Annotated in this window: 95 protein-coding genes, 3 tRNA genes and 1 other annotated feature; of the genes, 82 read left to right on the top strand and 16 right to left on the bottom strand. The window is 59.9% G+C overall.

Annotated features, from left to right (window positions below):
* Window positions 1-95: 95 nt before the first annotated feature.
* Window positions 96-794 (bottom strand): TerC family protein, encoded by a 699-nt coding sequence (locus tag VE009_RS25770; RefSeq protein WP_325012764.1) that lies wholly within the window; start codon window positions 792-794, stop codon window positions 96-98.
* Window positions 795-1,114: 320 nt separating this feature from the next.
* On the opposite strand from VE009_RS25770, the gene VE009_RS25765 reads away from it, so the two are divergent.
* The 8 genes from VE009_RS25765 to VE009_RS25730 all read left to right on the top strand — a co-directional run bounded on the left by VE009_RS25765 (window position 1,115) and on the right by VE009_RS25730 (window position 6,968).
* Window positions 1,115-1,777 carry a TerC family protein gene (locus VE009_RS25765; protein ID WP_325012763.1) on the top strand — a complete coding sequence of 221 codons (663 nt, stop codon included), beginning with the start codon at window positions 1,115-1,117 and terminating at the stop codon, window positions 1,775-1,777.
* A gap of 88 nt (window positions 1,778-1,865) precedes the next feature.
* On the top strand, window positions 1,866-2,342 hold the full coding sequence (locus VE009_RS25760; RefSeq protein WP_325012762.1) for a hypothetical protein: 477 nt from the start codon (window positions 1,866-1,868) through the stop codon (window positions 2,340-2,342).
* A 117-nt stretch (window positions 2,343-2,459) separates the two neighbouring features.
* Entirely contained in the window at window positions 2,460-4,295 is a 1,836-nt protein-coding gene (gene typA, locus VE009_RS25755; protein WP_325012761.1) for a translational GTPase TypA, read from the top strand.
* The gene (locus VE009_RS25750; RefSeq protein WP_325012760.1) at window positions 4,292-4,600 is read left to right on the top strand and encodes a YlaH-like family protein; all 309 of its coding nucleotides are present in this window, start codon (window positions 4,292-4,294) and stop codon (window positions 4,598-4,600) included. Before typA ends, VE009_RS25750 begins: the two co-directional genes overlap by 4 nt.
* Window positions 4,600-5,007 (top strand): hypothetical protein, encoded by a 408-nt coding sequence (locus tag VE009_RS25745; protein WP_325012759.1) that lies wholly within the window; start codon window positions 4,600-4,602, stop codon window positions 5,005-5,007. Before VE009_RS25750 ends, VE009_RS25745 begins: the two co-directional genes overlap by 1 nt.
* 5 nt (window positions 5,008-5,012) lie before the next feature.
* Window positions 5,013-5,288, top strand: coding sequence for a hypothetical protein (locus VE009_RS25740; protein WP_325012758.1), 276 nt, complete (start codon window positions 5,013-5,015; stop codon window positions 5,286-5,288).
* 18 nt (window positions 5,289-5,306) lie between these two features.
* Window positions 5,307-6,422 (top strand): LCP family protein, encoded by a 1,116-nt coding sequence (locus VE009_RS25735; protein ID WP_325012757.1) that lies wholly within the window; start codon window positions 5,307-5,309, stop codon window positions 6,420-6,422.
* Between the two features lie 93 nt (window positions 6,423-6,515).
* Window positions 6,516-6,968: a pyridoxamine 5'-phosphate oxidase family protein gene (locus VE009_RS25730; protein ID WP_325012756.1), complete on the top strand. Its 453-nt coding sequence runs from the start codon at window positions 6,516-6,518 to the stop codon at window positions 6,966-6,968.
* A 51-nt stretch (window positions 6,969-7,019) separates the two neighbouring features.
* Here the strand turns inward: VE009_RS25730 and VE009_RS25725 are convergent, their stop codons facing one another.
* Window positions 7,020-7,679: a YhcN/YlaJ family sporulation lipoprotein gene (locus VE009_RS25725; protein WP_325012755.1), complete on the bottom strand. Its 660-nt coding sequence runs from the start codon at window positions 7,677-7,679 to the stop codon at window positions 7,020-7,022.
* A 107-nt stretch (window positions 7,680-7,786) separates the two neighbouring features.
* Here VE009_RS25725 and VE009_RS25720 point away from each other — a divergent pair, with 107 nt between their 5' ends.
* Window positions 7,787-9,118, top strand: a complete 1,332-nt coding sequence (locus VE009_RS25720) for a PhoH family protein (protein ID WP_325012754.1) — start codon at window positions 7,787-7,789, stop codon at window positions 9,116-9,118.
* 7 nt (window positions 9,119-9,125) lie between these two features.
* Here the strand turns inward: VE009_RS25720 and VE009_RS25715 are convergent, their stop codons facing one another.
* Window positions 9,126-9,611 carry a hypothetical protein gene (locus tag VE009_RS25715; RefSeq protein WP_325012753.1) on the bottom strand — a complete coding sequence of 162 codons (486 nt, stop codon included), beginning with the start codon at window positions 9,609-9,611 and terminating at the stop codon, window positions 9,126-9,128.
* A gap of 128 nt (window positions 9,612-9,739) precedes the next feature.
* Between VE009_RS25715 and VE009_RS25710 the strand changes: the two genes are divergently transcribed.
* A complete protein-coding gene (locus VE009_RS25710; protein ID WP_325012752.1) occupies window positions 9,740-11,110 on the top strand; it encodes a hypothetical protein in 1,371 nt (456 codons plus the stop codon).
* A gap of 20 nt (window positions 11,111-11,130) precedes the next feature.
* Here VE009_RS25710 and VE009_RS25705 read toward each other — a convergent pair whose 3' ends face one another.
* On the bottom strand, window positions 11,131-12,291 hold the full coding sequence (locus VE009_RS25705) for a hypothetical protein (protein ID WP_325012751.1): 1,161 nt from the start codon (window positions 12,289-12,291) through the stop codon (window positions 11,131-11,133).
* 101 nt (window positions 12,292-12,392) lie between these two features.
* Entirely contained in the window at window positions 12,393-13,370 is a 978-nt protein-coding gene (locus tag VE009_RS25700; RefSeq protein ID WP_325012750.1) for a hypothetical protein, read from the bottom strand.
* 114 nt (window positions 13,371-13,484) lie between these two features.
* Here VE009_RS25700 and VE009_RS25695 point away from each other — a divergent pair, with 114 nt between their 5' ends.
* Window positions 13,485-14,642 carry a class I SAM-dependent methyltransferase gene (locus VE009_RS25695; protein WP_325012749.1) on the top strand — a complete coding sequence of 386 codons (1,158 nt, stop codon included), beginning with the start codon at window positions 13,485-13,487 and terminating at the stop codon, window positions 14,640-14,642.
* Between the two features lie 58 nt (window positions 14,643-14,700).
* Here VE009_RS25695 and VE009_RS25690 read toward each other — a convergent pair whose 3' ends face one another.
* Window positions 14,701-14,931 (bottom strand): DUF2626 domain-containing protein, encoded by a 231-nt coding sequence (locus tag VE009_RS25690; protein WP_325012748.1) that lies wholly within the window; start codon window positions 14,929-14,931, stop codon window positions 14,701-14,703.
* 250 nt (window positions 14,932-15,181) lie between these two features.
* On the opposite strand from VE009_RS25690, the gene VE009_RS25685 reads away from it, so the two are divergent.
* The 10 genes from VE009_RS25685 (at window position 15,182) to VE009_RS25640 (ending at window position 25,856) form a co-directional block, all read left to right on the top strand.
* Complete coding sequence (locus tag VE009_RS25685) at window positions 15,182-15,832, top strand: RsfA family transcriptional regulator (RefSeq protein WP_325012747.1); 651 nt, start codon at window positions 15,182-15,184, stop codon at window positions 15,830-15,832.
* A gap of 138 nt (window positions 15,833-15,970) precedes the next feature.
* On the top strand, window positions 15,971-16,381 hold the full coding sequence (locus VE009_RS25680; RefSeq protein ID WP_325012746.1) for a DUF3397 domain-containing protein: 411 nt from the start codon (window positions 15,971-15,973) through the stop codon (window positions 16,379-16,381).
* Between the two features lie 13 nt (window positions 16,382-16,394).
* Window positions 16,395-16,655, top strand: a complete 261-nt coding sequence (locus VE009_RS25675) for a late competence development ComFB family protein (protein WP_325012745.1) — start codon at window positions 16,395-16,397, stop codon at window positions 16,653-16,655.
* A 318-nt stretch (window positions 16,656-16,973) separates the two neighbouring features.
* Window positions 16,974-18,710, top strand: a complete 1,737-nt coding sequence (locus VE009_RS25670; protein WP_325012744.1) for a peptide ABC transporter substrate-binding protein — start codon at window positions 16,974-16,976, stop codon at window positions 18,708-18,710.
* A gap of 189 nt (window positions 18,711-18,899) precedes the next feature.
* On the top strand, window positions 18,900-19,829 hold the full coding sequence (locus VE009_RS25665) for an ABC transporter permease (RefSeq protein WP_325012743.1): 930 nt from the start codon (window positions 18,900-18,902) through the stop codon (window positions 19,827-19,829).
* Window positions 19,829-20,782 carry an ABC transporter permease gene (locus tag VE009_RS25660; RefSeq protein WP_325012741.1) on the top strand — a complete coding sequence of 318 codons (954 nt, stop codon included), beginning with the start codon at window positions 19,829-19,831 and terminating at the stop codon, window positions 20,780-20,782. Before VE009_RS25665 ends, VE009_RS25660 begins: the two co-directional genes overlap by 1 nt.
* Before the next feature lie 12 nt (window positions 20,783-20,794).
* A complete protein-coding gene (locus VE009_RS25655) occupies window positions 20,795-21,811 on the top strand; it encodes an ABC transporter ATP-binding protein (RefSeq protein WP_325012739.1) in 1,017 nt (338 codons plus the stop codon).
* A complete protein-coding gene (locus VE009_RS25650; protein WP_325012737.1) occupies window positions 21,808-22,764 on the top strand; it encodes a dipeptide ABC transporter ATP-binding protein in 957 nt (318 codons plus the stop codon). Before VE009_RS25655 ends, VE009_RS25650 begins: the two co-directional genes overlap by 4 nt.
* Window positions 22,765-22,897: 133 nt before the next feature.
* The gene (bshC, locus tag VE009_RS25645; protein ID WP_325012735.1) at window positions 22,898-24,556 is read left to right on the top strand and encodes a bacillithiol biosynthesis cysteine-adding enzyme BshC; all 1,659 of its coding nucleotides are present in this window, start codon (window positions 22,898-22,900) and stop codon (window positions 24,554-24,556) included.
* 37 nt (window positions 24,557-24,593) lie between these two features.
* A complete protein-coding gene (locus tag VE009_RS25640; RefSeq protein WP_325012733.1) occupies window positions 24,594-25,856 on the top strand; it encodes an adenosylhomocysteinase in 1,263 nt (420 codons plus the stop codon).
* Window positions 25,857-26,061: 205 nt separating this feature from the next.
* Here VE009_RS25640 and VE009_RS25635 read toward each other — a convergent pair whose 3' ends face one another.
* Window positions 26,062-26,442, bottom strand: coding sequence for a hypothetical protein (locus tag VE009_RS25635; protein ID WP_325012731.1), 381 nt, complete (start codon window positions 26,440-26,442; stop codon window positions 26,062-26,064).
* Window positions 26,443-26,692: 250 nt separating this feature from the next.
* Here VE009_RS25635 and VE009_RS25630 point away from each other — a divergent pair, with 250 nt between their 5' ends.
* The 16 genes from VE009_RS25630 to ftsZ all read left to right on the top strand — a co-directional run bounded on the left by VE009_RS25630 (window position 26,693) and on the right by ftsZ (window position 46,280).
* Window positions 26,693-27,691, top strand: coding sequence for a DUF4349 domain-containing protein (locus VE009_RS25630; protein ID WP_325012729.1), 999 nt, complete (start codon window positions 26,693-26,695; stop codon window positions 27,689-27,691).
* A 121-nt stretch (window positions 27,692-27,812) separates the two neighbouring features.
* Window positions 27,813-28,250, top strand: coding sequence for a division/cell wall cluster transcriptional repressor MraZ (mraZ, locus tag VE009_RS25625; RefSeq protein WP_325012727.1), 438 nt, complete (start codon window positions 27,813-27,815; stop codon window positions 28,248-28,250).
* 27 nt (window positions 28,251-28,277) lie between these two features.
* Complete coding sequence (gene rsmH / locus VE009_RS25620) at window positions 28,278-29,210, top strand: 16S rRNA (cytosine(1402)-N(4))-methyltransferase RsmH (RefSeq protein WP_325012724.1); 933 nt, start codon at window positions 28,278-28,280, stop codon at window positions 29,208-29,210.
* A 79-nt stretch (window positions 29,211-29,289) separates the two neighbouring features.
* Window positions 29,290-29,691, top strand: coding sequence for a hypothetical protein (locus VE009_RS25615; RefSeq protein WP_325012722.1), 402 nt, complete (start codon window positions 29,290-29,292; stop codon window positions 29,689-29,691).
* Window positions 29,692-29,721: 30 nt separating this feature from the next.
* On the top strand, window positions 29,722-32,046 hold the full coding sequence (locus tag VE009_RS25610; protein WP_325012720.1) for a penicillin-binding transpeptidase domain-containing protein: 2,325 nt from the start codon (window positions 29,722-29,724) through the stop codon (window positions 32,044-32,046).
* 77 nt (window positions 32,047-32,123) lie between these two features.
* Window positions 32,124-34,067, top strand: coding sequence for a stage V sporulation protein D (locus VE009_RS25605; RefSeq protein ID WP_325012718.1), 1,944 nt, complete (start codon window positions 32,124-32,126; stop codon window positions 34,065-34,067).
* A 93-nt stretch (window positions 34,068-34,160) separates the two neighbouring features.
* Complete coding sequence (locus VE009_RS25600) at window positions 34,161-35,651, top strand: UDP-N-acetylmuramoyl-L-alanyl-D-glutamate--2,6-diaminopimelate ligase (protein ID WP_325012716.1); 1,491 nt, start codon at window positions 34,161-34,163, stop codon at window positions 35,649-35,651.
* Window positions 35,648-37,036, top strand: coding sequence for a UDP-N-acetylmuramoyl-tripeptide--D-alanyl-D-alanine ligase (locus tag VE009_RS25595; protein WP_325012715.1), 1,389 nt, complete (start codon window positions 35,648-35,650; stop codon window positions 37,034-37,036). The genes VE009_RS25600 and VE009_RS25595 overlap by 4 nt, the downstream gene beginning before the upstream one ends.
* Before the next feature lie 13 nt (window positions 37,037-37,049).
* Entirely contained in the window at window positions 37,050-38,012 is a 963-nt protein-coding gene (gene mraY, locus VE009_RS25590) for a phospho-N-acetylmuramoyl-pentapeptide-transferase (protein WP_325012712.1), read from the top strand.
* A 4-nt stretch (window positions 38,013-38,016) separates the two neighbouring features.
* Window positions 38,017-39,405 carry a UDP-N-acetylmuramoyl-L-alanine--D-glutamate ligase gene (gene murD / locus VE009_RS25585; RefSeq protein ID WP_325012710.1) on the top strand — a complete coding sequence of 463 codons (1,389 nt, stop codon included), beginning with the start codon at window positions 38,017-38,019 and terminating at the stop codon, window positions 39,403-39,405.
* Window positions 39,406-39,442: 37 nt separating this feature from the next.
* Window positions 39,443-40,540 carry a stage V sporulation protein E gene (gene spoVE, locus VE009_RS25580; RefSeq protein ID WP_325012708.1) on the top strand — a complete coding sequence of 366 codons (1,098 nt, stop codon included), beginning with the start codon at window positions 39,443-39,445 and terminating at the stop codon, window positions 40,538-40,540.
* 107 nt (window positions 40,541-40,647) lie between these two features.
* Window positions 40,648-41,553: a UDP-N-acetylmuramate dehydrogenase gene (gene murB, locus VE009_RS25575; protein WP_325012706.1), complete on the top strand. Its 906-nt coding sequence runs from the start codon at window positions 40,648-40,650 to the stop codon at window positions 41,551-41,553.
* A gap of 16 nt (window positions 41,554-41,569) precedes the next feature.
* Window positions 41,570-42,856, top strand: coding sequence for a UDP-N-acetylglucosamine 1-carboxyvinyltransferase (murA, locus tag VE009_RS25570; RefSeq protein WP_325012704.1), 1,287 nt, complete (start codon window positions 41,570-41,572; stop codon window positions 42,854-42,856).
* Between the two features lie 173 nt (window positions 42,857-43,029).
* Window positions 43,030-43,725: a cell division protein FtsQ/DivIB gene (locus VE009_RS25565; RefSeq protein ID WP_325012702.1), complete on the top strand. Its 696-nt coding sequence runs from the start codon at window positions 43,030-43,032 to the stop codon at window positions 43,723-43,725.
* A 182-nt stretch (window positions 43,726-43,907) separates the two neighbouring features.
* On the top strand, window positions 43,908-45,146 hold the full coding sequence (gene ftsA, locus VE009_RS25560) for a cell division protein FtsA (RefSeq protein ID WP_325012700.1): 1,239 nt from the start codon (window positions 43,908-43,910) through the stop codon (window positions 45,144-45,146).
* A gap of 18 nt (window positions 45,147-45,164) precedes the next feature.
* Entirely contained in the window at window positions 45,165-46,280 is a 1,116-nt protein-coding gene (gene ftsZ / locus VE009_RS25555; protein WP_325012698.1) for a cell division protein FtsZ, read from the top strand.
* A gap of 1,095 nt (window positions 46,281-47,375) precedes the next feature.
* On the opposite strand, the gene VE009_RS25550 is transcribed toward ftsZ, so the two are convergent.
* Window positions 47,376-48,197: an IS1595 family transposase gene (locus tag VE009_RS25550; protein WP_325012697.1), complete on the bottom strand. Its 822-nt coding sequence runs from the start codon at window positions 48,195-48,197 to the stop codon at window positions 47,376-47,378.
* Between the two features lie 653 nt (window positions 48,198-48,850).
* Here VE009_RS25550 and spoIIGA point away from each other — a divergent pair.
* From spoIIGA to VE009_RS25490, 12 genes are all read left to right on the top strand, one after another.
* Window positions 48,851-49,795, top strand: a complete 945-nt coding sequence (spoIIGA, locus tag VE009_RS25545) for a sigma-E processing peptidase SpoIIGA (RefSeq protein WP_325012695.1) — start codon at window positions 48,851-48,853, stop codon at window positions 49,793-49,795.
* A 45-nt stretch (window positions 49,796-49,840) separates the two neighbouring features.
* Window positions 49,841-50,563, top strand: a complete 723-nt coding sequence (sigE, locus tag VE009_RS25540; protein ID WP_325012693.1) for an RNA polymerase sporulation sigma factor SigE — start codon at window positions 49,841-49,843, stop codon at window positions 50,561-50,563.
* Between the two features lie 106 nt (window positions 50,564-50,669).
* Window positions 50,670-51,452 carry an RNA polymerase sporulation sigma factor SigG gene (gene sigG, locus VE009_RS25535; protein ID WP_325012691.1) on the top strand — a complete coding sequence of 261 codons (783 nt, stop codon included), beginning with the start codon at window positions 50,670-50,672 and terminating at the stop codon, window positions 51,450-51,452.
* A gap of 118 nt (window positions 51,453-51,570) precedes the next feature.
* Entirely contained in the window at window positions 51,571-51,915 is a 345-nt protein-coding gene (locus VE009_RS25530; RefSeq protein ID WP_325012689.1) for a YlmC/YmxH family sporulation protein, read from the top strand.
* Window positions 51,916-52,036: 121 nt separating this feature from the next.
* Window positions 52,037-52,873 carry a peptidoglycan editing factor PgeF gene (pgeF, locus tag VE009_RS25525; RefSeq protein ID WP_325012687.1) on the top strand — a complete coding sequence of 279 codons (837 nt, stop codon included), beginning with the start codon at window positions 52,037-52,039 and terminating at the stop codon, window positions 52,871-52,873.
* 10 nt (window positions 52,874-52,883) lie between these two features.
* The gene (locus tag VE009_RS25520) at window positions 52,884-53,582 is read left to right on the top strand and encodes a YggS family pyridoxal phosphate-dependent enzyme (RefSeq protein WP_325012685.1); all 699 of its coding nucleotides are present in this window, start codon (window positions 52,884-52,886) and stop codon (window positions 53,580-53,582) included.
* Window positions 53,583-53,601: 19 nt separating this feature from the next.
* A complete protein-coding gene (locus tag VE009_RS25515) occupies window positions 53,602-54,021 on the top strand; it encodes a cell division protein SepF (protein WP_325012683.1) in 420 nt (139 codons plus the stop codon).
* A gap of 20 nt (window positions 54,022-54,041) precedes the next feature.
* Entirely contained in the window at window positions 54,042-54,314 is a 273-nt protein-coding gene (locus VE009_RS25510; protein ID WP_325012681.1) for a YggT family protein, read from the top strand.
* 9 nt (window positions 54,315-54,323) lie between these two features.
* Window positions 54,324-55,106: an RNA-binding protein gene (locus VE009_RS25505; protein ID WP_325012679.1), complete on the top strand. Its 783-nt coding sequence runs from the start codon at window positions 54,324-54,326 to the stop codon at window positions 55,104-55,106.
* Between the two features lie 90 nt (window positions 55,107-55,196).
* The gene (locus tag VE009_RS25500; RefSeq protein WP_325012677.1) at window positions 55,197-55,709 is read left to right on the top strand and encodes a DivIVA domain-containing protein; all 513 of its coding nucleotides are present in this window, start codon (window positions 55,197-55,199) and stop codon (window positions 55,707-55,709) included.
* 44 nt (window positions 55,710-55,753) lie between these two features.
* Window positions 55,754-56,013 (top strand) — a binding site (T-box leader).
* 70 nt (window positions 56,014-56,083) lie between these two features.
* Window positions 56,084-58,846, top strand: a complete 2,763-nt coding sequence (ileS, locus tag VE009_RS25495; protein WP_325012765.1) for an isoleucine--tRNA ligase — start codon at window positions 56,084-56,086, stop codon at window positions 58,844-58,846.
* Window positions 58,847-58,866: 20 nt separating this feature from the next.
* Entirely contained in the window at window positions 58,867-59,181 is a 315-nt protein-coding gene (locus tag VE009_RS25490; RefSeq protein ID WP_325012675.1) for a DUF5665 domain-containing protein, read from the top strand.
* Between the two features lie 18 nt (window positions 59,182-59,199).
* Here the strand turns inward: VE009_RS25490 and VE009_RS25485 are convergent, their stop codons facing one another.
* Window positions 59,200-59,931: a TraR/DksA C4-type zinc finger protein gene (locus tag VE009_RS25485; RefSeq protein WP_325012673.1), complete on the bottom strand. Its 732-nt coding sequence runs from the start codon at window positions 59,929-59,931 to the stop codon at window positions 59,200-59,202.
* Window positions 59,932-60,091: 160 nt separating this feature from the next.
* Between VE009_RS25485 and lspA the strand changes: the two genes are divergently transcribed.
* The 4 genes from lspA to VE009_RS25465 all read left to right on the top strand — a co-directional run bounded on the left by lspA (window position 60,092) and on the right by VE009_RS25465 (window position 63,433).
* Window positions 60,092-60,604 carry a signal peptidase II gene (gene lspA / locus VE009_RS25480; RefSeq protein ID WP_325012671.1) on the top strand — a complete coding sequence of 171 codons (513 nt, stop codon included), beginning with the start codon at window positions 60,092-60,094 and terminating at the stop codon, window positions 60,602-60,604.
* The gene (locus tag VE009_RS25475; protein WP_325012669.1) at window positions 60,585-61,523 is read left to right on the top strand and encodes an RluA family pseudouridine synthase; all 939 of its coding nucleotides are present in this window, start codon (window positions 60,585-60,587) and stop codon (window positions 61,521-61,523) included. The genes lspA and VE009_RS25475 overlap by 20 nt, the downstream gene beginning before the upstream one ends.
* A 66-nt stretch (window positions 61,524-61,589) precedes the next feature.
* Complete coding sequence (gene dapD, locus VE009_RS25470; RefSeq protein WP_325012667.1) at window positions 61,590-62,291, top strand: 2,3,4,5-tetrahydropyridine-2,6-dicarboxylate N-acetyltransferase; 702 nt, start codon at window positions 61,590-61,592, stop codon at window positions 62,289-62,291.
* The gene (locus VE009_RS25465) at window positions 62,291-63,433 is read left to right on the top strand and encodes an N-acetyldiaminopimelate deacetylase (RefSeq protein WP_325012665.1); all 1,143 of its coding nucleotides are present in this window, start codon (window positions 62,291-62,293) and stop codon (window positions 63,431-63,433) included. The genes dapD and VE009_RS25465 overlap by 1 nt, the downstream gene beginning before the upstream one ends.
* Window positions 63,434-63,486: 53 nt before the next feature.
* On the opposite strand, the gene VE009_RS25460 is transcribed toward VE009_RS25465, so the two are convergent.
* Window positions 63,487-64,647 (bottom strand): aminotransferase A, encoded by a 1,161-nt coding sequence (locus tag VE009_RS25460; protein WP_325012664.1) that lies wholly within the window; start codon window positions 64,645-64,647, stop codon window positions 63,487-63,489.
* A 304-nt stretch (window positions 64,648-64,951) separates the two neighbouring features.
* On the opposite strand from VE009_RS25460, the gene pyrR reads away from it, so the two are divergent.
* From pyrR to VE009_RS25360, 20 genes are all read left to right on the top strand, one after another.
* Entirely contained in the window at window positions 64,952-65,503 is a 552-nt protein-coding gene (gene pyrR / locus VE009_RS25455) for a bifunctional pyr operon transcriptional regulator/uracil phosphoribosyltransferase PyrR (RefSeq protein WP_325012662.1), read from the top strand.
* A complete protein-coding gene (locus VE009_RS25450) occupies window positions 65,500-66,411 on the top strand; it encodes an aspartate carbamoyltransferase catalytic subunit (protein ID WP_325012660.1) in 912 nt (303 codons plus the stop codon). The genes pyrR and VE009_RS25450 overlap by 4 nt, the downstream gene beginning before the upstream one ends.
* 49 nt (window positions 66,412-66,460) lie before the next feature.
* The gene (locus VE009_RS25445) at window positions 66,461-67,771 is read left to right on the top strand and encodes a dihydroorotase (protein ID WP_325012658.1); all 1,311 of its coding nucleotides are present in this window, start codon (window positions 66,461-66,463) and stop codon (window positions 67,769-67,771) included.
* The gene (gene carA, locus VE009_RS25440; RefSeq protein WP_325012656.1) at window positions 67,761-68,888 is read left to right on the top strand and encodes a glutamine-hydrolyzing carbamoyl-phosphate synthase small subunit; all 1,128 of its coding nucleotides are present in this window, start codon (window positions 67,761-67,763) and stop codon (window positions 68,886-68,888) included. Before VE009_RS25445 ends, carA begins: the two co-directional genes overlap by 11 nt.
* Before the next feature lie 6 nt (window positions 68,889-68,894).
* The gene (gene carB, locus VE009_RS25435) at window positions 68,895-72,149 is read left to right on the top strand and encodes a carbamoyl-phosphate synthase large subunit (protein WP_325012653.1); all 3,255 of its coding nucleotides are present in this window, start codon (window positions 68,895-68,897) and stop codon (window positions 72,147-72,149) included.
* A complete protein-coding gene (gene pyrF, locus VE009_RS25430; protein WP_325012651.1) occupies window positions 72,149-72,883 on the top strand; it encodes an orotidine-5'-phosphate decarboxylase in 735 nt (244 codons plus the stop codon). Before carB ends, pyrF begins: the two co-directional genes overlap by 1 nt.
* Window positions 72,880-73,518 (top strand): orotate phosphoribosyltransferase, encoded by a 639-nt coding sequence (gene pyrE / locus VE009_RS25425; protein WP_325012649.1) that lies wholly within the window; start codon window positions 72,880-72,882, stop codon window positions 73,516-73,518. Before pyrF ends, pyrE begins: the two co-directional genes overlap by 4 nt.
* Window positions 73,519-73,629: 111 nt before the next feature.
* On the top strand, window positions 73,630-74,253 hold the full coding sequence (gene mobA, locus VE009_RS25420; RefSeq protein ID WP_325012648.1) for a molybdenum cofactor guanylyltransferase: 624 nt from the start codon (window positions 73,630-73,632) through the stop codon (window positions 74,251-74,253).
* Window positions 74,254-74,303: 50 nt separating this feature from the next.
* Entirely contained in the window at window positions 74,304-75,077 is a 774-nt protein-coding gene (locus VE009_RS25415) for a class III extradiol ring-cleavage dioxygenase (protein ID WP_325012646.1), read from the top strand.
* Between the two features lie 1,248 nt (window positions 75,078-76,325).
* On the top strand, window positions 76,326-76,565 hold the full coding sequence (gene moaD / locus VE009_RS25410) for a molybdopterin converting factor subunit 1 (RefSeq protein ID WP_325012644.1): 240 nt from the start codon (window positions 76,326-76,328) through the stop codon (window positions 76,563-76,565).
* Window positions 76,562-77,818, top strand: coding sequence for a gephyrin-like molybdotransferase Glp (gene glp / locus VE009_RS25405; RefSeq protein WP_325012642.1), 1,257 nt, complete (start codon window positions 76,562-76,564; stop codon window positions 77,816-77,818). Before moaD ends, glp begins: the two co-directional genes overlap by 4 nt.
* A gap of 19 nt (window positions 77,819-77,837) precedes the next feature.
* Entirely contained in the window at window positions 77,838-78,356 is a 519-nt protein-coding gene (gene mobB / locus VE009_RS25400; protein ID WP_325012640.1) for a molybdopterin-guanine dinucleotide biosynthesis protein B, read from the top strand.
* Window positions 78,357-78,486: 130 nt separating this feature from the next.
* Window positions 78,487-79,320 (top strand): 5-dehydro-4-deoxy-D-glucuronate isomerase, encoded by an 834-nt coding sequence (gene kduI / locus VE009_RS25395; protein ID WP_325012638.1) that lies wholly within the window; start codon window positions 78,487-78,489, stop codon window positions 79,318-79,320.
* A 9-nt stretch (window positions 79,321-79,329) separates the two neighbouring features.
* Complete coding sequence (locus VE009_RS25390) at window positions 79,330-80,109, top strand: DeoR/GlpR family DNA-binding transcription regulator (RefSeq protein ID WP_325012636.1); 780 nt, start codon at window positions 79,330-79,332, stop codon at window positions 80,107-80,109.
* Window positions 80,106-80,864, top strand: coding sequence for a 2-dehydro-3-deoxy-D-gluconate 5-dehydrogenase KduD (kduD, locus tag VE009_RS25385; RefSeq protein WP_325012634.1), 759 nt, complete (start codon window positions 80,106-80,108; stop codon window positions 80,862-80,864). The genes VE009_RS25390 and kduD overlap by 4 nt, the downstream gene beginning before the upstream one ends.
* 146 nt (window positions 80,865-81,010) lie before the next feature.
* Window positions 81,011-81,718, top strand: a complete 708-nt coding sequence (locus VE009_RS25380) for an ABC transporter ATP-binding protein (protein ID WP_325012632.1) — start codon at window positions 81,011-81,013, stop codon at window positions 81,716-81,718.
* Complete coding sequence (locus tag VE009_RS25375; RefSeq protein WP_325012630.1) at window positions 81,678-82,781, top strand: efflux RND transporter periplasmic adaptor subunit; 1,104 nt, start codon at window positions 81,678-81,680, stop codon at window positions 82,779-82,781. Before VE009_RS25380 ends, VE009_RS25375 begins: the two co-directional genes overlap by 41 nt.
* Window positions 82,781-85,681, top strand: coding sequence for an ABC transporter permease (locus tag VE009_RS25370; RefSeq protein WP_325012628.1), 2,901 nt, complete (start codon window positions 82,781-82,783; stop codon window positions 85,679-85,681). Before VE009_RS25375 ends, VE009_RS25370 begins: the two co-directional genes overlap by 1 nt.
* Before the next feature lie 3 nt (window positions 85,682-85,684).
* A complete protein-coding gene (locus tag VE009_RS25365; RefSeq protein ID WP_325012627.1) occupies window positions 85,685-86,578 on the top strand; it encodes an ATP-binding cassette domain-containing protein in 894 nt (297 codons plus the stop codon).
* The gene (locus VE009_RS25360; protein ID WP_325012625.1) at window positions 86,575-88,095 is read left to right on the top strand and encodes an ABC transporter substrate-binding protein; all 1,521 of its coding nucleotides are present in this window, start codon (window positions 86,575-86,577) and stop codon (window positions 88,093-88,095) included. The genes VE009_RS25365 and VE009_RS25360 overlap by 4 nt, the downstream gene beginning before the upstream one ends.
* A gap of 54 nt (window positions 88,096-88,149) precedes the next feature.
* On the opposite strand, the gene VE009_RS25355 is transcribed toward VE009_RS25360, so the two are convergent.
* The gene (locus tag VE009_RS25355; protein WP_325012623.1) at window positions 88,150-88,665 is read right to left on the bottom strand and encodes a 2'-5' RNA ligase family protein; all 516 of its coding nucleotides are present in this window, start codon (window positions 88,663-88,665) and stop codon (window positions 88,150-88,152) included.
* 117 nt (window positions 88,666-88,782) lie between these two features.
* On the opposite strand from VE009_RS25355, the gene VE009_RS25350 reads away from it, so the two are divergent.
* The 6 genes from VE009_RS25350 to VE009_RS25325 all read left to right on the top strand — a co-directional run bounded on the left by VE009_RS25350 (window position 88,783) and on the right by VE009_RS25325 (window position 91,614).
* Window positions 88,783-89,331: a phosphatidylglycerophosphatase A gene (locus VE009_RS25350; protein ID WP_325012620.1), complete on the top strand. Its 549-nt coding sequence runs from the start codon at window positions 88,783-88,785 to the stop codon at window positions 89,329-89,331.
* A gap of 79 nt (window positions 89,332-89,410) precedes the next feature.
* The gene (locus VE009_RS25345; protein ID WP_325012618.1) at window positions 89,411-89,575 is read left to right on the top strand and encodes a hypothetical protein; all 165 of its coding nucleotides are present in this window, start codon (window positions 89,411-89,413) and stop codon (window positions 89,573-89,575) included.
* 72 nt (window positions 89,576-89,647) lie between these two features.
* Window positions 89,648-89,724 (top strand) — tRNA-Met (locus VE009_RS25340).
* Between the two features lie 11 nt (window positions 89,725-89,735).
* Window positions 89,736-89,809: transfer RNA gene (locus VE009_RS25335), tRNA-Ile, on the top strand.
* Window positions 89,810-89,970: 161 nt separating this feature from the next.
* Window positions 89,971-90,525 carry a hypothetical protein gene (locus tag VE009_RS25330; RefSeq protein WP_325012616.1) on the top strand — a complete coding sequence of 185 codons (555 nt, stop codon included), beginning with the start codon at window positions 89,971-89,973 and terminating at the stop codon, window positions 90,523-90,525.
* Between the two features lie 135 nt (window positions 90,526-90,660).
* On the top strand, window positions 90,661-91,614 hold the full coding sequence (locus VE009_RS25325; RefSeq protein WP_325012614.1) for a magnesium transporter CorA family protein: 954 nt from the start codon (window positions 90,661-90,663) through the stop codon (window positions 91,612-91,614).
* Window positions 91,615-91,960: 346 nt separating this feature from the next.
* On the opposite strand, the gene VE009_RS25320 is transcribed toward VE009_RS25325, so the two are convergent.
* Genes VE009_RS25320 through VE009_RS25305 form a run of 4 tightly spaced genes read right to left on the bottom strand, consistent with a single transcriptional unit; the run spans window position 91,961 to window position 92,794 of the window.
* Complete coding sequence (locus VE009_RS25320) at window positions 91,961-92,116, bottom strand: hypothetical protein (RefSeq protein WP_325012612.1); 156 nt, start codon at window positions 92,114-92,116, stop codon at window positions 91,961-91,963.
* Window positions 92,117-92,142: 26 nt separating this feature from the next.
* On the bottom strand, window positions 92,143-92,310 hold the full coding sequence (locus tag VE009_RS25315; RefSeq protein WP_325012610.1) for a hypothetical protein: 168 nt from the start codon (window positions 92,308-92,310) through the stop codon (window positions 92,143-92,145).
* 44 nt (window positions 92,311-92,354) lie between these two features.
* Window positions 92,355-92,543, bottom strand: coding sequence for a hypothetical protein (locus tag VE009_RS25310; RefSeq protein ID WP_325012608.1), 189 nt, complete (start codon window positions 92,541-92,543; stop codon window positions 92,355-92,357).
* 32 nt (window positions 92,544-92,575) lie between these two features.
* Window positions 92,576-92,794 (bottom strand): hypothetical protein, encoded by a 219-nt coding sequence (locus tag VE009_RS25305; protein ID WP_325012606.1) that lies wholly within the window; start codon window positions 92,792-92,794, stop codon window positions 92,576-92,578.
* 112 nt (window positions 92,795-92,906) lie between these two features.
* Here VE009_RS25305 and VE009_RS25300 point away from each other — a divergent pair, with 112 nt between their 5' ends.
* Window positions 92,907-93,308 carry a thiol-disulfide oxidoreductase DCC family protein gene (locus VE009_RS25300; protein WP_325012604.1) on the top strand — a complete coding sequence of 134 codons (402 nt, stop codon included), beginning with the start codon at window positions 92,907-92,909 and terminating at the stop codon, window positions 93,306-93,308.
* A 38-nt stretch (window positions 93,309-93,346) separates the two neighbouring features.
* On the opposite strand, the gene VE009_RS25295 is transcribed toward VE009_RS25300, so the two are convergent.
* The gene (locus VE009_RS25295) at window positions 93,347-94,321 is read right to left on the bottom strand and encodes an S-layer homology domain-containing protein (protein WP_325012602.1); all 975 of its coding nucleotides are present in this window, start codon (window positions 94,319-94,321) and stop codon (window positions 93,347-93,349) included.
* Window positions 94,322-94,513: 192 nt separating this feature from the next.
* Between VE009_RS25295 and VE009_RS25290 the strand changes: the two genes are divergently transcribed.
* Complete coding sequence (locus tag VE009_RS25290) at window positions 94,514-95,902, top strand: Na+/H+ antiporter NhaC family protein (RefSeq protein ID WP_325012600.1); 1,389 nt, start codon at window positions 94,514-94,516, stop codon at window positions 95,900-95,902.
* Between the two features lie 43 nt (window positions 95,903-95,945).
* A tRNA-Val gene (locus VE009_RS25285) sits at window positions 95,946-96,018 on the top strand.
* Window positions 96,019-96,398: the final 380 nt, after the last annotated feature.

Genomic DNA, 96,398 nt, shown 5'->3' with positions numbered 1-96,398 from the left:
CGCACATGTTTTATGCTGTCGGCGCGCTCCGGGGGCTGCTGCAGGCAAAGAAAAGCCCCGATCCGATGGATCGGGGCCAGTTTCGTATTGCCTTTTTACGCACCGCTGGAGTGATGCTGCTCGGACAAGCGCGCCGCCGCTTTCGCGTTGCTCAGTTTGCCCGCGGCAAGGACGCCGGCGACGACGAGGAGGAGGAACGACCAGTATACGGCCGGATGCGCGAACCAACCGTGAATGAACGGTTCGTGCGTAATCATCTTGGCAGCCGTGTACGCGAGCACGCCGGAACCGATGTATACGATCGGCGGAAACTTGTTGACGATCTTGATGAACAGCGTGCTGCCCCAGACGACGATCGGCACCGAGATGAGCAAGCCGATGACGACGAGGAGGAAATCGCCGTGCGCCGCGCCAGCCACCGCGATGACGTTGTCGATGCCCATCGCCGCGTCGGCGATGACGATCGTTTGGACCGCGGCCCACAGACTGTCTTTCGCCTTGATTTCTTTATGCCCTTCGTCGCTGACGAGCAACTTGTAAGAAATCCAAACGAGAAGCAAACCGCCGACCAACTGCAGGCCGGGAATCTTCAACAGCTCGACGACGAGCACCGTCGCGATGACGCGGATCGCGACCGCGCCGAACGTCCCCCAGAGGATCGCTTTTTTCTGTTGCTCGGGCGCCAGCTTGCGGGCGGCCATCCCGATGACGATGGCATTGTCTCCCGCCAATATGAGATCGATAAAAATGATGGTTAGCAGGGCGGCCCAAAACTCCGGAGACATGATGTCCATGCTTTCTTCCAACTCCTTTGGTTTTTGTAAAAAGGCAAATAAAAAAAGACCAAAGCCTGCGCCAAAAACAAGCGCGGCAAAGGTCTTGCTAACAACGGCGTGCGTTGCCAACAAAGCCGGGAACGATCGTTCCGTATTGACGACTTTGTTGTACAGCTACTCCCCTTTTTCCAATGTGTTCATTATAAGGGCATGGACGGATCATCGTCAAGGGATAAGGGTACGGCTCTTGCACATAAATAAAAAGCTTGTCACATACAATGATTTGTATCTGTTAACGGACAAGGCCGCGAGTGAGATGAGAACGAGGAGGAACGCGCGTGGCGAGTCTTTTATTGCTGTTGAAAATCATAATGGTCAACATCGTCCTGAGCGGGGACAACGCCGTCGTCATCGCGATGGCGAGCAAACGGCTGCCGGAACACCAGCGGCAGAAAGCGGTATGGTGGGGGGCGTTCGGCGCCGTAGGGCTCCGCATCGTGCTGACGGTCGTCGCCGTCATCCTGCTGCAAATTCCGTTCATTCAGCTGCTGGGCAGTCTGCTGCTTCTGTATATCGCGGTCAAGCTGCTCGTCGACGACGACGGGCACGGCGACGTGAAAAGCGCGGCGACGCTCGGCGGCGCGATCTGGACGATCATCGTCGCCGATTTCGTAATGAGCCTCGACAACGTGCTCGCGATCGCGGCGATCGCGGACGGCAATTGGCTGCTGATCGCGGTCGGCATATTGATCAGCATACCGCTTATCGTGTGGGGAAGCACGTTCGTCATGCGCCTGCTGCATCAATATCCGGTGCTCGTATATATCGGAGCGGGCATACTCGGTTACACGGCGGGCGAAATGTTCCTGAAAGACCCGAACGTCGGCCGCTGGCTCGCGGGCGTCCCTCACGCGGTTCATTGGGCGGTGCCGATCGTCGCCGCGGCGCTCGTCGTCGGCGCGGGGCTGTGGAAGAAGAACCGCTCGGCGCGCGCCGCATAGGTGTGGAATTTTCGACACTTTTCCGCTACACTGATAGCAAAGCGCGTCGTACTTTGGCGCGGACGTGTAGACGGGAGTGGGTCGAACGATGAACAACCGCACGCTGCCGCTGGGCCTTTCGATCGTCGCCGCCGGCATCTTCATCGCGCTCGGGAAGCTGGGCGTATTCGGGGCGCTGGCCGCTTGGCTGTGGCCGCTGCTGCCGCTGGCCGCCGGCGTCGCGCTCCATTTCGGCGTTTGGAGCCGCAGGCTGCCGACAGTCGTCTATTTGCCTGGGGCGCTTCTTTCGATCGGATCGATCGCGCTGCTGCTGTGCGCCTGGTTCGGCTGGACGTGGATGAAAGCGCTGTGGCCGCTGTTCCCGCTATCGATCGCGGTAGGGCTGTACGAATTCGCCGCCGCCGAACGGCTGGGGACGATGCGCGCGGTATCGCTCGTCGCGGGCGCCGTGTCGCTGCTTTTGCTGTTGATTACGCTGCTCATGTATGTGAACGCGTTCGTCGTGGCGCTGCTGCTCGTCGTCGCGGGCGTAGCTCTGGCGGCAAGGCGGCCGGATTTCCGCTAAAAATGTTGCATTTTCGCCTCAAAAAGCGTATAATTTAAAGGACCAAAGCCAGCGTCGGATCTGTCTCCGACGCTTATTTTATGAAAAAAATCCAATTTGGAGTGGAGAATACACAAAATGATCGCTAGAGATAAAATCCGCAACATCGCCATCATCGCCCACGTCGACCACGGCAAAACGACGCTCGTCGACAAATTGCTCCAGCAAGCCGGCACGTTCCGCGAGAACGAAGCCGTCGTCGAGCGCGCCATGGACTCGAACGACCTCGAGCGCGAGCGCGGCATTACGATTCTCGCGAAAAACACGGGCGTTACGTACAAAGACCATTTGATTAACATCGTCGACACGCCGGGACACGCCGACTTCGGCGGCGAGGTCGAGCGCATCATGAAAATGGTCGACGGCGTTCTGCTCGTCGTCGACGCGTTCGAAGGCTGCATGCCGCAGACGAAATTCGTGCTGCGCAAAGCGCTCGAGCAAGGGCTGACGCCGATCGTCGTCGTCAACAAAATCGACCGTCCGAACGCTCGTCCGGCGGAAGTCATCGACGAAGTGCTCGACCTCTTCATCGAGCTCGGCGCCGACGACGACCAGCTCGAATTCCCGGTCGTTTACGCTTCGGCGCTTAACGGCACGTCCGGCCTCGAGCCGGAAGCGCAAGAGCCTACGATGCAGCCGATGTTCGAAACGATCCTGAAGTCGATCCCTGCGCCGCAGGAGAGCACGGAGCTCCCGCTGCAGTTCCAGGTAACGCTGCTCGACTACAACGAATATTTGGGCCGCATCGCGGTAGGCCGCGTCAACCGCGGCACGGTTCGCGCAGGCCAAACGGTCGCCGTCCTCGACGGCGAAGGCAAAGCGCGTCAAGCGCGCATCGAGAAGCTGTTCGGCTTCCAAGGCCTCAAGCGCATCGAGATCGAAGAAGCGGGCGCGGGCGACATCGTCGCGATCGCCGGCATTAAAGAAGTAAACATCGGCGAAACGATCGCCGACCCGAATAACCCTGAAGCGCTGCCGTTCCTTACGATCGACGAGCCGACGCTGCAGATGACGTTCCTCGTCAACAATTCGCCGTTCGCCGGCCGGGAAGGCAAATGGGTCACGTCCCGGAAGCTGCGCGAGCGTCTGTACAAAGAGCTGGAGACGGATGTCGCGCTGCGCGTCGAAGATACGGACAGCCCGGATGCGTTCGTCGTCAGCGGCCGCGGCGAACTGCACCTCGGCATCCTGATCGAGAACATGCGCCGCGAAGGCTACGAGCTGCAGGTCTCCAAGCCTGAAGTTATCGTGAAAGAAATCGACGGCCAGAAGATGGAGCCGATCGAGCGCCTGCTCATCGACGTGCCGGAAGAAAGCATGGGCGCCGTCATGGAGAGCCTCGGCACGCGCAAAGCGGAAATGGTCAACATGGTCAACAACGGCAGCGGCAACGTCCGGATCGAGTTCCTCATTCCGTCCCGCGGCCTCATCGGCTACCGTACGGACTTCCTGACGTTGACGCGCGGCTACGGCATCATGAACCACGCGTTCGACTCGTATGGCCCGTACGCAGGCGCCGGCGTCGGCGGACGACACCAAGGGGTGCTCGTTGCAAGCGAAACCGGCACGTCGACGTTCTACGGCATGATGTCCGTCGAAGACCGCGGCATTCTGTTCCTCACGCCGGGCACGGAGGTGTACGAGGGCATGATCGTCGGCGAGCATAACCGCGACAACGACATCATCGTGAACATTTGCAAGGAGAAGGCGCTGTCGAACGTGCGCTCCGCGTCGAAGGACGATACCGTTAAGCTGAAGACGCCGCGCATCATGAGCCTCGAGCAAGCGCTGGAGTATTTGAACGACGACGAGTATTGCGAAATTACGCCGAAATCGGTCCGCCTGCGGAAGAAGCTTTTGAATAAGAGCGAACGCGAACGGGCGGAGAAAAACAAGAAGATGGTCAACGCATGAACGAATGGTTTTTCGAACATGTTTGGATCACGTACGCATTGATCTATGCGCTCGTGACGTATGTGTACAATAAGGTGTTTCGGGTGCGCAAACTGCCGCTGCTCAAGGATGCGATCATTTATCTCCTGATCGGCGTCGGCTCGTTCATCCTGCTTATCTTCCAAATGTTCGGGCTTCCGATTATCCTCAGCCTCTCGGTCGCCGTCGGTCTGATGCTGCTCGTCCGCGTTCGCTATTTCGTCGAAGGACGGGCGAAGCGGAAGGCGCAGCGCGACGCGGAGGGCCGGGCGAACGGGGAAGCGTAATGAAAACGTACTGGCTGACGCCGGTCTCCGCGACGGAGCCGCTGACGCTTGCGTCGCCGCGGATCGCCCTGTCCCCGGAGGAAGGGGATGCGCTTCGCCGGCTCTCCGCCGAAGCGCATCCGCGCCTTCTGCCGAGCTTTAAGCTCGCGCTGCTGCTCGGCGAGGACGGGGAGGCGTGCGGAACCGGCGCGGATGTTGCGGAGCTGCGGCTCGATGAAGGCGGCGCGGTCGTGCTGACCGGGCCGCTGGCCGCGTCATCCTGCGCCGTCGCGTTCGCCGAGCGGCTGCTAGCGCCCGACGAGGCGCTGCGGCTTGCGGAGAAGCTCGCGCCGCACGCGCCGCACGCGGACGCGCTGCGCGCATGGTGGTCGTCCGGACTGCGGGCGATGCTGATCAAGGAGGAGTGAAAAGCATGCGCCTCGATGACGCATTGTTCAACTGGCTGCAAATCAAACTCGTCGCGGCAGGCCGGCCCGGCGACCGCGCGGCGGAGGACACCGTCGCGTTTTTCGAACAAATCTTGACGGAGGATCACGGGCTCGAATCGTTCGAGATTCAAACCGTCGACGATACGATGGTGCATGTCGCGTACACGAAAGACGGCAAACGCAAAACGCAGCTGTACGATCGGGAAGCGGCCGAGCAGCTGCTCGCAGACATCAACGCCAACCCCAAATACAACGAATAATTCATTCAGGTGAAAACGATGACCGATCCGAATTCCTCACTGCCGCCCCGCGGCGCGAAGGCGGTGCGCGGCGGAGCCCCGACGAAGCCGAAGGCGCGGGGACTCAGCATTTTCAAAGGCGTTATAATTCTTATGGTGATCGCGCTGGTCGGCATGATCGGCTATGGTGTGTACTTGTATTACCAAGCGAAGGAACTCGTGATCGATCTCGGGACCGAGGAGGTTGTCGCTCCGGAGAAAACGGCGGACGTCAGTCCGATTTCGCTCCTGCTGCTCGGCATCGACTACCGGGAGGAGCTCCGCAGCGCCAACACCGACGTCATTATGGTGGCGACGCTCAATCCGAAAAGCAAAACGGCGACGCTCGTCTCGATTCCGCGCGATTCGTACATCGATCCGGAAGGGCTGAAGCCGAACAAGGCCAACAGCTTTTATTCCACGTATTTGTACGGCAATTTGTCGGAAGCGCCGAAGGATCGGACCGAACGGGAGAAGTACGCGATGGACAAGATTAAAAACTTGTACAGCGACTACTTGGACGTGCCGATCGATTACGTGACCGTCGTCGATTTCCAGACGTTCGTGGACGTCGTAGACGCGTACGGGGGACTCACGATCGACGTCGATCAGAACATGTGCCACCGCGACAACGCGGACGGCACGTACATTAATCTGAAGGCCGGTTTGCAGGACCTCGACGGTAAGCAGGCGCTCGATTTCGTCCGCTACCGCATGTCGATGAACTGCAGCCCGAAGACGAAAGCGTCCAACGACTTCGAGCGGAACGCGCGCCAGCAGCAGGTCATCTCGAAGCTGCTGGAGAAGATGAAGACGCCGCAAGGATTGTTGAAAGTCGGCAGCGTGTTCGACGCGGTGTCGAGCCATGTCAAGACGAATATTCCTTCGCAACAAATTGAAAAGATGATTCAAACATATATCGGCATCGACGGCGATAAAATAGACTACATCCACTTGGAAGGCGACTGGGACGGCCATTATGTGCGCCTCGCGCCCGATGAAGTGGAGGAAGCGTCGCTGCATCTTCAAAACCAGCTGCTTCCGGACGGACCGCCTGCAGCGGCGGAGTCGGAGGGAGCGGCGGAGGCGGGAGACGCGGAAGCCGCGGCGCAGTAAGCGCGCGTTTGTCCGCTGTCGCGAAACCGGCCGCTTGTGCTATAATGAAGGTGCGGACGGCGCATATGTTATCGCTGGGAGGCTATTGGACACATGTCGGAAGTCGTTACGGTTTTATCCTCAGAATTGATCACGCAGTTGGAGAAAGAAAAGCTGGTCCTCTTGAGCACGATCGACGCGGAGAACGGCGGCCCGGTCACGAGCGCGATCTCGTGGGTGTACGCTCCCGACGAGCGGACGATTCGCTTCGCCGTGGACGGACGCTCTCGTATCGTGTCGAACGTTCGCGCGAACCCGCGCGTCAACGTAACGATGTTCGCGGAAGGCAGCGTGCACGCGGTGTACGGCGCGGCGAGCATCGTCAAAGATCCGCTCGAAGACGTGCCGTTCAAGCTCGTATGCATCGACATCGTTGTCGAGTCGGTGCGCGATGCCATGTTCTACGGCGCGCGGATTTCCGCCGAGCCCGAATACGAAAAAACATATGACAAGCGCGCGGCCGAGAAGCTGGACAACCAGGTTTTCGCCGCCATGAAGAAAGCCTAGTCGCATGCGACTAGGCTTTCTGTGCGCTTATCCGCGTTTTTTCGACGGCATTCAACGGTTGGCCGGGTTGGCCGGGAAGCTCCGGTTGTCCTTCGGTTCGCCGGCGTTCGACGGCGCGGTGCCGTTCTGCTGAGCTTGCGCGTTGTTCGCGCCTTGCTCCTGCGTTTTCGCGTTCGGGTCCTCGGGGACGGCTTCGGCGTTGTTGTCCTCCGTGTCCCTTGGAAGCTGCGGCACGATGCGTCCGACGATGTCGGCCAATTCCTCCGCAAGGCCTTGCATCGCGCGTCCGTTATTCATATCTTGCCGGATTTCTTGAAGGCGGTGATTGAGATCCATATCGGCGGTGACGATCGCGTTGATGCCTACCGGATCTTGGCGCAGCGTTTCCGCGACGGCGTACTTGATCGTACCGACGCGAGATCGTTCCACCCGGCCGTCGACGTCGATGCCGACGATGGCCGTATTGCCCATAATGACGCAATTCGCATGTTTGACTTCGGGAATGCTTTCGGCCAATTGCTCGAGCCGGGCTTCGGTCGCGCGGGTTCGCTCTTTGTCCGTCGCGGGCGCGGTTTGCTCGACCCGAATTTCATGCGTGCCGTTACCTTGCTGTTTCGCTTCCGGGCCCGCCTGGTTTCCGCCGGCGCAACCGGCGGCCGCGCTTGCCAGCAGCAGCAGCGCGCCGAACCATCCAAGTTGTTGTCTGCGCATCTCGGTTCCGTCCTTTCGGGAAAATGAGTGTACTGTTAGGGTTCTCCTTTTTCGCCTCGACTATGTATCTCCCGAACCGCCAACCGACTGCTATGGAGGGAATTGCGATGAAGAAAATTTACGTGCTGGACACGAATGTTCTGCTTCACGATCCGAACGCGCTGTACGCTTTCGAAGACAACGACGTCATCATTCCTGCGATCGTGCTGGAGGAGATCGATTCGAAAAAGCGGAACGCGGACGAGATCGGCCGCAATGCCAGGTACGTCTCGCGGCTGCTCGACAGCTTGCGCGACAAAGGCCGCCTGCACGATTCCATTCCGCTGGAGGGCGGGGGGACGCTGAAAGTCGAACTCAACCACCGCAGCTTCGCCCGCATGCAGGAGTTGTTCGGGGAATCGACGGTCGACAATCGCATTCTCGCCGTAGCGCTGAACTATTTATACGAAGAACAAGAAAAGCCGAATCCGAAGCCGGTCGTCATCGTCAGCAAAGACGTGCTCGTTCGCATCAAAGCCGACGTGCTGGGGCTGACGGCGGAGGATTATTTAAACGATAGAACGGTCGGATTGAACGACCTGTATACCGGATACCTGACGATCAAGGTGCATCCGTCGGTCATCGACGAGTTTTATTCGTACCGGTTTTTGCCGGTATCGGCGGTGTCGACGTACGCGTCGCTGCTTCCGCACTCGTTCGTGATTTTAAAAGATGAGCTCGGTTCGTCGAAATCGGCGCTGCTGAAGGTGAACGCCGACGGCAAGAAGCTCGAGCCGCTGTTTTTGAGCAACGACCCGGTGTGGGGCATTACGGCCCGGAACGCGCAGCAGCGAATGGCGATGGAACTGCTGCTGAACGACGACGTGCCGCTCGTTACGCTGACGGGCAAAGCCGGGACCGGCAAGACGCTGCTCGCGCTGGCGGCGGGGCTCATGAAGGTGGAAGACGAGCGAAAGTACAAGAAGCTCTTGATCGCGCGTCCCGTCGTGCCGATGGGGAAAGACATCGGATATTTGCCGGGGGAGAAGGAAGAGAAGCTGCGTCCGTGGATGCAGCCGGTGTACGACAACCTCGAGTATTTGTTCGATACGAAGAAAAGCGGAGACATCGATAAGATTTTGGCGGGCCTCACGAGCATTCAAGTCGAGGCGTTGACGTATATTCGAGGCAGGTCCATCCCGGGCCAGTTCATCATCATCGACGAAGCGCAAAACTTGTCTCGCCACGAGGTGAAGACGATCGTATCGCGCGTCGGCGAAGGCAGCAAAATCGTGCTGATGGGCGACCCGGAGCAAATCGACCACCCGTATTTGGATGCTTCGAGCAACGGCTTGACGCATGTCGTCGAGCGGTTCAAGGCCGAGCCGTTGTCGGGCCACATCACGCTCGAGAAGGGCGAGCGTTCGCACCTCGCCCAGCTCGCCGCGGATTTGCTGTAATCATGCGTTAGAGGAATTCGACGGCGGCGCCGTACCGCTTCGCGACGCCTTCCACCGCCTCGCGAAGATGCGGTTCCGCGCAGTAAACGCGCTGTCCGCCGTCGTCATAGGCGAACCGAATGAATTCTTCCAGCTGCAGCATGGCGGGGGCGATGTCCGCTCCCGCCGGTTGCATGCGCGGCAGTCGAAACCTCGCGACGCGATCCGCGTACAGGTAGGCGCCCCCCGATCTGCCGACGAACCCGACGTCTTCGGCGGCCTCGTCAAGCTCGGTTCCTTCCGGCAGCGAGATCAGCTCCAGCGGCTCCCAGGCGACACGATATTTCTCAAGCACCGCGGCGACGCGGCCGCGCTCTTCCTCGCTGTCCACCACGATCAATTCCTTGTCGCGATCCGCGACGTTCGCCGCTTCGGCGAGCGCCTTCACGATTTGGGCGTAAAAACCGGCCCGCTTGCCCTCGGGCAACTCCATTAGCAATCCGAACTTCCGCATGGCGCGTTCCTCCGTACATTCGTCATAACAAATAATTGTACTGGAGCCGTCGTTGTAACACAAATGAAATCCACGGGACGTTCGGGATTTGGTAAGATGGGCGTAGTAGCGGGAGGGGAACGGCATCCATGCGCAAATGGTTCGTGATCTTGATGACCGCCGTCGGCATGACGCTGTTCATGCTGCTCGGCATGAGCGATATCGGCGGCGACCGGCCGCCGCTGCATAGCGGAGAGCGAGCCGCCCCCGTGTTCGGGGCGCCGGACGAAGCGGCGGAGCCGCGCGTCGCGCTGAGCGCGGTCGTGTCGATGGATGCGCGTTCGTTCGAGGCGCTGCGGCGGGCGACGGATCGGTACGCGGCCGCGCGGCCGAACGTGGCGGTAGCGTTGCGGAACGTAGAGCCGGGCGAGATGAACGCGATGTACGAGGCGGGGGTCGAAACGGGCTCGGCGCCGGATGTGCTGCTGCTGCCGACGGAGCGTGTGCGCCTCGAGGCGGCCGCCGGGCGGCTGCAGGCGCTGGACGATTACGTGGCGGCGGAGCGCCAATCGCAATGGTTCGAAACGGTGCGGGGGGCCGTCCGGTGGAACGGGTATTTGTGGGCGGTTCCGTTCGATTGGGATCCGTATGTGTTCGCGGTGCGCGCCGATTCCCCGCTCGCCAAGAAGACGCCGGCGACGGCGGAGGAATGGGTGGCCGCCGCCGGTTCGACGCAAGCCGCCGTCTCCGACGCGTACGGGACCGCGCTGCTGCGCGATTGGAGCGGCGGCGGGGAGGCGGAGGCCGCGGAGAAGTCGTCGGACGGACCGGCACCAGCGTCTGGGTCGGCCGAGGAGGCGGCAGGCGAGGCGTCGGCGGAAGAAGGAGGCGCGCCCCTCGCTTCGGCTGGCGTCGCGGCCGAAGCGAGCGAATCGACGGACTCCGGCGAAGACGCCGCGGAGGAAGCGCAAGCCGAGGGGGATGCGAGGGCAGGCGTCGCTGAGTCGTCCGAGCCGGCCGCCGGACCGGTGGAAGCGGTGCTGCGCGGCGACGCGGCTTGGGCGCTTGTCCGGCTGAGCGAAGCGGCGGAAGCGAACGGCGGCCGGGGCGAGCTGGCCGTCGCGCCGTTCGTAGCGGCGCCGGAGGCGTCGGGCGCGCTGCCGCCGTTCGCGGGGCGCAGCTTCGCGGTGTCCGCGTCGTCGCAGCATCCGGCGGAAGCGGCCGAGTGGATTCGGTATCTGATGGAGGATGCGACGCTGGAAGGACACGGCCTCCTAGAAACGTCGAACGCCGGCGGATGGCCCGTCTACCGCTCGTATTATGGGCTGCCGGCATCCGCGCTCGGCGGCGCGCCGGCGGTGCTCGGCTCGGCGTCCGGCGCGGCGTCCGCCTATGCGCTCGGCGCGCTCGCCGAGGACGGCGCGGACGGGCTGCGGCTCGGGACGATCATGCGCAGAATCGATAATGCGTACACGCCTTACGGGGCGCTGCCGGAAGAGCTTCCGGCGGCAGGATATTAGAGATGCAACCCTTGCATGCCTTAAAACCCTGAAGCGAGGGAGAAGCTCAGCTTGACGCGCATGAGGCCATCTTCGTTGGCGAGATCGGACACGGTGAGTCCGGAGAGGAGCCGGCCCGGCTCGAAAGCGAGGTCGTATTTGTTTTGCAGCGCGTCCTTCGTCGTGTCGGGAAGCTCGTAGCCGTTGTACGTCAGGCTCGAAATGGTGAACCGAAGCGAGTTGACAGGTTCGTGCTCGAGCGTGTACGCGCCCAGCAGCTCCGCGCTATGCCCGTTCAGGCCGCCGGCGACGGTCATGCCTTCCGGTCCGAACGCGAATTCGAAATGCTCGAACAGCTCGTTCCGTTCCTTCAAGAAAGCGTTGAACTTCGTATCCGGAATGCGAATTTCCATCACGCCGTCCTTGACGGACATTAAGGACGGATCTTCCAGCAGCTCGGGCAAATCCCGCATCGTCGTGCTTAGGGCCGACAGGACGTCCTCGAACAGCGGCAGGCCCTCTTTCTCCCACTGCTCCGTAACGGCCGCGATCGCGCCCAGCTGGATCTCGCGCTCCTGCTCCGTCAGCTCGGCCAGCCGGCGATCCAGCTCGGTCTGCGCTTCCACGAGCCGCACGCGCTGCTTCTCATGTTCCGCGATCACGAGCCGCAGCCGCTCCTGCTGCGCGGTCAGTTCCGCGAGCCGCTCCTGCTGCGCTACATACGCCGCCCGGTATTCCCGGAGCGTCTTGAAATCGTTCGTGACGATCGCTTGCAAATAATCGATCGCGACGAGCGCCTCGTTCAACGATTTCATCTCGAACAGGAGCAGCCACAATCGGTCGCGCTGCCCCATATAATACGCTCTCAGCACGCGGCCCGCCGCGGCCGTGCGCGCATCGAGCGTCGTTTTCTGCCGCTCGATTTCGCCGCGCTTCTCGCCGATATCGGAGTTCACGTCCGCTTCTTCGGCTTTCAGCCGCGCCAATTCCTTGTCCAGTTCGTGTATGGTGAGGCCCTGCTGCACGAGCGACGATGCGTCGTCCGTGACGGCTTCCGTCGGCTCGGCCGCAGCTTCCGCCGATGCCGCGTTCCCGGCCGCCGGAACGGCTGTTTCCGCGGCGAAGCCCCGCTCGATGCCGAACCCGGCGACGCTCATGAACGCCAACGACGCCGCGAGGCAGCCCCCGAACCATTTGCGCATATCCGCTCCACCGCCCGTCCTAAAATACTGTCTCTTTATCCCTATAACGTTCGCGGCGTCCGCATGACAACAACGTCGCCTCGGCCGGCTCGGCCGGCGCTTTACGGCTCGGCGCCGCCGGATCCCGCTTTCAAGAACGCGAGCACGTGCTCGAGCGGCACCGTCGCCGCCGGTGCCTCCTTCGTCAGCGCGGGCGAGCCGTTCGCCTCGCTAAGGCGAAGCTCGTAACGCAGCGTTCCCGCCTCGGCGGCGTCCTCGCCGGACACGAACGCGAGCTCGATCAGCTGCTCGGCGACGGTGCCGTCCGCGCCGAGCGCGAACGAAAGCGCGCCGCCTTCGGCGAGGCGGATGCCGGCGCCCTCCGGCAGCGCGGGCGCCCCGAGCTCGGCCGGCAGCGACCGCGCCCAGGCGGCGAAGCCGGCTTGCACCGCGGCCGTCATCGCGTCGGCGTTGTCGGCCGTCACCGCCGCGACGAACCGCTCGCCGCCCGCGGCGCCGGCCGGCTCTGCGGGCGCGATCCACCGCGGATCGAGCTCGTCGAAGATGCGCTCCGCCAGCGCGTCGACGGCGCCGGCCGCTTGCACCAGCGAGGCGACGCCCGCCGCAGCGCCGCCGTTCGCCTCCTCGAGGCGAACGCTCAAATATTCGTCCGGCCGATTGATCGCCGGTATGCTGATGAACAACGTGCCGTCTCGGACGAGCAGCGGAATCGTCTCCCGCGCCGCGTCGCCGGCGGCCGTCTCGTCCGCGTCGCCGCCCGGGCGGATGTCCGCCTCGAGCCGCAGCGGGTTCCGATAATAGACGCCGGACCAGGAGAGACCGTCCGCCAGCGTCGGCACGATGCCCGCGGCGGCCGCGTCCGGCGCCGCAGCGAACGCGAAGCTGCCTTCGAATCGATAATGATCGAGCGAGTCGTTCCGTTCGTAAGCCGCCGCGATCCGCGCCTTCCGCGCCTCGGCTTCCGCCGAGTCGTCAGGGCTCTGCGTTTCTTCGCAGCCCGCGGCGAACGCCGCGGCCAGCAGCGCCGCAAGCGCGGCGCGCAACGGCGCGCGCTGTCTGAACCAATTCAATCGAGTCATGAACGTGTGACTCCTCCTTAAAAGCTTAGTATTATTATACAGAGGGCGTCGGCTTTTGTCTGTAACGGGACAAGCCGGAAGAGCCGGGAAATTCGGGAAAGCGAGGCGGGACGTTTGGCGGAAACGACAGCGCGGCCGTTGCATCGGGCGATCGAGGAACGGCTGCGGGAAGGCGGCGGCCGAATGACGTTCGCTGCGTATATGGAATTATGTTTATACCACCCGGAAGGCGGATATTATCAAAAGAGCGTACCGAAGCTCGGAAAAGAAGGCGACTTCTATACGAGCGCGCATGTCGGGCGCGCGATGGGCGCGTGCGTCGCCGCGCAGCTGCATGCAGCGGCCCGTAAAATAGCCCCGCCGGAGGAGGAGATCGTCGTCTGCGAATGGGGCGGCGGGGACGGCAGGCTGGCGGAGGCCGTGCTGGACGAGCTGCGCGATATGTATCCGGACACGTACCGGAGAGCCGTCTTCCTCGCGGTGGAGGGAAGCCCGTACCACCGCGAGCTGCAGCGGTGGCGGCTAGCCGCCCACGCGAAGCGGATCGCCGGCGTCGTGCCGCCCGACGACGAGGCGGCCGAGCGGCTGCCGAAGACGGCGCCGACGCTGCTGTTCGCGAACGAGCTGCTCGACGCGTTCCCCGTGCACCGCGTCGTACGGCGCGGCGGCGCGTGGCGGGAGCTGTACGTGGAGCGCGGCCCCCGCGCGGGAACGCTCGTCGCTGCGGAAGGAGAGCTGAGCGCGGAACGGCTCGCCGCGTGGCTGAGCGCGCACGGTCCGAACGCGGCGGAAGAAGGGCAGCGCATCGAGGTCGGACTCGCGGCGCTCGATTGGATCGCCGGCCTCGGGGCGAGGCTCGTCCGAGGGTTCGCCCTGTTCGCCGATTACGGCGACGTCTCCGAGGAGCTGTTCGGGCCGCACCGGATGAACGGCACGCTCGCCGCTTACCGAAAGCATACGGCCTCGGACGACCCGTTCCTCGCGCCGGGCGAGCAGGATCTCACCGCGCACGTCAACTTCGAATGGGTCGCGATGGCGGCGGAGGAGGCCGGATTTCAGCACGTCGCGATCCGGACGCAGAAGCAGTTCCTCGTGGACAACGGTATTTTGCAGCGGCTGCGCAGCCACGACGGGAGGGACCCGTTCTCCCCGGCGGCGAGGGAAAACCGCGCGATCCGGCAGCTGCTGCTCAGCGACGGGATGAGCGAACTGTTCAAAGTGCTGACGATGGAGAAGGGCGCGGCGCGCGAAATGAACGGCGCGTCGGACTAAAAAAAGGGCGAATCGCATCGACGCGATTCGCCCTTTTCTTCGCCGCGGGAGCGGCTGACTAAATGTCCATCTGGAAGAATGACCAATACGTGAACCCTGTAAACGAAAGGATCATATACCCCCAAAACAGGAGTATGTAAGCACGTTCGGACAAATTCATGTAACCCAATATGACGAAAGCGGCTGTTTGGAAAAAGAACAGCAAAGCCATCGTGTACATATCTCCCGCTAACGCCATCAGTCCGATGACGAGGGTCCAGAAGCCGAGAACACGAAACATGCGCGGCATGACGCTCCCCCTCTCTGCATTGCAGTCGTAAAAATTCATCTATTCGACATTATATCCGTTTGCGTCGGTCATGTAAACGGCGGAACCGGTGACGAAAACGGAAACTTTTCCACTCCGGGGGGGCGACGTATGTTCCGAAACCATTTTGGACATACATTTTAGTATGAAATAGATTCTATGAACTCTACTATGGGCATAGAGATAAATTGTGCATCTATACCCGAAACACTGGTTAGGAGGTTTACAGATCATGTCGGCAGTTCGACAAGACGCTTGGAGTCCGGAAGACGATCTCATGCTTGCGGAGGTGACGCTTCGGCATATTCGGGAAGGCAGCACGCAGCTGAACGCGTTCGAGGAGGTCGGCGAGCGAATCGGCCGCACGGCGGCGGCATGCGGCTTCCGCTGGAACTCGTGCGTGCGCAAAAAATACGACGCGGCCATCCAAATCGCGAAGGCGCAGCGGCAAAAACGGAACTCTCGGAAATCGCAGCAGCAGGCGGAGGACGGCGAGCGCGTCGCGACCGTTTCGGCGGCGGACGGCGAAGCGAGCGCGCGTTTCGAGGGAGGCACGGAAGAGGCGATTTCGTTCGACAGCATCATCCGGTACTTGCGGCAGTGGAAAAACACGCAGACCGAGCTCAATCGCCACATCCGGCAATTGGAGAAGGAGCTGCGCGAGAAGGACGAGGAGATTTCCAGGCTGAAGGAAGAGGTTGAGAGACTCGAGGGCGAGGTCAACCACGTGCAGAGCGATTATCGGTCGGTGAACGACGATTACAAAGCTTTGATACAAATCATGGATCGGGCCCGCAAGATGGCGTTCCTCGTCGAGGACGAGGAGGAACCGAAAGCGCGGTTTAAGATGGATGCGAACGGCAACCTGGAGCGAATCGAATAGGCTGAAGCGACGATCCCTCGCCTGACGAAGGAATATGGCCGGGGATCTTTTGCGTAGACGGGCGTCATGGTATAATGTGACATATGCTCGTCCGCCGGAGACTTTATCTCCGGCGCGAACGGAAAGCGGGTGGACGCCTTGTCGTGGATCGGGAAAGCCGCCGCCTCTGTCGCGGATTTTTTCGTCTGGTTGTACGCCGTAATGGCGATCGTGCCGGTCATCCCCTTCGCCGTGGTCTGGCTGATCGTCTACTTTCTGAAGAAAGAGAAGAAGCTTGCCACGAAACGGGCGATGGACGTGACGACCTTGCTGCTGATCGGCGTCGTCGCCGCCTTGTACAACCAAGTCTTCCAATCCACGTTCGGGTTTTACCTGCTCCTTCTGCTGTTTCTGCTCGGTTTCGGCTTGATCGGCAATTTGCAGCAGCGGACCAAAGGCAAAGTCGATTTCCGCAAGACGGCCCGCGCGATCTGGCGGCTCGGGTTTTTAGGGCTGTCGGCGGCCTACGTGCTCCTGACGGCGATCGGAATCACGCAAAATTTGTTCTAAGCGAGGGACTGAAGTGCCGGTACATAATTTGATGGAAGACATCGTAGGGAAAGTGCTGAAGGATATGATCGCCGCCCGTCCGGAAATGGCCGAACTCGAACCGACGCAGCTGGACGACATGCTGGCGTTCGCGCTGAACCGGCTGCCGCCGCGGTACACGACGACGGCGAAAGGCGAGACGATCGTCAAATCGCAGGTCAGAGCCCAGTTGGAAAGCGACGTGTACCGGGAGCTCATCGAAGCTTATAACATCGTGAAAGCTTCGCCGAGATAAACCGCCGTCGCCGCCATCCATTCGTCATTAATTAGAAGAAACGGAATCGACCGTAGCGCGGTCGATTTTTTATTTGTAAAATTTGAAAGCGTTTGCTTGCCTTTTCGCCCGGTTTTATTTAAACTACGGTTAAATGAAACGAACGGCGGAGGGAGGGGCGGTTCAGGAAGCCGCGAAGACCGATGTAAGATTTGTGTTATGTCGATGTTAATTGACTTAACAAAAATGGAAAAAACCTTATTGACCTTTTTGACCGGTGGTTGTATATTATGTTGCAGGTGACAAACCTACTATATTTTTTTGAGGAGGAACAGCCTAATGTCGAAGGGGATCAAACGCAATCTGCTCGCGTTGTTCGCCATCGTGCTTATGATGGGAACAGTGCTTGCGGCATGCGGAACCGGCTCTCAGGGCGAAACGACGACGCCGCCTGCGAGCGAAAGCACCAACACGGAAGGCAACACGGATGCGGCGAAGGAGCCGGCAGCCGGAGGGAAAGCGGATACTCAAGTATTCCGGATGAACATCTCGGCGGAACCGCCGTCCTTGGATCCGGCGCAAGCGCAGGACCAAACTTCTTTCACGGTTATGGTCGGTCTTTACGAAGGCCTTACGCGCATGAACGCAGCCGGCGAAGCCGAGCCGGCCGTTGCGGAGTCTATCGAAACGTCCGAAGACGGCAAGACGTGGACGTTCAAGCTTCGCCAAGACGCGAAGTGGAGCAACGGCGACCCGGTCACGGCGCATGATTTCGAATATTCTTGGAAGCGTACGCTGGATCCGAACCTCGATCCGCCGGCGCCTTACGCTTACCAATTGTATTACCTCGAGAACGCTGCCGAGTACAATACGCCGGACAGCGGCGTCACGGCCGACCAAGTCGGCGTCAAAGCGCTCGACGACTACACGCTCGAAGTGAAGCTCGCGAACCCGACGCCTTACTTCCTCAGCCTCACGTCGTTCTTCACGTACTATCCGGTACACAAGGCGACGGTCGAAGGCAACCCGGCATGGGCGACGGAAGCCGCTAGCTTCGTAGGCAACGGTCCGTTCACGCTGGCAGAGTGGAAGCATAACGATTCCATTAAGCTCGTGAAGAACGACAGCTACCATAACAAAGATCAAATCAACTTCACGGAAGTTCACATGGCGATGATCGCCGAGTCCCAAACGGAACTCAACCTGTACAACACGGGCGAGCTCGATTGGACGGGCGGTCCGAACGGCGAAATTCCGACGGAGCAAATTCCGGTGCTGAAGAACAATCCGGAAGCGAACCTGATCATCCAGGGCATCGCATCCACGTACTACTACAACTTCAACAACACGAAAAAACCGTTCGATAACGTGAAGGTCCGCAAAGCGCTGTCGATGGCGATCAACCGCCAGCTCTTGATCGACAAAGTTACGCTCGGCAACCAACAGCCGGCTTACGGCTTCGTTTCGACGGGGATCAAAGGTCTCAACGACGAGTTCCGCAAGGAAGTCGACGACAAGCAATACTTCCAAGAGAATTTGGAAGAAGCGAAGAAGCTGTGGGCGGAAGGCATCGCGGAAGCGGGCTGGGATCCGGCGCAAGGCTTCACGATCGCGCATAACACGAGCGAAGGCCACAAGCGTATCGCGACGGCAATCGCCGACATGTGGAAATCCGCTTTCGGCGTCAACGTCAAAATCGAAGAGCAAGAATGGGCGATCTTCCTCCAGAACCGCACGGCGCTCAACTACGACGTCGCGCGCGCAGGCTGGGGCGCGGACTACAACGACCCGATGACGTTCATCGACATGTTCACGTCGACGTCCGGCAATAACGACCTCGGCTTCAAGAACGCCGAGTACGATCAACTCGTGAAAGACGCGTACGCAACGCAAGACAACGCGAAGCGCATGGAATTGATGGCCAAGGCCGAGAAAATCCTTATCGGTGACAACATGGCTCTGGCTCCGCTGTACTACTACACGCGGATCTGGATGAACAAACCGTACGTGAAGGACGTCGTTATCGACTATTCCGGCAACATGGATTACACTCGCGGCTGGATCGAGCAGCACTAAGTTAGAAGTAAAGCGTTACGGAGAACGGGGTATATATAGGTCCCTATATATGCCCCTTTTTCTGTGTTGCAAGAACGAATCTGAATTGCGACCACCCCGGTAGAGTTGGCAACATTTTAAAATGGAAGGCTTTGTCGCTACCGTTTACAATATGTTGTATTCCGATGGACGAGGAAGAGGTGCATCCGCATGGCACGCTTTTTATTTCAAAAGCTTATTTACAGCCTGGCCTCGCTCTATGTATTAGCCACCGCGACGTTCGTCCTCATGAAAGTCATTCCGGGCAACCCGTTTCTTTCTGAGAAAACGCCTAAGGCGATTCAAGAGCGCATCATGGCCCATTACGGCCTGGACCGACCGTTGTACGAGCAATATTTCGCTTATATGGGAAGGCTGCTGTCGGGCGACCTAGGGATTTCCATGAAATATCAATTCCGTTCGGTCACTACGATTATCAACGATTCTTTCTATTTATCGGCGCAGATCGGTATCGTGTCGATCTTCGCTTCCGTTTTCTTCGGCGTAGGACTGGGCGTTATCGCGGCTTTGTACCACCGCAAATTTTTGGACAATTTCACGATGGTCGTCGCCGTGCTCGGCGTTTCGGTTCCGAGCTTCGTGTTGGCGCCCGTTCTCCAGTATTACTTCGCCGCGGAGCTGGGCTGGTTCCCGGTCACCCGTCTTGATTCGCCGCTTCATTACGTGCTTCCGACGATCGCGCTCAGCGCCTTGTCCGTCGCGTTCATCGCGCGGCTGACGCGTTCCACGATGCTCGAAGTGCTCAACTCCGATTACATCCGGACGGCGAAGGCGAAAGGCTTGTCGAGCTTTGTCGTAACGGTGCGCCATGCGCTCCGGAACGCGCTGCTGCCGGTCGTGACCTACGTCGGTCCGCTGACCGCCAATGTCATCACGGGCTCGATCGTCATCGAGCGCGTATTCGGCATCGCGGGACTCGGCGAGCATTTTGTTAACAGCATCAACAATCGCGACTATACCTTAATCATGGGATTGACGTTGTTTTACGGCGTCATTTTGACGGTTTGCCGGTTTTTGACCGATGTCGCCTATGTACTTGTAGACCCGCGCATTAAGCTGACCGGCGGCAAAGGAGGTTAATGGCGATGACGCAATTAAAGCCTGCTGAAGATATCAAGCCGGAGCTGTTCCGGAAAATTTCGAAGGACGAGGCGAAGGCGGAAAAGATCGAGCGCGAAAGTTTGTCCGCCTGGGCCGATATTTGGTATCGATTCCGTAAAAACACGTTTTCGATGATTTGTTTTTATATCATTATTTTCATGGTGGTCGCCGCGATTTTCGGTCCGATGATCGTGCCCTGGGATCCGACGGTCAACGATTTGTTCGCGACGAACGAGCCGCCGAACATGACGAGCTGGAATGCGCATTGGTTCGGTACGGACGATTTCGGCCGCGATATGTTCGCTCGGACGTGGGAAGGCGCGAAGGTATCGCTGCAAGTCGGCGTGTACGCCGCTTTGATCGACCTCGTCATCGGCGTCGTCTACGGCAGCATCATGGGGTATGTCGGCGGCCGCGTGGACGAAATCATGAACAAGACCGCCGAAATTTTATACGCGATTCCGAACCTGTTGATCGCGATTTTGCTCGTCGTCGTGTTCGAGCCGAGCTTATGGTCGATCATTATCGCGCTGTCCATCACCGGTTGGATCAGCATGGCGTGGATCGTGCGCGGTCAAATCATACAGTTGAAAAATCAGGAGTATGTGCTCGCTTCGAGATCGCTCGGCGCCGGCATGTGGCGCATTATGTTCCGCCATTTGATTCCGAACGCGATGGGCCCGATCATCGTGACGCTGACGCTGACGATTCCGTCCGCGATTTTCGCGGAAGCGTTCCTCAGCTACTTGGGTCTCGGCGTTCAAGTGCCGCACGCCTCTTGGGGCACGATGATCAACGACTCGCTCGCGGTCATGCAAATCTATCCGTGGCGTTTCCTGTTCCCGGCGTTCTTCATCTCGCTGACGATGCTTGCCTTTAACGTTATGGGCGACGGGCTGCGCGACGCATTCGATCCGAAGATGAAAAAGTAGGAGGTGGGTTACATGGAAACCATTTTGGAAGTGAAAGATTTGCAAGTGTCGTTTAAGGTGCGCGGCGGCGAGGTGCAAGCCGTGCGCGGCGTCAGCTTCGACGTGAAAAAGGGCGAAGCCGTCGCGATCGTCGGCGAGTCGGGCTGCGGCAAGAGCGTGACCGCCCAAACGATCATGCGGCTCATTCCGAACCCTCCGGGCGTCATTAAGAACGGCTCGATCCTCTTCCAAGGCGAAGACCTGACGAAGAAGAGCGAGAAGGAGATGGAAGCGATCCGCGGCAAAGACATCGGGATGATTTTCCAAGACCCGATGACGTCGCTCAATCCGACGCTGACGATCGGCCGCCAAATTACGGAAGGCCTCATCAAGCATCAAAAAATGACGAAGGATGCGGCGAAGGCGCGCGCGATCGAAATTTTGAAGCTCGTCGGCATTCCGAACCCGGAAGCGCGCTTCTCGCAATACCCGCACGAATTTTCGGGCGGCATGCGGCAGCGGGCGATGATCGCGATCGCGCTCGCGTGCAACCCGGCGCTGCTGATCGCGGACGAACCGACGACGGCGCTCGACGTGACGATCCAAGCGCAAATTTTGTCGCTGATGAAGGATTTGCAGACGCGGCTGAACACGTCGATCATCCTCATCACGCACGACCTCGGCGTCGTCGCCGACATGTGCGACCGCGTCATCGTCATGTACGCGGGCAAGGTCGTGGAATCGGGCACGAAGTGGGAAGTGTTCAAAAACCCGAAGCACCCGTATACGAAAGGGCTGCTTCGCTCGGTGCCGCGCCTTGACCAGAGGAAGGACGAGGAGCTCATCCCGATCATCGGCACGCCGCCGGACCTCATCAAGCCTCCGGCCGGCTGCGCGTTCTGCGCGCGCTGCGACGAAGCGATGGAAATTTGCAAAACGCGCGACGTCGACATGACCGAGATCAGCCCGAGCCATAAAGCGGCTTGCTGGCTGCTTCACCCGATGGCGGAGCAGGCGCAGGTCGCCGCCGGGAAGGAGGGGGCGCAATGAGCGCGAACTTGCTCGAAGTAAACAACCTTACGAAGTTTTTTAACGTCGGCGGAGGCAATACGCTCAAAGCCGTCAACGATATTAGCTTTCATCTGAGGAAGGGCGAAACGCTCGGCCTCGTCGGCGAATCCGGCTGCGGCAAGTCGACGGCGGGGCGCACGATTTTGCGCCTGTACGAGCCGACGAACGGCCAAGTGAAGTTCGAGGGGCAGAACATCTACGATTTGCGCGGCTCGAAGCTGAAGGCGCTGCGCCGCAACATGCAGATGATTTTCCAAGACCCGTACGCGTCGCTCAACCCGCGGATGACGGTGACCGACATTATCGGCGAAGCGCTCGACGTGCATAAGCTCGTCGGCAGCCGCGCCGAGCGGAAGAAGCGCGTCGAGGAGCTGCTCGACCTCGTCGGCCTTAATCCGGATCACGCGACGCGGTACCCGCACGAGTTTTCGGGCGGTCAGCGCCAGCGGATCGGCATCGCCCGCGCGCTTGCGGTCGATCCGAAGTTCATCGTCGCGGACGAGCCGATTTCGGCGCTCGACGTGTCGATCCAGGCGCAGGTGGTCAATTTGATGATGCGGCTGCAGAAGCAGTTCGGCCTGACGTATTTGTTCATCGCGCACGACCTCGCGATGGTCAAACATATCAGCGATCGCGTCGCGGTCATGTACCTCGGCAAGATGGTCGAGCTGACGACGTCGGAGGAGCTGTACGCGAATCCGATGCACCCGTACACGAAGGCGCTGTTGTCCGCGATTCCGATCCCGGATCCGGAAGTCGAAGCGACGCGCGAGCGAATCGTCCTGAAGGGCGATATCCCGTCGCCGATCAATCCGCCGAGCGGCTGCCATTTCCGTACGCGCTGCCCGGCCGCGACCGAGAAATGCGCGAAAGAAGCGCCGGCGTTCGAGGAGATGAAACCCGGTCACTGGGTCGCCTGCCACTACGCATAAACTTACAGGTTGCCGGTTTCGAAAGGCCGCGCCGGAGGGGATGTTCCTCCGTGGGCGGCCTTTCGTTTGCGTTTTGACGTGGGCGGCTCGCAGGGGTACAATGATAGAACTGTGAGAGTAAAGGAGAACGACGATGCGTTTCGAAACGTACGATCATATTCCGATGCATCCTATCGCCGCGGATTACGCTGCGGGAGCCGCTCCCGCTTCCCGATTCGACGCGGCGAATCCATATGCAGACCCGGACGGAGCCTGGTCCGCGCGGGCGTCGTGGCTCGACGGCTCGCGGGACGTCCGCCTCGCGGCGAACCGAGAGGCGGTCGCGGAGGCCGTCCTCCGCTACAACCGCACGCGTAACGACGCGCCGGAGGCGATTCGCGAAGCCGAGCGGCTGCGCGATCCCGAGGCGCTCGTCGTCGTCGGCGGCCAGCAGGCGGGCCTCTTCACCGGACCGATGCTGGTCGTGTACAAAGCGATCACCGTGCTGAAGACGGCGCGCATCGCCGAGCGGCAGCTCGGCCGGCCCGTCGTGCCCGTGTTTTGGATCGCCGGGGAAGACCACGATTGGGACGAGGCCAATCATACATACGCCGTGACGCCGCAGCTCGCGCTGCAGAAGCTGTCGATCGCGCATCCGTCGCCCGACAAGCGCACGGCGGTCAGCCGCACGACGCCGACGCCGGAAGCGTGGGCGGAGGCGATCGCATCGTTCGCCGGCGCGCTGCAGGATACGGAATTTAAGCCCGGCATTCTCGATTCGCTGCGCGGCATCGCCGCGGAGTCGCGGTCGCTGTCGGACGCGTTCGCGAAGACGATGTCGCTGCTGTTCGGTAAGCACGGCCTCGTACTGATCGACGCCGACGACCCCGGGCTGCGCGCGGCCGAGTCCGCCATGTTCCGCGAGCTGTTGTCGAAGCAGGCGGAGCTGTCCCGCGCGCTGAAGGAAGGCGAACGCGCCGTCGCGGAGCGCGGGTATCCGCTGCAGGCCGAGTCGGCCGAAGACGGCTTCAACGTCTTCCTGTTCGCGGACGGCGAGCGCAAGCTGCTGTTCCGCGACGGCGACGTTGCGGTCGATCGGAAGGGCGCGGTGCGTCTTGCCGTCGACGAGCTGCTGCAGCTGGCCGAGCGCGACGCGGCGTCCTTCAGCAACAACGCCTTGACCCGTCCGCTGATGCAGGAGTACGTGTTCCCCGTGCTCGCGACCGTGCTCGGGCCTAGCGAAATCGCGTATTGGAGCACGCTGCGGGAAGCGTTCCATCTGTTCGGGCAGCGCACGCCGATCGTCGTGCCGCGTCAGCAGTTTACGCTGCTGGAAGGCACGGTGCAGAAGCAGATGGATAAATTCGGCCTGTCGTTCGACGACGCTTGGCGGCGTCTGGACGAGCGCCGCGACGCTTGGCTCGCCGCGCAGGACGCGACCGGTCTCGCCGCGCGGTTCGCGCAGGCGAAGGGGACGTTCGCCGATTTGTACCGTCCGCTCGTCGACGCGGCCGCGGCCGTTAATCCGGGGCTGCGCAAGCTGGGCGAGACGAACCTCGGGAAAATTATCGAGCAGATCGATTATTTCGAGGCGAAAACGACGGACGCGATGAAGCAGCAGCACGAGGCGGGTCTCCGTCAGTGGGAGCGGATCCGGATGACGGTAGCGCCGGCGGGGAAGCCGCAGGAGCGCGTCGTTAACGTCTTTATGTACGTCAACCGATACGGGTTCGCTTGGACGGACGAACTGATCGAACGCGCCGAGCTCGATTTCTCGGCCGGCTATCGGCCGCATGAAATCATTTATTTATAATAAGGTAAGAAGATAACGAAGGAGACGTGAATCGGAAATGACGACGCTCGAGAAGAGCATTATCGCGAACCCGGCGCTGGCGCCGGAAGGGAAGCTGAAGATCGATTGGGTGCAGCAGCATATGCCGGTTCTGAATCGGATTCGCGCCGTATTCGAGAAGGAGCAGCCGTTCAAGGGGCTGCGGGTAGCCATTTCGCTGCATCTCGAAGCCAAGACCGCCTACCTCGCGAAGGTCGTGCAGGCCGGAGGCGCGGAAGTCGTCATCACGGGCAGCAATCCGCTGTCGACGCAGGACGACGTGTGCGCGGCGCTCGCGCAGGACGGCATCACGGTGTTCGCGAAGTACAATCCGGAGCCGAAGGAATATAAGGAGCTGCTCGTTAAGGCGCTGGAAACGAAGCCGGACCTCATCATCGACGACGGCGGCGACTTGGTGACGATTTTGCACGGCGAGCGCCCGGACCTGCTGGAGACGATTCGCGGCGGCGCCGAAGAGACGACGACGGGCATCCTGCGTTTGAAGGCGCTCGAGAAGGAAGGCAAGCTGAAGTTCCCGATGGTCGCGGTGAACGACGCGTACTGCAAGCATTTGTTCGATAACCGCTACGGCACGGGGCAGTCGGTATTCGACGGCATCAACCGGACGACGAACCTCGTCGTTGCCGGCAAGACGGTCGTCGTCAGCGGCTACGGCTGGTGCGGCAAAGGCGTGGCGATGCGGGCGAAAGGGCTCGGCGCGAACGTCGTCGTGACGGAGATCGACGCGATCAAGGCGGTTGAAGCATACATGGACGGCTTCGCGGTCATGCCGATGGCGGAAGCGGCGAAAGTCGGCGACTACTTCGTCACCGTCACCGGTAACAAGGACATTATCCGCGGCGAGCACGTGCAGCACATGAAGGACGGCGCGATATTGTCCAACGCGGGCCACTTCGACGTCGAAGTGAACATCCCGGAGCTTGCGGCGCTGTCGGTTTCCCGCCGTACGGTCCGCAAAAACATCGAGGAGTTCCAGTTGAAGGACGGCCGTAAAATTTATTTGCTCGCCGAAGGGCGCCTCGTCAACTTGGCGGCCGGCGACGGCCACCCGGCGGAAATTATGGATATGACGTTCGCGCTGCAGGCGATGGCGCTCAAGTACGTCAATGAAAACTACGAGTCGATCGGCGGCAAAGTCGTCAACGTCCCGTACGAGACGGACGAGCAAGTAGCGCGCTATAAGCTTGAAGCGCTCGGCACGAGCATCGACACGCTCACCGAGGATCAGAAAGCGTACCTCGACAGCTGGGCGGAGCAGTAATCGCACGGAAGCGGCGGCAGAAGCCCCGACGGTAATCGAAATCCCGACATCGCGAAGGAAGACGCGGTTCGGGATTTTTTCTTTGACGGCCTGCTGCCGGCGGAGGCGGCGGTCGCCGCGTTCCTTCCCGGGACGGCGTATCCGCTGGCGCTCCTGCGCGCGTTGTTTGCGAGGTGGGTAAAGAAAGTCGAGTGACGCGGACAAATTAAAAGAATAGATGCATCGCGAACATCGCGGCGAGCCCTGCCGCGAACGGAACGACCCGCGCGAGAGAGAAGCGGGCCGTTCGGTTTTGAAGGACGTACTTCACAGAACCTTGCGTTTCGATGTCTTGCCGTTCCCGTTCGAGTTCGGTTGCCGACGCGGACGGGTCGGTTTCGGTTTCGGTGAAGATCGGCCGGTTTCGCAGGCCGTTGCCTTTCATGATCGCGAACGCCCCCCAAACGGTTAGCGCTAGCGCGATATAGAACGTGACATCTACAAATACGTACCCAAGCAGGCTTATTAAGTAGCCTGCAGCGAATGTGACGCCGACGCCAACACCTGTAGCGGCCACAAGCTTCAACAAATACAAGGCTGCTTTCATGGAATACCTCCTTCTTGGGAATCGCGTTCAGCCGCAAAGCTGCTCCCGCTAACCTTACTTTATCAATGATATGACTCGGTGAGTGCAAGAAAGTTTTGGCGCGTTCGAAGCCGCCGTTCCCGGCGGCGATAAAATGTTAGACAGCTTGGGAAAGCGGTCCCCGGGAGCGCAACCTTTCGGCCGCCTGCCATCGTCTATATTCATATCCGGGAGTGGTGCGGATGAGTATGAGATGAGGGCGGGGGTTTTGATGAAGAAATCGTGGAAAGGAAGCTTGAAACCGCTGTTCACGTTCCTCGCGGCGGCGGCGGCCATTGCGGGCTGCAGCGAGGCGGACGGTTGGAGCGGAGGCTCCTCCGAAATGGCGGCGGCCGACAGCGCGGCGGTCGCGCCGATGGCGATGGAGACCAAGGCCAGCGTGGAGACGCTGCCTGCGTCGGAGTCGCCCGCGGAAGCGGCGGCGCCCGAACCGCAGGCAGGCGGCGCGGCATCGGCGGGCGGGGCCGGCAGCGGCGTCGGCGGCGCGGCGGCGCCCGTCCAGGGCGCAGCGCGAATGTTGATTTACAACGCGAACGTGACGATGGAAGTGCAAAGCTATGCCGAGGCGTATACGGCCGTGCAAAATTTGATCCACTTGTCCGGAGGCTATATCGTCCGATATTCCGAGCAGTCGGTCGAGGCGGAGAAGTCCGGGTCGTTTACGATCAAAGTGCCGGCGCACGATTTTTCCGGCTTCATGGACCGTCTGGAGCAAATTCCGAATACCGACCTGAATCGGAGCATGAACGCGCAGGACGTTACGGAGGAATTCGTCGACCTGGAGGCGCGCCTTAAGGCGAAGCAGCTCGTCGAGTCGAAGTACCTTCAGTACATGGAGCAGGCGAGCCGCGCGGAAGATTTGATCCGATTCACGAACGAACTGGCTGTCATTCAAGAGGACATCGAGCGGATGAAAGGCCGAATGCGGTATTTGCAGCAGAACGTCGATTACTCGACGGTCGAGCTCCGCATCTACGAACCGCGGGCCGGCGCGGCCGCGCTGAACGGGGATACGGGCTTGGGCGAACGGATGGAAGCGGCGATCCGCAACAGCCTGAACGCGCTGACGACCGTCGCGGAAGGCGTGCTCATCGTCGTCGCCGGGGCGATCCCGATCGTCGTCGCCTTCGTTCTACTCGGCGGGCCAATTTATTGGTTCATTCGACGGCGAAAAGCAAAATCCGAAAAAAACCGACCCTTAATTCCATAAAATATTTTTTTGAGAATCCTGTTTTTATAGCAGGATTTTTCTTTTTGCTATCGAATTTGAGTAAAAGTGGTGGAAAGTGGGGGTAAGTGGTGGATTAGGGTGGCTAGGTGGTGAAGCTGGAATGTTCATGGGTGAATTTCAACATAGCGTTGACGAGAAGGGCCGCATGATCATCCCGGCGAAATTCCGCGACGCCCTCGGCACCACTTTCGTCATGACCCGCGGTCTCGACCAATGTTTATTCGTTTATCCGATGTCGGAGTGGGCGATTATGGAGCAGAAGCTCAAATCGCTCTCGCTTATGAAGTCCGACGCGCGGGCGTTCACGCGCTTTTTCTTCTCGGGCGCCGTCGAATGCGAGCTCGACAAACAGGGAAGGGTAAACATACCAAGCAACCTGCGCGAGCACGCAAAAATCGAGAAAGACTGCGTCGTCATCGGCGTCGCGACTCGAGTGGAAGTCTGGAGCAAGGAAGCTTGGGAGGCTTATTCCCGCCAATCGGAGGATTCGTACAACGAGATCGCGGAGAAGCTCGTCGATCTCGACTTCGATTTATAAACCAAGCGGCTGAAATGGGGTAACAACATGTTCAGACATATAACAGTGCTTAAGGAAGAGGCGGTCGAAGCGCTGAACGTAAAGCCTGACGGCGTCTACGTCGACTGCACGCTCGGCGGGGCCGGGCACAGCGGCATGATCGCCTCTCGCTTAAGCGAGAACGGAAGGCTGATCGCGTTCGATCAAGACGATGCCGCGCTCGCCCACGCGAAAGAGGCGCTTGCGCCTTACGGGCAACGCATCGTGCTCGTCCGGTCGAATTTTCGCAATTTGAGAGAGAAGCTGCTGGAGTTAGGTTATTCCGCCGTGGACGGCGTGCTGTTCGACCTCGGCGTGTCGTCGCCGCAGCTCGACGAAGCGGAGCGGGGGTTCAGCTACCACCAGGACGCGGAGCTCGACATGCGGATGGATCGGACCGGGGAGGTGACGGCGTACGACGTCGTCAACGAATGGCCCGAAGAACAAATCGCGCGCATTTTGTACCAATACGGCGAGGAGAAGTTCTCGCGGCGCATCGCCCGCGAAATCGTCGCGGCCCGCGAGAAAGCGCCGATCCGCACGACCGGCGAGCTGACGGAACTGATCAAGGCGGGCATCCCGGCCGCGGCAAGACGCACCGGCGGACACCCGGCGAAGCGCTCGTTCCAAGCGATCCGCATCGCCGTCAACGACGAGCTGGCCGCGTTCGAGGAGGCGCTCGAGCAGGCGATCGAGTGCGCCGCTCCGGGCGGACGGATCGCCGTCATCACGTTCCACTCGCTCGAGGATCGGATTTGCAAGACGACGTTCGCGGCGAAGCTTGGCAAATGCGTCTGCCCGCCGGGACTGCCGATGTGCGGCTGCGGCGCGAAGGGCGTGCTGAAGCTCGTCGGGCGGAAGCCCGTCGAACCGTCGGAGGAGGAGCTTGAGCGCAATCCGCGAGCGCGTTCCGCGAAGCTGCGGGTCGCCGAGAAGCTGTAAATTAACCGCTGGAAAAAGATACTACGTAGACGAGCCGGGACGAAACGGTTCCGGCATATTATAATAAGGGGGTTCTACTTTGTCCGGATACATACATGGAAGCCTGGCGCTCGACCGGCGCGAGGAGCAATCCGCAAGAGCGGCGCATCGCCCGAAGACGGCCGCGAAGAAGGCGCAGCGCGCCGTCGCGGTGCCGGTGTCGGAGAAGCTGCTTTGGATTTGCGGCATTTTGTTTTGCTGCGCGGTCGCGGGTCTCTACCAATTCCGCGAGGCGTCGATGTACGAGATGAACTCTCGCGTCGTGCAGATGGAGAGAGAGATTAAGAGTCTGGAAGAACAAAACACGATGCTGCGCAACGAGATCGCGAAGCTCGAAAGTCCGGAACGGCTCATCGAAGCCGGCGTGCAGCTCGGCTTGGTCCCGCAAGGGGAACTGCCGGCGGCATCGAACGGAACGGTTGCTTTGAGCGCGGCGGAATAGCCGGTATGATCGATAAGGTGGGGAAGCCGTATGTCGCAAAAAATTAGAGTGCGTTCGCTTCTGATGGGGGCAGCGTTCACTCTTCTTTTTGTTCTATTGATCGGAAGGCTTTACTGGCTGCAAATCGTAGAAGCGTCTTGGCTGGTAGCGAAGGCGGAAGCGATGTGGGACGTCGAGCGGACGCTGCCGGCGGAGCGGGGCACCATTTACGACCGCAACGGGCAAGTGCTCGCGTCCGACGCGAAGGGGTATACCGTCGTGCTGAACCCGAAGCTGATCAACGAGCTCGGCCTAGCCGAGGAGGTTGCGCAAGGGCTTGCGCAGACGCTCGGCGTCGACGAACGCCAGCTGTACGAGCATGCGACGAGCCGAGACGACAAAGGCGAATTCCGCAAATATCGGCAAATCGGCAATGAAGGACGCCAGCTGCCCGAAGAGAAGGCGCAGCTCGTCAGAGAATGGAAGGCGGAGTTCTTAAAGGAGCACGGCATCAAAGGCGACAATTGGCAGGGCGTCACGCTCGAAGAGGGCCAAATGCGGTATTACCCGAAGGGCGAGTTGGCCGCGCACGTGCTCGGCTTCGTCAACAAAAACGGCGATCCGGTGTCCGGCATCGAGCTGGAGATGGACGAGACGCTGCGCGGCACGCCGGGCTCCATCCAGTATCAGAAGGACCGCATCGGCCAAAAGCTGCCGGATTCGCGGCCCGAGCTCATTCCGCCGAAGGACGGCCAAAGCTTGGTGCTGACGATCGACCAGACGATTCAGCATTACGCCGAAGCGGCGGTGAAGAAGGCGTACGAGCAGTTCCGGCCGAAGAGCATGACGGCCATCGCCGTCGATCCGCAGACGATGGAAGTGCTGGCGCTCGTCAATTACCCGACGTTCAACCCGAACGAATATTGGAAATACGACCCGGACAAAGACTTCCGCAACATGGCCATCCAATCCCGCTACGAGCCGGGCTCGACCTTCAAGCTCGTCACGCTCGCGGCGGCCGTCGACCAAGGGAAGTTCAACCCGAACGCAACGTATCGGTCGGGCTCGATCCGCATTACGAACCGGACGCTGAACGACCACCGCCGAGGCGGCTGGGGGGAAATTACATACTTGGAAGGTTTGCTTCGTTCCAGTAACGTCGCGTTCGTCAAGCTCGGCTACGAGATGCTCGGCGAAAACGTGCTGCGGGAGTATATCGATAAATTCGGCTTCGCGCGGAAAACGGGCATCGATTTGCCGGGCGAAGTCGGCAGCACGATCAACTTCCGCTACCCGTCCGAGATCGCCACGGCGACGTACGGCCAAGGCGGCGTTATCGTGACGCCGATGCAGCAGATCGCCGCGTACGCGGCGATCGCGAACGGCGGAAAGCTGATGCAGCCTTACGTGGTGAAGCAGGTCGTCGATTCCGAGACGAACGAAATCGTATCCGAACGCAAGCCGAAGGTCGTCGGACAAGTCGTCTCCGAGGACGTGGCGAAGCAAATCACGAATTATTTGGAGCAGGTCGTATCGGACGACCGCGGCACCGGCAAGCGCGCCCGCATCGACGGATATACCGTCGCCGGCAAGACCGGAACGGCGAACATCGTCGTGGACGGGGAATATTCCTCCGATACGTGGGTCGTCTCCTTCATCGGGTACGCGCCGGCCGACAATCCGCGCATCGTGGTGGCGGTCATCGCCGACCAGCCGGACCTCGGCGGCGATTCGAACCGCGCGGGCGAAGTGACGGCGACGACGTTCAAGGAGATCGTCTCCCAGAGTCTCCGGTACATGGGCGTGAAGCCCGATTCGGCGATGCCGGCCGCCGTCGCCTCCCTCGGCGGGGATCCGCTCGAGACGGTGCCGGACTTGGCGGGCCTTGCGCCGGATGCAGCGGCCGAAGAGCTGATCGCGCACGGCTTCACGGCGGAAATCGTCGGCGACGGAGCGAAGGTCGTCGGGCAATATCCGGCGGCGGGCGAGAAGCTCGCCGGCGCCCAGCAGGTGTACGTGCTGACCGTGCCGCAGGAGGAAGCGCCCGTGCCGAACGTCGTCGGCGAAAGCCTCAGAGACGTCGTTCAGCTGTGCGCGCTGCTCGGCCTCAAGTGCGAGGCGACGGGCGAAGGCTACGTCGTTCAACAAGAGCTTGTGGAAACGGAAGGGCGTCCGACGCTGCGCGTGATGCTGGAACCGCTGAGCGAGCGGGCGGCGAAGGGCGAAGCGACAGATAGCGAAGAAGGCTCCGTAACGGAGACGGACGGTTCGGAAGAGGACGCGGGAACGCCCGCGGACGAATCTCCCGGCGATCCGGATGATGAGGGATTGCCGGCGGACGGCGAAGCGCCGGAGGGCGAAGGCGCGCCCGCGTAGGGCTTGTTCTACCCCCGCCCCCCCCTGAATAGTCTAGAAAGAGATAGACGTGCTTTCTGGCGAAAGGGAGGGTGGACATGCGCGCATCGAACGTTACGCTGCGCCGGCGGCTGTTTCTCGTGCTGGCGCTCGGTACGGTGCTGTTTCTCGCATTGTTGGCAAGGCTGGCTTGGGTCCAGTTGTTCATGGGTCCGTCTTTAACGGAGATGGCGGAAGATTCATGGCGGCGCAACGTCCCGTTTGCGGCGAAGCGCGGCGAAATATGGGACCGCAACGGGGAAAAGCTCGCATACAACATAAGCACGCCGACGGTGATGGCCGTGCCGGCGCAAATCAAGGACAAGGAAGGCACGGCCAAGCGGCTTGCGCCGGTGCTTGGCATGACGGAGAAGAAAGTGCTCGAGGCGATCTCGAAGCGCGTCTCCATCGTGCGCCTGTCGCCCGGCGGCCGGAAAATCTCGCAGGACAAAGCCCAGCAGGTGAGAGATTTGCAGCTGCCGGGCATTTTCGTTGCGGAGGACAATAAGCGTTATTACCCGTACGACGGACTCGCCGCGCATGTGCTCGGCTTCACCGGCATCGACAACCAAGGGCTGACCGGGGTCGAAGCGTCGTACGACGAGCTGCTGCGGGGCGTCGGCGGGAGCATCGCCTATTTGTCCAACGCGAGAGGCGAGGAGATGCCGAATTCCTCGGAAGAATACATACCGCCGAAAGACGGGCTGACGCTGCAGCTGACGCTCGATCGGCAAATCCAGACGATCATGGAGCGGGAGCTCGACCAGGCGATGGTCCGCTATCAGCCGGACCGGATCATTTCGGTCGCCGTCGATCCGAACACGGGCGAAGTGCTCGCGATGGCGAGCCGGCCCGGCTACGAGCCTGGCGATTACCAGCAATACCCATCGGAAGTGTACAACCGCAACCTGCCGATCTGGATGACGTACGAGCCGGGGTCTACGTTCAAAATCGTGACGCTCGCGGCCGCGCTCCAGGAAGGCAAAGTTACCTTCGAAGAAGAATTTTACGATAAAGGCGCGATCGAAGTCGGCGGGGCGCGGCTGCGCTGCTGGAAGCCCGGCGGACACGGCGCGGAGACGTTCCTCGAAGTCGTCGAAAATTCGTGCAACCCGGGCTTCGTCGTCATGGGCCAACGGCTCGGCGCGACGACGCTGTTCGATTACATCAAGAAATTCGGGTTCGGCGCCAAAACGGGCATCGACCTCGGCGGCGAGGAGAACGGCATTCTGTTCAAGCCGGAGCGGGTCGGCCCGGTGGAACTGGCGACGACGTCGTTCGGGCAAGGGGTGTCGGTGACGCCGATCCAGCAGGTGATGGCGATTTCCGCCGCGATCAACGGCGGCAAGCTGTATCGGCCGCATGTCGCGAAGGCGTGGGTCGATCCGGAAACCGGAGAGGTCGTCGACGCGATCGAACCGACGCTCGTGCGCGACAACATCATCTCCGAGGAAACGTCGCAAAAGGTGCGCATGGCGCTCGAAAGCGTCGTCGCGAAAGGGACCGGCCGGAACGCTTTCATCGAGGGCTACCGCGTCGGCGGCAAAACCGGCACGGCGCAGAAGGTCGTGAACGGCCGCTACTCGCCGACCGAGCACATCGTTTCCTTCATCGGCTTCGCGCCGGCGGACGATCCGAAGATTCTGATTTACACGGCCGTCGACAATCCGAAGGGCTTGCAGTTCGGCGGCTTGATCGCCGCTCCGATCGTCCAGAACATTATGGAGGACAGCTTGCGCTACATGGGCATCCCTCCGCGCAAGGAGCAGCTCGAGCCCGAATACCGGTACGGCCTCGACGTGATGATGGTCGAGGTGCCGGACCTCGTCGGCCGGACGACGACCGAAATTTATCAGAGTCTCAACATGAACTTCACGCTCGCGAAATACGGGGCCGGGAATACGGTCGTGATGCAGGAGCCGAAGGCGGGGACGAAGGTGCCGATGGGCTCCACCATTCAAATTTATTTGTCCGACAAGGCGTCGCCTCCGCCGGGGAATTGACCGCCGGAGGACTCCTTTTCCGGTAATTTCCGTTGCGGCCGCGCTTTTTTGTCTATAATAAAAATTCAACCTTTCTGAACGGAGGGGAATCCCTTGTTGCTGCAAGAGCTCGCATCGCTATTCCTGAAAGCCGACATTCGCGGGGACGGCCGCGTCGACGTCTCCGGCATCGCGGTCGATTCCCGCCGCGCCGCGGCAGGCGATTTGTTTTTATGCATTCCCGGCTTTACGAACGACGGCCACGATTTCGCGGCGGCGGCCGTCGCGAACGGCGCGGCGGCGCTCGTCGCGGAGCGGGAGCTGCCGCTTCCGGTGCCGCAGCTGATCGTCCCTGACGCCCGGTACGCATCGGCCATTATCGCGCGCCATTTCTACGGCGATCCGAGCAAGCGGGTGCGGACGATCGGCGTCACCGGCACGAACGGGAAGACGACGACGACGACGCTCATCGAGGCGATTTTGTCGCAGGCGGGGCATACGACCGGCCTGATGGGCACGATTCAGGTGAAAATCGGCGAGCTCGCGGAGCCGGCGGAGCGCACGACGGCCGACGCCGTGTCGCTGCAGCGGACGCTGCGGCGCATGGCCGATGCCGGCGTCGACTATTGCGTCATGGAGGTGTCGAGCCACGCGCTCGACCAGGGGCGGACGATCGGCGTCGATTTCCGGACCGCGGTATTCACGAACCTGACTCAGGATCACCTCGATTATCACGGAACGATGGAGAAATATGCCGAGGCGAAGGGGCTGTTTTTCGCCCGTCTCGGCAACGCGGCGGAGCCCGGGGAGGCGGCGCGCAAATACGCGGTGCTGAACGCGGACGATCCCGTGCATGCGAAATATAAAGCCATTACCGCCGCGGAGACGATTTTGTACGGCATCGAGGCGGACGCGGATGTGAAGGCGAGCGACATTCGTTTGACCTCGAAAGGGACGAAGATGTTGGTGTCCACGTTCGCGGGCGAAACGGAGCTCACCGTCAACATGGTGGGCAAATTCAACGTTTATAACGTTTTGGGCGCGATCGCCGCAACTTTGGCGGAGGGGATCCCGTTAACGGTAATAAAGGAGGCGCTGGAGCGCCTGCCCGGCGTCGAAGGCCGGGTCGAGCCGGTCAGCGCGGGGCAGCCGTTCACGGTGCTCGTCGATTACGCGCATACGCCGGACGGCCTGCTCAACGTGCTCGACACCGTGAAGGAGCTCGCGCGCGGACGGGTCATCACCGTATTCGGCTGCGGCGGCGACCGCGACCGCGGCAAACGGCCGATCATGGGACGCATCGCGGCGGAGCGGAGCGATTACGCGATCCTGACATCCGACAACCCGCGTTCGGAGGCGCCGGAAGCGATATTGCGCGACATCGAAGCGGGCGTGCGCGAAGCGGGCGCGGACCATACGCGATACGAGGTCGTCGTCGATCGGAAGCGCGCCATCCAAAAAGCGGTTGAAATGGCCGAGCCTGACGATGTAGTATTGATTGCGGGCAAAGGACACGAAACGTACCAAATTATCGGCGGCGCGACGCTCCCCTTCGACGACAGGCTCGTCGCGAAGGAAGCGATTCTCGGGAGGACGAAGGCATGATACAGGCGAAGCTTGACACCATTGCGACATATGCCGGAGGCTCCGTCGCGGGCGGACTCGGGAAAGAAGTCGACATCCGAGGCGTGTCTACGGATACCCGCACGATTACCGCGGGCAATTTGTTCGTGCCGTTGATCGGCGAACGGTTCAACGGGCACGCGTACGCGGACGCCGCGTTCGCGGGGGGAGCCGCCGCCATGCTGTGGCAGGCGGACCAAGGGGAGCCGCCGGCGGGCCGGCCCGTCGTCGTCGTCGACGACACGCTGGCCGCGCTGCAGCGGCTCGCCGCGAGCTACCGTCGCTCGCTGCCGGTTCGCATCGTCGGAATTACCGGCAGCAACGGCAAGACGACGACGAAAGACATGACCGCGGCGGTATTGTCCGCCGCTTATCGCGTATACAAAACGCAAGGCAATTATAACAATCATATCGGCCTGCCGCTGACGCTGCTGTCGCTGACGCCGGACACCGAATTCGCCGTTCTCGAGATGGGCATGAGCGGACGCGGCGAAATCGAGCTGCTGACGACGATCGCGCGGCCTGACGCGGCGGTCATTACGAACATCGGCGACGCGCATTTGCTGCAGCTCGGCTCGCGCGACGAAATCGCCAAGGCGAAGCTGGAAATTCGCGCGGGCCTCGCCGAGGGCGGCACGTTCGTCGTTCCGGGCGACGAGCCGCTAATCGACCGGTACCTCGGCGAAGCGCCGGGGCCGGCCGCATGCCGCCTCGTCCGCTTCGGCGCAAGCGACGCCTGCGAGATTCGCCTTGCGTCGGTCGAGCTGTCGGCGAACGGCACGTCGTTCCGAACGACGGATTCGCCCGTCGTCTTCCGCATCCCGATGCTCGGCCGACACAACGCGACCAACGCGCTGGCGGCGCTCGCGATCGGCCGCTCGTTCGGCCTCGACGACGAGCGGATCGCCGCCGCGCTCGCCGGCTTTACGCCGACGGGCATGCGCATCGAACGCGTCGACGGGAAGAACGGCACGACGCTGTGGAACGACGCGTACAACGCGAGCCCGACGTCGATGCGCGCGGCGCTCGCGCTGCTACGCGAGACGACCGGTTACGCCCGCAAATTCGCCGTGCTCGGCGATATGCTCGAGCTCGGGCCCGAAGAACGGGAGCTGCATCGCGGCGTCGGCCGCGAGCTCGCGCCGGAAAGAATCGATTACGTGCTGACGTTCGGCGCGCTCGGGCGCGAGATCGCCGACGCGGCGGCGCCGAATTATCCGGAAGAACGCGTCCAGGCGTTCGACGACAAAGAGGCGCTCGCGGACGCGCTCGAGCGGCTCGCGCAGCCGGGGGATCTCATCCTCGTCAAGGCGTCGCGAGGCATGAAGATGGAAACGATTATCGAACGAATGCGGAATCATCCGTAGAAGGGGGACGGCAGTGGAACTCAATCCGATATTAATCACGACGGGCGTTTCCTTCGCGCTGGCCGTCATTCTCGGACCGCTTTGCATCCCGCTGCTGAGGCGGCTCAAATTCGGTCAGCAAATTCGGCAAGAAGGACCTCAAGGCCATCAAAAGAAAGCCGGCACGCCGACGATGGGCGGCATCATTATTTTGCTCGCGCTGCTGCTGGCGTTTCTCCGCTTTTCCGACCGATCGCTCGACGTGTACGTGCTGCTCGTCGCGTCGCTCGGCTTCGGACTCGTCGGCTTTTTGGACGATTATATCAAAATCGCCTTCAAACGCTCGCTCGGTCTCACCCCGAAGCAGAAGCTGTTCGGTCAGCTCTTGTTCTCGATCGCGGTCTGCGCGTTGCTGTACGCGAGCGGCCACGACACGAATGTGTACGTGCCAGGGCTCGATTGGACGATTCCGCTCGGCTTCTTGTACTATCCGTTCCTCATTTTGTTAATGCTGGGAATGAGCAACGCCGTCAATTTCACCGACGGTCTCGACGGCCTGTTGTCCGGGACGAGCGCCGTCGCGTTCGGCGCTTTCGCGGTCATCGCGATGATGCGCACCGAGCACGAGGCGGCGTTCTTCTCGGCGGCGATGATCGGGGCGGTGCTCGGGTTTTTGGTGTACAACGCGCACCCCGCCAAAGTGTTCATGGGGGACACCGGCAGCCTCGGGATCGGCGGGGGCATCGTCGCCGTCGCTGCGCTGACGAAGACGGAGCTGCTCTTGCTGCTCATCGGCGGCGTATTCGTCGTCGAAGTGCTGTCCGTCATCATCCAAGTCGTTTCGTTCAAAACGCGAGGCAAGCGGGTCTTCAAGATGAGCCCGATTCACCATCATTTCGAGCTGGTCGGCTGGTCCGAATGGCGCGTCGTCATTACGTTCTGGCTGACGGGTCTGGTGCTTGCGGGGCTCGGCATTTATATCAACGAGGGGTTGTAAGCCTATGCTGCATCCGGACCGGTACCAAGGCCGCCGGGTCGTCGTGCTCGGTTTGGCGAGAAGCGGCGTCGCCGTGGCGGAATTGTTCCACAAGCGCGGCGCGGACGTCGTCGTCAACGATAAGAAAGAACGCTCGCAATGCCCTGAGGCCGACCCATTGTCGGCTCTGGGTATTTCTGTTGTTTGCGGACATCATCCGGACGACCTCATCGACGAGAATACGGCGTTGGTCGTGAAAAATCCCGGCATCCCGTATTCCATCCCGCCGATCCGGAGAGCGCTCGAACTCGGCATCGAAGTCGTCACGGAGGTGGAGGTTGCCGCCCGCATCGCGAAATCGCCGATGATCGGCATCACGGGCTCCAACGGCAAAACGACGACGACAACGCTCGTCCATTTGATGCTGCGGGAGGACGGCCAAGGGGCTGTCATCGCCGGCAATATCGGCCGCGCGCTCACCGAGGCGGCGCTCGAGGCGAAGGAGGACGAATGGCTCGTTACGGAGCTCAGCAGCTTTCAGCTGAAAGGCACCGTCGATTACCGCCCGAACGTCGCCTGCCTGCTCAATTTGTACGAAACGCATCTCGATTACCACGGGACGATGGACGACTACGCCGCTTCGAAGGCGAAGCTGTTCGCGAATCAGACGCCGGACGATACGGCGGTGTTCAACTGGGACGATTCCTTCTGCCGCTCGCTCGTCCCAACGCTGAAAGCGAAGCGGTTCCCGTTCTCTTCGAAGCAACCGCTGGAGAGCGGCGTTTACATAACCGACGGCCTAGTGATGATCGCGCGCGGCGACGGGCGGACGGAGGAGCTCATGCCGGTCGCGGACATCGCGCTGAAAGGGAGCCACAACGCCGAGAACGCGATCGCCGCCGCGGCCGTAGCTCTCGCGGCCGGCGCCGCGCCGGACAGCGTTCGGAACGTCCTGCGGACGTTCCGGGGAGTCGAGCACCGGCTCGAATTCGTGCTCGAGAAGGAGGGCGTCGCCTACTATAACGACTCGAAAGCGACGAATCCGACGGCGACGGTCAAATCGATCGAAGCGTTCGAAGGGCAGCCGATCGTGCTCGTCTGCGGCGGCCTCGACCGCGGCTCCGACTACATGGAGCTGCTGCCCGCGTTCGAACGATCCGTGAAGGCGGTCGTCGCTCTCGGCCAGACGCGGGAGAAGCTGCTGCGAGTAGCGGAGCTGGGCGGCGTCGCCAAGCGGCGGGCGATCGACGAGGCGGAACCCGCAGAAGCGATGCGGCTCGCCGCGGCCGCCGCCGAGCAATTCGCCGAGCCCGGGGACATCGTGCTGCTGTCGCCGGCGTGCGCGAGCTGGGATATGTTCCCGTCGTTCGAGGACAGGGGACGCATGTTTAAGCATTCGGTGCATACCTTGTAAATAGGGTTGTACTATCGAGTGCGAAAGGGTGTCCCGTATGTCCAAAGTCCGTTCCGCGCCTGACGTGTATATTTTGATCGCGACGCTCGGGCTGCTGTGCCTTGGCGTGGTCATGGTTTACAGCGCGAGCGCGGTCATGGCGTTTCGCGAGTTCGGCGATTCGCTCTATTACTTGAAGCGCCAATTGATTTTCGCGGGCCTCGGTCTCGTAGCGATGTATTTTACGATGAACGTAGATTATTGGATTTGGAAGAAGTATGCTAAAATCGGGCTTATCGTTTGCTTCGCGCTGCTCGTCATCGTGCTGATTCCGGGCATCGGGGTCGTCCGCGGCGGGGCGCGAAGCTGGCTTGGCATCGGAAGCTTCGGCATCCAGCCTTCGGAGTTTATGAAGCTGGCCATGATCGTGTTTTTGGCGAAGCTGCTGTCCGAGCATCCGGAGCGCCTCGCTAAATTTACGACGGGGCTGCTGCCGCCGCTTGCCGTCGTCGGTCTCGCGTTCGGCCTCATTATGCTCCAGCCCGACCTCGGATCCGGGGCGGTGCTCGTCGGCGCGTCCCTGATCGTCATCTACTCGGCCGGCGCGCAAATCAAACATTTGGCGGGTCTCGCCGCCGTCGGCGCCGCCGGCTTCGTCGGACTGATTCTGGCGGCGCCGTACCGCATGCAGCGCATCACCGGTTACCTCGATCCGTGGTCCGATCCGCTCGGCTCCGGATATCAAATCATCCAGTCGCTGTTCGCGATCGGACCGGGCGGCCTCGTCGGACTCGGTCTCGGCGCAAGCCGGCAAAAGCACAGCTACTTGCCGGAGCCGCAGACCGACTTCATTTTTTCTATCGTTGCGGAGGAGCTCGGCTTTATCGGCGGAGCTTTGCTGCTGTTATTGTTTCTGCTGCTCGTTTGGCGGGGCATGCGCGCAGCGATCACCGCGCCGGATTCGTTCGGCAGTTTGCTCGCGGTCGGGATTGTCGGCATCTTCGGCGTCCAAGTGTTCATCAACATCGGCGTCGTCATCGGGCTGCTCCCGGTCACCGGGATCACGCTTCCCTTGATCAGCGCGGGCGGGTCGTCCTTGACGCTGCTGCTTACCGCGCTAGGGGTTCTTTTAAACATCTCGAGGTTTGCCAGATAGGCTTTTGTCACACTTCCGCGCGGAAAACATACCATATCGTATGACTGTGACGTCGGGAGCGAGGGCTCCCCAAGTCACGCGTTGTTGCTAGTAAGGAGGAACGACCAATGGAACAATGGATCGACGAGCTGCGAGCCAAACACGTCGGCAACATATTGACCGGCGAATCGTTGGCATCGCACACGACTTGGAAGATCGGCGGCCCGGCCGACGTACTGGTGATTCCTTCCGGTAAGCGAGAGCTGGCGGAAACGGTCGCGACGCTGCATCGGCACGGCGTCCCATGGACGACGCTCGGGCGCGGCTCCAACGTGCTCGTGTCCGACCGCGGCGTACGCGGGGTCGTGATCAAACTGGGCGACGCGTTCGACTTCGTTCGGTTCGACGGCGACAAGGTTACGGCGGGCGGCGCGTATTCGTTCATTAAGCTGTCCGTCATGACCGGCAAAGAAGGCTTGACGGGCCTGGAATTTGCAGGGGGGATTCCGGGCAGCGTCGGCGGCGCCGTCTACATGAACGCCGGGGCGCACGCATCCGACGTCTCACGCATCTTGATCTCCGCCGAAGTGGTGTTGGAGAACGGGGAATTGGCAGTTTGGTCGCGCGACGATTTCCGTTTCGCGTACCGGCATTCCGTGCTGCACGAACGCAAAGCGATCGTGACGGAGGCGACTTTCCAGCTCGCCTACGGGGACCGGAGGGAAATCGCCGCCGCGATGGCGGCGTTCAAGGACCGGCGCATGCGGACTCAGCCGCTCAGCGCGGCATGCGCGGGCAGCGTTTTCCGCAATCCGGAAGGCACCCATGCCGCGAAGCTGATCGAGGCCGCGGGCCTCAAAGGCTACCGGGTCGGCGGCGCGGAAGTATCGACGCTGCATGCCAATTTCATCGTGAATACCGGCAACGCGACGGCGGAAGACGTGCTCACCTTGATCAAGCGCATTCAACAAAAGGTGGAAGCCGAGACAGGAATCCGGCTTGTTCCGGAAGTGTTGGAGGTCGGTGAGCGCTAATTCCGGAGGTGGGACTTTGGAGAAATTAGTAATCGACGGTGGACGGCCGCTCCAAGGCGCGGTGCGGATCGAGGGGGCGAAGAACGCGGCGCTTCCGATATTGGCCGCTTCCGTTCTCGCAGGCGGCAAGGTCGTCATCGAGAACGTGCCGAACTTGCTCGACATTCACGTCATGCTCGATATTTTGCGCTCGCTCGGCGCGGACGCGTCGTTGACCGGGAGAAGCGCGGTCGTAGATACGCAAAACGTGAACACCTCGGAAATTCCCGAGACATTAATGAGCAGAATGAGGTCTTCCATCTTTTTGATGGGGCCGCTTCTCGCCAGATTCGGCGAAGTAACGATCTATCAGCCGGGCGGATGCGCCATCGGAGAGCGGAAAATCGATTTACATTTGAACGGTTTGAAGGCGCTCGGCGCCTTGGTGACGGAGACGGAAAATAAAGTGGTGTGTCAGGCGAAACGATTGAAAGGCGCCGACATCGTGCTCGACTTCCCGAGCGTAGGCGCCACGGAGAACCTGATGATGGCGGCCGTGACGGCGGAAGGCATTACGACGATTTCGAACGCGGCGCGCGAGCCGGAGATCTCCGATCTGCAGCTGTTCTTGAACCGGATGGGCGCCAAAATCATCGGAGCCGGCACCGACACGATCACGATCGAAGGCGTCGAGCGGTTATCCCCTTGCGAGCACCGCGTCATCCCCGACCGGATCGTCGCCGGTACTTTGATGGTCGCGGCCGGAGCGACGCGCGGCAGCGTCGCGCTGGAAGGCGTGGTGCCCGCACATTTGACGTCTGTGATTCACGCGCTGCGGCGCGCCGGTGTTCAAATCGCGATCGACGATGATATAATGAACGTAGTCGGCGTGGGGCGGCCGCGGGCAGTCGAACGGATCGTCACGAGTCCGTATCCTTCGTTCCCGACCGATTTGCAGGCGCAGATGATGGTGCTGCTGTCGCTTGCGGACGGATTGAGCGTCATGAAGGAGACCGTGTTCGAGGGTCGGTTCAAACATGTGCACGAATTGTCCGTCATGGGCGCCGACATTCGTGTCGATTTCAACTCCGCCTTCATTCGCGGCGTGCCCCGGTTGTACGGCGCGACCGTGGAAGCGACCGATCTGCGCGCGGGCGCGGCTCTCGTCATCGCGGGCTTAGCTGCGACGGGCAGGACGGTCGTCGAACAAATCCATCATATCGACCGCGGCTACGAGTCGATCGAAACGATGTTTCGAAGACTGGGCGGCCGAATCGAGCGGACGTCGAACGTGTTGGCGGATCGAATCGCCAGCTCGATGTAACGTTATAGCATGCGAACGTACGTCCCTTCCGGGCTCGGGGGGGACTGTCTTATTGCAGGGTATGAGACAAACTGTCGACGAAGGCGGTGACATCTTTGCGGGGTCAAGAGCCGATGCCCGTCGTACGCGGCGAACGGCCGCGCCGAAGAGGCAACAGGAAGCTGTTGATATTTTTGTTTCTATTTTTTGTCGTGCTGCTCGGCGTGCTGTTTTTCCAATCGTCCTTCAGCAAGATTCATGTAATCGAAGTATCCGGCAATCGGTTGCTGACGACCGAGCAAATTATCGAAGCCGCAGGCATAGCTGTGGGAGATCATTTCTTCGCGGTAAGCGGCGAGGAGCTCGACGAGCGCGTGAAGCGTCTCGGCGCAGCGGAGCAGGTGAACACGGTAAAGTCGTTTCCTGGAGTCGTGAAGATCGTGGTGAAGGAATATCCGGTCGTTGCCCTGGAAATAACGGAAAACGGCGATATCGCCGGGCTCTTGTCGAACGGAGCGTCGGTTCCTTACGGCGACGTGGAAAATGCCGCTTCGCGGCCGATATTGGCCGGTTGGGACGACCCGGAGCTGAAACGCCGCATGACGGAAACGCTTGCGTCCATTCCGCCGGAAATGCTTCAGGACGTTTCCGAAATTCGTCCCAGTCCGACGACGGGGTATCCGGATCGTATCGTTTTGTACACGAGATCCCACTTCGAGGTGCTGACAAGGATCTCCTATCTTACCGAAAAAATTTCTCTTCTTGACGATTATGTATATGATATGAAGAACGAGGATAGAACGACGGGACGCATCGTGCTGCTGGAAACGAACTACGCGGAAACGTTCGAAACGCCGGAGGCGGAACCCGGCTCTGGGTTGTCTCCTTGACAAATAATCACTATTCAACCGCATGTTCTCATGTTAGAATTGTCCTTATGGATTTTGATAATTTTCAACATTAACAAAAAGAATGGGTAAAAAAGAGGGAATCTGACTTTTGTGTTGAATATGTATAAAGTTCTTGTGTGCTTGCGTAAACAGTCTTTAATATTTCGGGAGGTGCCAGCGCTTTGAGCGGCAACGACATCATAGTGAGCTTGGACATCGGAACGTCCAAAGTCCGCGCCATCATCGGAGAAGTGACAGGCGGCTCCATCAATATCGTAGGCGTCGGCTCCGCCGATTCCGAAGGTATTCGCAAAGGGGCCATCGTTGATATAGATCAAACGGTGCAATCGATCAAGAGCGCCGTCGACCATTCGGAACGGATGGTCGGCGTCACGATATCGGAAGTGTACGTCGGGATTGCCGGCAATCATATCCAGCTGCAATCGAGCCACGGCGTCGTCGCAGTCTCCAACGAAGACCGCGAAATCGGCGGGGACGATATCGACCGCGTGCTGCAGGCCGCCAAAGTCATCGCCCTTCCTCCGGAACGGGAGATTATCGGCATCGTCCCGAAGCAGTACATCGTGGACGGCCTTGAAGGCATTCACGATCCGAGAGGCATGATCGGCGTTCGCTTGGAAGTCGAAGCGATCGTCATCACAGGCGCCAAAACCGCAATACATAACTTGCTCCGCTGTGTCGAGAAAGCGGACCTCAAGGTCGCGGGTCTCATCCTCATGCCGCTTGCCGCAGGTCACCTGGCGTTGTCGAAGGACGAGAAAAACCTAGGTACCGTGCTCGTAGACATCGGCGCAGGCGCCACAACGATTTCGATTTTCGAAAACGGCACTTTGTCGGCTACCTCTACGCTGCCGATCGGCGGCGAATACGTGACCAACGACATCACGATCGGCCTTCGGACGCAAGTGGAGATCGCCGAAAAAATCAAGCTGAAATACGGTTGCGCCTCGATTCAAGACGCCGCTCCGGACACCACCTTCAAGGTGACTCGCATTGGCAGCAACGTTGAGAAAGAGTTCTCCCAAGTCGATCTCGCAAGCATTATCGAGCCCCGCATGCAGGAAATCTTCGATCTCATCAAAGCCGAAGTGAGACGGATGAGGCCCGGCGAATTGGCTGGCGGCTATGTGCTTACTGGCGGCGCCGTCTCCATGCCGGCGTTGTTGTCGGTCGCGCAGTCGGTGCTCGAAACTTCGGTACGCATCGCCTCACCGGATTTCATCGGCGTCCGAGAGCCGGCTTACACGAGCGGCGTAGGCGTAATCTCTTATGTCGCTAAATTTCTGCGCACGAGAAGCACGGTCTCCGTCCGCAGCTCGGCCGGCCGCAAGGCGGTAACTTCCGCCAACAAGCCGAGCCTTGTCGAACGGTTCAAAAATTGGATTAATGAGTTTATTTAGGGCCAAGGGGGAGCTTGCATGTTAGAATTCGATCTCGACATGGACCAACTAGCGCAAATTAAAGTGATCGGCGTTGGCGGCGGCGGAAGCAATGCTGTCAACCGAATGATCGATAACGGCGTTAAAGGTGTCGAATTTATTACAGTCAACACGGATGCACAAGCGCTTCACTTGGCGAAATCGGAAACGAAGCTTCAGATCGGGGACAAGCTGACGCGGGGTCTTGGCGCCGGCGCGAATCCGGAGGTCGGCAAGAAAGCGGCCGAGGAGTCGAAAGATCTGATCGTCAACGCGCTCAAAGGCGCCGACATGGTGTTCGTTACGGCGGGTATGGGCGGCGGCACCGGTACGGGAGCAGCCCCGGTCATCGCGGACATCGCGCGCGAATGCGGCGCGCTGACCGTCGGCGTTGTGACTCGTCCGTTTACGTTCGAAGGACGCAAGCGTCAAGCGCAAGCGGAGCTTGGCATCGCGGCCTTGAAAGAGAAGGTCGACACGCTGATCGTAATCCCGAACGACCGACTGCTTGAAATCGTCGACAAGAAAACCCCGATGCTCGAAGCGTTCCGCGAAGCGGATAACGTATTGCGCCAAGGCGTGCAGGGCATCTCCGACTTGATCGCCGTTCCGGGTCTGATCAACCTCGACTTCGCCGACGTAAAGACGATCATGACAGAGCGCGGCTCCGCGCTGATGGGCATCGGTCGCGCCAGCGGCGAAAACCGCGCGGCGGAAGCCGCGAAGCGCGCTATCATGAGCCCGCTTCTCGAAACGTCGATCGACGGCGCTCGCGGCGTCATCATGAACATTACCGGCGGCGCGGACCTCAGCTTGTACGAGGTTAACGAAGCGGCGGAAATCGTCATCGCGGCAGCCGATCCGGAAGTTAACATGATCTTCGGCGCGATTATCGACGAATCCTTGAAGGAAGAAATCAAGGTCACCGTCATCGCAACCGGCTTCGAGCATAAGCCAAGCGCGCCGCAGCCGCCTCGCCGCCCTGGCGTCGCTTCCGACGGCGCGGAGCCGCGGACCCAACCGAACATTCGCCCGTTCGGCAACACGCCGAGCAGCGACCAGTTGGACATCCCGACATTCCTGCGCAACCGCAACAAAAACCTGATGGACGACTAATCGTCACATCACGAATCAACGCGAACGAAGCCCCACCCGCCTTTTGCGCGGATGGGGCTTCTTGCATGCTCTCGGACTCTTACTCGCTATCCCATCGGCTCAGGCAGTGAGCCTCTCCGCGCACGCTTACGCGCTATCCCTTCGGCTCAGGCAGTAAGCCTCTCCGCGCACGCTTACACGCTATCCCATCGGCTCAGGCAGTAAGCCTCTCCGCACACGCTTACGCGCTATCCCATCGACTCAGGCAGTGAGCCTCTCCGCGCACGCCTACGCGCGCTATCCCTTCGGCTCAGCAACGAGCCTCTCCGCGCACGCTTACGCGCTATCCCATCGACTCAGGCAGTGAGCCTCTCCGCGCACGCTTACGCGCTATCCCATCGGCTCAGCAGTGAGCCTCTCCGCGCACGCTTACGCGCGCTATCCCTTCGGCTCAGGCAGTGAGCCTCTCCGCGCACGCTTACGCGCTATCCCATCGGCTCAGCAGAAAGCCTCTCCGCGCACGCTTACGCGCTATACCATCGACTCAGAAGGGAAGCCTCGCTGTGCCCATCCCGTTCTCCTACTTTCTCTGCAGATCTCCACGCGGCCTCCACATTCCTACCCATTATCCCATTGGCTCAGTACGTTCCCAAATCGTTTTACTAACGACTTCCGCGAGTTGGTAAGGGGGTGTTCCTCTGGATCTGTTCCGGCTGCAATGAAAGATACGTCATTAATAACACGTTGTCCCCTAAAATCAGCGAATGAGAGAGTCCATTCGGCAACCAGACGGTAACGAGGAGCGCTGCATTTACAACGATGACGGTTTGGGGGTTGGGCTACCACGCGCTTCGATGCCTTACGTGTTATCCCATTGGTTCAGATAATTACATGCATCGCATTAGGATGGAGCGAGAGTTCGTTTGGAGGTAATTTCTCTCCACACTTTAAGAGGTTTAAAATCGATATCCGATAGCTGGGATTACTTATGCTTACTAGTTTGAAATTTTCCCAAAGTACTTATTTATGTTAACTTTCGCCGTTATTTGTGCTTAAGAACCTGCTCTTGTCCTACGATTGTGATAACTTATTAATTTCGTTAAATATTTGAATAAATTATGCTGCAGCAGCCATCCGTATTGATGTGTGTGACGACGTCTGCATGCAGGCGGATAGCAGCACCTCAATTGGATTTTGACCATGGAGCCGCATATTGATTCTAAAGCAATATTCATCAAAATACAGCTCTAAATATCGGGAGCTGATGCCGCGAAATGTTCGATGGATCCAAGATGTGGCGGAATAGTATGCACTGCGCAAGTCCTCATTTTTGTGAAAAGGGATGCGCGGTAAGATCTGAACGGGGAACTCGCTTCTGACATGGTTCCGAACAAATTCGTTTTCCCAGTGTCGGCGTTTCGAGGCGTTCCGCAGCAGTTCGGCATCGCCGGGTTTCATTTTCGTATAGATCGGATTTCCAGTTCGGTCATACGAAATGCCAACGATAACCGGACGTTCGTGGGGATATCGCAGGCATGTCCGAAAAGCGGGGGTACCATACGTGGCGGCACCCGCTGCCAGTCGGCCGACCAACGGTTGTGCCGCATCCCACTGGTTGATGCATTGACGAAGTTTTCTCAGCATGGACCAAGCTGTTTTATATGTAACGGCGATGATGCCCATTAATTGAACGGCATTAATGCTTTCGTCGCGGGACATGGCTTGGATCGCGACTGCCCATTTTTCGAGGGGCGTACGGCTTCGCTCCAGAGCGGTACCGGCGGTTAGGGTCGTTTGATGTTTACAAGCCTGACACTGGTATAAGGGCAGGGAGCGCTTTTCCGAATGAATGGTATAAGCGATTGAATGTCCGCACCGGGGGCAACGAAACCCGTCAGGCCATTTTCTTTGGTAGAAGAATTGAACGATATCCTCCACAAGAAATCCCACCGATTTCCAAAAACTTTCCCTCATTATACCAAACAAATGTTCGCATTTCAATGATTGATGGTAAATGGCTGCAAACAAATGCTGCGATAAGTATTTGCTGAGCCGCAGGGATATCGCGTAAGTGAAGTTGCATTGGTTTGCTGAGTCGATGGGATATCACGTAAGAAATGCGTCGGGGAGGTTCGAAGGGTGACGGCTGAGCCGATGGGATAGCGCGTAAGACGGGAGGTAAGTACAACCCGGAAGAGCCGGGAAGGTGCTGCGCGCGGTGAAAACACGAAGTTTCAAAGCGATTCGATGAAGCTAGAAGATCGGCAGTTAAAAGCTAGGGTAAAGGTGTGATTCATACGGACTGGGATGTCGACGGCGAAAAAGGGGGCGTGTAAAACGATGAAGAAGGGGGCGGGAGGTAAGCGTCCATGCCGAAATGCGCGATTGCGGACAATTCGGGGAAAGCACTATTGTTGCAGAGCTTGCAAGGGCGTCTAAAGGAGAGAGGCGTTCGACAAATGCGGTCGACAAAAAAAGCGCCGTTTTTACAGCGGGTTTAGACAGACTTTCGAAGCGGGGTTCAGGTATACTAGCTTCCGTGGACGATATCACGCACGTCCCGCCGACCGGCAGCAACGGAGGATGAACGCATGGTCGTGTACCTGGACGTCGTATTTCTCACCAATTTCGCGCTCGATTTCGCGATGCTCCTTGCCGCAGCGAAAGTGCGCAGCGTCAAACCGGCCCTATGGCGGGTCGGACTGTCGTCGGCCATCGGCGCGTCGTATGTGTTAATGATGTTCGTTCCGGCGATGACGGTCTTCTACTCATTTGTAGTTAAATGTTTATTTTCAGCGATGATGATTATGACAGCATTCGGCTACAAAAGTTTCGCCCGGTTCGCGGGATTGCTGGCGGCGTTTTACGTCGTGAATGCGGCGGCGGCCGGGACGATCGTAGGCGTTCATTACATGCTGCAGTCTTCGCACGACGTGTGGAACGGCATTTTGTTCACGAGCACGGGCGGTTTCCAATACGCGCTTGGCGTATCGTTGTGGTCGGTCGTCGCCGCCGGCGCTGTCGGCGTCATGGCTTTCCGAAGGGTGAACGCCGGGGCGAAACGGAAGGAAAAAAAGGCCGAATTTTTGGCAGAGGTCGTCGTCAACGTCGGGGAAGCGTCGTATCGCTGCACCGGTTTGATCGATACCGGCAATCATTTGTACGATCCTTTGACTCGGACACCTGTGATGGTCATGGAAGCCGCCGTATGGAAGGACGCGATCCCGGAGCGTTGGCTGGAGGCGATTCGCGCCCGCGAAGCGGACCGCGTGCTCCAGTGGCTCGGCGAGACGGCGGCCGGCGCGGAAGCGGGCGCGGAGGAAACGTTCCCCTGGAGGGAGCGACTTCGGCTGGTGCCGTACCGCGGCATCAACGGCAACACGACGTTCATGCTGGCGATGAAGCCCGACGGGGTTACTATCGTTCGCGACGGACAACAGACGGACGTTACGAAGGTGCTGATCGGCATCGACGGGGGAACCTTGAGCGCCGACGGCGCGTACCAAGCGATCATTCATCCCGCAATGGTACCTTAAACGGAAAAACGTTCCCGCAACCTAGAATACCGAGGAGGAAGGCTTATGCTGCTGCGATGGAAATTGACGATGACGATATGGTATTACCGCTTGTTGTTCCTGCTTCGGTTAAAGAGCGAGGAAATCTACTATATCGGGGGAAGCGAAGCGCTGCCTCCGCCGCTGACGCGGGAAGAAGAGGAGTATTTGCTGGCGAAGCTGTCGACGGGGGACGCGGCCATTCGGTCGATGCTGATCGAACGCAATTTACGCCTTGTCGTTTACATCGCGCGCAAGTTCGAGAATACGGGCATCAATATCGAGGATTTGGTATCGATCGGGACGATCGGATTGATCAAAGCGGTGAATACGTTCGATCCCGACAAAAAGATCAAATTGGCCACGTACGCTTCCCGCTGCATCGAAAATGAGATTTTAATGTATTTGCGAAGAAACAGCAAAATTCGGACGGAGGTTTCGTTCGACGAGCCGCTGAACATCGACTGGGACGGGAACGAGCTTCTGCTCTCCGATGTCCTGGGCACGGAAAACGACACGATTTACCGCAACATCGAGGAGCAAGTGGATCGAAAGCTGTTGCAGAAGGCGCTCGACAAGCTGACCGAACGGGAGCGCGTCATTATGGAGCTGCGGTTCGGGTTGTTGGACGGAGAGGAGAAGACGCAGAAGGACGTCGCGGATCTGCTCGGTATATCCCAATCCTACATTTCTCGGCTTGAAAAACGCATTATTAAAAGGCTCCGCAAGGAGTTCAACAAGATGGTGTAGCCCGCCTCCCGGCGGGCTTGACTTTTTTGCGGGAGTTGTTCAAGAATATTCTCCCACCTCTCGGAGATAATGATCATTAATGTCTCTCCTTGGGAGGTATTTACGCATGACCCGCAATAAAGTCGAGATCTGTGGTGTGGATACTTCGAAACTACCGGTATTAACCAATGCCGAAATGCGCGAATTGTTCGTCTCGTTGCAACAAATGGGAGACCGGTCCGCAAGGGAGAAATTGGTGAACGGCAATTTGCGCCTGGTGTTAAGCGTCATTCAACGGTTTAACAACCGGGGCGAATTCGTCGACGATCTGTTCCAAGTCGGATGCATCGGCCTGATGAAGGCAATCGACAATTTCGATTTAAGCCAAAACGTCAAATTCTCCACGTATGCCGTGCCGATGATCATCGGCGAAATTCGGAGGTATTTGCGGGACAACAACCCGATTCGCGTGTCCCGAAGCCTGCGGGATATCGCGTACAAGGCGCTGCAAGTCCGCGATCAGCTGACGAACCGCAATTCCCGAGAGCCGACGATCAACGAAATTTCGTTCGAGCTCGGCGTGCCGAAAGAGGACGTCGTGTTCGCGCTCGACGCGATCCAAGATCCGGTGTCGCTGTTCGAGCCGATTTACCAAGACGGGGGCGACCCGATTTACGTCATGGATCAAATCAGCGACGAAAAAAGCAAAGACGTCTCGTGGATCGAGGAGATCGCTTTGCGCGAGGCGATGCGGAAGCTGAACGACCGCGAGAAGATGATTTTGTCCATGCGCTTTTTCGAAGGTAAGACGCAAATGGAGGTCGCCGAGGAGATCGGCATTTCCCAGGCGCAGGTGTCGCGGCTCGAAAAGTCAGCGATCAACCAAATGCAGAAGCACGTAAAAACGTAAGGCCGTAACTCCGTTCCGCCTTGCAGCGGGACGGGGCGTTTGTTTTATTAAGGAGAAAAAATCAGGACACATTTCCGCCGCTTCTTCATATAGTGGTAGGGATAGGCGGGTGTCCTCGATGAAAATATCCGATTTTCAAACGAAAGACGTCATCAATATCGTTGACGGCAGGAAGCTCGGACAAATCAGCGACATCGAGCTGGATCTGCGCGTCGGCCGCATCGAATCGATCGTCGTGCCGAGCGCCGGACGATTTTTCGGCTTTTTCGGCGGAGGCGACGATATCGTCATTCCTTGGCGATCGATCGTGAAAATCGGCGCGGACGTCATTTTGGTGAAGCTGGACGATCCAAGGGTGTATCGCGTCGAGGAGCGAGTCAAAGACGGCTCGAAGAACTACCGCGACCGAGACCGCGAGCGCGACCGTTACCGGGACGACCCCGAGGACGACGAGTACAGGTAATCCCACGAGCGGCATGCGTACGGACCCCTCTAGAGCGAGGGGGTTCGTTCGTATGCCGTTCGGTTTTATGGTACACTGAGTAAAATCATGGTCGTCAGGAAGCCGTTGAGGAGGGATCGCCTTGAACGAATCGGCGAAGCGGGAGCCGTTCGAGCTGTACACGGCGGAAGACGGGACGGCGCTGCTGCGAATCAAGGAATGGGAGGAGCGGTTCCCTTGGCTGAGCGCCGGGTTTTCGACGCGCCTCGGCGGGGTAAGCGCGGAGCCTTGGAGCAGCCTGAACTGCGGGCTGCATGTCGGCGACCTCGACGGGGACGTCGCCGAGAACCGACGCCGCGTGGCTGCGGCCGCGGGCTTCGCCTTCGACCGCTGGACGTGCGCGGAGCAGGTGCACGGGCGGGACGTCGCGGTCGTGACGGCCGTCGACGCCGGCGCCGGACGGCTTTCGCGATCCGACGCGATCGAGGCGAAGGATGCGCTCGTGACCATCGAACCGGGCGTCATGTTGAACGCGTTCTACGCCGATTGCGTGCCGATCTGGCTCGTCGATCCGGAGCGCCGCGCCGTCGGGATCGCGCATGCCGGCTGGCGCGGGGCGGTGGCCGACGTCGCCGGGGAGGCGGTACGGACGATGACCCGCGCCTTCGGCACGAAACCGTCCGATGTGCTGGCCGCGATCGGGCCGTCCATCCGCGGCTGCTGCTACGAGGTGGACGAAGCCGTCGCGCGGCATATCCCCGAGGGGAGCGATTCAATCGAGCCGGCGGCGGTTCCAGGACGCTATATGCTCGATTTAGCAAAATTCAATCGACAAATGCTGACAAAAGCAGGAGTTTTGGCGAATCATATCGAAATATCTGTGTATTGCACCAGCTGCCGGACGGATTTGTTCTTCTCGCATCGGAAAGAACAAGGACGCACCGGACGGATGACAGCGTGGATCGCGCGGAAAGAGTGAGGTGACGCCCGTGAACGAGACGCTGCGAGACGCGGCGGGTCGGGTCGAACGGCGCATAGCGGCCGCTTGCGAAAGAAGCGGCAGGGAACGCGGCGAGGTGAACGTGATCGCCGTTACCAAATACGTGACGTTGGAACGCACTGTCGAAGTGATTGAGGCCGGATATTCGAATATCGGCGAAAATCGCTGGCAAGACGCGAAGGACAAATGGGAAGCGCTTCGGGAGCGGGAGGACGTCAAGTGGCATTTTATCGGCCATTTGCAGACGAACAAGGTGAAAGACGTGCTAGGCCGGTTCGCGGCGGTACATTCGCTCGACCGATGGTCGCTCGCCGAAGAAATTCAGAAGAAGGCCGAGCGGCTCGGCCTCGTCGTGCCTTGCTTCGTTCAATTGAACGTGTCCGGGGAAGAGACGAAGTACGGACTGCCGCCCGACCAATTGATGTCCTTCTTAGAGCGGCTGAAATCGTGCAGCGCGATCGACGTCGTCGGCCTGATGACGATGGCGCCGCACGAGGAAGATCCCGAAAAAACTAGGCCCGTATTTCGCCGTTTGCGCGAGTTAAGGGAGGAAGCCAATGCGGCAGGCGCGTACGGCAAGCCGATCGCGCACCTGTCGATGGGGATGTCGAACGATTTCGAGATCGCGATCGAAGAAGGCGCGACTTGGGTTCGGTTGGGTTCCGTCTTAGTCGGCAAAGAAGGGTAACGTAAGGGGAGGAGAGAAGATGGGCGTGATGAACCGGATCTTTAACTTCTTGGGTTTGCAGGAAGAAGTGGAAACGGAGAGAGAGCAGCATTACGAGACGCCGGAAGAGCCGGAGCGCGACCCCGGAGAAATTCGGCGAGTAAAAAACAACGTCGTTTCGCTGCATGCGCAAAAAACTTCGAAACTTGTGCTGTGCGAGCCGCGTAATTACGAAGAGACGCAGGACATCGCCGACCACCTGCGGTCGCGCCGGGCGATTTTGGTGAATCTGCAGCGCGTCCGTCCGGAGCAGGCGATGCGCATCGTCGATTTTTTGAGCGGCACCGTCTACGCGCTGAACGGCGCGATCTCCAAGGTCGGGCCGAACATTTTCGTATGCACGCCGGATTCGGTAGAAATCCAAGGCGTCATCACCGACATGATGAACGACAATACATAACGTAAAGAGGTGGTCCGACGTTGGAAAATTCGATAGTTTCATTAGTGAATACGTTGTTGAGCGTGTATACGTACATGATTATCGCCTATGTACTGCTCTCGTGGGTGCCGAATGCTAGAGACAGCTTCATCGGGCAGCTGCTCGGTCGTTTCGTGGAGCCGTACTTGTCGATCTTCCGGCGGTTCATTCCGGCGATCGGCGGCGTGATCGACGTTTCGCCGATCGTCGCGATTATCGCGATGCAGTTCATCTCCCTTGGCGTGGAAACGGTCATCCGCTTCATCATTCCGTAAGGCGTCCCGATGAGAACGATACCCTACGAGCATTTTCGACCCGAAGAGAAGCCGTTTATCGATAAAGTGGCGGAATGGTTGGAGGACGCGGCCGTACGCAAACAGGTTAAACGGACCGACTTTCTGGACCCGCGGCAAGCGTTCATCGTCGAGTCGCTGGCGAACCGGCAGGACGGGACCGAAGTCCGAACGGACGGCGGCTATGCGGATGCCGAACGCCGCCGGGCGATCTTCGTCCCGGATTTTCTCGATCCGGCCTACGAGCCGATTGGCATTTCGGTGTTGGCGATCACGGGCGAGGACGAGCGAATCGCCGAGCTGGACCATGGCGATTATTTGGGCGCCATGCTCGGCCTCGGCGTCAAAAGGGACAAAATCGGCGACATCCACGTGCACGGGTGGGGTTCACACATCCTCGTGGCGGAAGAGATGGCGCCGTTCTTCGCTTTGCATCTGTCGCAGGTCGGCCGAACGCGCGTGTTTACGGAAATTTTGCCGACAGACCGGCTCATCGTCGCCAAACAGGAGCTGGAGGAGATGTTTTGCACCGTCGCGTCGCTTCGGCTCGACGGCGTGGTCAGCGAGGCGGCCCGGTTGTCCCGCGCGAAGGTGCTGGGGCCGATCCAGGCGGGGCGCTGCAAGGTGAATTGGAAGGTCGAGGAAGACCCGTCGCGGCAGGTGAAGGAAGGCGACGTCGTGTCGCTCCAGGGCTTCGGACGATTCAAAATTTTATCTGTGGACGGGCTGTCCAAAAAGGGACGCATTCGCCTGAGAATCGGGAAATTTGCATAAACGTGCAGGAATTCCCCGGTTCGTGTCGAAAGTATGTTGCTAGTCTCTTTTTCCAAATAGGATCGTTCAAAGCATTCAGGAGGTGCACCTATGCCGTTAACGCCGCTCGATATTCACAACAAGGAGTTCAGCAGAAGACTTCGCGGTTACGACGAGGACGAGGTCAACGAGTTCCTTGATCAGATCATTAAAGATTACGAGGCGCTCATTCGCGAAAACAAAGAACTCCAAGCCCAAGTACAGGCGATGACGGAGAAGCTCGGCCATTTCTCGAACATCGAGGAAACGCTGTCGAAGACGATCATCGTGGCGCAGGAAGCGGCCGACGAGGTGAAATCGAACGCGAAGAAGGAAGCGCAGCTTATCATCCGGGAGGCGGAGAAGAACGCGGATCGGATCATTAACGAGTCCTTGGCGAAATCGCGGAAAGTCGCGCTCGAGACCGAAGAGCTGAAGAAGCAGGCTTCGATTTACCGGACGCGCTTCAAGACGCTGATCGAGGCGCAGCTCGAAATGCTGAACCATGACAGCTGGGATACGCTCGATACGAGTTCTACGCCGTCGATTTCCAATTCGCACGCGACGGGCGACAGCCTCCGTTGATTTTCGCTCGGTAATTTGCTATTGTATATGCAATTCAAGTCATATTGAAAGCGTTGAATGGAACGAGTACGCCGTATTTGCGTTCTTCCCAGAGAGCCGGGGACAGGTGAAAGCCCGGCGTCGAACGAACGGCCGAACATCATCCATGAGCGCTCGGCCGAACGCGGAATCCGCCAGTAGCCCGAGCCGGGTCATTCCGTTACCGATGGCAAGAGTGGTTCGCAAGGCATGACGCTGCGGTGGAGCAGTGCGTGCGGCGAATCAGAAGGGTGGTACCACGAAACCGAAACTTTTCGTCCCTTGGGCGGAAAGTTTTTTTGTGTTTTCATAACGATGTACGATACGTCAGAAGGGTGGAGAACAAGATGGAGAAAATGGACTACAGCAAAACGCTGAATCTGCTGCAGACCGATTTCCCGATGCGCGGCAACCTGCCGACGGCGGAGCCCGCGATGCAGGCGCGTTGGGACGAAATGGACGTGTACAACGAGGTGCGCAAAGCGCGGGAGGGGCGGCCGAAGTTCGTGCTGCACGACGGCCCGCCGTACGCGAACGGCGACATCCATATCGGCCACGCGCTGAACAAGGTGCTTAAGGACATCGTCGTCCGCTTTAAATCGCTGCAAGGGTATGACGCGCCGTTCGTTCCGGGCTGGGATACGCACGGCTTGCCGATCGAGCAGGCGATCGCGAACAGCGGCCGCGCCGATCGGAAAAAAATGACGACGCTCGAGTTCCGCAAGCTGTGCGCGGAATACGCGTGGGAGTGGGTCGAGCGGCAGAAAAAGCAGTTCCAGCGGCTCGGCGTCCGCGGCGACTGGAGCAACCCGTACGTGACGCTGACGCCGAAGTACGAGGCGCAGCAAATCCGCCTTTTCGGCGCAATGGTGAACAAAGGGTATATCTACAAAGGCTTGAAGCCGGTCTACTGGTCTCCGTCTTCGGAGAGCGCGCTGGCGGAAGCCGAAATCGAATACCGCGAAAAAACGTCGCCGTCTATCTATGTAGCGTTCAAGGTGAAGGACGCGATGGGCAAGCTTCCGGCGGACGCGGAAATCGTCATCTGGACGACGACGCCTTGGACGCTGCCGGCCAACCTCGGCATCTCCGTCCATCCGGAGTTCACGTACGTCGTCGTCGAAACGGGAGGACGCCAATTCGTCGTCGCCGAAGGGCTGCTGGAGAGCGTCGCGAAGGAGCTCGGCTGGGCGGACGCGAACGTCGTTTCCCGCGTGCGCGGCTCCGAGCTGGAATATGTCACGTGCCAGCATCCGTTCTATGACCGCGAATCGCTGGTCATGTGCGGCGAGCACGTGACGCTGGAAGCCGGCACGGGCTGCGTGCATACGGCGCCGGGGCACGGCGAAGACGACTTCGCCGTCGGGCAAAAGTACGGCATCGGCGTACTGAGCCCGATCGACGACCAGGGCCACTTCACGTCGGAAGCGCCGGGCTTCGAGGGGCTGTTCTACGACAGCGCGAACAAAGTCATCACGGAGAAGCTGAAGGAAAGCGGCCATCTGCTGCACATGGGCTTCATTAAGCACCAGTACGCACACGATTGGCGGACGAAGAAGCCGGTCATCTACCGGGCGACCGAGCAGTGGTTCGCGTCGATCGACGCGTTCCGGCAGACGATGCTCGACGAAATCAAGAACGTCGAGTGGACGCCGCACTGGGGCGAAGTGCGCCTGCATAACATGATCGCCGACCGGGGCGATTGGTGTATCTCCCGTCAGCGGGTGTGGGGCGTCCCGATCCCGATCTTCTACTGCCGTTCGTGCGGCGAGCCGCTCGTGAACGACGCGACGATCGAGCACGTGGCGAACGTATTCGAGCAGGAAGGCTCGGACGCTTGGTTCGCGAAGACGGAGCAGGAGCTGCTGCCGGCGGGCACCGCTTGCGGCAAATGCGGCCACGGCGAATTCCGGAAGGAAACCGACATCATGGACGTCTGGTTCGATTCCGGCTCCAGCCATATGGCCGTGCTCGAAGCGCGCGAAGACCTGCAGTCGCCGGCCGACCTGTATTTGGAGGGCTCGGACCAATATCGCGGCTGGTTTAACTCGTCGCTAATCACGTCGACCGCCGTCCACGGCCGCGCGCCGTACAAAGCGGTGCTAAGCCACGGCTTTACGCTCGACGGCGAAGGCCGGAAAATGTCCAAGTCGCTCGGCAACACGGTCGATCCGCTGAAAGTATGCAACCAGCTGGGGGCGGACATCCTACGGTTGTGGGTTTCTTCGACCGATTACCAGTCCGACCAGCGTTTGTCCGATGGGATCCTGCAGCAGACGGCGGAAGTGTACCGGAAAATCCGCAACACGCTGCGGTTTTATCTCGGCAACTTGTCCGGCTTCGATCCGGCGAACGACCGATTCGACATCGCCGAGCTGTCGGAGCTCGACCGGTTCGCGCTCATCCGCCTCGAGCGGATGAAGGAGAAGGTGCTGAACGCGTACGAGAAGTATGAGTTCCACACCGTATATCAGGCGGTGCACCATTTCCTCGCGGTCGAAATGAGCGCCTTCTACCTCGACATCATGAAGGATCGCTTGTACGCGGACGCGGCCGACAGCGTGGCGAGAAAGCATACGCAGTTCGTCATGCACGAATCGCTGCTGACGGTCACGCAGCTGATCGCGCCGATTCTGCCGCATACGGCGGACGAAGTGTGGGCGTTCATTCCGGGCGTCGATAGCAAGACGGTACAGACGACCGTGTTCTCGCCGGTTCGCTCGGAATGGTTCGACGCGGCGCTCGAGAAGAAGTGGGAAGCGCTCATCGACGTGCGCGACGAAGTGCTCAAAGCGCTCGAAGTCGCGCGGAAAGACAAGCGCATCGGCAACAGCTTGAGCGCGAAGGTCGTGTTGTACCCGTCGGCGGAAACGGCGTCGCTGCTTTCGCAATTCGACGAACTCGAGAAGCTGTTCATCGTCTCGGAAGCGGTCGTCAGCGAAGACGCTGCGCCTGCGGATGCCCTGGCGCTGAAAGGCGTCGCGGTGAAGGTGGAAACGGCGGAAGGCGAGAAGTGCGAACGATGCTGGATCGTCACGCCGGAGGTTGGCACGCACGAGGATCATCCGACGCTGTGCGACCGCTGCACGGAAGTGGTCAAACAGCTGACAGTTCTTTAAGGCGATAAGGAGTGATGAGAATGGCGAGCGAGGGGACGGCAGCGCCCGACAAGCTGAAATCTCAGGTGGAAGCGATCGCGAATCATCTGGAACGGGCACAGCTGGCGGAATACGTGCAGCTCCTGAACTCTCCGCGCCGGCTCATTATTCAAAATTTAATCGCCGGCGCGGCCAGAGGCGTCGGCATCGCGATCGGCGTCACCGTTTTTTCGGCGACGATCGTGTATGTACTACGCCAGATCGGCGCGCTCGATCTGCCCATCATCGGGCATTACATCGCCGATCTGGTCGAGTCGGTGCAAGCGCATATGAACAAGGGCGGAATGTATTATTGATGAAGGCGCGGCGGTCGATCAGCGCAGATCGTCGTCCTCGTACCGATCGGGCTCGAGCAGGCCGTAGCCTTCCCCTTGTTCCATATAACGCTGATATTCGTCGTTGCGGATGAAGGTTACGTTGTTGCCGTACATGTCGGTAGCTAAAAAGCTCTCGAGCGGCTCGACGTAGCCTTCGTTTTCGTCCGACTCGATGTACATATCGTTGTAATCCGTCAGTTCGCGGCCTTCCTGCAGCGCCGGCGTATTGGATGTGCCCCACCGTTCGACGATTTGCCAGGCGTCTTCGCCGTCGAACTGGGTCGTGTCGTCATGGTCCATATCCGAGCGCATCGCCGGGGCGAGAAACTTTTCTTCCCGCGGCCTGCGGTACGACGTGTCGTCGTCAGGCACGTGTTTGATGCAATACTCGGCGGAAGGCAGCGCTTCTAGCCGTTCGAGCGGAATCGGCTCCCCGCATTCGAGGCAGCGGCCGTACGTGCCGTTGTCCATGCGCTCGAGCGCGGCTTCGATTTTTTCGACCTGGTGCTCCCACAGCTCGGTCAAGGCCAAGTCTTTGCCGCGTTCGAACATCTCCGAGCCGATATCCCCCGGATGGTTGTCGACGAGGGACAACTCGCCGAGCTCGATGCCCATCGGCTCGTTCATGCCGAACTTGTCGCTATGTTCAAGACGGCTCGTCAGCTCGTCCCGCTCGCGTATGAGGTTGTTCCGCAGTTGATTCAATTGCGGCTTCTGCAGCATGTCCATCGTTGCGGCTCCCCTTCCCTAGGTAGTAACCTTATGGTTCGCCCGCATCAGATGTTTTACGAGCGGGAATTGCTAGGCGGACGGGCACAACGTGGACGTTCTGGGGAATGCTATGTTACAATGACGGTTGGAATTTCGATTCCGACAGGAGGCACAGACGTTGATCTTTTGGCTAATAGCGCTCATCGTTTTACTGCTTGATCAATGGACGAAATGGCTCGTCGTGACGCGCATGGAGATCAGAGAAGTCATCCCGGTATGGGGCGACTTTTTCTCGCTGACGTCTCACCGCAATCGCGGAGCGGCGTGGGGCATTTTGCAGGATCAACGCGTGTTTTTTATCGTCGTCACGATTATCGTCGTGATCGGCATCGTGTACTATATGCTGCGGACGATCCGCGAAGGGCGGAAGCTGATGCCGCTCGCGCTGTCGCTGCTGCTTGGCGGAGCGCTCGGCAATTTCGTCGACCGGGTCCGGCTCGGCGAAGTCGTCGACTTTTTCGATTTCAAGTTCGATTTCCGCGGCATCGGCATTCCATTCGTGTACGACTTTCCGATTTTTAACGTAGCGGATTCCGGCATCTGCGTCGGCATCGCGCTCGTCATCTTGGACACGCTATTGGAAACGAGACGCGAGAAACGGAGGACGTCGCATGATTCCGTCAACGGATGAGTTCGAAGCGTTCGCGCTGGAGATCGGCGAGGACGAGGCAGGAGAGCGAATCGACAAAATGCTCGCGGAGGCGCTCGAGGACGTGTCCCGGTCGCAGCTGCAGGATTGGGTTCGCGACGGCCACGTCACGGTGAACGGCGCGGCGGTGAAGCCGAATTATAAATTGTCGGTTGGCGACGAGGTCGTCGTGCGGCCGCCGGAGCCGGAGCTGACGGAGCTCGTGCCGGAGCCGATTCCGCTCGACGTGAAGTACGAGGATTCGGACGTCATCGTCGTCAACAAGCCGCGGGGCATGGTCGTGCACCCGGCGGTCGGCCACCGGAGCGGGACGCTCGTCAATGCGCTTATGTACCATTGCAAAGATTTGTCGGGCATTAACGGCGAAATTCGCCCCGGCATCGTGCACCGGATCGACAAAGATACGTCCGGGCTGCTGATGGCGGCGAAGAACGACGTCGCTCACAATTCCCTTGCCGCGCAGCTCAAGGAGCATTCGGTGACGCGGCGCTACGTCGCCGTCGTGCACGGCGTGCTGCAGCACGACCAAGGCACGATCGACGCGCCGATCGGCCGCGATCCGCAGGATCGGAAGCTGTTTACGGTGACGGATCGGGGCGGCAAACATGCGGTGACGCATTTCGTCGTGCTCGAGCGGTTCGCGGAGCACACGGTCGTCGAGCTGATGCTGGAGACCGGCCGGACGCATCAAATCCGCGTACATATGAAATTCATCGGTCACCCGCTTGTCGGCGATCCCGTCTACGGCCGCTCGCGCACCCGTACGATGAACGTTCCTGGACAAGCCCTGCATGCGGCGGTGCTCGGCTTTACGCATCCGCGCACGGGGGAACGGCTGACGTTCGAGGCGCCGATTCCCGACGAAATGCAGGAATTTATCGAGCATCTAAGGTTGTCGTAATCCGTTTTTCGTAAGACGTGTTCCTCGGAACACTTTACTTATATTTCTCTAGGAGGGCTTTATTCGATGGATACGATGGAGATTATCAACTTTATTAAGAACAGCAAAAAAGTTACGCCGGTAAAGGTGTATTACAAAGGCTCCATTTCCGGCGACGCCGGCAACGTGAAAGTGTTCGAATTCGGCACTGGCGGCGGCGTATTGTTCGGCGACCTCGCGGAAGTGAAGCCGATCCTCGAAGCGAACGCGTCGACGATCGAGTATTATGAAATCGAAAACGACCGCCGCAATTCGGCCATTCCGCTGCTCGATCTGAAAAACGTCAACGCGCGTATCGAGCCGGGCGCGATCATCCGCGACATGGTGACGATCGGCGACAACGCCGTCATCATGATGGGCGCGCTGCTCAACATCGGCTGCGTCATCGGCGAAGGCACGATGATCGACATGAACGCGACGCTCGGCGGCCGCGTCCAGGTCGGTAAAATGTGCCACGTGGGCGCAGGCGCCGTCCTTGCCGGCGTCATCGAGCCGCCGTCCGCGCAGCCGGTCGTCATTGAAGACAACGTCATGATCGGCGCGAACGCGGTCATTCTCGAAGGCGTGCGCGTAGGCGCGGGCGCCGTCGTCGCGGCGGGCGCCGTCGTCGTGGAAGACGTGCCGGCCAACGCGGTCGTCGCGGGCGTACCGGCTCGCGTCATCAAGATGGTCGACGAGAAGACGAAGTCGAAGACGGAAATTATCCAAGAGCTGCGGAACCTGAAGTAATGGCTGCGGGGGCTGCGACCAATTTCGCCGCCGTCCGGCGCGAGCTGCACCGCATCCCGGAGCCGGGCTTCCAGGAGTTCAAGACGCAGCGGTATTTGCTCGACTACATCGCCCGGCTGCCGCAGGACCGCCTTGAAGTCAAGACGTGGCGGACGGGCGTGCTCGCGCGGGTGAAGGGGCGCGTCGGCAGCCGATGCATCGGGTACCGAGCGGACATGGACGGCCTCGCGATCGAGGAGGACACGTCGTACCCATTCCGCTCGGAGCATCCCGGCTTCATGCACGCCTGCGGCCACGATATGCACATGGCGATCGCGCTCGGCGTCTTGACAGCCGTCGTGGACCGTCCGGTCGACGACGACGTGCTGATCGTCTTCCAGCCGGCGGAAGAAGGCCCGGGCGGCGCGAAGCCGATGATGGAGAGCGAGGAGTTCCGGGCGTGGAAGCCGGACCTCATGATGGCGCTGCACGTCGCGCCGGAATACCCGGTCGGCACGATCGCGACCCGGGCCGGCACACTGTTCGCGAACACGTCCGAGCTGTTCATCGACCTGCGCGGCGTCGGCGGTCATGCGGCGTTCCCGCATAAGACGAACGACACGATCGTCGCCGCCGCCTCGCTCGTCATGCAGCTGCAGACGATCGTCGCGCGCAACGTCAACCCGCTCGAATCCGCGGTCGTGACGCTCGGCGTCATCCAAGGCGGGACGCGGCAGAACATTATCGCCGACCATGTGCGCCTCGAAGGGACGATCCGAACGCTGTCGGAAGGCTCGATGCCGGCAGTGAAGTCGCGCATCGAAGCGCTGCTCGACGGGCTCGAAGCTGGCTTCGGCGTCAAAGCGGAGCTCGATTACGGCTCTAATTATTACCAAGTGTATAATCATGAGGCGGAAACGGCTGCGTTCATGGACTGGGTGCGAGCCGAGCAGCCGGACGTGAAGCTGATCGAATGTGACGCGGCGATGACGGGGGAGGACTTCGGGTACTTCCTGAAGGAGATTCCGGGCTTTATGTTTTGGCTCGGCGTCGACACGCCGTACGGGCTGCATCATGCGAAGATCGAGCCGAGCGAAGGCGCGATCGACGTGGCGATCCGGCTTATGAGCGAATACATTCGGAAAATAGGAACCTCCGCGTGACGCAAGTCGCGCGGAGGTTTTTTCGCATGAGATGAGGGTGGATGATCGGTACATTACCGCAAAGAATTTACGAAAGCTTCGAGGCGGTCGAGCGCGGCGCCGAGCGTTTCCATCGAGCAGGCGTACGATAGGCGGATGTAGCCTTCGCCGAGCGCGGTAAAGGCGCTGCCGGGCACGACGGCGACGCGCTGTTCGTCGAGCAGCCGATAGGCGAACGTCGTCGAATCGAGGCCGAACCGGCGGATCGACGGGAAGATGTAAAACGCGCCCTCCGGCTTCGCGACGTCGAAGCCGATCGCGGCGAGCCGCTCGTACGCGTAATCGCGGCGGGCGATGTACGCCTCGCGCATCGGGAGCGCGTCGTCGATGCCCGCCGTCAGCGCCTCGAGCGCCGCGTATTGGCTCACCGACGCCGCGCAGGTGACGTTGTATTGCAGCACTTTGACCATGTGCTGGGTGAGGTACGCCGGCGCGAACGTAAAGCCGATGCGCCACCCCGTCATCGAATGCGACTTCGACAGCCCGTTGACGACGATCGTGCGATCCCGCATGCCGGGGAAGGCGGCGATGGACGCGTGCGGACGATCGTATACGAGCTCGCTGTAGATTTCGTCGGAGATGACGAATAGATCCCGGCGCGAGAGCAGCTCGGCGAGCGCCGACAGCTCCTCGGGCGACAGCGCCGCGCCTGTCGGGTTCGACGGCGACGCCAGAATGACGCAGCGCGTCTTGTCGGTCAGCGCCGGCTCGAGCAGCTCGGCGGTCAGCTTGAAGCCGCTCCCGGTCACGTCGACGTACACGGGGACGGCGCCGCACATCCGGATGAGCGGCTCGTAGCCCGGGTATACGGGGCCGGGCAGCACGACCTCGACGCCGGGCTCGAGAATGGTGCGCAGCGCCATATCAATCGCCTGGCTCGCTCCGACGGTGACGAGCGTCTCGTCCGCCCCGCGGTAGTCGAGACCGTACTTCGTCCGAACGAACGCCGCCGCGGCGTCTCGCAGCTCCGGCAGGCCCGCGTTCGGGGTGTATACGGTTTTGCCCGCGTTCGCGGCGCGCGACGCCGCGTCCACGATATGCTGCGGCGTCGGGAAATCGGGCTGTCCGATCGTCAGCGACAGAACGTCTTTATACTGGGCGACCCGGTTCGCCATTTGGCGAATGCCGGAAATCGCGATGTCCCGAATGTCGCCGCGTACTAAATGCTCTAACATAAATCGACACCTGCCTACACAAAGTAACAACATCATAGCACAAAATGGGTTGACTTGAACGTTAGGTTCGTGGCATAATCTCAATAACCAAATACGCACCTTTAAAGGGCAGTCCCGTGAGGCTGGCAAGGTGAACGACTCGAAGACGAAGATGTCGATGCGGCATCGTCGCGGCTTGTGTGCGCACAAATCGCGAATACCCGCAACCGGCACGCTTGGTTTCCGTGCGTACAACTCCTTACCGCTCCCGGTAAGGAGTTTTTTGTTGGCCGATTTCATTCTGGATAAGGGCAGGCGGACGACAATGGCGGAGACGAAAACGCTGCTGATGGACGAAACGGCGATTCGGCGGGCGCTTACCCGCATCGCGCACGAGATCTTGGAAAAAAATAAGGGCGTTGACAATTGTACGTTTATCGGAATTCGCACGCGAGGCATCTACTTGGCCCGCCGCATTTCCGAGCGGATCGCCGAAATCGAAGGTCCGCGCGTGCCGGTCGGCGACATCGATATTACGAACTACCGCGACGACGTCGGCACCGCTTCGAAAGGGGCGGCCGGGCCGCAAATCGACCCGGAGCTTATCGTCGGACGCAAAATCGTCTTGTTCGACGACGTGCTGTATACAGGACGCACGGTTCGCGCGGCGATGGACGCCTTGATGGACGGGGGACGGCCCCAAATGATCCAACTCGCGGTGCTCGTCGACCGCGGCCATCGGGAGCTGCCGATTCGACCTGACTACGTAGGCAAGAACGTACCCACCTCTAAGCTGGAATCGATTCACGTCAGCTTGCTTGAAGTGGACGGCAAAGACGAAGTAACGCTGACCGGCAAAAGGAGGGGAGACGTATGAACATACTGCAGACGGCGACGAAGCCGAACCATTTCATCGGTCTCCGCGGACTGCCGAAGAGCGAGCTCGAAGCGCTGCTCGATCGAGCGGCTTACTGGGAGGCGCAAACGGCGCCGGTATCCAGCCTGCTGAGCGGGCGTTTCGTAGCCAACATGTTTTTCGAAAACAGCACGAGGACGCGCTTTTCCTTCGAAGTGGCGGAGAAACGGCTCGGCGCCGAGGTGCTCAACTTCGCGGCGGCGGCGTCGAGCGTCCAGAAGGGCGAGTCGATCTACGATACCGTGAAGACGCTCGAGTCGATGGGCATCCACGGCGGCGTCGTGCGCATCAAGGCAGTCGGCGTCATGCAGGAGCTCGCCGAGCGCATCCGGGTGCCGCTCATCAACGCCGGCGACGGCAACAACGAGCATCCAACGCAGGCAATGCTCGACCTGTACACGATGCGCAAGCATTTCGGCGCTATCGCGGGCCTCACGGTGTCGATTGTCGGCGACATCCGGCACTCCCGCGTCGCGCGTTCGAATCTGTGGGCGCTGCGGGAGATGGGAGCAAGCGTCAAACTGTGCGCGCCGGACAACATGAAGGCGCCGGAGCTTGAAGCGTACGCGCCTTACGTGACGATCGAAGAAGCGCTTCGCTCGGACGTCGTCATGATGCTCCGCGTGCAGCTCGAACGCCACGAAGACGGCTTGTTCCGTTCCGCGGAGGATTATCGCGCCGCGTACGGCCTGACCGAGGAGCGCGCTTCCCGCATGGCGTCTCATGCGATCATCATGCACCCGGCGCCGGTCAACCGGAACGTCGAAATCGACGACGCGCTGGTGGAATGCGAACGCTCGAAAATTTTCGAGCAGATGGCGAACGGCGTGCCGATCCGCATGGCGGTGTTGGAAAGAGCATTAGCGTAATCGCCCGCCTTGGGTGAAACTTGCAGCAACAATCGAAGGGAGAACCGGGATGGGAATTTGGATCGTTAACGGTCGAACGGCCGAAGGGAAAGACGTGGCGATATTGTCGGAGGGCGGCGCGATCGTCCGCATCGTCGACGGGGCGGCGCCGGAGGAAGGCACGAACGGCCACGAGACGGTCGACGCGGGCGGCAGACTCGTATCCGCAGGACTTATCGATATGCACGTACATTTTCGCGAACCGGGTTTCGAATATAAGGAAGACATCGAGACGGGATCGAAGTCGGCGGCGAAAGGCGGCTTCACGACGGTCGCCGCGATGCCGAACACGCGCCCGGTGCTCGACAAAGCGGAGACGGTGCGCAAAGTTGTCGATCGCGCGCAAAGCGTCGGCATGACGCGCGTGCTGCCGTACGGCTGCATCACGGTCGGCGAGCTCGGCCGCGAGCTGACGGATTTCGAGGCGCTCCGCGAGGCGGGCGCGATCGGCTTTACCGACGACGGCGTCGGCGTGCAGAGCGCCGGCATGATGAAGGAAGCGATGAAGCGCGCGGCGGCGCTCGGCATGCCGATCATCGCGCATTGCGAGGACGACTCGGTGCTGCCGGGCGGGGCGGCGTTCACGGACGGCGCGTTCGCGAAGCGGCACGGTCTTCCGGGCATTCCGAACGAATCGGAAGCGATCCATGTCGGCCGCGACATTTTGCTCGCGGAAGCGACGGGCGTTCACTACCACGTATGCCACGTTTCGACGGAGCAATCGGCGCGGCTCATCAAGCTCGGCAAGCAGGTCGGCGTCAAGGTGACCGCCGAGGTGTGCCCGCACCATTTGCTGCTTAGCGACGAAGACATTCCGGATTCGATGGACGCCAACTGGAAAATGAATCCGCCGCTCCGTTCGCCGCGGGACGTCGAAGCGATGATCGCGGCGGTGGAGGACGGAACGATCGACATTTTCGTCACCGACCACGCGCCGCACAGCGAAGAAGAGAAGGCCCGCGGCATCGAGCGGGCGCCGTTCGGCATCGTCGGTCTCGAAACGTGTTTCCCGCTGCTGTACACGAAGTTCGTCGCGACGGGACGATGGTCGCTGCCGTTCGTGCTCGAGCGGCTTACGTCGAAGCCTGCGGAGCTGTTCGGTCTCCCGACGGGACGCCTCGAAGTCGGCGCGCCGGCGGATATCACGATCATCGATCTCGAAGAAGAGCGCGCGGTCGATCCGTCCACGTTCGCGAGCAAAGGGAAAAACACCCCGTTTACGGGTTGGAAATTGAAAGGTTGGCCGAAGCTCACAATGCTTGGCGGCAACATAGTATGGTCAGAGCTAGCTGAAAAGGGGAGTGGCGAAATTGTTGGCTAAATTGTACTTGGAAGACGGAACATTGTTCGAAGGAACGTCATTCGGCGGAGAAGGCCAGCAGGTCGGCGAGGTCGTTTTCAATACGGGGATCACGGGTTACCAGGAAGTGCTCAGCGATCCGTCTTACTGCGGACAAATCGTCACGATGACGTTCCCGCTGATCGGGAACTACGGCATTACGCGCGACGATTTCGAAGCGGTCCGTCCGTTCGTGCACGGCTTCGTCGTTCGCCGGCATGAGGAAGTGCCGAGCAACTGGCGCGCGCAGTACTCGCTCGGCGATATGCTGAAGGAGTACGGCATCGTCGGCATCAGCGACATCGACACCCGGATGCTGACGCGCAAAATCCGCAGCCACGGCACGATGAAAGGCATCATCGCCACGGGCGACATTCGCGTGGAAGAGCTGCGCGAGCGTCTCGGCGCGTCGGAACTGCTGCGCGACCAAGTGTCCCGCGTCTCCACGAAGAGCGTCTACAACTCGCCGGGCAAAGACCAGCGCATCGTGCTCGTCGACTTCGGCTCGAAGAGCGGCATCCTGCGCGACTTGACGCGCCGCGACTGCGACGTCGTCGTCGTGCCGCATGATACGACCGCTGAGCAAATTTTGCGCCTCCGTCCGGACGGCATTTTGCTCTCCAACGGTCCTGGGGATCCGAAGGACGTGCCGCACGCGGTCGAAACGATCAAAGCGCTGCTCGGCAAGCTTCCGATTTTCGGTATCTGCCTCGGCCACCAGTTGTTCGCGCTCGCTTGCGGCGCCGACACGGAGAAGCTGAAGTTCGGTCACCGCGGCGGCAACCATCCGGTCAAAGATCTCGAATCCGGCCGCTGCTACATCACTTCGCAAAACCACGGCTACACCGTGAAAGAGGAATCGCTCGCGGGCACGGGTCTCGTGAAGACGCACATCAACAACAACGACGGCACGATCGAAGGCTTGAAACACGAAAGTCTGCCGGCGTTTTCGGTACAGTACCATCCGGAAGCATCGCCGGGTCCGTTCGATTCGAGCTACTTGTTCGACGACTTCCTGACGATGGTACGGAAATTTCACGCGGAGCGCCCGAAGCAGGCGCGCCAAACCGAGCTCGAGTTGCTCGCACGGGGGGTATGACGAAAAATGCCAAAAAACGAGAAGCTTAAGAAGATATTGGTTATCGGCTCCGGCCCGATCGTCATCGGACAGGCGGCGGAGTTCGACTATGCAGGCACGCAGGCGTGCCAGGCGCTGAAAGAAGAAGGTTACGAAGTTATCCTGATTAATAGCAACCCGGCGACGATTATGACCGATACGAACATGGCCGACCGGGTATACATCGAACCGATCACGCTGGAGTTCGTGTCGAGCATCATTCGCAAAGAGCGCCCGGACGGGTTGCTGCCGACGCTCGGCGGACAGACGGGCCTTAACATGGCGGTCGAGCTGGCGAAAGCCGGCATTCTGGAGAAGGAAGGCGTCAAGCTGCTCGGCACGCAGCTGACGGCGATCGAGAAAGCGGAAGACCGCGATCTGTTCCGCGATTTGATGCGCGAGCTGGAGCAGCCGGTGCCGGAGAGCGTCATCGTCACGACGGTGCCGCAGGCGCTCGACTTCGCGAACGAAATCGGCTACCCGATCATCGTCCGCCCGGCGTACACGCTCGGCGGCACGGGCGGCGGCATTTGCCACACGGAAGAAGAGCTCGTCGAAATTGTGTCCTCGGGTCTGCGCTATTCGCCGATCGGGCAATGTCTCGTCGAGAAGAGCATCGCCGGCATGAAGGAAGTCGAGTACGAAGTTATGCGCGACGCGAACGACAACTGCATCGTCGTCTGCAACATGGAAAACTTCGACCCGGTCGGCGTGCATACGGGCGACAGCATCGTCGTGGCGCCGAGCCAAACGCTGTCTGACCGCGAGTACCAAATGCTGCGGACGGCATCGCTCAAAATCATTCGCGCGCTCAACATCGAAGGCGGCTGCAACGTGCAATTCGCGCTCGACCCGCATTCGTACCAATATTACGTTATCGAAGTGAACCCGCGCGTCAGCCGTTCCTCGGCGCTCGCGTCGAAGGCGACGGGCTACCCGATCGCGAAGATGGCCGCGAAAATCGCCGTCGGCTATACGCTTGACGAGCTCGTCAACCCGGTCACGGGCCAGACGTACGCTTGCTTCGAGCCGACGCTCGACTACATCGTGTCCAAAATTCCGCGCTGGCCGTTCGATAAGTTCATCCACGCGAACCGGAAGCTCGGCACGCAGATGAAGGCGACCGGCGAAGTCATGGCGATCGGCCGCACGTTCGAGGAATCGATCCATAAAGCGGTTCGCTCGCTCGAGATCGGCGTGCATCGCCTGCACCTGAAGGACGCCGCGACGCTCGACGACGAAACGCTGAAAAGCCGCCTCATTCGCCCGGACGACGAGCGCCTGTTCTTGATCGCGGAAGGATTGCGCCGCGGATGGGACTTGCTCGATCTGCAGGAGCTGACGAAGGTCGACTGGTGGTTCTTGCGCGGCATTCAATCGATCGTCGCGTTCGAGAACAAGCTGCGCGTCGAGGAATTGACGCCGGAGCTGCTCAAAGCCGCGAAGCGCAAAGGGTTCACCGACCGCGCGATCGCCGAGCTGCGCAAAGAAGGCGGCCATACGGAGCTGACGGTCGAATCCGACATCCGCACGCTGCGTTTGTCGCAAGGGCTCAAGCCGGTTTATAAAATGGTCGACACGTGCGCGGCCGAGTTCGAAGCGTCCACGCCGTACTACTACTCGACGTACGAAACCGAGAACGAAGTCGTCGAATCGAACAAGCCGAAGGTCGTCGTGCTCGGCTCCGGTCCGATTCGGATCGGCCAAGGCATCGAGTTCGACTACTCGACCGTGCATGCGGTTTGGGCGATCCAAGACGCAGGCTACGAAGCGGTCATCATCAACAACAACCCGGAGACGGTGTCGACGGACTTCAATACGTCCGACCGCCTGTACTTCGAGCCGCTCTTCTTTGAAGACGTGATGAACGTCATCGAGCAGGAGAAGCCGGTCGGCGTTATCGTCCAGTTCGGCGGCCAAACGGCGATCAACCTCGCCGGTCCGCTCGCTCGCGCCGGCGTACGCATCCTCGGCTCCGACCTCGAGTCGATCGACTCGGCGGAAGATCGGAAGAAATTCGAAGCGCTGCTCCGCTCGCTCGACATCGCGCAGCCTCCGGGCAGCACGGTGACGTCCGTGGACGAAGCGGCCGGCACGGCGGAGAAGCTCGGTTATCCGGTGCTCGTGCGCCCGTCGTACGTCCTCGGCGGACGCGCGATGGAGATCGTCTACTCGGAAGAAGAGCTGCTCCGTTATATGGAAGAAGCGGTGAAGGTCAATCCGGAGCACCCGGTTCTGATCGACCGCTACATGCTCGGCAAAGAAGTCGAAGTCGACGCGATCTGCGACGGCGAGACGGTGCTCGTCCCGGGCATCATGGAGCATATCGAGCGCGCGGGCGTTCACTCCGGCGACTCGATCGCAGTGTACCCGCCGCAGACGCTGTCCGCGGAAATGAAGGCGCAAATCGTCGAGATGACGACGTCGATCGCGAAGGCGCTCAAGGTTGTCGGTCTCGTGAACATTCAGTTCGTTATCTATAAAGGAAAAATCTATATTATCGAAGTGAACCCGCGTTCGTCCCGTACGGTTCCGTTCCTTAGCAAAGTGACGGGCGTGCCGATGGCGAACGTAGCGACGAAGGTCATCCTCGGCGCGAAACTGAAGGACCTCGGCTTCAACAACGGCCTGTGGGCCGAAGACGACCATGTGTCGGTCAAGGTGCCGGTATTCTCGTTCGCGAAGCTGCGCCGCGTCGACACGACGCTCGGACCTGAAATGAAGTCGACGGGCGAAGTCATGGGCCGCGACCTCAACTTCTCGAAGGCGTTGTACAAAGGGTTGATCGGTTCGGGCATGAAAATCCCGCTTTCCGGCAACATCATCGCGACGATCGCGGACAAAGACAAGGACGACGCGGTCGACGTATTCCGCGGCTTCGTCGAGCTCGGCTATCGCGTCTACGCGACGGGCGGCACGGCGCAAACGCTGATGGACGCCGGCATGCCGGTCGATCACGTGCACAAGCTGAGCGAAGGCAGCCCGAACATTCTCGACATGATTCGGACCGGCGAAGCGCAGTTCGTCGTCAACACGCTGACAAAAGGCAAAACGCCGGAGCGCGACGGCTTCCGCATCCGCCGCGAAGCGGTCGAGAACGGCGTCGTATGTATGACATCCCTCGATACGGTGCGCGCGCTGCTCGGCATGCTGCAGGCGATTCACTTCTCGACGGGTCATATGCCGGGCTTCGTCAGCTCGGGCAGCTTCTCGAAAAATAAAACGCCGCTCGAGGTACGCTAATGTCGGCACGCAGCCATCCGATCATGGTGGCGCTCGATGTCCCCGATGCGGAGGCGGCGCTCGCGCTCGCCTCGCGCCTCGAGGGCATCCCTTGCTGGATGAAGGTCGGGATGGAGCTGTATTACGCGGCGGGGCCCGACCTCGTTCGCCGGCTGAAGGCGCAGGGCCACCGAATTTTCTTGGACTTGAAATTTCATGACATCCCGAACACGGTGGCCGGCGCCGCCCGTTCGGCGTCGAAGCTCGGCGTCGACATGTTCAACGTGCACGCAGCCGGCGGCAGCGCGATGATGCGCGCGGCGGTCGAGGCGGCGGGCGAAGCGAGCACGACCGGCGAAACGCCGCTCGTCATCGCCGTCACGCAGCTGACGTCGACGACGGAAGAGACGATGCGCCGCGAGATCGGTATCGACGCGCCGCTCGCCGACGTCGTCGTCCGCTACGCCGCGCTGGCGAAAGCCGCAGGCCTCCACGGCGTCGTGTCCTCGGCGCTCGAGGCGGCGGCGGTGAAGGCGGCGTGCGGCGCCGACTTCGTCACGGTAACGCCGGGCATCCGCCCCGCCGGGGCCGACGTTGGCGATCAAGCGCGCGTCATGACGCCGGCGAAAGCGCTGGCGAACGGCGCGGACTATCTCGTCATCGGCCGGCCGATCACGAAAGCGCCGGATCCGCGGGAAGCGCTGCTGCGCATCGTAGAAGAAATCGAGAACGCGAAGGGAGAGGCTCGTCCATGACGACCTTATCGTTGGAACGTCAAATCGCCGAAGCGCTGTTATCCATCGGAGCCGTTTCGCTGCGGCCGGAGCAGCCGTTCACGTGGACGAGCGGCATCAAATCGCCGATTTATTGCGACAATCGGCTGACGATGTCGCACCCGCAGGTGCGGGATGCGATCGCGGAAGGCTTCGCGTCGCTCATCCGCGAGCATTACCCGCAGGCGGAGGTCGTCGCGGGCACCGCGACGGCCGGCATCCCGCATGCGGCGTGGGTCGCCCAGAAGTTAAGCTTGCCGATGATCTATGTGCGCGACAAAGCGAAGGGCCACGGCAAGCAAAACTTGATCGAAGGCGAAGTGCCCGCAGGGAAGAAGGTCGTCGTCATCGAAGACTTGATTTCGACCGGCGGCAGCTCGCTGAAGGCTGCGCAAGCCGTGAACGAAGCGGGCGGACAAGCGCTCGCCGTGCTCGCGATTTTCTCCTATCAATTCGAGAAAGCGGAAGAGGCGTTCCGTTCGGCCGGCGTTCCGCTGCGGACGCTGTCGAACTACACCGCGTTGATCGACGCGGCGCTTTCGACGAACCGTATCCGCGAACAGGACGTCGCCGCGTTGTCGGCTTGGCGCCTGCAGCCGGAGACGTATTACGCTTAATTAACGGCTTGAGCATGAAGCTCCGGGTTGACCTCGCGTCGACCCGGGGCTTTTTTTCATTAACGGCGCATCGTGATATGCTAAACGAAGAATGATGGGCGGAGGCTGAACATGAAAAGAGGAGTCATCCTGCTGGCAGGCGGGGAAAACCGGCGCATGGGCGCCGAAAAATGGCTGCTGCCGCTCGGCGGCGTGCCGGTGCTGGGCAGACTTGCATCCGCGTTCGCCGGAAAGGCGGACGATCTTGCCGTCGTGCTTCCGTACGGCGCGGATCGGGCGCTGCGAGCTCGCGCAGAAGAAGCCGCGGACGGTGTTCAGATTCGCTGGCTGACCGATGCGGAACCATCGGCCGGCCCGTTAGCCGGCATAGAAGCGGCGATGTCGGGGAGCGATTGCGATTGTTTCCTGGCATGCGCGGCCGACATGCCGTTCGCTCGATGGGACATCGCGTCGCTGCTGTTCGACATTTGCGAGAAGGAGGGCGTACAGGCGGCGGTGCCCGTGCGCGGCGGCCGGCTGCAGCCATTGTTCGCGGTGTATCGGAAGGATGCGCTGACTGCTTTGCAGGCGTACCGGACCGAAGGCGGCCGCAAGGTGATGGGCTGGATCGACCGGCTGCAGGCGTCGATCGTTCCGGAAGACCGCTTCGCACTGCTCGATCCGGACGAAAGAGCGCTGTTTAATATGAATACGCCGGAGGATTACGAGAAGGCTAGAAGATGGATTGACAGCTAATTTTACTGATGATAACTTAGTTACAATAAGTAACTAAAGGGAGTGCTCCTATGAAGATGCCTTCTTTATTTTTAGCGCACGGGTCCCCGATGCTGGCGATCGAGCAGACGCCTTACGCGGATTTTTTGGGGCAATTGGCGGGAAACATCGGCAAACCGAAAACGATCGTCATTTTTACGGCGCATTGGGAAGAAGAGGAGACGACCATTTCGTCCTCCGACGACGTGTACGAAACGATTTACGACTTCGGCGGGTTTCCGGATGAGTTGTATCAAGTAAAATATCCCGCGCGGGGCTCCTCCGCCGTCGCCGATCTCGTGGCCGAGCGGCTGACGAAGGCGGGCTTGCCGGCCGAGCGCGATTATCGGCGAGGATTGGATCACGGCTCTTGGACGCTGCTGTACCGGATGTATCCGGAGGCGGACGTTCCGGTCGTCCAAATTTCGGTCAATCCGTACGTCCCGCCGGATCGGCAATTCGCAATCGGCGCCGCGCTGCGCGGACTGGGCGACGACGGTATCCTTGTCATCGGCAGCGGTGTCACGGTGCACAATTTGCGTATCGTCAAATGGGGCCAGACGACGCCCGAGCCTTGGGCCGTTGCGTTCGACGACTGGCTGGTTGAGCGCACGGTGAACCGGCAGCTCGACGAGCTGTTCCGCTACGAGGAGCTCGCCCCGATGGCTCGCGCCGCGGTTCCGCGCGCGGAGCATTTCGTGCCCTATTTCATCGCGTTCGGAGCAGGCGACCCTGCGGCCGTGCCCGAACCGATCCACCGCAGTTACATGTTCGGCACGTTGAGCAACTTGAGCGTTCGTTTCTAAAACAGGTGAGCGAAAATGGCCTTTGGACGACGTCCGCTGGCCTTTTTTTGTTCCATTTCCTCGGATATTACGTGGTATCCCCTTGGCTCAGCTAGTTGTCGCTTCCTTTACGTGGTTATCCCCTTGGTTCAGCAGGTTGCCGCTTTCTTACTTGGTATCCCCTTGACTCAGCTAGTTGCCGCTTCCTTACGTGGTCTCCCCTTGACTCAGCAAGTTGCCGCTTTCTTACGTGAAATCCCCTAGGCTCAGCAAGTTGTCGCTTTCTTACGTGGTATCCCCTTGACTCAGCAAGTTGCCGCTTTCTTTTGTGGTATGTCCTTGGTTCAGTAAGTTATCGCTTTCTTACGCGCTATCCCCTTGGCTCAGCAGGTTGCCGCTTCCTTACGTGAAATCCCCTTGGCTCAGCAAGTTGTCGCCTCCTTACGTGTTATCCCCTTGACGCAGCAAGTTGTCGCTTCCTTACGTGATATCCCCTTGGCTAAGCAAGTTGTCGCCTCCTTACACGCTATCCCCGTGGCTCAGGTTGCCTCAGCCTTACACGCTCTCCCTTCGACTCAGCAGCATATCGGTTAACTGGAAGAAAACAGAAAAAAATATAAAACAAAGTCATCGTGGTCAAACCGTTGCTGAGTGAAGGGGATAGCACGCAAGCGGGCGTGCTAGGTTCATTGCGCGGAAGCTGAGTGGATGGGATAACGTGTAATAAAAGCAGGGGACGGACATTCGGGCATTGGCGGTGGCAGTGGCAGGAGTACTGGTAATGGTAGTGATCAGTGGTAATGGTATTGATTAGTGGTAGTGGTATTGATTAGTGGTAATGGAAGTGATTAGTGGTAATCGTAGTAATTAGTGGCAGTCGAGTCGATGGGATCGTCGTTTGTAAGGATTTATTTCAAAAGAGGTTTTTGCGGGACATCCTGAGGCAAGGGGATAGCAGGTGCAGAAGCGGAAGATGAAAGGACGGAGGGAAATGAGGGAAGCAAAAATTGGAGATGAATGCTGAGCGACGGGGATAGCGTGTAAGTTCGGGCGGCAGGGTTCACGGAACAGAGACGGGAGCAAGTGGCGTAGTCGCTGCGGCTAGAGGACGCAGCTTGGATGAATCCGAGTAGAAGTCCGGTGGAATAAACGTGTTGAATGGTTGGACCATCATAGAGAACAGCGATGAAACAGGTATGCCAAATTCGGGGAGAAAGAGGTATAGTATAATGTATATAAATCAGAGGACACGAAACGGGGGCGGATGGGTTGAACATTTTGCTGTTTGCCGGGTTGGCCGAAGCGGTGGGGGCGGCGACGGTTCGTTTGAATGTGGAGCTGCCGGCGAGCGTGGCCGACGCGAAGAAGGCGTTGGCGGATGCGTATCCCGAAGCGGCGAAGCTGCTTGATTCTTGCTTTGCGGCGATCAACCATGCGTATGCGAACGATGACGCCGTCATACGGCCGGGCGACGAGGTGGCGTTCCTGCCGCCGGTCAGCGGCGGATGAGGTCGGCGGACAAGTTCGACCGATCTGCCGTCTCCGTCAGCGAGGCGCTGCGCCGCGTGCTGGAGGCCGTCTCGCCGGTCGGGGCGGAACGGGCGGCGTTAGACGCATGCTACGGCCGACGCGCCGCAGAGGACGTCGTCGCTCGCGAGCCGGTGCCGCATTTTCGGCGTTCGGGGATGGACGGGTACGCCGTGCGCGCGGCGGATACGGCCGGGGCGTCGCCGGCTGCGCCGGCGACGCTTCGCGTCGTGGGCGAGCTCGCTTGCGGCGAGGTGGCGAAGTTTGCGGTGCCGCCGGGCGGAGCGGCGCGCATTATGACCGGCGCGATGATGCCGGATGGTGCGGATGCGGTCGTCATGCTGGAGATGACGGAAATCGTTCCGGCAGCCGAAGGGGGAGAGGCGATTCGCGTTCGGCGTGCCGCGGCGGCAGGCATGAACGTCAGCGAGGTCGGCTCGGACGTGCCGGAGGGCACGGTCATCGTGCGCAGAGGCGAGCGGCTCGGAGGAGCAGAAGCGGCGCTGCTGGCCGCGACGGGCGCTGCGGACGTCGCCGTCTTCCGCAAGCCGCGGATCGCCATCGTGCCGACGGGGTCGGAGCTGCTGCCGATCGCATCGCCCGCCGAGCTCGGCAAAATACGCAACAGCAACGCGTATATGCTGGCGGCGCTCACCGCGAGCGCCGGCGGCGCGCCGGTGCCGTTCGCGCCGGTGCCGGATTCGGCGGAAGCGCTCGCCGAAGCGATCGGGGAGGCGGCGGAAGCCTGCGATCTAGTTCTCACGACCGGGGGCGTCTCTGTCGGCGATTACGACATTATGGCGGACTATTTGCGTGCGCCGGAGCAGCGGATGCTGTTTAATAAAGTGATGATGCGCCCTGGCAGCGTCACGTCCGCGGCGGTACGCGGGGGGAAGCTGATTTTGGGGCTCTCGGGTAACCCGGGGGCGTGCGCGGCGGGCTTCGAGCTGTTGGCGCGTCCCGCAATCAAGGCGCTGCAAGGCTGCGCGAATCCAGAGCCGATATTGTTCGAGGCGGAGCTGGCTGAGCCGTTCCCGAAGACGAATGCGTACCCGAGATATGTGCGGGGGACGTATTGGAGCGAGGGGGGACGGCTGAAGGCCGCGGCGGAGGCGGGAGATAAGTCAGCCCGCATGCTCCCCGGGCTCGGGGCGGCCTGCTACGTCGTCATCCCGCCGGGAGGGCGGGGATGGGAGGCGGGCGATCCTGTCGCCGTCCTTCCGCTGGAGCCGTGACAAGGGGAGATAACGCGTAATGACGGAAACATGCTGGCCGCCGGTCGTACAGATCGTTGGGTTTAAAAAGTCGGGCAAAACGACGTTAACGTGCCGCCTCGTCGAACGGCTCGCTTCGGACGGGTACCGAATCGGTACAGTGAAGCACGACGGACACGATTTCGAACCGGACGTGCCGGGCACCGATTCGAGACGTCATCGAGAAGCGGGGGCGATCATGAGCGCGGTGACGTCGCCCGAGCGCACGGCCTTTTTCGAAAATCGCGCCGCCTCGCTGGACGAGCTTATCGCGCGTATGCGCGAAGCGGATCTCGTTCTCGTGGAGGGCTGGAAACGAGAACGATTTTGCAAGGTAGCGATGATTCAGGAGGAGGAGCATTGGCTTACGATTTCCGCGCTCGCGCATCTTGGGGCGATCGTCACTTGGAATTCGGAGCTGCTGCCCAAAATGAGAAGTCTCGCCACAGTGCCGGTATTCGCGTTCGACGAAACGGAAGCGATCGCCGCTTTCGTTAAGGCGCAAATCCGAATCACATAGTCCAATCATTTCGGAAAATAGGGAGCGAAAGCTTCCTTTTTTTCATGCAAACAAACGCAACTGTACAAAAACGAACAATTGCGGTAGGATAGAATCAAACAAAAACAAACCTTTCTGGGAGGAATGGAGAATGGAATTTAGACAAGCGGCTTCGGCCGAGGCGACGAAATCGTACGATACGGAACGACTGCGCAAGGAGTATTTGATCGAGTCGCTGTTCGTCCCGGGCGAATTGAAGCTCGTATACAGCCATGTCGATCGATACATTCTTGGCGGCGTCGTGCCGACATCGGCCGCGGTAGCGCTTGAGGTCGAAGGCAAGCTGATCGGCGCGAACTTTTTCTTGGAGCGCCGCGAGATCGGCATCGTGAACATCGGCGGCGCGGGGACGGTCACGGCGGACGGCGTCGCGTACGCGATGGATAGCAAAGACTGCTTGTACATCGGCCGCGGCACCAAGGAAGTGTCGTTCGCGAGCGCGGATGCGGCGAACCCGGCGAAGTATTACCTCGTGTCGGTGCCGGCGCACACGACGTATCCGACCGTGAAGGCGGCGATCAGCGAAGCGGCACCGACGCATCTCGGCAGCATCGCAAACTCGAATGAACGGACGATCTACAAATACATTCACGAAGAAGGCATCAAGAGCTGCCAGCTGACGCTCGGCATGACGCTGCTGAAGCCGGGCAACATGTGGAACACGATGCCGTCGCACACGCACGAGCGTCGTTCCGAAGTGTACCTGTACTTCGATATGCCGGAAGACGGCGTCGTTTTCCATATGATGGGCGAACCGAAGGAAACGCGCCACCTTGTCGTGCGCAACGAAGAAGCGGTCATTTCGCCGAGCTGGTCGATTCATTCGGGCGTAGGCACTAGCAACTACACGTTCATCTGGGCGATGGCCGGCGAAAACCAAACGTTCTCCGACATGGATATGATTCCGATGAAGGAGCTCCGGTAATACGGGCGCATGCTGGCCGTACAACGTCATGAGCGTATCTTGCGAAGGCTGGAACGCGAACGGACCGTCCGCGTATCGGAGCTCAGCGCGGAGCTCGGCGTCACGGAGAAAACGGTCCGCGAAGACTTGGAGAAGCTTGAGGAGAAGGGGCTGCTCCGCCGCATTCACGGCGGGGCGGTAGCGATCTCGGACCATGAAGAGCCGCTGCTGCCGACGCCGGCGCAAAACAATAAATTTCCGCACGAGAAGCAGCGCATCGCCGCGCGCGCGGTGCAGTCGATCCAGCCCGAGGAAATCGTGGCGTTGGACGGGGGAAGCACGACGCTGGAAATGGCGAAGCTGCTCCCGAACGAACCGCTGACGGTAATTACGAACGATCTGTTCATTATCGCGGAGCTCGCCCGGAAGGATCGAATTCGGCTCGTCGTTCCCGGGGGATACCGCGAGATGAATTTGCTGGTCGGGCCGGAGGCGGTCGACTTTATCCGCAGCGTCAACATCCATAAGGCGTTCATGTCGGCTACGGGCATACATCCGGCGTTCGGCCTTACGATTTTCACGGGCGCGCAGCTCCCGATGAAACGGGCGCTGGTCGAAAGCTCGCGCGTCGTGCATTGCGTAGCCGATCGTAGTAAATTCGGTCGAAGCGCCCTCGTCACGTTCGCGCAGCTGTCGGAAATCGATACGATTTTTACGGACGAAAGGCTCCCGCCGGAAGTCGCGGCCGAATATCGGGAACGCGGAGTCGTCGTCGATGCGGGTCATTCGGAAGAGGAGGAACATGCATGAGTTCTTTGTTTGATTTATCGGGTCGGGTCGCCGTCGTCACGGGAGCCGGTCGCGGCCTCGGACAAGGGTTGGCGCTCGGACTGGCGGAAGCGGGCGCGGACGTCGCGCTCGTCGTCAACCGGACGGCGCCCGACGAAACGGTAAGCAAGGTGGAGGCGCTCGGGCGGAAGGCGGTCGTCGTACAAGCCGATCTTTCGACCGAGGCGGGGGCGTCCAGCGTCGTACAAGAGACGCTTAAAGCGTTTGGCAAAGCGGATATTCTCGTGAATAACGCCGGCATCATTCGCCGGGCGCCGGCGGCGGATCATCCGTACGCCGACTGGCAAGAGGTGCTTGACGTCAACTTGAACTCCGTCTTCTTGCTGTGCCAGTCGTTCGGTCGCGAAATGCTGAAGCAGGGCGGCGGCAAAATTATCAACATCGCTTCGATGCTTTCGTTCCAAGGCGGTATCACTGTGCCTGGCTATACGGCGAGCAAGCATGCCGTGGCGGGCCTCACGAAGGCGCTCGCGAACGAATGGGCGGGCAAGGGCATCAACGTGAACGCTATCGCGCCCGGGTATATGTCCACCGACAATACCGAAGCGCTGCGCAACGACGAGACGCGCAATCGGCAAATTTTGGAGCGCATTCCGGCGGGGCGTTGGGGAACGCCGGAGGACTTGAAGGGTCCTGTCGTTTTCCTCGCGTCGGGCGCCTCGGATTATATGAGCGGCCACGTACTTTGCGTAGACGGCGGTTGGATGACGCGTTAAAATCAAAATACGAAAACACGAGCAAAGGGCGTCTTCGGACGTCCTTTTTTTGCTTCCGGTCAATTTTTTTAATCAGGTGTAACTTTTTGGGTATACGCTGCGTCTTAGATGTAGTGCAATAGGCGTGGGGAGGAGAAAGAGAGAGAATGAGTGCGGATATTGCGGAGCAGCCGGCCGAAATCCCGCTGCTGTCCGTGCGCGGCGCGGAACGGACGTTCCAGGTCGGCGGGCAAAAGATCCACGTGTTGAAGGGAATCGATATGGAGCTTCGTCCGAATCAGCTCGTCATGCTGAAAGGGCGTTCCGGATCGGGGAAAACGACGCTTCTAAATATGCTGGGCGGGCTTGACGTGCCGACGAAGGGCGAAATCACGTTTCGAAACTATCCGTTCCACCAGCTCGACGACGACGAACGAACGGCGATTCGCAGGAGGGATATCGGGTTTATTTTCCAAACGTACGCCTTGATGCCGCTTCTGTCCGCTTGGGAGAACGTCGAGCTGTCCTTGCGGATGGCCGGAACGCCCCGCGCGGAGTGGAAGAATCGCGTCGCGCACTGTCTCGAGCTCGTCGGGCTAACGAAGCGGGCGGATCACCGGCCGTACGAGTTATCCGGCGGGGAGCAGCAGCGCGTGGCGATCGCGAAGGCGATCGCCCATCGGCCCGCCCTGCTGCTGGCCGACGAGCCGACGGCGGAGCTCGACAGCCAAATGGGCGCGCAGGTGATGGCGGTGTTCCGGGAGATCATCGCGTCGGAACGCGTAACGATTTGCATGACTACACACGATCCTACGATTTTGGAGGTTGCCGACCATGTTTACGAAATGGTGGACGGACGATTCAAAGCGTCCTAACCGTTCCTTGCGGGTTGCGGTTGCCGCTTGCCTCACTGTCGCGCTCGCGGTAACTTCCGGCTGCTCGCTGCTGCCGAAGGAAGACGAAGAAGAAGTGCTCCCCGTCATCACGCCGCCGAAGCTGTCGGAAAAGCCGACGTACGAAGTGAAAACCGGCACGATCGAGCAGAAAGTGCAGGCGATCGGGAAGCTGATGTCTTTAAAAGAAGAAACGTTGTTCTTCGAGGGGAACGGCAGCGCTTCGGCCGATACGTTCCGCGTGAAAGACGTGTACGTGGAAACGGGACAAGCCGTCGAAGCGGGGGCGCTCATCGCCGAGCTCGACGTGGCGGACAAACAGCGCGAGCTGCGTCGCAAAAAGCTGGAGTTTCGCAAAGAAGAGCTCAACATGATCGAAATTCTCCGAAAATCAGACGAATACGAACCGGAGGAGCTCGAAGCGCTGAAGGTGGATTTCGAAATGAAGCGCACGGAGCTGGTCGAGCTGGAAGAATCGATCGCCGGCGCCCAATTGACCGCTCCGTTCGCGGGAACGATCGTTTCGGTCGCCGTGAAGCCAGGGGACTCCGTGAAGGCATACGACAAAGTGGCGGTGCTCGCCGATTTGACGCAGCTCGTCGTGGCCGCTAAGTTCGACAAAGACGATGTGGAGGATATCGCCGTCGGAATGGACGCGGTGGTCAACATCAACTCGGCCGGCGAGTTCAAAGGCAAAGTCGATCGGCTGCCGACCGAAACTAGCGACAACAACAACGGCGGAGGCAACCCGAACCAACCGGCGGAAGAATCGATCGAGCAGTTCTTGCTCGTCGAGCTCGAGACGTGGCCGGAAGGCGTCACGCGGGGGACGCCGCTCAGCGTGTCGGTCATTACGAACCGGAAGGACAACGCAATCGTCATTCCGCCGGCCGCGCTGCGGTCGTATAACGGGCGAAGCTACGTGCAGGTGGTTGACGCGGAGGGCAATAAGGCCGAAATCGACGTCGAGGTCGGCATGCAGACGTCCACGCAAGTGGAAATCGTGAAGGGACTCGAGCCCGGGCAGAAAGTAGTGGGTCGCTGATGGGTCTCCTTTTGCTTCGGTTTCTGTATCGCAAAATGTGGAATACCCGCTGGCTGACGATCTCGACGCTTATCGGGCTCGTCGTCGCGGTCGCGTTCACGACCAGCATCCCGATGTATACGGACGGCGCGCTGAAACGCGTCGTCTCCGCTTCGCTGAAGGAGCGAAGCGACGGGTTCCCGGCCGGATCGCTGCTGATGCGGTACCAAGCCGTGGGCAGCGGCAAGGCGGATTTGACCGCATTCGGGGACGTGAAGCAGTTTATCGAGGAAGATATTCCGAGCCGGGTCGGCTTTCCGTTCGCCGCCTACGTGCAGACGGTGTCGATCCGGGGGACGCAGCTCGCCGTCGTCGATCCGCAGACGGTCGACCCGAGCAAGCGCCGCCAAATGACGCTCACGTCGATGAGCGAATTCGAGGGGAACGCGGAAATCGTTAACGGACGGTTCCCTTCTTCCCAAATCGTCGACGGCGTCATCGAAGCGGCGGTGCTCGAGGAAGGCGCGTTCCGCAATTATTTCCGGGTCGGGGACGAATTTTATTATCCCGTCCAAGGCAGCACGGAGCGGTTCCGAGTAAAAGTCGTCGGCACATACGTGCCGAAGGACGATACGAGCCCATATTGGTATCAAGGTCTCGAAGGGCTCGTCAACACGCTCGTCGTCGACGAAGAGCTCATGATGAAGGAATTGATCGAGCGGCGCGGGCTGGCGATCAATATGGCCACTTGGTACTATGCGTTCGATCTTTCCGACATTCAAGCGAGCGATCTGGCGCTTCTGTCTTCGGCGCTGTCGCGGCTCGATATCGAGCTGTACCAGCGGCTGCAGGGGACGCAGGTCGACATCACGTTCCAAGACATGCTGCGGGAGTTCCGCTCCCAAAGCCTGCAGCTTCAACTGCTGCTGTTCACGCTCGCGGCGCCGATGATCGCGATGGTGTTCTATTACATATCGATGAACGCCAAGCAGGCGCTGGACCGGCAGAAAAGCGACATCGCCGTGCTGCGAAGCCGCGGGGCCGGAACGAAGCAAATCATTTGGATGTATGTGCTCGAAGGTCTCATTTTGGGCGGCATCGCGCTCGTGCTCGGTCCGCTGCTCGGCTGGTTCATGGCGAAAAGCATTGGCTCGGCCAGCGGCTTCCTGACGTTCGTCGATCGCAAGTCGATCCCTGTCGGCTTCGGGTTGGACGCGATGCTGTACGGCGCCGCGGCGGTGCTGATCGCGATCGTGTCGACCGTCCTGCCGGCGATTCAAACCGCGCGATCCTCCATCGTCGGCCTCAAGCAGCAGATGGCAAGGGCTAACAAGCCGCCGATCTGGCAGCGGTTTTACTTGGACGTCGTCCTGATCGGCGTCGCCGGCTACGGCTGGTATTTGTTCCGCGAACGGCAAATGATTTCGATGCAGACGGGATTGACCGCGGATCAGCTGCAGGTGCAGCCGACGCTGTTTTTCGTGCCGGCGCTCGCGATTTTCTCGGTCGGCCTGTTCTGTTTGCGCATCTTCCCGCTTATTTTGCGGCTTATGAATTGGCTTGGACGGTCGTACTTGCCGGTGCCGCTGTATCTGACTTTGGCGCAGCTGTCCCGTTCGTCGAAGTCGTACTATCCGCTGATGCTGCTGCTCATTTTGACGCTCGGTCTAGGCATGTACAACTCCGCTGCGGCGCGAACGATCGATCTCAACTCGACCGAACGCACGCTGTACCAATACGGGACGGACGTCATTATCCAAACGGTGTGGGAAGGCTTCGTCGAGTCGAGCGGGCCGCCGCCGCAGCAAAACCCGGGCGGGCAGCCCGGCGGTCAACCGGGCGGTCAGCCGGGAGGACAGCCCGGCGGCCAACCGGGGGGCGGCGGAGGCCAGCCTGGCGGAGGGGCGCCTCCGGCGCAGCAGGTGTTCTACATCGAGCCGCCGTTCGAGGTGTTTCGCGAGCTGCCCGGCGTCGTGCAAGCGTCGCGCGTGCTCCAGACGAGAGGCAACGTCGTCGTCTCCGGCAAATCGATCGGCCAAGGCAAAGTGATGGGCATCGAAAACGACAAGTTCGCCGAGGTCGCATGGTGGCGAAGCGATTTGTACCCGGTGCACCCGTACTTATACCTTGATTTGATGGGAGATTTCGAGCAGGCGCTCATCATTCCGCAGAAGGTCGCCGACAGGTATCAGTTAAAGCCGGGCGATTTGGCGAACATCAGCATTCAAGGGCAGTTGATCGAATTCATCGTTGTCGGCATACTGCCGTATTGGCCTTCGCAGTACCCGGACGAAACGCCGTTTTACATCGCGAATATCGACTACATTTACGATCAGATCCCGCTCATCCCGTACGAGGTGTGGCTGGACATGGAAGATGGCGCGCGAGTGACGCCGATCGTCGAGACGCTCCAAGAAAAGGGCATCGGCATCGCCTCGGTGAAGGACGTGCGCAACGAACTGATCGTCCAGCAGCGTCACCCGGCGCGCGGCGGCGTGTTCGGCATTTTGAGCCTCGGCTTTCTCGTCTCGGTGGCGATCTCGCTGATCGGCTATGTGCTGTACTGGTTTTTCAACCTGTCGAGCCGGGTCGTGCAGTTCGGCGTCCTGCGGGCGATGGGGCTGTCCCGGAAAGGGCTCACCGGCATGCTGCTGCTGGAGCAAGCGTTCACCGCCGGCCTCTCCATCGTGCTCGGCCTTTCGATCGGGCGGCTTGCGAGCTTGTTGTTCCTGCCGTTCCTGCAGACGACGGAGAGCGCCGCGAGTCAGGTGCCGCCGTTCCGCGTCGTCTTCTCGGCGGGGGACACGCTGCAGCTGTACGGCGTCGTCGTCGTGATGATCGTGCTCGGCGCGGGCTTGCTCCTGACGCATATTCGCAGGCTGCGGGTGCACCAAGCGGTGAAACTCGGAGAGGAGCGATAACCGATGATCACTTGCGAAGGGCTCGTGAAAATTTACAAAACGGACGAAGTCGAAGTCGTCGCGCTGCAGGGGCTTAACCTGACGGTGGATCGCGGGGAAATGATGGCGATCATCGGCAACTCCGGCAGCGGCAAATCGACGTTCATGAACATCCTGGGCGGGCTCGATCGCCCTTCGGCCGGCACGGTCCGGGTCGGCGAATGGGACTTGCTGAAAATCAGCGACGAGCAGCTCGTCGAGTACAAACGGCGTACGGTCGGGTTCGTGTGGCAGAACAACGCCCGGAACCTGCTTCCATACTTGACCGCCTTGGAAAACGTCGAAATGCCGATGATGCTCGGCGGCAAGCTGGACCGCCCGTACGCGAAGCAGCTGCTCGAGATGGTCGGTCTCAAAGACCGCATGAACAACAAGCTGCATCAGCTGTCGGGCGGCGAGCAGCAGCGGGTGGCCATCGCGATTTCGCTCGCTAATCGGCCTTCGCTGCTGCTGGCGGACGAACCGACCGGTTCCGTCGATTCGGCGACGTCGGATCGGATCATGGACATATTCCGTTCGTTCAACCGGGAATTCGGCGTCACGATCGTCATCGTGACGCACGATCTCGAGCTGGCGGGCAAAGTGGACCGGGTCGTCGCGATTCGCGACGGTTTAACGAGCACGGAATTTATTAAGCGCAACCCTGAGCTCGATTCCGCCGTCTATAATAGCGAAACCGTCGGAAGACGTACGGTGAAAGAGGAACACGAGGCGTATGTGGTCATCGATCGCGCCGGTCGTTTGCAAATTCCGAAGGAATACCTGGAGGCGCTCGGAATCGGGAACAAAGCGTCCCTCGAGTTCGACGGGGAGAAAATCATTATTCAAGCACCAAAATCATTGGAGGGGAAAGCATGAAGCTTTCAACACGCACATCGAAAATGGCCCGCACCATGGCCGTCACGCTGACCGCGGCGGTCGGCATGTCGACGCTCGCCGCCTGCTCGCAAGGAGAGACCCCGTCGGACGATACGGAGCGCGTGCTTCGCATCGCTACGCTGCAAGGCTATGGCGACGACGATCAGTGGTTCCGGCAGCAATTTACGGAACTCTATGAATTCTCGAACCCGAACGTCAAAATCGAAGTCGTTCCTGCGGTCGACTACAGCAAATTCCGTTATTCCGACGGAACGACGCCGCAAGAACAGCCGAATCCGATGGAAGAGTTAAAGAAGCTGATGCAGGGCGATAACCCGCCCGACCTCGTCATGATCGAGTTCAACAATTTGCCCGATCTCGTGAACGAGAACCTGCTGATGCCGCTCGATCCGCTCATTACGGCCGACAAATTCGACACGTCGAAAATCGTTCCGACCGTACTCGAAGGCATCAAAGAAGCGGCTCCGGACGGCAAGCTGTACGCCCTCGCTCCGTTGTTCAGCTCGTCGGCGCTGTTTTACAACAAAGCGATCTTTACAGAGAAAGGCGTACCGTTCCCGACGGACGGCATGACGTGGAATCAAGTGTTCGACTTGGCTCGTCAATTGTCCGGCGGCGAGGGAGAAAACCAGAAGTACGGCTTCTCGTTCTCGACGTACCAAGGCGGGGATTCGTTCTACGAAATGCAGCTGTATACGCAGCCGCTGCAGCTTAGCTACTTCGACCCGTCCGGCGACAAAATGACGGTCGACACGGACCAGTGGGAGAACGTATGGAAAACGGTGGTCGACTTGCGCGAGCAGCAGATCATTCCGGGACCGCCGAATTTCGAACAGCAAAATAACCGGCAGCCGGGTCCGTTCGAATGGGATAACTTCTTGTCGGGCCGCACGGCGATGGCGATCTCCAGCTATTATTATATTAACGAACTCATTAACGCCAACCGCCAAGCGGAAACGGACGATCGGCTCGACCCAATCGATTGGGACGTCGTGACGCTGCCGACGCATGAGGACGCGCCGGGCATCGGCGGACAAATTTATTTGCAGGGCATGATGGGCATCAACGCGAAGGCGCAAAACCAAAAAGACGCATGGGAGTTCGTGAAGTTCGTCAACGGCGACGATTGGGCGCGTCTGAAGTCGCGCAGCCAAGGCACCCTCGTCGCGAACAAGAACTACCTGCAGCCGAAGGAAGGGCTCGAATACAACATCGAGGCGTTCTATCAGTTGAAGCCGGCTCCAGTGTTGGACGAATCCGAAATTTATCGGAAATATCCGAACATCTATATGGTTCACCAAATCGGTCAGCAAAAGTTCCAAGAGGTGCTAGACGGCAAGAAGGAAGTGCGTCAGGCACTGAAGGAATGGCAAACGGAAGGCGACGCGATGCTGCAGCAAATGCGCGAGGATCCGAACTTCCAGCCGAACTTCGGCGAGCCGGGCATGCCGATGCCGATCGATACCGAAGAAGCGGTCGAAGTGAAGGCGGAATAATTCAGGCGGAACGAAAGAGGACGCGGGCGATATGCCGTCGCGTCCTCTTTATGATTAGTTGCTCTTCAACATAAACGATTGATGCGCGGTCCAGGCGCCGTTCTCCGTTTGGTACAGCAGGTGAATGCGGTCGACCCGGAACGAAAGCGACAGCGGCTTCGGCCTGAGGCTCGCGTAAATGTCGTGCATCTCATCGTTGCCGATGTTCTGGGCAACCGTCAGATGCGGCGTGAAGTTGTATTTCGACTCCCTGGGCTTCAATGGGCCGCGGCATATCGCTTCGTGCATGCGGATGAGCGGATCGGGGTTCTCGAGCGCCATGTACACGACGTTCGCCACCGGGTAGAACGTCGAAAACCGGTTCAGCGTGACTTCCGCGGGCGAAAGTTCCTCGGCGACGGCGTTCAAGTGCTCCACGGCCTGCTCGAGCGTCGGCGGATCCCACGGCTCCGCCTCCCGAAGCGTCAGGTGCGGTGGAATGAGGCTGTAATGGGGGTCGAATCGTTTCCGATAGCTGTTGGCCGCGTCCTGTACGTCTTTGGGAGGGAAGATGACGATGCCGAAATTCATGACGGCCGCCTCCTTCGTAAGTAGTTATGTTTTATTATACCGTATCCATATCCTTTCATAAGGAGAAATTTTTTGCCCCATGGTATAATGGAGCGAGGTTGAGAGGAGGACGACAGCATGGGGAAACAGGTCCACAGCCGTATCATTCATGAAGCGGTATTAGAGAAACTGGCGCTCCGCGGCGTTCGTTTGGAGGATATCGCGGAAATCGTCCTGGAGATGCAAAAGCCGTACCATCCGGCGCTGCAGCTTGAAGCTTGTTTGGAAAGCGTCGCCAAAGTGCTCGAGAAGCGGGAAATGCAGCATGCCCTGCTGGTCGGCATCGAGCTCGACGAGCTGGCGGAGCAAGGAAAGCTGTCCGAGCCGCTGCTGTCGCTAGTGCGTTCCGACGAGGGGCTGTTCGGCTGCGACGAAACGCTCGCGTTAGGATCCGTCCTCGGGTACGGCAGCATCGCTGTGACGACGTTCGGTCATCTCGACAAGCATAAAATAGGAATCATTAAAAAATTGGATACGAAAATCGGGCAAGGCGTCCATACGTTCTTGGACGATCTCGTCGCCAGCGTCGCTGCGTCCGCGGCCGGGCGCATCGCTCACCGAGCGCGCGACGAAGAAGAGCGGATCGCGGATGCGGAAGCGGCCGCTGCCGCTGCCTTGGAAGAGTAATCCTGGCGTAGCGATGAATGGAACCGCGGCCCCGGGGGCATCCTTAGAACACAATTCTTTGCGAAGGAGCGGTGTTCGGATGGCATGGGTATACTGGGGCCGGCTGTACAACACGAAATTCCAGGCCAGCTGCTTGGCGAAACGCATGGAAGAGGACTGGTGGATTTACGGATACGAATGCCCTCAAATCGTAGAAATTTATTGCTCGAAAAAAGGCCGCTACGGCGTACGATATTTGCTGTAATCGGGCATTGTAATCTTGACAACATATACTTCGATCTATTATATTAGTATTTGCTTCGCTTTATTTTAACGGCGCGGGGTGGAGCAGTCCGGTAGCTCGTCGGGCTCATAACCCGAAGGTCGCAGGTTCAAATCCTGTCCCCGCAACCAATTTATCGTACGGGCCTTTAGCTCAGTTGGTTAGAGCGGTCGGCTCATAACCGATTGGTCACAGGTTCGAGTCCTGTAGGGCCCACTAACCCGTACAGCCTTGTCCCGCAAGGGAATTCGGCATCATACGACCCGCTGTCAGGCGCGAGAAATTCGCTCCCGACGGCGGGTTTTTTCGTGGTTTCGTTTATCGTATCAATGGTTTATAGTACAATAGATGAAAGAATAGCTAAGGTGGGAGACGACTTGAAAAAGCGGTTGATCATTATCGGCGCGACCGCCGTTCTGTTAACGGCTGGGGGGTACATAGGTTATCAATATGCAATAGATCTGGCGGCGGAAAAAATCGCGGAGCAGCTTTCGGACGAAACGTTCGCCATGATCGAGGAGCTCGAAGCGGATCTTCCGGTAGTTCCGATAGCTGGCAGCGAATCCGAGGCCCCCGCTGCGGAGGGCAACGCGAGCGGCAAGGCGAGCGGCGAGGCGAGCGCCGGGGCGGGCGCCGAGGCGAGCAGCCAAAAGGAGACGTCCGGCGCCGTTTCGGCGACCGGCGGCAGCACGTCCGCGAACGATCAGTCCGCCGAACCGAAGAGCGCAGAGGCCGCACCGTCGTTCAAAAGCAAAGAGGATGCCGTGAAATTCGCGATGAGCCGGTTCTCGGCCTCCGAAATTAACCGGTTCCGCAAAATGGCCAGCGACGGGTTAACGAGCGAAGAAAAGCAGGAATTGAAACAAATCGCGTTCTCCAAATTTTCGAGAGCGGAAATCGAAGCGGTCCGACAAGCCGTAGCGAACCAGTAAATGTTACCGAGGAAACCTCGTCGACGAGGCGCCTACAGCGCCATCGCGGCGGGGTTTCTGCGTTGGCGCGGGGAATAGCCCGGCGATCGTTGTGGAAAGGCTAAGACGATGACGCCGTCAAGGGGGAACGGAAGGATGGACGCAGCTTCGACGCGCAGCGCCAACGGTCGCTGGGTATGGTACGATGCGGACGATGCGGCGCGGGCGGGGAACGGTACGGCTGGCAAAGGGGACGATTCGCTCCGCTCCGAGCTGCGCGAATGGCTCGAGCAAGGGCGCATCGCCGATCGCAACCGGGTGCGCACCGCGGCGTACGACGAGGGCGCTCCGAGGCTGCACGGCACCCTCGTGCTCGTCTCCGATCCGCGGGACGAAGAGACGAAGCACGGCCTGCGTTACCTCGCGACGAACGGCGAGCTTGTGACGGCCGGGTTGTCGCGTTTTTTTATCGGGACGATGCGGGAAGAACGGTTCCGAACGAGGCTCCTCGCAAGCGAAACCCCCATCGATGCCCTCTTATTCGTGCTGTCGCTGGCCGTCGAGCGGTACTTCGATTGGATGGATCGGTTCGAACGGCAATTGACGCGAGCCAAATCGCAAATGAGAGATACGAACGGCGGGCATTTATTCCAGTTCATTATGGATTTGCGTTATGATCTGCTCCACTGGAACGCGCAGCTCATTCCGCTCAACGAAATTCGTTTCGCGGCCGAAGAGACGTTCCGCGACGCGCGGAGCGGCGAAGCGTTCTCGGTGTACCGGCTGCGTCTGGAACGAGCGCAAATGCTGCAGGACGAATACGAAAGCGAGATCGATTCGCTGCTTAAGCTGGACGAGATGACGATCAATTATCGTTCCAATGACATCATGAAGACGTTGACCGTGTTTACGGTGCTGCTAACGCCGATGACGGCGCTAGGGGCGATCTGGGGTATGAATTTTTCGTACATGCCGGAAACCGACTGGAAGTGGGGATATTTCGCCTCGTTGGCTGTCATTTTCCTATTTATGGGGGTCATTTACTGGTATTTGAAAAGACAAGGCTGGACGGAAAATTTGCTTCGCGCGAAGGCACGGGACCGACCGTGATGCGAGGCATGATTCATACGGCTACATTGTTTTGAGCGCGAGGTTTCCCTGCGGGCTCCGAGCCGATCGCGGAAGCGGCCTCGGACACGGAACGGCAAGGGACGCAAACGCATAGGGGAAGACTTTTCCGGAAAAAACCGGTTTTAAACACGAGATATGCCTCCTCATGTCGGACCAATTGCCGGCAATAAACGCAGAACGCGTTCACAAGAAGTGCACCTCCGAATAAATTTTCTGAATATTCGTCTTGTACAACCTTCGGAGACAGGCGGCGGTTTGCGGGGGTCGCTTGAATACGAACGAAAACGGCAGGATCCGTCGATCCTGCCGTTCGTTTGCGGCCCGCTTATTTTTTGGCCTTCGTGTCCGTTCCGGCGTCGGGCATCAATTCCCGGTCCAAACGGTCTTCTTCGTCGGGGATGCCGTAGTCGTTGCGCAAATCCGGCGGACGGTTGTTCATGATTTGGTCGTCTTCTCCATCCTTAATGGGCTTGCCAGCCATCGAAATCACCTCGCTCGCCGCGCGGATTAGTCCCGCTCGTCTTCTTCCGGCTCGTCGTATTTGTTGATGTGCGCCGTAATAGCTTCCACGGCATCGTCCTTGTTCGTCGAGGCCGGGACGGCTTTCACTTCGTCTTCCGTTTTATCCCGGAAGTTTTGCTGATCGGCGCGGATCGACTCGATTCGGTTGCTCATGATTTGCCTCCTATCTCGTTAGGTCGTAACGCATCGGCGCCGGCTTAGGAGTTTTTCCGCTTTTCGGCGGACTTCGCATCGGGTTTGCCGTCCGCGAAGGAGGCTTCGATGTTGTCCATAATGCCCTCCACCGCACCGGCGAGACCGTCCGTAGCACCCATATGCTCTTGTCCGGCCGGCGTGGGAATGCCCCCGGTTTCGAACGCGGTTTGCTCCCGCAGCTCTTTTTCCATGACGAAAGCCCTCCTATACAGCGAACGATTCGTTATCGTTCATCCTCCGTTTCATCCATCCGGTCCTCGCGCTGCTCTTGCTGATATTCGGTGCCCGGCGTATTGAGCTGCTCGTCTTCGCGCTCGTCGATGATGTCTTCTTGGCGCTCCTGCTGCATTTCCTGGCGCATGCCGTCGCCCCCGCATGCCGTAAGGCCGAGCGCAAGCGCCGCAGCCGCGGCACCCGCCGCCCAACGTTTCATCGTCATCATTGGTGGAATCCTCCTTTGTTTGCAATGTAAGGTTAGGGTTTGCAACGAACGCTTTTTTATACCATGGGAAAGTCGTTATAATAGAGGGAAACGTTGAACGGCGGTGAACTCGATGAAGCAGCACGCGATTGTGTTATACGACGGGGAGTGCAATATGTGTAACGCGGTCGTGCAGTTTACGATCGTTCGCAACCGCGGAGGCCGCCTGCGGTACGCCGCGCAGCAGTCGGATGCCGGCCGGCGTCTGCTCGCCGCGCACGGATTGTCCGGGGATGCGCTGGATACGTTCGTCTTGATCGAAGGGGATCGCGCGTATACGCGGTCGGAGGGCGCCCTCCGTTTAATGAAGCATTTGAACGCAGGATGGCCGCTGTTGTCCGCGCTCCGGATCGTCCCGCGTCCGCTTCGGGATCCGCTCTATACGTTCGTAGCCCGCAACCGGTACCGGTGGTTCGGCAAAAGCGAGCGCTGCATGTTGATGCGGCCGGAATATCGGGATAAGTTCTTAACGTAAAAAAAACCTGCGCTCCTTCAGGAGCGCAGGCGGGGAGTTTAGTTGGCTGGACCGCTGGAGACCGGCGTATCGGGGTCGACCGCGCCCGCGTCCGTAAGCACGTGCTCGTATCGAATGTCGGTAATGGCGGAGCTAAGGTACGTTGCCGCCTTCGGATACGAGATGACCATCGGATACAGCGCGGCCGGATCCGGGTATTGCACGCTGTAGCGCACGACCGCGGACGACTCGCCGGTAAAATCGATGCCGACGATGGCGATCTTCCAGCCCGGATGCGGCTTTTCGCCCATGTCGAGCACGATTTTTTGGATATCCGCGTTCACCTTGACTTTCGAAACGTTCACTTCGCCGCTTTGGATCGGATCTTGGCGAGGCGGCTGCTGTTGGCTCTCGACGATCTTCAGCGCGTTGCGGGCCATGACGACGGCTTCCGCGCGGGTGATCGGCTCCTGCGGGCGGAACGCTTGGTCTTGGTTCAGTTCGACGATGCCGCCGTTGAGCGCGGTTTGGATCGAATTCATAAAGCCTTCGGAAACTTGTTTTTCGTCTTTCAGCGTGTAATAGATCTCGGTAAACGCATATTCGCCGGTTTTCTGCAAACCGTGCATGAGCCAGTGGACGAATTGCTCGCGGGTGACCGGCTCGTTCGGAATGATGTCCTTATCGATCGGCAAACCGTTCACTTGCGCGATGACGAACGCTTCGGCATACCAGGCGTCGTTCGGAATTTTGGTAAAATAATCGCTCGCTTGCGGCTCTTTAATGAACGTGTACGCTGCGAGGCTGAGGTTTAACGTCTTGACAATGAGCGGAAGCGCGGTTTGCGCGGACAGCTTCTCGTGCGGAGCGAATTTGTTGTTGCCGGTGCCGCTGACGATGCCGCGTTCGCGCATTTCTACGATCTTATCGGCATGGGCGACGCCCTCGAGGTCGTTGAACGCGTGCGCGCCGGATGCGAGGGAGCCGGTCAAGATTGCTGCGGCCGCCGCGGCCGCGAACCAGGTTTTCTTCATTTGGATTCACCTTTCTTCTAATGAAATTTTCCTTGTCTTTGATTGTGCTTATTAAACGTCGTATGCCGGCGCAAAGTTGCGAGAGCGATGCGCCTATTTTTCTGGGAATTCGGTACTTCTATCGTGAGCTCGATAGTCGACTATTAAACGTAGCAGCGCCGTTGGTTGTTGCAGGGGAAGAGGAATGTCATCATGAAGATGTCGCAATTCATCGTCGTTGTCGCCGTGACGGTCGCCGGTTTGGCAGTCGCTTACGTTCGCGAATTGCCGCTCGCGGCGGGCTTTACCGCCGGTTTGACGGCGCTCGTCGCCATGGCTCTCCGCACCGGAGCGGCGCCGAATGCGCGCGCGTTGTGGGGAATGATGCGGGAGGGCGTCGCGCATACGAAAGAAGTCGTTTGGATTTTACTGTTGGTCGGGCTGCTCATTCCCGCTTGGTCGGCGGGCGGGGTCATCCCGTTTTTGGTCGATGCGGGGCTGCGTTTGCTCCACCCGGAGTGGATCGTGACGTTCGGCTTCGCATTCGCGTCGGCCGTCGCGATGACGCTCGGCACGTCGACGGGCACGTTGAGCGCAGCGGGCATTCCGCTGATGGGCATCGCGGCGCATCTCGGCGTCCCGCTGCCGCTGATGGCCGGGGCGCTCGTCTCGGGCGCGTTCGTCGGCGACCGGACGTCGCCGCTGTCGAGCGCGCACCAGCTCGTCGCCGCTTCCGCAGGAGTGCCGCCGCGATCGCTCTACCGCCTGCTGCAGCCGACGACGTACGCCGCGTTCGCGCTCGCGCTCGCCGTCTTCGCAGCGTTCGATTGGTTCGGCGCTTGGGGCGAAGCCGGCGAGGGCGCGTCGGCGGGAGCGGAGCTGGCGGCGATCGGCGGCTATACGTCGTCTTGGCTGCTCGCCTTGCCGCCGCTGCTGCTGCTGGCCGCCATCGTGCTCCGCATCCGGACGCGGTACGCCTTCTTGATCGGCATCGCGTCCGGCATCGCCGTCGGCGCCGCGACGCAAGGAGGAGCGGCGGGGGAATGGCTCGGCTGGCTGTGGGCCGGCTATCCGACGATGTCGGCCGAAGGCGAGCTCGTCCGCGGCAAAGGCGTCGCCAGCATGTTCGAGCTGGTCCTATTGATTGCCATGGCCGGCGCGTATAACGGCATCTTAGAGAAGACGGGAATCGTGCGTCCGATCGCCGCGCGGCTCATCGGCGACAATCCGACGCTGCCCGGCGTCACGATTCGAGCCGGCGCGTTCGGCCTCGGCCTCGGCCTTGTCTCGTGCACGCAGACGCTGCCGATCATGATGACGGCGCGCAGCCTCGCCCCGGCATGGACCGAGCGCTTTACGCGCGAGCAGCTCGCCCGCGTTACCGCGGATACCAGCCTGCTGCTCGCCGCGCTCGTTCCTTGGAACATGATCGCAGTGCTTTGCGGCACGATCGTCGGCGTCGCACCGGAGCGGTTCGCCCCGTATGCGCTGTTTCTATGGCTCCCGCCGCTGCTGACGCTCGGCTACAGCGCGTTGACGCGGCGGGCGACGGCCGGACAAATTTTTGATCGAAAACCGGTTGACACTCATCTCGAAAGCTGATAATATCATATTTGTCGCCGCTGAAATGCAGGCGCGAATATGAGACCTGTTAGCTCAGCTGGGAGAGCACCATCTTGACAGGGTGGGGGTCAGTGGTTCGAGCCCACTACAGGTCATAATACGAAGAGCACCGCAAGGCTTCGGCCTTGCGGTGTTTTTGTTTTGCGGATCCTCGGGCAGCGTTATCAGTATTTTGGTAAGGTTGCCATAAAGCAGCGGTTGTGTCGACTCGCCTGCGGTGGTATATTATGAATCCGCCCGATTGCGGCGGCGGTCGAAACGAGCTGTTAACAATTACCTGTTGAAACGCGGTTCCGATTCGTGATATATTCTAATTCCGGTCGCGAAAAAACGCATCGGACAAGCAAGAAGGCAAGACAAGCTTGCTCCTTGAAAACTGAACAACGAGCGCATACGCGCTGTGAGCAATCACAGCAAAGTTTTAAAGCTAGCTTGTAATGAGCATAGACGAACTACCCTTTTTGGAGAGTTTGAT

It is taken from the genome of Paenibacillus sp., from assembly GCF_035645195.1.
Classification (GTDB): Bacteria; Bacillota; Bacilli; order Paenibacillales; family YIM-B00363; genus Paenibacillus_AE.
The sequence above is the reverse complement of the archived record's forward strand: the minus strand, read 5'-3'. Positions and strand labels throughout refer to the sequence as shown.

Coding starts and splice junctions, on each gene's coding strand:
- VE009_RS25770 (WP_325012764.1), bottom strand. CDS start 794: ATGGACATCATGTCTCCGGAGTTTTGGGCCGCCCTGCTAACCATCATT.
- VE009_RS25760 (WP_325012762.1), top strand. CDS start 1,866: ATGAACAACCGCACGCTGCCGCTGGGCCTTTCGATCGTCGCCGCCGGC.
- typA (WP_325012761.1), top strand. CDS start 2,460: ATGATCGCTAGAGATAAAATCCGCAACATCGCCATCATCGCCCACGTC.
- VE009_RS25750 (WP_325012760.1), top strand. CDS start 4,292: ATGAACGAATGGTTTTTCGAACATGTTTGGATCACGTACGCATTGATC.
- VE009_RS25745 (WP_325012759.1), top strand. CDS start 4,600: ATGAAAACGTACTGGCTGACGCCGGTCTCCGCGACGGAGCCGCTGACG.
- VE009_RS25740 (WP_325012758.1), top strand. CDS start 5,013: ATGCGCCTCGATGACGCATTGTTCAACTGGCTGCAAATCAAACTCGTC.
- VE009_RS25735 (WP_325012757.1), top strand. CDS start 5,307: ATGACCGATCCGAATTCCTCACTGCCGCCCCGCGGCGCGAAGGCGGTG.
- VE009_RS25730 (WP_325012756.1), top strand. CDS start 6,516: ATGTCGGAAGTCGTTACGGTTTTATCCTCAGAATTGATCACGCAGTTG.
- VE009_RS25725 (WP_325012755.1), bottom strand. CDS start 7,679: ATGCGCAGACAACAACTTGGATGGTTCGGCGCGCTGCTGCTGCTGGCA.
- VE009_RS25720 (WP_325012754.1), top strand. CDS start 7,787: ATGAAGAAAATTTACGTGCTGGACACGAATGTTCTGCTTCACGATCCG.
- VE009_RS25715 (WP_325012753.1), bottom strand. CDS start 9,611: ATGCGGAAGTTCGGATTGCTAATGGAGTTGCCCGAGGGCAAGCGGGCC.
- VE009_RS25710 (WP_325012752.1), top strand. CDS start 9,740: ATGCGCAAATGGTTCGTGATCTTGATGACCGCCGTCGGCATGACGCTG.
- VE009_RS25705 (WP_325012751.1), bottom strand. CDS start 12,291: ATGCGCAAATGGTTCGGGGGCTGCCTCGCGGCGTCGTTGGCGTTCATG.
- VE009_RS25700 (WP_325012750.1), bottom strand. CDS start 13,370: ATGACTCGATTGAATTGGTTCAGACAGCGCGCGCCGTTGCGCGCCGCG.
- VE009_RS25690 (WP_325012748.1), bottom strand. CDS start 14,931: ATGCCGCGCATGTTTCGTGTTCTCGGCTTCTGGACCCTCGTCATCGGA.
- VE009_RS25685 (WP_325012747.1), top strand. CDS start 15,182: ATGTCGGCAGTTCGACAAGACGCTTGGAGTCCGGAAGACGATCTCATG.
- VE009_RS25670 (WP_325012744.1), top strand. CDS start 16,974: ATGTCGAAGGGGATCAAACGCAATCTGCTCGCGTTGTTCGCCATCGTG.
- VE009_RS25665 (WP_325012743.1), top strand. CDS start 18,900: ATGGCACGCTTTTTATTTCAAAAGCTTATTTACAGCCTGGCCTCGCTC.
- VE009_RS25660 (WP_325012741.1), top strand. CDS start 19,829: ATGGCGATGACGCAATTAAAGCCTGCTGAAGATATCAAGCCGGAGCTG.
- VE009_RS25655 (WP_325012739.1), top strand. CDS start 20,795: ATGGAAACCATTTTGGAAGTGAAAGATTTGCAAGTGTCGTTTAAGGTG.
- VE009_RS25650 (WP_325012737.1), top strand. CDS start 21,808: ATGAGCGCGAACTTGCTCGAAGTAAACAACCTTACGAAGTTTTTTAAC.
- bshC (WP_325012735.1), top strand. CDS start 22,898: ATGCGTTTCGAAACGTACGATCATATTCCGATGCATCCTATCGCCGCG.
- VE009_RS25640 (WP_325012733.1), top strand. CDS start 24,594: ATGACGACGCTCGAGAAGAGCATTATCGCGAACCCGGCGCTGGCGCCG.
- VE009_RS25635 (WP_325012731.1), bottom strand. CDS start 26,442: ATGAAAGCAGCCTTGTATTTGTTGAAGCTTGTGGCCGCTACAGGTGTT.
- VE009_RS25630 (WP_325012729.1), top strand. CDS start 26,693: ATGAAGAAATCGTGGAAAGGAAGCTTGAAACCGCTGTTCACGTTCCTC.
- mraZ (WP_325012727.1), top strand. CDS start 27,813: ATGTTCATGGGTGAATTTCAACATAGCGTTGACGAGAAGGGCCGCATG.
- rsmH (WP_325012724.1), top strand. CDS start 28,278: ATGTTCAGACATATAACAGTGCTTAAGGAAGAGGCGGTCGAAGCGCTG.
- VE009_RS25610 (WP_325012720.1), top strand. CDS start 29,722: ATGTCGCAAAAAATTAGAGTGCGTTCGCTTCTGATGGGGGCAGCGTTC.
- VE009_RS25605 (WP_325012718.1), top strand. CDS start 32,124: ATGCGCGCATCGAACGTTACGCTGCGCCGGCGGCTGTTTCTCGTGCTG.
- VE009_RS25595 (WP_325012715.1), top strand. CDS start 35,648: ATGATACAGGCGAAGCTTGACACCATTGCGACATATGCCGGAGGCTCC.
- murD (WP_325012710.1), top strand. CDS start 38,017: ATGCTGCATCCGGACCGGTACCAAGGCCGCCGGGTCGTCGTGCTCGGT.
- spoVE (WP_325012708.1), top strand. CDS start 39,443: ATGTCCAAAGTCCGTTCCGCGCCTGACGTGTATATTTTGATCGCGACG.
- murB (WP_325012706.1), top strand. CDS start 40,648: ATGGAACAATGGATCGACGAGCTGCGAGCCAAACACGTCGGCAACATA.
- ftsZ (WP_325012698.1), top strand. CDS start 45,165: ATGTTAGAATTCGATCTCGACATGGACCAACTAGCGCAAATTAAAGTG.
- spoIIGA (WP_325012695.1), top strand. CDS start 48,851: ATGGTCGTGTACCTGGACGTCGTATTTCTCACCAATTTCGCGCTCGAT.
- sigE (WP_325012693.1), top strand. CDS start 49,841: ATGCTGCTGCGATGGAAATTGACGATGACGATATGGTATTACCGCTTG.
- sigG (WP_325012691.1), top strand. CDS start 50,670: ATGACCCGCAATAAAGTCGAGATCTGTGGTGTGGATACTTCGAAACTA.
- VE009_RS25530 (WP_325012689.1), top strand. CDS start 51,571: ATGAAAATATCCGATTTTCAAACGAAAGACGTCATCAATATCGTTGAC.
- VE009_RS25515 (WP_325012683.1), top strand. CDS start 53,602: ATGGGCGTGATGAACCGGATCTTTAACTTCTTGGGTTTGCAGGAAGAA.
- VE009_RS25505 (WP_325012679.1), top strand. CDS start 54,324: ATGAGAACGATACCCTACGAGCATTTTCGACCCGAAGAGAAGCCGTTT.
- VE009_RS25500 (WP_325012677.1), top strand. CDS start 55,197: ATGCCGTTAACGCCGCTCGATATTCACAACAAGGAGTTCAGCAGAAGA.
- ileS (WP_325012765.1), top strand. CDS start 56,084: ATGGACTACAGCAAAACGCTGAATCTGCTGCAGACCGATTTCCCGATG.
- VE009_RS25490 (WP_325012675.1), top strand. CDS start 58,867: ATGGCGAGCGAGGGGACGGCAGCGCCCGACAAGCTGAAATCTCAGGTG.
- VE009_RS25485 (WP_325012673.1), bottom strand. CDS start 59,931: ATGGACATGCTGCAGAAGCCGCAATTGAATCAACTGCGGAACAACCTC.
- VE009_RS25475 (WP_325012669.1), top strand. CDS start 60,585: ATGATTCCGTCAACGGATGAGTTCGAAGCGTTCGCGCTGGAGATCGGC.
- dapD (WP_325012667.1), top strand. CDS start 61,590: ATGGATACGATGGAGATTATCAACTTTATTAAGAACAGCAAAAAAGTT.
- VE009_RS25465 (WP_325012665.1), top strand. CDS start 62,291: ATGGCTGCGGGGGCTGCGACCAATTTCGCCGCCGTCCGGCGCGAGCTG.
- VE009_RS25460 (WP_325012664.1), bottom strand. CDS start 64,647: ATGTTAGAGCATTTAGTACGCGGCGACATTCGGGACATCGCGATTTCC.
- pyrR (WP_325012662.1), top strand. CDS start 64,952: ATGGCGGAGACGAAAACGCTGCTGATGGACGAAACGGCGATTCGGCGG.
- VE009_RS25450 (WP_325012660.1), top strand. CDS start 65,500: ATGAACATACTGCAGACGGCGACGAAGCCGAACCATTTCATCGGTCTC.
- VE009_RS25445 (WP_325012658.1), top strand. CDS start 66,461: ATGGGAATTTGGATCGTTAACGGTCGAACGGCCGAAGGGAAAGACGTG.
- carB (WP_325012653.1), top strand. CDS start 68,895: ATGCCAAAAAACGAGAAGCTTAAGAAGATATTGGTTATCGGCTCCGGC.
- pyrF (WP_325012651.1), top strand. CDS start 72,149: ATGTCGGCACGCAGCCATCCGATCATGGTGGCGCTCGATGTCCCCGAT.
- pyrE (WP_325012649.1), top strand. CDS start 72,880: ATGACGACCTTATCGTTGGAACGTCAAATCGCCGAAGCGCTGTTATCC.
- mobA (WP_325012648.1), top strand. CDS start 73,630: ATGAAAAGAGGAGTCATCCTGCTGGCAGGCGGGGAAAACCGGCGCATG.
- VE009_RS25415 (WP_325012646.1), top strand. CDS start 74,304: ATGAAGATGCCTTCTTTATTTTTAGCGCACGGGTCCCCGATGCTGGCG.
- glp (WP_325012642.1), top strand. CDS start 76,562: ATGAGGTCGGCGGACAAGTTCGACCGATCTGCCGTCTCCGTCAGCGAG.
- mobB (WP_325012640.1), top strand. CDS start 77,838: ATGACGGAAACATGCTGGCCGCCGGTCGTACAGATCGTTGGGTTTAAA.
- kduI (WP_325012638.1), top strand. CDS start 78,487: ATGGAATTTAGACAAGCGGCTTCGGCCGAGGCGACGAAATCGTACGAT.
- VE009_RS25390 (WP_325012636.1), top strand. CDS start 79,330: ATGCTGGCCGTACAACGTCATGAGCGTATCTTGCGAAGGCTGGAACGC.
- kduD (WP_325012634.1), top strand. CDS start 80,106: ATGAGTTCTTTGTTTGATTTATCGGGTCGGGTCGCCGTCGTCACGGGA.
- VE009_RS25380 (WP_325012632.1), top strand. CDS start 81,011: ATGAGTGCGGATATTGCGGAGCAGCCGGCCGAAATCCCGCTGCTGTCC.
- VE009_RS25375 (WP_325012630.1), top strand. CDS start 81,678: ATGTTTACGAAATGGTGGACGGACGATTCAAAGCGTCCTAACCGTTCC.
- VE009_RS25370 (WP_325012628.1), top strand. CDS start 82,781: ATGGGTCTCCTTTTGCTTCGGTTTCTGTATCGCAAAATGTGGAATACC.
- VE009_RS25365 (WP_325012627.1), top strand. CDS start 85,685: ATGATCACTTGCGAAGGGCTCGTGAAAATTTACAAAACGGACGAAGTC.
- VE009_RS25360 (WP_325012625.1), top strand. CDS start 86,575: ATGAAGCTTTCAACACGCACATCGAAAATGGCCCGCACCATGGCCGTC.
- VE009_RS25355 (WP_325012623.1), bottom strand. CDS start 88,665: ATGAATTTCGGCATCGTCATCTTCCCTCCCAAAGACGTACAGGACGCG.
- VE009_RS25350 (WP_325012620.1), top strand. CDS start 88,783: ATGGGGAAACAGGTCCACAGCCGTATCATTCATGAAGCGGTATTAGAG.
- VE009_RS25345 (WP_325012618.1), top strand. CDS start 89,411: ATGGCATGGGTATACTGGGGCCGGCTGTACAACACGAAATTCCAGGCC.
- VE009_RS25325 (WP_325012614.1), top strand. CDS start 90,661: ATGGACGCAGCTTCGACGCGCAGCGCCAACGGTCGCTGGGTATGGTAC.
- VE009_RS25320 (WP_325012612.1), bottom strand. CDS start 92,116: ATGGCTGGCAAGCCCATTAAGGATGGAGAAGACGACCAAATCATGAAC.
- VE009_RS25315 (WP_325012610.1), bottom strand. CDS start 92,310: ATGAGCAACCGAATCGAGTCGATCCGCGCCGATCAGCAAAACTTCCGG.
- VE009_RS25310 (WP_325012608.1), bottom strand. CDS start 92,543: ATGGAAAAAGAGCTGCGGGAGCAAACCGCGTTCGAAACCGGGGGCATT.
- VE009_RS25305 (WP_325012606.1), bottom strand. CDS start 92,794: ATGATGACGATGAAACGTTGGGCGGCGGGTGCCGCGGCTGCGGCGCTT.
- VE009_RS25300 (WP_325012604.1), top strand. CDS start 92,907: ATGAAGCAGCACGCGATTGTGTTATACGACGGGGAGTGCAATATGTGT.
- VE009_RS25295 (WP_325012602.1), bottom strand. CDS start 94,321: ATGAAGAAAACCTGGTTCGCGGCCGCGGCGGCCGCAGCAATCTTGACC.
- VE009_RS25290 (WP_325012600.1), top strand. CDS start 94,514: ATGAAGATGTCGCAATTCATCGTCGTTGTCGCCGTGACGGTCGCCGGT.